The following is a 114377-nucleotide window of genomic DNA, read 5'->3' on the forward strand; positions in this document are numbered from 1 at the left end:
GAGAAGCAGGGAGATCTCGCGCAGCAGCCGCCGGAAGCCTGCCGTCGAGGTCTCCTTCTTGCGCATGATGGTCAGCTTGTGCTGGACAAGGGGTGGTCGACGACGGTGACGCCCTGCATGGTCTTCTCCAGTGAATGGTGAGTAGTGAATAGTGAATAGTGAGCCGGTTTGCGAGTCCTGATGGGCCGATGATTAGTTGGCACGCTGAAGCCGCCGGCAAACGTTCACCATTCACCATTCACCATTCACCGGCCTTTGGGGTCGAGCCGGCTCATCAGCATCGCCTTGGTCTTCCGGTCGACGAAGGCCGCCTCGATGGCCGTCCTCGTGACGGCGGTAAGCGCCTTGTCGTCCATCGCGAAATGCTCGGCGGCGATATCGTATTCGCGCTTCAGCGATGTCCAGAAATAGGGCGGGTCGTCGGAATTGAGCGTCACCTTGCAGCCGGCCGCGCGCAACGCCGGAAAAGGATGCGTGGCGAAACTATCGAACACCTTGAGCGCGATGTTGGAGCCGGGGCAGCATTCCAGCACCACGCCCTCGGCGGCTATGCGGCGAACGAGGTCCGGGTTCTCGATGGCGCGCACGCCATGGCCGATCCGCGATGGGCGGATATGGTCGAGCGCTGCCGCCACGCTTTCCCAGCCCATCAATTCTCCGGCGTGGATGGTGATGCCGAGGCCGGCCTCGCGCGCGATCTCGAACGCACGGACGTAGTCCTCGAAATCGCCGATGCGCTCGTCGCCGGCGACGCCGAAGCCGGTGACCAGCGGATGGCCGCAGCGCGCCGCAAAGCGCGCCGCCTGCTCGATCGCCTCGACGCCGACGTGGCGTACGCCGGTGACGATCATGCGCCCCTCGATGCCGGTCCTCGCCTTGGCGCGGGCCATGCCTTCGCCCAGCGCATCCGTATAGGCCTTGGGCGAAAGCCCGGCCTTTTTCGCGTGATCCGGCGAGGTGAAGACCTCGGAATAGATGGCGCCGTCGCGGGCGAGGCTGGTGAGATAATGATCGGTTAGACGGGCGTAATCCTCCTCGGTGCGGAACAGGTCGGAAGCAAAATCATAGGCGGCGAGGAAAGACGTGAAATCGTGCCAGACGAAAGAGCCGTTCTGGATGTAGGGCGAAGGGTCCTTGCCGTATTTGCGGGCCTGGCTGACGACGAGGTCGGGCGCCGCTGCCCCTTCGATGTGGCAGTGCAATTCGGCTTTCAAGATCATGCGGCCATCCCGTGCGGTATTCTTCTGTCGTGGCGCCGATTCCGGGTGGAAAATCGTGGCAAACTCTTCCCCGACCCGTTCTGAAAGCGCGGCCGAAAACCGCGCCTTGGACAATAGCGCCCGCCCCATCGATCGGCTATGGTCCCGCCGGTTTTATGGCGGATCGAAATAATGTCAGTTGAGAGAACCACGGTCGCGGGCGGCATGGAAACCTCCTATGGTTTCAGGAAGGTTGGCGCGGGCGACAAGCAGTCGCTCGTCAATGACGTCTTTCACAAGGTGGCCAATCGATACGACCTGATGAACGATCTGATGTCGGGTGGGTTGCACCGGCTGTGGAAGGACGCGATGGTCGCGTGGCTCAACCCCCCGAAGCGGCCGGGCTGGAAGGTGCTCGACGTCGCCGGCGGCACCGGCGACATCGCCTTTCGCATCATCGAGGCAAGCCAGCGCCATGCGCATGCCACGGTGCTCGACATCAACGGCTCAATGCTCGACGTCGGCCGCGACAGGGCCGAAAAGAAAGGCCTCTCGGAAAAGACCGATTTCGTCGAGGCCAATGCCGAAGCGCTGCCGTTCGAGGACGGCACGTTCGATGCGTATACGATCGCGTTCGGCATCCGCAACGTGCCGCGCATCGATGTGGCGCTGAGCGAAGCTTTTCGTGTGCTGAAGCGCGGCGGGCGCTTCCTATGCCTGGAGTTTTCCGAGGTCGACATGCCGCTGCTCGACAAGGCCTACGAGGCTTGGTCGTTCAACGCCATCCCCAAAATCGGCAGGGCGGTGACCGGCGACGGCGAGCCCTATTCCTATCTGGTCGAATCGATCCGCAAGTTCCCCAACCAGCAGAACTTCGCCGCGATGATTGGTCGGGCCGGCTTCGATCGGGTCACTTTCCGCAACTATTCGGGGGGCATCGCGGCGCTCCATTCGGGCTGGAAGCTTTGAGGCAGGGCGTCCGATGACCAGCGTTGGCGCCGGCTTCCGGCTCGCCAGGGCCGGCTGGGTGCTGGTCCGCGAGGGCGTCGTCGCGGCGCTGCCCGGCGAAGAGCTTTCCGGTATGCCGAAGCTCGGCTGGCGGCTGGCGCGCGTGCTCACTCGCCGCCGCGCCCGAAGCCATCTGCGCGGCGACCGGCTGGCGCAGGCGGTGGTGCGGCTGGGGCCATCCTATGTGAAGCTCGGCCAGTTCCTCGCCACGCGGCCCGACGTCGTCGGCAACGACATGGCGGTCGACCTTGCGCTGCTGCAGGACAAGATGCACACCTTTCCGAGGGCGGAAGCGGTCGCGGCGATCGAAGCCTCGCTCGGGCGCAGGATCGAGGATCTCTACGCAACCTTCGGCGAGCCGGTCGCGGCGGCATCGATCGCCCAGGTGCACGGCGCCGAAGTCGTTCGCGACGGAAAGGCTTCACGGGTCGCGGTGAAGGTCATCCGCCCCGGCGTGCGCCATCGCTTCTTCCAGGATCTCGAGAGCTACTTCCTCGCCGCCCGCCTGCAGGAGAAGTACATCCCCTCCTCGCGCCGCCTGCGGCCGATCGAGGTGACCCAGACGCTGGCGCAGACCACCAAGGTCGAGATGGACATGCGGCTCGAAGCGGCCGCGTTTTCCGAGCTCGCTGAGAACACCAAGGATGATCCGGGCTTCCGCGTGCCAGCGGTCGATTGGGAGCGGACCGGCCGCGACGTGATCACCATGGAGTGGATCGACGGCGTCAAGATGAACGATCTGACCGGCCTTGCTGCCGCCGGTCACGACCTCAAGGCGATCGCAGCCAATCTCGTCCAGTCCTTCCTCAGGCACACGCTGCGCGACGGCTTCTTCCATGCCGACATGCATCCGGGCAACCTGTTCGTCGAACCGGACGGCACCATCGTTGCCGTCGATCTCGGCATCGCCGGCAGGCTCGGCAAGAAGGAGCGGCGTTTTCTGGCCGAGATCCTCTACGGCTTCATCGTGCGCGACTACCGGCGCGTCGCCGAGGTGCATTTCGAGGCCGGCTATGTGCCGCGTCAGCACAATGTCTCGGCCTTCGCGCAGGCGATCCGCGCCATCGGCGAGCCGATCCACGGCCAGTCGGCCGACACGATCTCGATGGCCAAGCTTCTGACGCTGCTGTTCGAGGTCACCGACCTCTTCGACATGGCGACGCGGACCGAGCTGGTGCTTTTGCAAAAGACCATGGTGGTGGTCGAAGGCGTGGCCCGCACGCTCGATCCGGCGTTCAACATGTGGAAGACTTCGGAGCCGGTGGTCAGTGACTGGATCGCGGGCAATCTCGGCCCGCGCGGCGTGCTCTCGGACGCGCGGGACGCCGGCAAGGCCTTGATCTCGCTGGCGAGGCAGGCGCCGGACATTGCGGTTCGCACCGAGCGGCTGTCGCGTGAGATCGACCTGATGGCCGAGCATGGCTTGCGCTTCGACGAGGCGACCGCGCGCGCGATCGGCAAGGCGGAGGCGCGCCACACCCGCTCCGGCCGGGTGGCGCTGTGGACCATTGCGCTGACGCTGATTTACATCGCGTGGCGGATTTTCTGACCGCCCGCCGCCTTGCTGCGTTTTGATTGCATTGCTATCATTGCCGGCGCTAGTTTGAGGCGGGTGCAATCAGATGGCCAGCATCACGATCCGCAACCTTGACGATGGAGTTAAGGACCTGCTGCGCCAATTGGCTGCCGAAAATGGCTGCTCGATGGAGGAGCAGGCCCGGGCGATGATCAGGGCGGCGGTTGAGGGCCGGGCAGGGCAGGCCGACCGCATCGACCAGATCGAGAAGACGCTGCGTGCGCTGACCGGCCCCGGCCAGCAAGCACCGCCTATCGCCGACATGCCCGGCAGGCCATCAGTTCGCGGAACGCTCTCCGGCAAACGCGTCCTTCTCGTCATCGGCGGCGGCATCGCCGCCTATAAATCGCTCGACCTGATCCGGCGCCTGCGCGAGCGCGGCGCTTCTGTCCGGGTGGTAATGACATCAGCTGCGCAGGAATTCGTCACCACGCTGTCCGTCGGCGCGCTTTCGGCCGACCATGTTTTCACCGAACTCTTCGACCGCAATGACGAGCACGATGTCGGCCACATAAGGCTGTCGCGCGAGGCAGATCTGCTGGTCGTGGCGCCGGCCACCGCCGACCTGATGGCGAAGCTCGCCAACGGCCATGCCAATGATCTTGCCTCGACGGTGCTGCTTGCGACCGACAAGAAAGTGCTGATGGCGCCGGCGATGAATCCGAAGATGTGGTCGCATCCGGCGACGCGGCGCAACCGGGCGACCCTGCAGAAGGATGGCATCGCCTTTGTCGGGCCGGCCAAGGGCGAGATGGCGGAAAGCAACGAGGCGGGCGAAGGCCGCATGGCCGAGCCGCTGGAAATCGTGGCCGCGATCGAGGCGATGCTCGACGAGAAGCCGCAGCCGCTTGCGGGCCGCAAGATCATCGTCACCTCGGGGCCGACGCATGAGCCGATCGATCCGGTGCGCTACATCGCCAACCGTTCGTCCGGCAAGCAGGGCCATGCGATCGCGGCGGCACTGGCGAAGCTCGGCGCCGATGTCCGGCTCGTGTCCGGTCCGGTCAACATCGCCGATCCGGCCGGGGTGAAGACCACGCATGTGGAAACAGCGGCCGAGATGAAGGAAGCGGTCGAGAACCTTCTGCCGGCGGACGCGGCTGTTTTCGTCGCGGCCGTCGCCGACTGGCGCACCGCGAATGCCGCCGGTGAAAAGATCAAGAAGGTGGCAGGGAAGGGCCCGCCGTCGCTCAAGATGGTCGAGAATCCCGACATCCTGGCGGGCGTCGGTTATCATGCGCAGAGGCCCGGTCTTGTCGTCGGCTTTGCCGCCGAGACGCAGGACCTCATCGGCAACGCCGAGGCCAAGCTCAGGAAGAAGGGCGCCGATCTCATCGTCGCGAACGACGTCTCGCATGGGAGCGGCATCGGCCCTTCCGGCGTGATGGGCGGCGATCGCAACAAGGTGCGCATCGTCTCGCGCACGGGCGTCGAGGAATGGCCGGAGATGGGCAAGGACGAGGTGGCGACACGGCTCGCCGCATCGATTGCCGAGCGGCTGAAAACGATAGTGGTTTAGCTGGCCGCTGCCTGCCGTCGCATTGGCGGCAGCGCGATCCGCAGCGCGGCGATGCAGCCGAGGATCCCAAGCGGCACGAAGGCGAGGAAGAGCCAGCCGGCCACGCCTGCAGCCGCGTCACGATTGAGGCCTTGCGAGAAGCCGCTGGCGTTGGCCACAATGCCGGCAAGGGCCGCGCCCACCGCGTAGCCGATCCGCTGCATGGTCGGCACGGCGGCGGAAGCGATCGTCTGCTCGCCGTCACGGGCCGAAGCGACGATGACACGCGTCAGGAACGGCCAGCAGACGCCGAAGCCACCACCCTGCAGCAGAGCGCAGAGCAGGATCAGCGGGATCGAACCTGCGGGGATGGCATAGGCGAAACCGGCAAGACCGGAGGCGATCATCAGCGCGCCGACGACGATGATCAGTCTTTCGCGCTCCAGCGGCGCATTGGCGATGAGGATCGACAGGATCGACCAGGCGATGGATTCGGCAGCGATGATATAGCCGGTGGTCAGGATTGGGATGCCGTGCAGCGTGGTGAGCAGCAGCGGCCCGTAAATGGTGAACGTGCAGGTCGCTACCGAGAAGGCCGCAACCATCGTCATGCCTGAGCCAAGCGGCGAGCGCCATGAGAACAAAGGTGCCGGAAACAGGCGCGAGCGCGGCCTGCGGGCATCGATGCGGAAGAAAAGCGCCAGGCCGATCAGCCCGAGGGCCAGCAGCAGCGACGAGCGCAGCAGGGCGATGTCGATGCCGGCGGCAGCGATCAGCACGACGGCGATGGCGAGACAGGCAAGCGCCGGATAGGGAAAGGGCGGCGCCGTGCCGCTGCCCGCCTGCGGCCTCGTCGCCTCCGGCGTGTCCAGCACGATAAAGCTCGCCAGCGCCATCGCCGCGCCGCCGACAGTGAAGACGCCAAAGGCCCAGCGCCATGACAGGAACTCGGTCATAACAGCGCCGAGCATCGGTCCGCTGAAGGCGGCGACGCCCCAGATCGCCGACATGATGCCGAAGAGCTGCGGCCAGATGTTGCGCGGAAAGAGACGCTCGACCGAAACGAAGGCGAGCGACACCAGCGCGCCGCCGCCAAGTCCCTCGACCAGCCGCCCGGCGAGGAAGAACGGCATGGACGGTGCCACGGCGCAGATCAGCGCGCCTGCCGCGTAGAGCAGGGCGGCGACCATCATGTTGGAGCGCAGCGCGACATAGCTCACCAGCCGCCCGGCGGCGGCACCAGCGACGATGGCGCCGAGCTCATAGATCGCCAGCGACCAGCCAACGAGCTGCACGCCGGCCAGCTCGCCGACCATGGCCGGCATCACCGTCGCCACCATAGTCTCATTGGTGGCATGCAGCAGGATGCCGAGACTGACGAAGCAGAAACGCGCCAGGTCGCCGCTTGCCCACAGTGCTCGCCAGTCCACCTTGTTGCCGGCCACGTTGCCGCCGCCTGCTGCCGTCACGTCGATCTCCCGCTTGTTTTCCGCAACCTCATCCGCATTGCGAACGAAGCGCCAGATCCAGTTCGGCAGGGCTTGTAGAACCTCAAGCGCAGTTGAGCTCAAGAGGCATTTTCGGCGATGTCAGCGAGCAAGCGCGCTAAAAATTCGGCCCGGGAACGAGCGTCCCGGGCCGTATCGGTGCTAATTGATTTGAAATTTCACTTATAGGAGTGGACGAGGTCCAGCGAAGCCACGGCAACAGCGAGGTTGACGCCGGTCTGTGCCTGGACGCTCAGCGGCTCGAGCATGAAGGCGCCGTCCAGGCCACCGACCAAAAGATTGGCGCCGCCGCCGGTCACGACGCTCGCCTCCGCGTTGACGCCGTAATAGCTGCCGGCGAGATCGCCCGAGTCATGGTGGCGGGTGGCGGCGAGAACTGCCCAGACAAGCTGACCTTGATGCGTCCGGCCGATATCGACGCCCAGCTTGGAGATCATGCCCGTATAGAGCTCGGCCGGGCCGTGATGATAGGGGCGGAAGACGCAGGACACGCCCTTGTTGGAGGTGATGACGTAACCGGTGCCCCCGTCGATGGTGCAATCGAGCGTGCCGAGCCGGAGTGTGCCGGCGCTGACCGGAGAAGCGAGGACCGTGGCGGCAAGCGCGGCGGCGGCACAGGCAAGTGTCTTGATCATCGGAAATGTCCTTTCGCAACAAACGGCCCCGGTTAAACGGTCGAGGTGCGAGGAGCGTTCCGCCCAAAACTTGGCGCGAGCATGGCGAGCCAACGCATCGCCGTTGGCGGCTGACGGCCACATCGGCGTGTCAGCGCCGCAATAGACCCATCGCGGGCGACCGGACCCGCGGGCGGCCTTAGCTTCCGATCAGCTGGCGCCGGCCGAGGTGCGCGACAGGCCGTCCTTGGCGGGTTGGTAATTCGGGTCGAGGTGGACAGCCTCGCGGTAGGACTTGGCCGCCCTTTCCTTGTCGCCGCGTCGCTCGTAGATCAGCGCCTGGTTGGCCCAGGCCTCGGCGTTCTTGCCGTCGAGCTTGATGGCCATGTTGAAGTCGGCGAAGGCGTTGTCCTCGTCATTCATGGCGAGATAGGACAGGCCGCGGCCGTTGTAGGGCTCGGCTGCGTCCGGCGCCAGCGAGATGGCGGTCGAGAAATCCTCGATGGCGAACTTGTGCTGGCCCTGGCTCTGATAGATCAGGCCGCGATTGTGGTAGGCGCGGGCGTCGGTCGTGTCGAGTTGGATCGCCTTCTGGAAATCGTTGAAGGCGTCGTTGACGCGGCCGGCCTTGCGATAAAGATTGCCGCGGCCGATGTAGGCGGCGTCGTAGTTGGCGTTGATTTGGATCGAGCGGTTATAGTCGGCAAGCGCTGCTTGCTGGTTGCCGAGGAAACGCTGGATGAGCGCCCGGTTCGAATAGGCCTGATAGAAGTTCGGATTGAGCTGGATGGCGGTGTCGAAATCCTTGAGCGCCGCCTGGTACTGGCCGCCGCGGCCATAGGCCGAGCCGCGCACATTGTAACCCTCGGGATCCTGAGGATTGCGCTGGATGACAGCCGACAGCGAGGAGATGTTCTCGGTCGAGCCTTGCGCCTTGTCGATATTGTTGAACTCCCCCGTCGGGGCCGTCTGGCATGCTGCAAGGGTCAGGCCCGAAAGCAGGGCCGCCGTCAGGGCGAAGCCGCGAAAAGCGGTTCTGCGCTCCACGGTAATTGCGTTCATCTCAGTCCTCACTGGCGCCGCGCCGTCAGGTCCGTTCCCTCTCCGAACCGGCTCGAACGCATAAACAAAAAGGTGGCGGCGATTCCGCATCGCGCCACCCTCGGTATCCTTCGAAAAGGACGAAAAATTGACGGTATCAGCGCGGCGAACGCGATGCGCCGGCAGCACCAGCCGGAGCCGGGCGCGGGGTCATCGGCAGCAGGCCTTCGCGCTGGGCGCGCTTACGGGCCAGCTTGCGGGCGCGGCGGACGGCTTCCGCCTTCTCGCGGGCACGCTTCTCGGACGGCTTTTCGTAGTGACCGCGCATCTTCATTTCGCGGAAAATACCTTCGCGCTGCATCTTCTTCTTCAGCGCGCGAAGCGCCTGATCAACGTTGTTGTCGCGGACGAGTACCTGCACGTGTAATCCTGTCTTCGGGTTTGAAATCTCAGGCAAGCAGCCCATAGACGCATGCCTCCGCAGTGACCTGCACCGCGAATTGTGCCGGCTGATAGCAGAATCAGGCCGTGCTGTCCACCGTTGATTGCAGGAAACCGCGATCGGAAGCCCGAGCGCCGTGCCTTGCCGGTCTGAGCCTTAGGCGGTCGCCAGATGCAGACGGGCGAAATCCTCAAAGAATTCGCCATAGTCGCAAGTGATTTCCTCGCCGGCCGCGATATCCCGGGTCGCTGTGGCGCCACGATATTGGGAGAAATCCGTGTTCGGCCGCTCGGAATGGTTCATGAAGCGGCCATTGTCGACCTCATATACCATGAAACCCGGCTTGTCCGGGCTCGGATAGGCGTAGCGGTCGAGCAATTCCTTGAGATGCGGCGGCGCCTTCTCGTATTTCTCCATGGGGATCAGCCGGTCGAAATCGGGATCGAGCCGCCAGATGGAGGCACCTTTCCTGACCGGCTCGGCGGCGAAAACGCCGACGCCTTCGATGGCGCTCTGGGCTACATAGGTTCTGATCAGCAGCATCGTTCCGATCCGTTTTCGACGGGAAACCAAATCGTCAAAACGGACCGGAATGCAAGGCCCCGTCGCGCGATTTCAGCGGATGAGCATGGCTGCCGACGTCACGTCCGATTGATCGAGACGCCACCATCGGCAAACAGCGCCGCGCCGGTGGTGAAGCTTGAGGCGTCCGAGGCAAGGTAGAGCGCTGAGCGGGCGATCTCCTCGGGCCGGGCCACACGCTTCAAGGCATGCAGGTTTTCGACGAATGTTCGCGACTCCGGCGTCTTGAACGTCGCTGCGGGCGTGTCGGTGCCGCCGGGCAGCAGCGCGTTGACGCGCAGCCCTTTCGGGCCGTATTCGGCGGCCAGCACCTGCGTCAGCCCGATCAGCCCCGCCTTGGCGGCGGCATAGGCGGCCATGCCCGGCATGCCGGCGGTATAGCCGACGAAGCTCGAGGTGAAGATCAGCGAGCCGCCGCCGCGCTCCAGCATCGCCGGGATCTGGTGCCTGGCGGCGAGGAAGGCGCTGGTCAAATTGGTGTCGATCGTATCGTGCCAAGTCGCCGGCGCCATCTCCGGAACCTGCGCCATCAAGCCGACGGCGCCGGCATTGTTGAAGGCAATGTCGAGGCCGCCGAAGCTTTCGACTGCAAGCTCGACCAGAGCCCTGGCATAGGCTTCGTCTCGGACATCGCCGGCGAGTGCAATTGCGGTTCCACCGGCCGTCTCGATTTCGCCGACGAGTGCATCGAGTTCGGCCCGGCGGCGCGCCGCGACGACGAGACTGGCGCCCTGCTCGGCGAACAGACTGGCCGTAGCGCGGCCGATGCCGGAACTGGCGCCGGTGACGATGGCGACCTTTTCGGTGAGTGCGAACATTTCACATCCTTTCTCTATGCCGGTCCAGCCGGTGATGGGATGCTTGGTCGCAAATCGGCATTTCGGCAGCCACCCGAAAGCTGACTTGCCGATCGGAATGCAAGTTGTCGGGCATGCGCCGCGCAGCCGCGGCGCAAAACGGCAAGCGCCGTCGCAAACAGCGCAAGGGTGACTGCACGCTTTCGCTAGTGATACACCACGCGCGCCGGGGAATGCCCGGCCGAGATCCGCGATTTTTGGCGCGAGGCTGAACGTGAAGAAATACTCCGTATTCGCCATTGCCCGCGAGGCGATGCGCGGCCACAAGGGCTGGGAAGAGCAATGGACCTCACCCGAGCCGAAGAAGGAATACGACGTCATCATCGTCGGCGCCGGCGGCCACGGCCTGGCCACCGCCTATTATCTGGCGACCGAGCACGGCATCACCAATGTCGCGGTGCTGGAAAAGGGCTGGCTCGGCGGCGGCAACACCGGCCGCAACACCACCATCATCCGCTCCAACTATCTCTATGACGAAAGCGCCAGCATCTACGACCATGCGCTGAAGTTGTGGGACGGACTGAGCCAGGAGCTCAACTACAACGTCATGTATTCGGCGCGCGGCGTCATGATGCTCGCGCACAATGTGCATGACGTTCAGGTGTTCAAGCGCCACATCCATGCCAACCGCCTCAACGGCATCGACAATGAGTGGCTGACGCCGGAACAGGCGAAGGAGTTCTGTCCGCCGCTCAATATTTCCAAGGAGGCGCGCTATCCGGTCATGGGTGCCGCGCTGCAGCGCCGCGGCGGCACGGCCCGCCACGATGCGGTCGCCTGGGGTTATGCGCGCGGCGCCTCGGCGCGCGGCGTGCACATCATCCAGAACTGCGAGGTCACCGGCGTCAAGCGTGCGGCCAACGGCGCGGTCACCGGCGTCGAGACGACGCGCGGCTTCATCGGCGCCAAGAAGGTCGGCGTCGTCGCTGCCGGCCATTCGTCGGTCATCATGGATATGGCCGGCGTGCGCATGCCGTTGGAGAGTTATCCGTTGCAGGCGCTGGTCTCGGAGCCGGTCAAGCCGGTGGTGCCATGCGTCATCATGTCGAACACGGTGCACGCCTATATCTCGCAGTCGGACAAGGGCGAGCTGGTCATCGGCGCCGGCACCGACCAGTATATCTCCTATTCGCAAACCGGCGGCCTGCACATCCTGCAGCACACGCTCGACGCCATCTGCGAGATGTTCCCGATCTTCACCCGCATGAAGATGCTGCGCTCCTGGGGCGGCATCGTCGACGTGACCCCCGACCGCTCGCCGATCCTGGCTAAGACGCCGGTCAAGGGCCTCTATGTCAATTGCGGCTGGGGCACCGGCGGCTTCAAGGCGACGCCAGGTTCGGGCAACGTCTTTGCCCACACCATCGCCAGGGACGACCCGCACCCGATCAACGCGCCCTTCACGCTCGAGCGCTTCCGCACCGGCCGTCTCATCGACGAAGCGGCGGCGGCGGCGGTGGCGCATTGATGATGGCCGAGATGGCCTGCCAGAAGCTTTGCGATCAACCGGCCGGCGCCCGCGTCAGCCATGGCGAATTGTAGGATCAACCTAGATGCTTCTCATCCGCTGTCCCTATTGCGAGGAAGAGCGCCCGGAACTCGAGTTCCGCAATGCTGGCGAGGCGCATATTGCGCGCCCGACCAACATTGCCGCCGAGAGCGACGACGATTTCGAGAAATTCTTCTTCATCCGCTCGAACCCCAAGGGCGTGATCTATGAGCGCTGGCGGCACATCCATGGCTGCGCGCGCTTTTTCAACGCCGTGCGCGACACCGTGACCGACAAGTTCGTCATGACCTACAAGGCCGGCGAGCCGAAGCCTGCGAAGCTGCCTGGAGCCTCGAAATGAACGCCGCCTTCCGCATTTCCGGCGCCGGGCGTCTCAGCCAGGCGAAGACCGCCTCGTTCAGCTTCGACGGCAAGCAGTATATCGGGATCGAGGGCGACACGCTGGCCTCGGCGCTGCTCGCCAACGGCGTGCATCTCGTCGGCCGCTCCTTCAAGTACCACCGGCCGCGCGGCTTCCTCTCGGCCGGCGCGGAAGAACCCAACGCGCTGGTGCAGATCGTGCGCGACGACGCGCGCAAGACGCCGAATGTGCGGGCGACCGTGCAGGAGCTCTATGACGGGCTCACCGCCAATTCGCAGAACCGCTGGCCCTCGCTCGCCTTCGATGTCGGCGCGGTCAACGACATTGCCTCGCCGATGTTCTCGGCCGGCTTCTACTACAAGACCTTCATGTGGCCGAAGTCGGCCTGGTTGAACTTCTATGAGCCGAAGATCCGCGCGACGGCCGGCCTTGGCGTTTCCCCCGACCGGCCGGATCCCGACCATTATGCGGCGCGCTACGCGCATTGCGACGTGCTGGTGCTGGGCGGCGGTGCGGCCGGCATCACTGCGGCGCTTGCCGCAGCCGAAACCGGCGTGCGGGTGATCCTCGCCGACGAGCAGGCCGAATTCGGCGGCAGCCTGCGCTTCGAGAGCGGCGCCAGGATCGATGGCGAGGACGGCTTTGCCTGGGCACAAGCCGCGATCGCCAAACTCAAGGCGATGGACAATGTCCGAGTGCTGTCGCGCACGACAGCTTTCGGGTACTACGCGCAGAACTTCGTCGGCCTGGTCGAGCGGGTCAGCGACCATCTCAAGAGCCCCGGCCGGGAGCTGGCGCGCGAGCGCCTGTGGCAGGTTCGCGCCAAGCGGGTCGTGCTCGCGACCGGCGCCATCGAGCGGCACATGGTGTTCGCCAACAACGACCGGCCGGGCGTCATGCTGGCATCGGCGGCGCGCACCTACCTCAACCACTATGGCGTGGCGGTCGGTAGGAATGTCGGCGTCTATACGGCAAACGACTCGGCCTACGCGGCCGCGATCGACCTGAGGAAGGCCGGCGTCAATGTCGCTGCCATCGTCGACCTGCGCGACAACCCGTCGGGGGCGGTGATCGACGAAGCGAGGAGCCTCGGCATCGAGATCAATTTCGGTCGCGCTGTGGTTAGCGCCGGCGGCAAGCTGCGCGTATCGTCGATGACGGTGCAGCCGAAGAACGGCGGCGGCGAGCGCAGGATCGCGGTCGACGCCATCCTGATGTCCGCCGGCTGGACGCCGTCGGTGCATCTGTTCTCGCAGTCGCGCGGCAAAGTCGCCTTCAACGAGGAGGCGCGACGCTTCGTGCCGGGGACCTATGCGCAGGACTGCGTCTCGGTCGGCGCCTGCAACGGCACGGACGGTCTGGAGGCAACGGTGGACGAGGCCTATGCGGCAGGCGCCCAGGCGGCAAGGGACGCCGGCGGCAAGGATTCCAGCGGCAAGATGGGCAAGGGCGCCAAGCCAAAGGTCGATGCCAGTGAAAGCTGGTCACGCGGCATGCTTGGCGCTGCGCCCGGCGCCGGGCCGGGCACCACGGTCAAGGCCTTCGTCGATTTTCAGAACGATGTCACCGCCAAGGACATTCGCCAGGCGGTGCATGAGGGCATGCACTCGATCGAGCACGTCAAGCGCTTCACCACCAACGGCATGGCGACCGACCAGGGTAAGACGTCGAACATGCACGGCCTGGCGATCGCCGCCGAGACGCTCGGCAAGCCGATCCCGCAGGTCGGTCTCACCACGTTCCGCGCGCCCTATACCCCGGTCACCTTCGGCTCGATCGTCGGCCATGCGCGTGGCGCGCTGTTCGACCCGACGCGCCGCACGGCGACGCATGGCTGGGCGGCCGCCCAAGGTGCCGTGTTCGAGGATGTCGGCCAGTGGAAGCGCGCCTGGTATTTCCCGAAAGCCGGCGAGGACATGCACGCCGCCGTCAACCGCGAATGCGTGACGGTGCGCAAAGCGGCCGGCCTGTTCGACGCCTCCACGCTCGGCAAGATCGAGGTGGTCGGGCCGGATGCGGCGAAGTTCATGGAACTGCTCTACACCAACCCGTGGGAGAAGCTGGAGCCCGGCCGCTGCCGCTACGGCATCATGCTGCGCGAGGACGGCTTCATCTATGATGACGGCGTCGTCGGCAGGCTGGCGCCGGACCGCTTCCATGTGACGACGACCACCGGCGGCGCGCCGCGTGTCATGCATCACATGGAGGATTATCTCCAGACCGAGTTCCCGCATCTCAATGTCTGGCTGACCTCGATTACCGAGCAATGGGCGGTGATCGCCGTGCAGGGGCCGAGCGCGCGGAAAATCATCGAGCCTTTGGTCGAAGGCATCGACATGTCGGACGAGGCACTGCCGCATATGTCGGTGCGAGAAGGCAAGATCTGCGGCGTGCCGACGCGGCTGTTCCGCATGTCTTTCACCGGCGAGCGCGGCTTCGAGGTCAACGTGCCGGCCGACTATGGCGAAGCGGTGTGGGAAGCGCTGTGGGCCGAAGGCCAGAAGCATGGCGCGACCGCTTACGGCACCGAAACAATGCACGTGCTGCGCGCCGAAAAGGGCTACATCATCGTCGGCCAGGATACGGACGGCACGGTGACGCCGAACGATGCCGGTCTCGACTGGGCGGTCGGCAAGAAGAAGACCGACTTCGTCGGCATCCGCGGCATGATGCGCGCGGATCTCGTCGCCAAGGGCCGCAAGCAACTGGTCGGCCTGAAGGCCAAGGATCCGAAGGTCGTGTTGGAAGAAGGCGCGCAGATCGTCGAGGATCCGAAACAGGCGATCCCGATGAAGATGATCGGCCACGTCACCTCCAGCTACTGGTCGGAGAACTGCGGGCGCTCGATCGCGCTGGCGCTGGTCGCCGGCGGCCGTGATCGCATGGGCCAGACGCTCTATGTGCCGATGCCGAACGGCACGATCGAGGTGGAGGTCACCGGCATGGTGTTCGTCGACGAAAAGGGGGAGCGCCTCAATGGCTAAGGCTACCGCCAAGACAAAAGCCGCCGACGCTTCAGCTGCCGCCGAACGGCGTCCGGCACTTGCCGGGCGCGCGGTGTCGGCGCCGGGCGTCAAGGTCGAGATCCTACCGCTGGCCGAACGCATCTCGCTGCGCGCGCCCGAAGCTTCCGTCGCCGCGCTGTCCAAGGCGCTCGGCGTGACGCTGCCGTCGAAGCCGAAGACCTCGGCGGCGAAAGGCGGGCGCACCGCCTTATGGCTCGGGCCGGACGAATGGCTGGTCATCGACGATGCCGGCAACGATCCGCTGGCCGACTGCGCCAAGGTTTCGGCGCTGCACTCCGCGGTCGGCATCTCGCATCGCAATGTGGCGATCTCGGTTGCCGGGCCGGCGGCCGCGGTGACGGTCAGTTCCGGTTGCCCACAGGACCTGTCGCTCGAGGCCTTCCCAGTCGGGGCAGCATCGCGCACCATTCTCGGCAAGTCCGAGATCGTGCTGCTGCGTACCGCTGAAGACACGTTCCGGGTGGAATGCTGGCGTTCCTTCTCGGACTATGTATTTACTTTGCTGTCGGAAGCGGCGAGCGACGCGGCGAACTGATCCTGCGCCAACCGGTCCGAAGGGCCGGCCTCGGGGAGCCTTCACCGGTCCGGGCCGTTTCTGCGGCTTGCGAGGAGACTGCCGATGCCGTCCAAGTCTGCGCCGAAGTCGCCCAAGAAGTCAGAGGCGGTCCGTTCGCTGGAGCGGGATCGCGAGATCGAGGAAGAAGAGCTCGAGGAAGGCCTCGAGGACACCTTCCCGGCCAGCGATCCGGTGTCGATTACCAGCACCACCATCCCCGGCGGGCCGGCAAAGCCTGGCAGGGCCAAGACCTTGCCTGGAATGAAGTCGCACAAGAAGTAGAGCGCCGCCGCAGTCAAATCGGGCTTCAGGCGAAACGAAAACGGGCGGCCAAGCGCCGCCGGTTTCGTTTGCGATTTGGCGCTGATTAGAGGCCCGGCACGAACCAAGGGTTCACGTCGATACCGAGCCGCGGGCCGTTGGTCGTCTGAGTGTTGGCGGCATCGGGCTTTTCCACCGAGCCGGTCGCGGCGCAGTCGAGCGCCTGATTGGTGTGAGCCTGGGTGCAGGCCGCAGGGGCGTGCTTGGCCGGCTGGCTCCCGCCAGCGAAAGCGGCGCCCGAGAAAGCCAGCAAGGCAGCGAGCGCGAGGATTGTCTTTTTCATCTTTCCGTCTCCAATCGTACATGTACGACACAACGTACATATACGGTTAATGGAGGCTGAATTCAAGAGGGAATTTGTACGCGTACGACAAATTAGCTTGAACCGAGTAACCGGCGTCGCAAATCAAGCGACCGGCGTTGTGTCAAGCCGGCGAAGCCGGTCAGCAGTTGACCGGTGTTTCGGTGAGCGGGGGTATGTCCTGCGCCGACAACGAGGCCAGCATGAAGTCGCACATCCGCTTCACATAGGCCCGGGGGTCGCCGAACGGATAGAAGGGAAAGGTGATCAGCAGCGAGATCGTGCCGTGGCCAACGGTCCACAGCATGGTGGCTATGGCGCGAGGGTCGCCTTTGAGCTTGCCGGCTGCGACGCAGGCCTCGACCCTTTTGATCAGCACCTTCATCGCCGGATTGCCCTGTTCCATGTCCTCGTAGCTCCGGCCTTCCGGCAGCCGGGTCTTCTCTGTCATGAAGACGGTGCGGTATTCATTGGGATTGCCGAGCCCGAAGGCGGCATACTCGGTCATCACAGCCCGCAGCGCCTCAACGGGATCGTCTGCCGGGTGCTCCTCGATGCGGCGGGCAAGCGTTTCGAACGCGTCCTCGGCGAGCGCGAACAGGATGTCCTGCTTATCGGCAAAATAGGAATAGACCGACATCGGCGCGTAGCCGACCCGCTTGGCAAGCTTGCGAATGGTAAGCCCTTCGTAGCCCTCTTCCTGCACAAGCTTGTGAGCTGCGTCGACCAGTTCGGAACGAAGCTCGGCTTTCTGTTTCTCGCGGCGTTTCTGAACGCTCAGCGGCAATTTCCGCCTGCCTTTATGGTTGGTTGCCTGACAAAATTATATACGCTGTACGGAAACGGACAAGGGAGCGGCCTGGTTCCCCAAGATACGCCCTAACGCTTTGTTCCTACTTAATTCCGAACAGGAAAGCCGCTACCCACTTTTTCCGAACTAGATCGCGCTAATGCCGCCGTCCAGCGCCTGCGCATGGCCGCGAGCCCTCAGTGGCGAAGGCTTTGGCCGCGCCGCTGCCGAGACCGCCTGTCGCACCGGTGATCAGCACCGTCGCTCCATCGAAACGGCCCGTGGCTTGGCTCCCTCAACTTTTCTTGTCAATCAGTTCCACCGCCAGCGCGGCGAGCAGCTTTACCGCCTCGCCATAGGTCCTGGCCTTTTCCGGGTTGGAGGCATTGCCGTCCAGCCCGCGGCGGTAGACACCCTGGCAGATCGCCGCCAGGCGGAAGAAGGAGAAGGCGAGGAAGAAGGTCCAGTTGCCGATGCCGTCGATGCCGCGCCGGCGGCAATAGGCGGCGACATAGGCCTCCTCGGACGGCAGGCCGATCGAGGCGCGGTCGATGCCGTCTAGGCCGCGAAAGCCCGACGCATGCGGCAGCCGCCATTGCATGCATTGATAGGCGAGGTCGGCAAAAGGATGGCCAAGCGTCGACAGTTCCCAGTCGAGCACGGCGATGACCTTCGGCTCGTCCTTGGCGAAAATCATATTGTCCAATCGGTAGTCGCCATGCACCAGCGAGACCCGGCCGTCATCGGCCGGCATATGCGTCTCCAGCCAGGTCATCAGCCGATCCATAGCGGCTATGCTTTCGGTTTCGGAGGCGCGGTACTGACTTGTCCAGCGCGCGAACTGGCGCTGGAAATAGCTGCCGGGCTTGCCGAAATCGCCTAAGCCCACAGCCTCGACATCGACTTGGTGCAGGGCGGCGAGGGTCGCATTCATGGCGTCGTAGATCGCGGCACGCTCGTCATTGCCGGATGTATCCGGCAGCGACGGATCCCAGAAGATGCGCCCGTCGAGGAACTCCATCACGTAGAACATGCGGCCGATCGGCGTCATCTCGCCTGAAAGATGGAGCATGCGCGGCACCGGCACGGAGGTCGTGCTCAGCGCCTGCATGACCCGGAATTCGCGGTCGACCTGATGTGCCGATTTCAGCAACTGCCCCGGCGGCTTGGCGCGCAGCACGTAGCGGCCGCTGGCGGCGGTCAGCAGATAGGTCGGGTTCGACTGTCCGGACTTGAATTTTTCGGCCGCGCAAAGCTTGGAAAAACCAGGCAGATGCGCTTCGAGATAAGGCGCAAGCGCTGCTTGGTCGAGCGCGTTGGCGTCGCCGCTCATGCGGTCTCGGGCTGGCGCTCGATCAGCGTCAGGGTCAGCCAGCGCGCGGTGAGCGCCGGCTTCTTCGATCCTTCGATCTCGATGGTGACGTCGTGCGCCGTCTGCACCCATCCGGAAGGCCGCACCTTGACGTCGGCCAGCACGAAATGGGTGCGGATGCGCGAGCCGGTCTTCACCGGCGCCAGGAAGCGCAGCGTGTCGAAGCCGTGATTGACGCCCATCTTGGTGTTTTCGATCGGCGGCATGGTCTCGAAGGTCATGGCCGACAGCAGCGACAGCGACAGGAAGCCGTGCGCGATGGTGCCGCCGAACGGCGTCTCGCGCGCGGCCCGTTCCGGATCGCAATGGATGAACTGGTGATCGTCGGTGGCGTCGGCGAACTGATCGATCATGCGCTGCGTCACCGTGCGCCAGGGCGACACGCCGACTTCCTTGCCGACGCAGGCCAGAAGCGTATCGAGACTGATCGGTTCCACGCTGATGTCCTCCGCACCCCGCCCGATCGCGATTGCTTGAACCGGGCGTCCTACTCCTTGAACAATGTCATCCCGTGCTGCACCGACTGGCCGCCGTCGATCGGCAGGATGGCGCCGGTGACATAGCTTCCGGCACGGCTGCACAAATAGAGCGTTGCGCCGGCAATGTCATCCGCCACGCCGATGCGGCCGAGCGGAACATGGCTGCCGACACGTTTCGCCTGCTCCTCCGTGGCGGTGGCAAAGGCCGTCATCCGACTCTGGAAGGGACCGGGCGCAAAGGCGTTGACGGTGATGCGGCGGGCGGCGAATTCGATCGCCAGCGTGCGCGTCAGGTGATGCACCGCAGCCTTGGAGGCGGTGTAGGAATAGGCGTCGTCGGCCAGCGGCTGCGTGCCCATCACCGAGCCCAGATTGATCACGCGGGCCGGGTCATCGTCGCTTGCTGCAGCATCGAGCAGCGGCAAGAGCTCGCGCGTCAGGTGGAAGACGGCGGTGACGTTGACGCCCAACACCTTCGTCCAGGCGTGGTAGGGAAACTCTGCGAGCGGCGCGCCCCAGGAAATGCCGGCATTGTTGACCAGGATGTGCAGCCGGTCCGTTCGGACCTTCACCTCGGCAACCAGCGCGGCGATGCCCGCTTCGCTGGACACGTCGCCGGCAAACCCCTCGGTCCGACCGGAGCCGCCCTGAGCGTTCATTTCGTCGGCGACCCGCACACAGTCCTCGCCCTTGCGCGAGGCGATCATCACAGTGGCGCCGGCCTGCACCAGTCCGGTCGCCACCATGCGGCCGATGCCTGTTGCGGCACCGGTCACAAGCGCGGTCTTGCCGACGACCGAGAACAGCTTGTCGAGATAGCTCATCCTAATTCCTCCCGCGCGCCTCGTCCCGGCCGGAACCGAAGGACTCGCGTTGACAAGGCTAGCCGAAGTACGGTCATCCTTGCCACGGATAAAGAAGCGAAAGGGTCGGAACCGATGGCGGACATGAACCTCGGCATGACCGAGCGGCTGAAGCCGATCCATCAGCGCGTGGCCGCGATGGTGCGCGACGAGATCGCACCGCTCGGCGAGGAGTTTCTCGCCGAGGTCGGCAGAAACGGAGACCGCTGGACTTACACGGCCAGGCAGACTGAAATCCTCGAAGGACTGAAGAAGACGGCGCGGGAGCGCGGGCTGTGGAACTTCTGGCTGACCGATTCCAAGCGCGGCTACGGCCTGTCGACGGTCGAATATGCCTATTTGGCGGAGGAGATGGGCAAGGCGCATCTCGGCGCAGAGACCTTCAACTGCTCGGCGCCCGATACCGGCAATATGGAAGTGCTGGAGCGCTACGGCTCGGAAGAGCACAGGCGGCAATGGCTGGAGCCGCTGCTCGAAGGGAAGATCCGCTCGGCCTATCTGATGACCGAGCCGGACGTCGCCTCATCCGATGCCACCAATATTTCGATGCGCTGCGAGCGGCAGGGCGACGACTATGTGCTTAACGGCGAGAAATGGTGGGCGTCCGGGGCCGGCGATCCGCGCTGCGCCATCTATATCGTCATGGTGAGGACCGGCTCGGACGAGGAGCCGCAGCATCGCCGGCATTCGATGATCCTGGTGCCGGCAGAGAGCGAGGGGATCACCAAGCTCCGGCCAATGCAGGTCTATGGCGACGACGACGCGCCGCATGGCCATATGCATCTAAGGTTCGAGGATGTGCGGGTGCCGGCGGCGAACCTGATCCTCGGCGAGGGCAGGGGCTTCGAGATCGCGCAGGGACGGCTTGGGCCAGGCCGCATCCATCATTGCATGCGTGCGATCGGCCAGGCCGAGATGGCGCTGGAGATGTTGTGCCAGCGTTCGGTGCGGCGCGCGTTCGGCCAATCGCTGGCAAAGCTCGGCGCCAATTTCGACATCGTCGCCGAATGCCGCATGGAGATCGAGATGGCGAGGCTCTTGTGCCTGAAGGCAGCTTGGATGATCGACCAGGGCGATGCACGCGCTGCGGCCCCTTGGATCAGCCAGATCAAGGTGGTAGCGCCGCGCGTCGCGCTCAAGGTCACCGACGAGGCGGTGCAGATGTTCGGCGCGCAAGGCATCAGCCAGGATACGCCGCTCGCCCGCTCGTGGACGCATCTGAGAACTCTGCGGTTGGCCGACGGGCCGGACGCCGTGCACCGGCGGCAGGTGGCGCGCGCCGAGCTCAGGAAATACACGCAGGAGAAGATCTGACCGCCATGACGCTTCCATCGGAAATGCGAGGCTTGCTGCTTGTCGGCGACGGCTACAGCAAAACGCCTTCGGCCAGCGTGCCGGAGGCGATGGAGCCTTATTTGAAGCCCGGCAGCATTGCCGTGCCGGCGCCTGGTCCGACACAAGCGCTGATCAAGGTCAGTCTCGCCTCAATCAACCCGTCCGATATCGCCTTCATCACAGGGCAATACGGCCAGCCCCGTGTGCAGGGCCGGCCGGCCGGATTTGAGGGCGTCGGAATCGTGGCCTCGACTGGCGACGATCCATACGCAAAAAGCCTTGCGGGCAAGCGCGTCGCCTTCGCCACCGGCGTGTCGAACTGGGGCGCCTGGGCAGAATACGCGGTTGCCGAGGCGGCTTCCTGCATTCCACTGCTCGACACGGTGCGCGACGAGGACGCCGCGGCGATGATCGTCAATCCGCTGACCGCCTTAGCCATGTTCGACATCGTCAAGCAGGAGGGTGAGAAGGCCTTCATCATGACTGCCGGCGCCAGCCAGCTCTGCAAGCTGATCATCGGGCTGGCGAAAGAGGAGGGTTTTAGGCCGATCGTCACCGTGCGCCGCGACGAGCAGATCCCGCTGCTGAAAGGGCTGGGCGCCGCCCATGCGCTCAACGAGAAGGCGGCGGATTTCGAGGCCGCGCTGCGCGAGGTGATGAAGGCGGAGCAGCCCCGCATCTTCCTGGACGCAGTGACCGGACTGCTTGCCTCGGCCATCTTCAACGCCATGCCGAAGCGCTCGCGCTGGATCGTCTATGGGAGGCTCGACGCCGAGCCGACTGTCATCCGCGAGCCCGGCCAACTGATCTTCCAGCACAAGCGCATCGAAGGCTTCTGGCTGGCCGAATGGATGCGGCAGTTCCGCGACCGGCTCGGCCCGGCGGTGCTGGAGGCACAGAAGAGATTTTCCGACGGGCGCTGGTCGACGGATGTGACAGCGGTGGTGCCGCTGGACGAGGCGATGGCCAGGCTGTCGGACGAGCTGGCCAAGCCGAACGGCAAGGTGTTTGTTAAGCCCTGATCAAAATAACTCGAGGTCGCGTCTATGAGGCTACGGTGGTTTGTCGGATTCGTCCTGGTGTCAATGGCAGGTACATTTAGTGCCGAGGCCGCCGACAAGTTCCCGCCCATTTGGCGCAAGTCGATGACCAATGATCCGGGTACGAACTATTTTCTCAATAAATATTCGGCCTCTTTGAATGATCCAGCATCGACCGCAATTAGAAATATCATGCTGGCGCGCGTCGTCGGCTCTGAATGCCAGTCATCGCGGCTCAGCAAGGCCAAGGTCAGGGCCTATCGCAATAGCATGCTCGGCTCGCTTTCGTCGGATGCGATGAAAGCGGCTGCATTCGCAGCCGGCAGCGAATTGCGCAACTTCGACTATGAAACGCTCGCGCATCTTTGTGCCGGCATCGATTATCAATTTGGGCCGAAAGGAGTGCTCATAGCGGGAGCCGTTTCGTCTGGCAAAGGCGAGCCAAGATATCCCTACGATCAGCGCAATCCATACATTCGGCTGCCCGATTTCACCGGCAAGTAGCTGAGCTGCCTGGCTCGTGCCTGCGCACTATTCCGCCGGCTCGACATTGGCATAGGCGGCTTGCTCGAGTTCGCGCTTCACGCGGGCTTCCTCATGCGCCTTGGGCGTGACGAAGCGGCCAAGCAAGAGATAGGCGACAGGGGTCAGGAAGAGCGTGGAGACGGTCGCCAGGCCAAGGCCGCCGACGATCACCCAACCGAGCGCCACGCGCGCCTCGGCGCCTGCGCCCGAAGCCAGCACCAGCGGCACGCCGCCGAGCACGGTGCAGATCATCGTCATCATCACCGGGCGAAGGCGAATGGTGGCAGCCTCTTCGATCGCCTCGCGCACGCCAAGCCCGCGGTCGCGCAGCTGGTTGGCAAACTCGACGATGAGGATGCCGTTCTTGGCCATGACGCCGACCAGCAGGACCAGGCCGATCTGGCTGTAGGCATTGAGACTGGTGCCCGACAAAAGCAGCGCGAAGATGGCGCAGGCGAGCCCGAGCGGCACTGTCGCCATGATGATGACGGCGCTGACGAAGCTCTCGAACTGGGCCGCCAGCACCAGAAGAATGATGACCAGCGCGAAACCGAAGATGGTCGCCATGGCGCTGTTGCTCTCGCCGAGTGTCGCCGCCTCGGCCAGCGGCACGATCCGCGCGTCCGACGGCAGCAGCGGTGTTGCGATCTCCTCGGCGCGGGTCAGCGCATCGCCGAGCGCGAAGCTGCCGCCGAGACTGGCGGTGATCGCCACCGACGGCTGCTGCTGCTCGCGAGTCAGGGACGGCGGCACGGCGCGCTCGGTCAGCGTGGCGATGGTCGACATCGGCACGAAGCGGCCGTCCGACGTTTTCAGGAAGATGTTTTCCAGATCCGTCGGATCGTTGATCGGATTGGTGGTCGAGACCAGCTTCACGCCATAGCTGCGGTCGGCGATGTAGACGTCGACGACATCGTTGCCGTCGAGCATCGCCTGCAGCGTGTCCGCAAGCCCGGTGATGTCGATGCCGAGGTCGGAGGCGCGCTCGCGGTCGATGGCAACGGCAAGCTGCGGCTGCGTAAGGTCGACGGAAAGTCGCGGTGATTGGAAGCGCGGATCCTGCCGCATTTCCTCGACGATCTGCACCGCCGCCGCGCTTAGCGCCTTGCGGTCGTTGCCGACCAGGGCGAATTGCAGGCCGCTGCCCGCGCCGCGGATGCGAAGGCTGTTGGGCTGAACCGGGAAAACGCGGACGCTTGGCACCTGCTTTGTCAGGCGGCTGATCTCGGCCATGATCTCCTGCTGGCTGCGCGTCCGCTCGGCCCACGGCGCCAGCGTCATCACCATGAAGCCGCTATTGTAGGCGCCGTTGTTGCCGGCATTCGCGAAGGTGCTGCGGATCTCGCCGGAATCGCGCAAAGGCTGGATCAGCCGCTCGATCTTGCGCATCTGCTCGGTCGTGTAGTCGAGGCTGACTCCTTGCGGCGCGTTGATGCGCAGCAAAACGACGGCGCGGTCTTCGGTCGGCGTCAGCTCCTGACGTATCGTGCCGAACAAAGTGAAGGCGGTGCCAGCGAAGAGCATAGCGACGAGCACTACGATCCAGGGGGCGCCGAGGCAGGCATGCAGGCAGCGCTTGTAGAGCCGATGCAATGCGCCGCCGATGCGAGCGCCCACGCCGCTGCCACCTTCGTGGTGAAGAGAGGCGCTGGTCAGCATGCGCGAGGCGAGCATCGGGCAGAGCGTCAGCGCCACGACGCAGGAGAGCAGTACCGACATCGCCAGCACGAAGCCGAACTCGCGAAAGAGCCCGCCGGTCTGTCCCGGCAGGAAGGAGATCGGCACGAAGACGGCGACCAGGGTCAGCGTCGTGGCAACGACGGCGAAGAAGACTTCCTGGGTGCCGAGCACGGCGGCCGCTCGCGGCCCCATGCCCTCGTTGCGGCGGCGCACGATATTTTCGAGCACGACGATGGCGTCGTCGACGACGAGGCCCGTCGCCAGAACCAGCGCCAGCAGCGTCAGGATGTTGATGGAAAAGCCGGCGAGGTAGATCGCGGCGATGGTGCCGATCATGGCGACCGGCATCGACAGGCCCGGGATCAGCGTCGCGCGCCAGTCGAGCAGGAAGGCGTAGATGACGATCAGCACGATCGAGACGGAAAGCGCGAGCGCGATCTCAACCTCGTGCACAGCGCCGTTGACGAAGACGGCATCGTCGCTGGTGACCTTGATCGACATGCCTTGCGGAAGGTTTGCCTGGAGCTTCTCCACGGCGGCCCTGACGCCGGTCGATATATCGAGCGTGTTCGATTCCGCCTGGCGGATGATGCCGAGGCCGATGCCGGTTTTGCCGTCGGAGCGCAATGAGGTCTGGCCGATGTCGGGGCCGAGCGTCACGGTGGCGACGTCGCGGATGCGCGTCGCGCCGCCGATGACGATGCTCTCGAATTCCTCCGGCGTGGTCACGTCGGCCGTCGTGCGCACGACGAGGTCCTGGTTGGTGGTGGTGATCGAGCCGGCCGGGGAATCGAAGGCGACGGAGGCGAGCGCCTTGCGCAAATCCGCCACGGTGAAGCCATGGCTTGCCAGCTTGTTCTGGTCGACATCGATGCGGAAGATTTTGTCGCGGTCGCCGGACACCTGGACGTCGGCGACTCCTGGAACGGCGGCGAGCTCGTCCTCGATGCGGTCCTGGACCAGCACCGTCATGTCCTGCACCGACATGGTGTCGGACGTGACCGCCAGCCGCATCACCGGGTCGGAATTGGCGTCGGCCTTGACGATGCGCGGCGCATCGGCGGTCTCGGGCAGTTGGTTGGTGATGCGGCTGACGGAATCGCGGACATCGGAGGCGGCTACATTGAGATCGACGCCGTCGTTGAACTCGATGGTGACGCGGCTCTGGCCGAAAGATGAAGTCGACGAGATCGACTTGACACCCGAGACGCGCGCGACGGCGCCCTCGATCGGGTCGGTCAACTCGCGGTCGACGGTTTCGGCGGCCGCACCCTCGAAGGTGGTGTTGACGGTGATGACCGGGCGGTCGACATCCGGCAGTTCGCGGATTTCGACGCCCCAGAAGGCTGCGAGGCCGGCGACCGCGATGAGCGTGTTGAGCACGAAGGCCATGACCGGCCTGCGGATGAAGAGCGCGGTCAGGCCCGATCCCGCGGTCTGGTCGCCGGTGGCGCTCATGAGCCTTCGGCCGCGGTGGCGCGGTCCTCGCCGGCGATCCGGACGTCGCCGCCTTCGCTGACACTCTCCGTGCCTTCGGTCACCACCATGTCGCCGCTCTCGACGGGAGCATCGATCAGCACCGTCTCGGTGTTGCGCTGGATGATGCGCACCGGCACGCGCTTTGCCTTGCCGTTTTCGACGGTCCAGATATAGGCGCCGTCGGTGCCCCACTGGATGGCCAGTGGGCTGACGGCCGGATAGGTGTCGCCGGGGAATTTCATGGCGATCTGGAACGACATGCCGGCGCGCAGCGAATCCGCCGGGTTGGCGATCGTCGCCTTGACGAGCAGCGTGCGGCTGTTCTCGTCGATATGGTTGTCGATGGCCGAAACCGTGCCGGAATAGACCTGGTTGGGGTTGGCCAGCGGCGTGGCCGACAATCGCTGTCCGACCTTTACAGCGGCGGCGAAACGCTCCGGCACCCAGAAATCGACCAATATGCTCGAGCGGTCGTCAAGCGTGGCGATCGCCGACTGGCTGGTGACATAGTTGCCGGCGGCGATCGGCAGGATACCGACAGTGCCTTCGATAGGCGCGACGACCGAGCGGCGCTCGAGCGCGAGCTCGGCATCGCGCAGCGCCAGCTTGGCATTGGCGAGCGCCACCTCGGCATCCGCGACGGCAACTTGCGTGGCGGCATTGGAGGCTCGCAGAGACTTGACCCGGTCGAGCTTCGCCTGGGCGTCGTCGAGCGCGACCTTGGCACGGTCGCGCGCAATCACTTCCGTCTCCGAATCGAGCCTGGCGATGACATCGCCTTTTTCGACATGGGTGCCGGACTGCACCGGCAGTTCGGTGAGGCGGCCGGAAGAGTATGGATTGACAGTGACTGTCGCATTGGCGCGGCCGGTCCCGATCGCCTGAAGCCTGTCGTTGATGGTGGCGGTGCCGGCAGGGGAGGCGACAATGGTCACGATCTGGCCGGCGCGATTGCGACCGGACCGGGCAGAACCGGTCTCGATGCTTCCCGTGGCGGGGGGCGTCGCCGCAATCGCCCAGTCCATACCCCAGCGTGCCAATACCTCAGGCGCGCCGGGATAGAAGCGCGCCCAGGCGGCCGCAGCGGCAACCACGATCACCAGCGCAAGAACAATCTGTTTCCAGCTCGACATTGACACTCCAGCGGCAGAATCGTCCGCCGGTTCCAAGTGGAAGCAGGCTGAGCGACGATACGGCGTGAGAGCGATACCGGCCACGCCACATCATAATATCAGCGTTTTATGGCAATTATCACGCAAACGTGCACATTAAATCTCGGTAACGTGAAGCGGGATCATCGCTTCGGTCCCACCTTTTGCCGCAATTTGGGGGATGCCGGCCGCCATTCGGTTAAAGGAAAACCGAACGGACGGAACTGCCTAGCGCAGGCTCTCCAGGTCGCGGATGCGCTTGGCGCCGGCGGCTTCGAGCTGCCTCGTAACCGCGCCGATCAGCGTTTCGGCGACGACAAAGAGGGCGGCGGATGAATCCCAGGCCGAAGGCACGGCGGTACGCCCGGCGATCACATGGCGGGCGAAGCGGGCGATCGGCGAGAGCCACTGATCGGTGAAGAGCACGATTTGGACGCCGCGCTGGTGCGCCTTCTCGGCAAAGCGGAGCAGACTTTCCTGGTAGCGCCTGATGTCGAAGATAACCAGGACGTCGCGCTTGCCCATGTCAATCAGCCGGTCGCGCCAGATGCTCTCCTGGCCGGCGAGGTGGTAGACGTCTGGCTGGATGATGGCGAGATGGGCTGCCATGTAGCGCGCGAGCGGATCGGTGAAGCGGCCGCCGATCAGAAAGGTCTTGCCGCGGCGCTCGGCAAGCCGTGCGGCAATGTCGGCCAACTGCTTGTCGGTAAGGTGCCGGAACGTCTCGCGCATGTTGTCGAGCGTCGCCTCCAGCATCGGCGAAACGGCGCCGCCATTGGCGGGCGACGCCGAGTTGAGCGTGCGAGAGGCCGGCGACTGCAATTGCGCGGCCAGTTCATCCTGCAGCGCCGACTGGAATTCGGGATAGTTCTGGAAACCCAACCTAGCGACGAAACGCAGAATCGTCGGTGAGGAGACTCCCGCCGCGGTCGAGAACTCGGCCACGGTCTTCAGCCCGGTCAGCGGATAGTTGGCAATCAGCGTCTGCGCGGCGCGGCGCTCGCCTGCCGGCATGGTGCCGATGCGGTCCGAAATCAGTTCGGCAATACTGGAGATCATCGTTTTCCCCACCCTTTGACCCGGTCGCCGCCGTTTTCGGAATTCCGCGTTTGACAAAGCCGCGTAAACTGTATGAAATCATTCACAGGGGCGCAATGAGGCAAATTACGTAACATAAGATACAGCGCTCCCGAGGGGACGGCAGTATGGCCAAAGCACGGCGCGCCAGCCTTGCACCGTCGGAGACCGTGAGGGTGACCAACCCCGGCGGCTCGAGCCCCTTCGTCCTCACCTGCGATCACGCCTCGAACTTCCTGCCCGCCGAATTCGGAACGCTCGGGCTGCCCGCCGAGGATCTCTCCCGGCATATCGCCTGGGATCCGGGCGCGCTGCCGGTCGCCAGCCGGATGGCCGACGCGCTCGACGCCACGCTGGTCGAAACCCGCATCTCGCGCCTGGTGATCGACTGCAACCGCCCGCTCGACGCGCCGGACCTCGTGCCGCCGGTCAGCGAGGCGACGGCCATTCCGGGCAATTCGAATCTCTCTGGCAAGCAGCGCGCGGAGCGGATCGATCTCGCGTGGCGTCCGTTCCACGACTCGATCGCTGAGATCATCGAGCAGCGGCTGGCGCTCGGGCAGGAAACGCGCCTGGTGTCGGTGCACTCCTTCACGCCGGTTTATAAGGGCAGGAGCCGTCCCTGGCATATCGGCATCATCCATGACGACGATCGCCGGCTGGCAGCGCCGCTGATATCGGCGCTCAAGCGGCTGTCCGGCGTCACCGTTGGCGTCAACGAACCCTATTCGCCGGCCGACCGCGTCTATTTCACGCTGGAACGGCACGCGCGCTCGCGCGGCCTTGCCTGCGCGATGATCGAAATCCGCAACGACGAGATCTCCGGCGAGACCGGGCAGCGGAAATGGGCGGATCTGCTCACAGGCATATTCTCGAATCTGGAGCCCGAGGAGGCCAGGGGCTCCCGACAACGCGCAATGGGAAAGTCAGTACAGTCGGCCAGCTAAGAAACCACAGGGGACTTCCAACATGGCAGCAAATGACTACACCGAAGTCGACAAGGCTGAGGACATACAGGTCCTCCACAGCATGGGCTATGCCCAGGAACTGGAGCGGCGCCTCAGCCGCTTCTCGAATTTCGCGGTTTCCTTCTCCATCATCTGCATCCTGTCCGGCGGCATCAACTCGCTGGCGCAGGCGACCTCCGGCGCCGGCGGCATCGGCATCGGCATAGGCTGGCTGGTGGGCTGTTTCGTGTCGCTCACCTTCGCGGTCGCCATGTCGCAGATCAGCTCGGCCTATCCGACGGCCGGCGGCCTCTATCACTGGGGCTCGATCCTCGGCAATCGCGGCACCGGCTGGGTTACCGCCTGGCTCAACCTGCTTGGCCTGATCACCGTGCTCGGCGCCATCAACGTCGGCACCTGGACTTTCTTCGTCGGCGCTTTCGGGCCGGCGCTGGGCATTGAAAACAACCTGACCACCCAGACGATCTTCCTGGTCATCATCACCGGTGCGCAGGCGCTGATCAACCATCTGGGCATCAAGCTGACGGCAAAGCTAACCGACTTTTCGGGCTATCTGATCTTCTTCGGCTCGATCCTGATCGCGGTGGTCTGCCTGCTCTCGGCCGAGACCTGGGACTTCAGCCGCCTCTTCACCTTCCACAACTACTCAGGCGATGCCGGAGGCGGCGTGTGGCCGCAGGTCTCGAACGCCTGGGTCTTCGCGCTGGGCCTCCTGCTGCCGATCTATACGATCACCGGCTATGACGCCTCGGCGCACACGTCGGAGGAAACCATCAAGGCGGCTTCTTCCGTGCCGCGCGCGATGGTCATGTCGGTCATCTGGTCGGCGCTGTTCGGCTACCTGTTCCTGGCTGCCTTCGTGTTGATGATCCCGAACATGGACGAGGCCGCCAAGCAGGGCTGGAACGTGTTCTTCTGGGCCTTCGATCAGCGCGTCGGAACCGGACTGAAGGAGTTCGTCTATCTCGTCGTGTTCCTGGCACAGCTGCTGTGCGGCCTTGCCACCGTCACGTCGGCCTCGCGCATGATCTTCGCCTTCTCGCGAGACGGCGGCCTGCCCGGCTCGGCAGCGCTTTCCAAGGTCAGCCCGACCTATCGCACGCCCGTGGCGGCGATCTGGACAGCCTCGATCCTGTCGGTGCTGTTCGTGTGGGGCTCGTCGGTGGTCTCGGTCGCCGGCACCTCGGCCTACACGATTGTGGTGTCCTGCACCGTCATCTTCTTGTTCCTCTCCTTCACCGTGCCGATCGTGCTCGGCATGATGGCCTGGGGGACGCCGAAGTGGGACAAGATGGGGCCGTGGAACATGGGCCGCGGCATCTTCATGCTGTTCGGTCTGCTCTCGATCGTGTCGATGATCCTGATCTTCGTCATCGGCATCCAGCCGCCGAACGACTGGGCGCTCTACATCACCGTCGGCTTCTTCATCCTGACGGCGGTCGTCTGGTTCGCCTTCGAGCGCAACCGCTTCCAGGGGCCGCCGCTCGGCGACATCATCGCGGCGCGCCAGGCGGCGATCAAGGCGGCAGAGCAGGCGGTCGGCGAGACCGGCCACTGATATCGAACATCATCGCCCTGGCCGGCGTCACGCCGGCCAGGGCTTCGTTTCTCCCTTTCAATCGACAAGTGTTGGAGTGCCAAAGGAATGGCCGGGAATTTCTCGTTCGATCAGTTGAAGAAAGCGGTCTCGAACGGCGAGGTCGACACGGTGCTGGCCTGCATCGTCGACATGCAGGGCCGGCTCGCGGGGAAGCGCTTCCTGGCCCAGTATTTCGTCGATTCCGCGCATGGCGAGACGCATGGCTGCAACTATCTGCTGGCCTGCGACATCGATATGGAGCCGGTGCCGGGCTACAAGGCGGCGAGCTGGTCGAAGGGTTATGGCGACTTTGTCATGAAACCCGACCTGTCGACGTTGCGGCGCGTCCCATGGCTGGAGAAGACGGCGCTGGTCATCTGCGACGTGCTCGATCATCACGACCATGAGGACCTCGCGCATTCGCCGCGCGCGATCCTGAAGAAGCAGGTCAAGCGCCTGAGCGAGCGCGGCTATATCGGCTACTTCGCCTCCGAGCTCGAATTCTACCTGTTCAGCGAAACCTATGAATCGGCGCGCAGGAAGCACTGGCAAGGGCTCGACAGCGCTTCGCCCTATATCGGCGACTACCAGATCGGCATCACCACCAAGGAAGAAGGCGTCATGCGCCGGCTCCGCAACGAGATGGAGGCAGCCGGTATCCCGATCGAAAATTCCAAGGGCGAGTGGGGTCCGGGCCAGGAAGAGATCAATGTGCGCTATGCCGAGGCGCTCGAGATGGCGGATCGCCACGTCATCCTGAAGAACGGCGCCAAGGAGATCGCCGATTCCGAAGGCAAGGCCATCTCCTTCATGGCCAAGTACAATTACGGGCTCGCCGGCAATTCCAGCCACATCCACAATTCGCTGTGGAGCGCCGACGGCGGGACGCCGCTGTTCTTCGACAAAAACGCCGAATGGACGCTGTCGAGCCTCGGCCAGCAATGGGCGGCCGGCCAGCTCAAATACGCCAAGGAGTTCACCTGGTTCCTGGCGCCGTACATCAACTCCTACAAGCGCTTCCAGGCCGGCACCTTCGCGCCGACCAAGATCATGTGGAGCGAGGACAACCGCACGGCGGGATTCCGGCTGTGCGGCGAGGGTACCAAGGGCATCCGCATGGAATGCCGCATCGGCGGCGCCGATCTCAACCCCTATCTCGCCTTCGCCGCGCTGATCGCGGCCGGTCTCGCCGGCATCGACGAGAAGCTGGAGCTGCAGAAGCCGTTTGTCGGCGACGCCTATCAGGCGTCGCAACTGCCGGAAATCCCGAAGACGCTGCGCGATGCCACCGAGACGCTGGAAGGCTCCACGATGCTGAAGCAGGCCTTCGGCGAGGAGGTGATCGAGCACTATGTCCACACCGCCCGCTGGGAGCAGTTCGAATACGACCGCCGTATCACGGATTGGGAACTGCACCGGGGGTTTGAACGCTACTAAAGCTGTAATCGACGTTGACTGAACCTAACTAAAGCTGCAGTCTTGGCTGGTTGAGTTCGGGAACGTGAGAATGGGAAAGTATTCGCCTTTGCGTTCGTATCTTATGGCTCAAACCGGCGAGCGGGTTCCGATGTCGTTCAGCGACATCGAGAAGCTGCTTGGCGAAAAGCTACCGGCGTCCAAGCAGTATCCGGCTTGGTGGAGCAATAACCCCAGCAACAATCCAATGACAAAGGAGTGGCTGGCCGCGGGGTTCCAGACTGAGTCCGTCAATATAGCGGGCGAAAATCTGGTCTTTCGGCGCGTTCAGCCAGGTTCCGGCACTGCAAAGGGGTTCGGCGAATCGGCTCAGGCCGAGATCGGCGGGACACCGACACGGCACCCGATCTTCGGCTGCATGAAGGGAACGCTTACTATCCTCCCAGAGGTCGATCTGACGGAGCCTGTCGAGCAGGATTGGGGCAAGGTCTATGAAGACTGAGAACCTTCTGTTGGACACTTGCGCAGTCATCTGGATTTCGCAGGACGAACCGATAGCCGATGCGGCGACAACGGCTATCAGCAAGGCTCCTCAGTCCGGCACGCTGAACGTATCGGTCATGACGGCATGGGAGATGGGCATGCTGGTGTCGAAGGGCAGGTTGCCGTCCACGAAGACGCCCGACCGTTGGTTCGACGAGTTCGTTGAGGCGGCGGCCGTCACAGTGGAAGGGGTGACGCCACGTATTCTCATCGCGGCCTCCTACCTCCCAGGTGTCGTTCACAGCGATCCAATGGATCGAATTCTGATAGCGACCGCGCGGGAGCGCGATTTGACTATCGTAACCCGTGACAAGGCCATTTTGGCCTATGCCGCGCATGGTCATGTCAGAGCCATCGGCTGCTGAAAGAGTCAATTTGGAGACGTCTTCTTGGATACCGTAAAACTTAAATCACCCATCGATGGCTCGATCTATGCCGAGCGGCCGGTCGCGACGGATCAGGCGATCAACGCGGCGGTAGAGCGCGCCAGGGCGGCGCAGGAGAAGTGGGCCGAGACACCGGTCGCGGAGCGCGGCAAGTACATGCTGGCCATGCTGGAAGCGCTGGTCGGCATCAGCGACGAGATCGTGCCCGAGATCGCCTGGCAGATGGGGCGGCCGGTGCGCTATGGCGGCGAGTTCGGCGGCGTCAAGGAACGCACCAGCTACATGGTCGAGATCGCGGAAGCTGCGCTGAAGCCGATCATGGCCTCCAATCCGAAGGACGGCTTTCGCCGCTATGTCAAGAAGGTGCCGCTTGGCGTCGTGCTGGTGATCGCGCCGTGGAACTATCCTTATCTCACCGCGGTCAACACGATCGTGCCGGCGCTGATGGCCGGAAGCGCGGTCATCCTCAAGCATGCGGCGCAGACGCTGCTGGTCGGCGAGCGCTTCCAGCAGGCGTTCGACAAGGCGGGCCTGCCGAAAGGCCTGTTCCAGAATCTGGTCATGAACCACGACCAGACCGAAAGGCTGCTCGGCTCGGGCAAGATCGATCATGTCAACTTCACCGGCTCGGTTGCCGGCGGCCGCGCCATCGAGAAGGCCGCGGCCGGCACCTTCATGACGCTCGGCCTCGAGCTCGGCGGCAAGGATCCGGCCTATGTCCTTCCCGACGCCAAAATGGACCATGCGGTCGCCAATTTGGTCGACGGCGCCTTCTACAATTCCGGCCAATGCTGCTGCGGCATCGAGCGCGTCTATGTGCACGAAAAGGTCTATGACGAGTTCGTCGAAGGTTTTGTCGCCGAGACCAGGAACTATGTCGTCGGCAATCCGCTGGAGCAGGCGACGACCATGGGTCCGATGGCGCAGGCACGCTTCGCCGACCTGATCCGCGAGCAGAAGGCAGAGGCGCTGCGCAAGGGCGCCAAGGCGCATATCGCCATGAAGGTGGAAAACGACAGGCCGGGCTCGCCCTATCTGGCGCCGGAAGTGCTGACCGGTGTCGACCACCAGATGAGCGTCATGCGCGAGGAAAGCTTCGGCCCGATCGTCGGCATCATGAAGGTGCGCTACGACGAGGAAGCCATCGCGCTGATGAACGACAGCCCCTATGGGCTGACGGCCTCGATCTGGACGCGCGACACCGAGCGCGCCGTGGCGATCGGCGACCGGGTCCAGACAGGCACCGTGTTCATGAACCGCTGCGACTATCTCGATCCGGCGCTGGTCTGGACCGGCGTCAAGGACACCGGCAAGGGCGCGGCGCTGTCCGCCATCGGCTACGACAACCTGACCCGGCCGAAATCCTATCACCTGCGCGAAGCGATCTGAATTCGAAAGACAATCCATGTCCAAGCTCACCTCCAAATGGAACTACCCCACCACCGTCCGCTTCGGCGCGGGGCGCATCAAGGAACTGCCGGACGCGCTGGCTGCGGCAGGCATCAAGCGCCCGCTTTTCGTGACCGACCCGGGCCTGGCGAAGCTGCCCGTCGTCGCTTCGACACTGAAGATCCTCGACGATGCCAATGTGCCTTATGGCGTCTTTTCCGAGGTGAAGCCGAACCCGGTCGAGTCCAACCTGATCGCCGGCATCGCCGTGTTCAAGAAAGGCAAGCATGACGGGGTCGTCGCTTTCGGCGGCGGCTCGGCGCTCGACCTCGGCAAGCTGATCGCCTTCCAGGCCGGGCAGGCGCGTCCGGTATGGGATTTCGAGGACATCGGCGACTGGTGGACGCGCGCCAACTCGGAGGCGATCGCGCCGATCATCGCGGTGCCGACCACGGCGGGCACCGGTTCCGAGGTCGGCCGCGCCGGCGTCATCACCAATGAAGAGACCCACACCAAGAAAGTCATTTTCCACCCCAAGCTTCTGCCGGCGATCGTGATTGCCGATCCGGAGCTGTCGGTCGGCATGCCGCCCTTCATCACGGCCGGCACCGGCATGGACGCGCTCGCCCACTGCCTCGAAGCCTATTGCGCGCCGGGCTATCATCCGATGGCCGACGGCATCGCCGTGGAAGGCATCCGGCTGGTGTTCGAGAACCTGCCCAAGGCCTTCGCCAACGGCAAGGATCTGGTCGCCCGCGCGAATATGATGAGCGCGGCCGCGATGGGCGCGGCCGCCTTCCAGAAAGGGCTGGGCGCCATCCACTCTCTGTCGCATCCGATCGGCGCGCTCTACGACACCCATCACGGCATGACCAATGCGGTGTTCATGCCCTATGTCCTCGCCTTCAACCGCGATGCGATCGAGGATCGCATCGCGCGGCTCGCCGCCTATTGCGGCATCAAGGGCGGCTTCGATGGCTTCGCAAAAGCCGTCATCAAATTGCGCAAGGAGCTCAAGGTGCCGCATGCGCTGCCCGGCCTGATCAAGGACCTCGACATGGACAAGAACCGCAAGACACTGATCGCCGACATGGCGGTGGTCGATCCGACCGCCGGCGGCAATCCGGTCAAGCTCACCAAGAAAGGGGCGCTTGCTCTGCTCGAAAATGCCATCGTAGGGTCTGTGTAAACCAATTTGCAGCGGAAAGTTGATCTGGAAACGAGGGGAAAGGAAAGGGCAACGGGCGGAATGCAAGGAGGAGAATAATTAGCCGGAAAAAGAATCGCGAAGCGATTGCTACAGCCGGTTAAAGAGAGTTTACTTTTTCGTGTTGCGGGGTGCCGCTTTCACAAAGCTTTCATCTGGCTGTCACACGAAAACGATACCGCATCGCAGGCGTCCAATGGCGTCAGTTCAACGGAGAGAACACATGTTCAAATTCACGGGGAAAGTGCTTTCCCTTTCGGCCGCGGCGCTGTTTGCGTCGACGGTGATTTCGTCCGCCGACGCGATGGACGATCTCGTCAAGGCGGCGAAAGCCGAGGGCCAGCTCACCACCATCGCGCTGCCGCACGACTGGTGCGGCTATGGCGACGTCATCGCCGGCTTCAAGGCGAAGTATCCGGAGATCACCGTCAACGAGCTCAACCCGGATGCAGGCTCCGGCGATGAGATCGAGGCGATCAAAGCGAACAAGGACAACAAGGGCCCGCAGGCACCTGACGTCATCGACGTCGGCCTGTCCTTCGGTCCGTCCGCCAAGAAGGACGGCCTGATCCAGCCTTATAAAGTCTCGACCTGGGATTCCATTCCGGACAGCGCCAAGGACGCTGACGGCTACTGGACAGCCGACTATTATGGCGTGCTCTCGTTCCAGGTGAACAAGGATCTGGTCAAAGAATCGCCGACCGACTGGGCCGACCTGCTGAAGCCTGAATTCGCCAACTCGGTTGCCCTTGCCGGCGATCCGCGCGCTTCGAACCAGGCTATCCAGGCCGTCTACGCCGCCGGCCTTGCCAGCGGCGCTGCCGCTGGCGAAGCCGCAGGCACTGCCGGGCTCGAGTTTTTCAAGAAGCTCAATGCCGCCGGCAACTTCGTGCCGGTCATCGGCAAAACCGCGACGCTCGCCCAGGGCCAGACGCCGATCCTCGTCACCTGGGACTACAACGCGCTCTCCGGTCGCGACACGCTGAAGGGCAATCCCCCCGTTGACGTCATTGTGCCGAAGACCGGCGTTGTCGCCGGCGTTTACGTGCAGGCGATCAGCGCTTACGCGCCGCATCCGAATGCGGCCAAGCTTTGGCTGGAATATCTCTACTCCGACGAAGGCCAGATCGGCTGGCTGAAGGGCTATTGCCACCCGATCCGCTTCAACGATCTCGCCAAGAACGGCAAGGTTCCGGCGGATATGCTGGCGAAGATGCCTCCGGCCGAGTCCTATGCGGCCGCGGTGTTTCCGACGCTCGATGAACAGGGCAAGGCGAAAGAAGCCATCACCAAGAACTGGGACGCCGTTGTCGGCGCAAATGTGAAGTAAGCATCAATATGGTCCGGGCGGCCCGATGGCCGCCCGGACTCCTTCCCAAAAACGGTAGCCGGCGCATGACCGATCTCTCGGTTTCCAATCAGGCAATTGCGGGCAAGGCCGCGCCCCCCGGCGAAGCGCGCGCAATGCGGCTACCGACGCAATGGCTTGGCGTAACGCCGTTCTTCGTCTTCGCCGTCATGTTCCTGATCCTGCCCACGCTCTACTTGATGCTGGGCGCCTTCCAGAACGAGGCGGGCGAGTTCACCTTCGCCAACATCGTCGCGCTTTTTTCGGCCAACATCGTTGCCGCCTACTGGATTTCGATAAAGGTCAGCCTGGCGTCATCGCTGATCGGCGCCTTCGCCGGTCTTGCCATCGCCATCGCCATCGTGCGCGGAGGCCTGCCCAACTGGATACGGTCGGGGACGCTGACGTTTTCCGGTGTCGCGTCCAATTTCGCCGGAGTGCCGCTGGCTTTCGCCTTCATCGCGACCCTAGGCCGGCTGGGCCTCGTCACCGTGCTTCTCAACACGCTGGTTGGGTTCAACATCTATGCGCATGGCTTCAACCTGCTGTCGTTCTGGGGTCTGACGATCACCTATGTCTATTTCCAGATCCCGCTGATGGTGGTCATCATCGTGCCGGCGATCGACGGACTAAAAAGGGAATGGGGCGAAGCCGCCGCCACGCTCGGCGCCACCCAGGCGCAATACTGGCGCTTGGTGGTAATCCCCGTGCTGTGGCCAAGCTTCCTCGGCACCGTGATCCTGCTCTTCGCCAATGCCTTCGGGGCGATCGCCACCGCCTATGCGCTGACCGGGTCCTCGCTCAACATCGTGCCGATCCTGCTCTACGCCCAAATCCGCGGCGACGTGCTGCACAATGCCCATCTCGGTTACGCGATCGCCTTCGGCATGATCGTCATCACCGGGCTTGCCAACATCTTCTACATCTGGTTCCGGACGCGCTCGGAGAGGTGGCTGAAATGAAATCCGGCAGGTTCTGGGCCTGGGTCGTCTTTGTCCTCGGCGCGGCGTATTTCTTCATCCCGCTGATCGCGACGATCGAGTTCTCGCTGCGCATGCGCCGCGGCGTCTATTCCCTGGACGCCTACAAGGTCGTGCTCGGCGACAGCCAGTTCCAGGCGACCTTCATGTTTTCGGCGGTCGTCGCCATCTTCACCATTCTCCTCGGCGTGCTGATCGTCGTGCCTACGGCCTACTGGATCCGCCTTCGCATGCCGCAGATCAGGCCGATCGTCGAGTTCATCACGCTGCTGCCGCTGGTGATCCCGGCCATCGTCATCGTCTTCGGCTATATCAGGATGTATGGGTCGAATTCGCCGCTGCCGTTCCTGGCAACCAATCCAGGCGCGAATGCTCTGCTGGTCATCGGCTATGCAACGCTTGCACTGCCATACATGTACCGCGCCGTCGACACCGGGCTTCGCACCATCGACGTGCGCACGTTGACGGAAGCGGCGCAGATCCTGGGTGCCGGCTGGGGCACGATTATCAGCCGCGTGATCCTGCCCAATGTGCTGATCGCGGTGCTTTCGGGCGCATTCCTGACCTTCGCCATCGTGATCGGCGAATTCACCATGGCCAGCCTGCTCAACCGGCCGGCATTCGGCCCGTATTTGCAGAATCTTGTGGCCAACCGCGCCTATGAGCCGGCGGCGCTGTCGATCATCGCGTTCGTCATAACCTGGGGCTGCATGTCGCTGATCCAGATCTTGTCCCGTTTCGCGCCGAAATCGGCGAACCGCCCCAATTGAGCGAAGTACCGACCGAAAGAAAAGCCATGGCCGAGCCGTTCCTCTCCATCCAGCATGTGCGAAAGTCCTTCGGCGCCACAACCGTGGTCGAGGATTTCAACCTCGATGTCGCGCCGGGCGAATTCGTCTCCTTCCTCGGTCCGTCCGGCTGCGGCAAGACGACGGTGTTGCGCATGGTGGCCGGCTTCGAGGAGCCCTCGGCCGGCAAGATCGTGGTTAGCGGCAAGGACATCACCAGGCTGAAGCCCAACCAGCGCAATATCGGCATGGTGTTCCAGGCCTATGCGCTGTTTCCCAACCTCACTGTGGCGCAGAATATCGGATTCGGACTGAAGGTGGCGGGCATGCCCAGGGCGGCCATCGATTCCCGTGTCGCGGAGATGCTCGACATCATCAGGCTGCCGCAGATGGCCGACCGCTATCCCTACCAGCTCTCCGGCGGCCAGCAGCAGCGCATCGCGCTGGCGCGCGCCATTGCGCCGAAGCCGAAGCTTTTGCTGCTCGACGAGCCGCTGTCGGCGCTGGACGCCAAAGTGCGCATTTCGCTGCGCGAGGAAATCCGCTCGATCCAGAAGAAGCTCGGCATAACCACCATCTTCGTGACGCATGACCAGGAAGAGGCGCTGTCGATCTCCGACCGCATCGCGGTCATGTATGGCGGCAAGGCCGAACAGGTCGGCACGCCGTTCGAGATCTACAACCGGCCGGCGACCAAGTTCGTTGCCAATTTCGTCGGCACGCTCAACGTGCTGGAAGGCAAGGTCACCGATGCCGCGTCCGGCACGGTGCGGGTCAACACGCAGGAAGTCTCGCTGAAGGGAAAGCTCAACGGGTCGAAGTCCGGCGACACGCTGTCGCTGGCGCTGCGGCCCGAAGCGATTTCGCTCGGACGCCAGCCCGGCCACGACACCAGCCTTTCGGGCGAGATCGCCGAGGTGCATTTCCTCGGCTCGGTCATCCGGGTGCGCGTCGGCATCGGCGGCAACACGGTATCGCTCGACACCTTCAACAACTCGGCGACGCCGCCGCCTGTCGTCGGCGAGAAGGCGGACATCTCGTTCTCGTCGGGCGACATGCTGGTGCTGCACTAGGGTGAATGGTGAATAGTGAATAGTGAATGGTAGTCAGCGAAGAGAGCACTTTACGTGCTCGAATTATCTCTGATGATGCCCATTCACCATTCACCATTCACCATTCACCATTCACCATTCACCATCGCTTTTTGCAGTGCCAAAGGCCTGGTTCCATCGCTACGATGAGTCATGGCGCTTTTCGAGCTCACCCTCATCCTGCTTCTGATCGCCGTCGGGCTGACGGCGTTGTCGCGATGGCTGGGGATACCTTATCCCTCCCTGCTGGCCTTGGCCGGAGTGGGGATCGCCTTTCTGCCAGGTGCGCCGACCATCGAGATCGACCCGGAACTGGCGCTTGCCCTGTTCATCGCGCCGGTGCTTCTCGATGCCGCCTATGATACGTCGCTGCGCGACCTGAAGCGCTACCGGCTGTCGCTGGTGCTGCTGGCGTTGGGCGCGGTTGTCTTCACCACCGTGGTCGTCGCCTTCGTCGGCTGGAAAATGGCCGGTCTGCCGATCGCGGCGGCGATCGCGCTCGGCGCCATCGTCGCGCCGCCGGACGCCGTGGCGGCGAGCGCCGTGCTTGGCCAGTTCAAGGTGCCGCACCGCCTCAACGTCATCCTGCAAGGGGAGAGCCTGCTCAACGACGCCACGGCACTTCTGATCTACCGCATCGCCGTTTCGGCCGCGGTCGGCTCGGTCATGCTGAGCGATGCGGTGCCGGTGATCCTTTTGTCGACGGTCGGCAGCGTCGCCGCCGGCTATCTGTTCGGCCGCCTCTCGCTGCTGACGCTGACGCGCATCGAGGATGCGGCAAGCAGCACCGTGGTGCAGTTTGCCGGAACCTTTGCCGTCTGGATCATCGCCGACAGGATCGGCCTTTCCGCGATCATCACCATCGTCGTCTATGCCATCACCATCGCGCGCACCGCGCCGCGCCAGATGTCGGCCAGACGCCGCGTCAGCACCTACTCGGTCTGGGAGTCGGCAGTGTTCGTGCTCAACGTGCTGGCTTTCGTGCTGATGGGCCTGCAGGCCCGGTCGATCGTCGGCAGGCTCTCCGGCGATGGGCAGGGCGATGAATTTGTCTTCGCCGCAACGGTGCTGGCCGTTGTCATCGTGGCACGCCTCGTCTGGGTGTTTGGCTACGTCGCGATCATACGGCGGTTCGCCCGCTTCGACAGCAAAGAGCAAAGGCGGGATGCGCCGACATTCGGGGGCGCCTTGCTTGTCGGCTGGTGCGGCATGCGTGGGCTGGTGAGCCTGGTGGTGGCCATTGCACTGCCGGCCAATTTCCCTGGCCGGGACCCGATCGTGCTTGCCGCCTTCGCGGTCGTGCTCGGCACGCTGGTGCTGCAAGGCATGAGCTTGAAGCCGCTGCTGCGCTGGCTCAATTTCGAAGAGGATACGACGATAGATCGCGAAGTGGCGCAGGCACGCGTTGCCATCATGGAAGCCGCGCTCGACGTCCTGAGCCGCAAGACGTCTGCCGCTGCGGACGTCGTGCGCGAGCAGTACGAGGCCCAACGAAAGATCGCCGAGAATCCTGAGGATGCGCAGGCGGCCACCGAATACGACCGGCTGCGCCTCTATGCCATCAAGCGGCAGCGCGATAGGCTCGAAGAATTGCGCCGCGACGGTACGATCGGCGACGAAGCCTATCACCGTCTGGAAGAAGAAATCGACTGGTCCGAGCTGGCAGCATCGTCGGCGGGGCGGTTCCAGTCGCTCACGACCTAGACGATGCCGGGGTCGGCGGTCATGACTGGACCATTCCGCATGTCGATGGCGTCCATTGCAACGCGATGGCCGAGGCGCTAGTGCCGTGGCCGGATATTCAGCCGGTTAATCGATGAAGCTGGTCAGCTACAACATCCAGTACGGCTACGGCAGCGACGGCCGCTACGATCTGGCGCGCGCCACGCGCCTCGTCGACGGTGCCGACATCATCGCCCTGCAGGAAGTGGAGCGGCACTGGCAGCGCAGCAACGGCGACGACCAGCCGAAAATCCTGTCCAGGCTGCTGCCCGACTATCACTGGGTCTACGGTCCGGCCTTCGACATGGACGCCAGCGAAAAGCGTGATGGGCGCATCGTCAACCGCCGCAGGCAGTTCGGCACGATGCTTCTGTCGAAGCTGCCGATCGTCTGGTCGCGGCTGCATGCGCTGCCGCTGCGCCGCACGCTCAAGCCCCTCAACACGCGCACCGCCGCACTGGAGTGCATGATCCGGACGCCGGCGGGATCCGTGCGGGTCTTCTCGCTGCATCTTGCCCATATCGCGGCCGAAGAGCGGCTGGAGCAGATCGACTATCTGCTCGCCGAACAGCGCCGCGCGCCGTCCGATGGCGGTCCCTGGAGCGGCGCCGATGACGAGCCGCAGCGCAACTGGGCGAATGGCGAGCCGGAGCCGGAAAACCCGCTGGCGGCGATCTGGCTCGGCGATTTCAACATGGAGCCGGGAAGTGCGGAATACCGGCGCATCGTCGGCAGCACGCCCTATCATCGCGGCGCCGTCTATATCGACGGGTTCGTCGATGCCGCAGCCGTCGCCGCCAAGCCGGTGGCGGACTTCCACACGCATGAAAAGATCATCGAGGGCAAGCTGGCGAAACGCCGGCTCGATCATTGCTTCGTTGGCGGCGTGCTGGCCGGGCGGGTGCGTTCCGTGAGCGCCGATATCGGCGAAGTGGCCTCCGACCATTTCCCGCTCAGGGTCGATATCGATCTGGAAACCCCAGGCATCGCCGCTAGGCTTGCAGGCGGGTGAGGCGGGCATGACGCTTTTCGTCTTCCTCGCGGTGCTGTCGGCGGCCGCCATGCACGCGATCTGGAACGCGCTGGTCAAGGTGCACCTCGACCGCTTCCTGTCGATCACCTTGATGACGCTCGGCATGGGGGCTGCGGCGCTGCTGGCGCTGCCTTTCGTTGAAGTGCCGAAAGCCGAGGTCTGGCCATTCATCCTCGCCTCGGTCTTCTTCCATATGGGCTACCGGACGTTTCTGATCGGCGCTTACAAGGCCGGCGATTTCGCTCAGACCTATCCGCTGGCGCGCGGTACCGCGCCGCTGCTCTCCGCGCTCGGCGGCATCGTTCTGCTCGGAGAGATACCGGCGCCACTCTCCATCTTCGGCATCGTGCTTCTGTCGGCAGGCACGCTGGTCATGTCGTTTCGCGGCGGTGTGCATCTTGAACGGTTCAATCTGCGCGCCGTCAGCTTCGCGCTCGGCACATCGATCTTCATTGCCAGCTACACGCTGTCGGACGGCAGCGGCGCGCGGCTGGCGGCAACCGCGCAAAGCTATGCGGCCTGGCTGTTCGTCTGCGACGCCCTCTGGGCGCTGGTGCTGTGCATCGCCTTTCGCGGGCCGCAGTCGCTGCCCCTGCTGGCGCGGGACTGGAAGGCGGGCCTCTTCACCGGCGTGCTGAGCGGCGCCGCCTACTGGATCGTGATGTGGGCGATGACCAAGGCGCCGATCGCCTCGGTCGCGTCGCTGCGCGAGACCTCGATCCTGTTCGCCATGCTGATCTCGGTGCTGGCGCTGGGCGAGAAGATGACGGCATGGCGCGCCGCCGCGGCGCTGGGCATCGTCGCGGGCGTGGTGGCGCTCAGACTGGGCTGACTTCCCGGTCGATCACGGTCATGACCTCGCCACGCTTCTCGGGGCTGAACCGGATGACGACGATGATGCAGACGGCGACCACGCCGGCAAACAATGCCAGCGCATAGCCATAGCTGCCTCCCGGCGCTTCGGCGATGCCGGCCTGATATGGGCCGCCATAGGAGGCCGCCAGATTGCCGGCCTGGTAGATGAAGCCAGGCAAGGTCGCCCGTACAGAGCCCGGCGATAGCTCGTTGAGATGCACCGGAATGACGCCCCAGGCGCCTTGCACCGCCACCTGCATGATGAAGGCGCCGAGCGCCAGCATGAACGGCGTCGTCGTATAGGCCCAGAGCGGAATAGCCGGCAGAGCAATGACGCAGGCGAGCGTGATGGCGTTTACACGGCCGATTTTTTCCGACAGCGCGCCGAACGCCAAGCCGCCGACAATGGCGCCGATATTGGCGACGATGGTGATCCAGCTCACCGTGTGCGGATCGAAGCCATGCTGCTTCTTCAGGAAGGTCGGGTACAAGTCCTGCGTGCCATGGCTGAAGAAGTTGAAGAACATCATCAGCACCACGGCATAGAGCGCGATGCCCCAGTGCTTCTGCAGCGTTACGAGAAGACCCGGCCGCGCCTGCGCCCGGCCTGAGACGAAGGCGGGCGATTCCGGCACGTGCGAGCGGATGAAGAGCACGATCAGCGCCGGTACGAAGCTCAGCAGGAACATGGCGCGCCAGCCGAAGGTGAAATCGCCGATCGTCTGGCCGTAGAGCAGCCCATAGACAACTGCCGCCAGCAGATATCCCGCCGGATAGCCGCATTGCAGTATGCCCGAAACCATGCCGCGGGCGCTGGGCGGAATGGATTCCATGGCGAGCGAGCTGCCAAGGCCCCACTCGCCGCCCATCGCGATGCCGAACAGCGCCCGAAGGGCCAGGAATATGCCGAGATTGGGCGAGAAGGCGGCCAGCGCCCCGATCACCGAATAGCTGACGATGTTGAGCATCAGCAGCGGTTTGCGCCCATGTCTGTCGGCCAGCATGCCGAACAGGAACGCGCCGATGAATCGCGTGGCCAAGGTCAAGAACAGCGCCTTGGAGACCGCCGGGACATCGGTGTGGAATTCAGCGGCGATATCGGTGAGCAGGAATGTCAGAAGGAAGAAATCAAAAGCGTCGAGCGTCCAGCCCAGGAAAGATGCGACGACGGTTTTCTTCTGCTCCGAGGTGAGACTCAAATCGCTGCTCCTTTGCATCCGCGAAAGGAACGATATGTCCCATGCGGTGCAAAAGAGAACGGGTCATTTGCCGGTTTCCGATCAACCGGCGGTCACATTTCCGTAAACTCCAAGTCGAGGACCATCAGCCCGTCGGTGCCCCCTTCGAGCGCGGCTACCAGGCGAGCGCCGGCGCGCTGATGCGCCTCGTGCGCCAAATAGGCGTCGCGGGCGGCAGCATCGCGGAAATCGATGGTAAAGCCATGGCCGAAACCGCGCGCGAACGGCTCCGGGCTGACATTGGCGCTGAAATGAACCTTGCCCATGCCGTCGATGGCCGGGCGCAGCGCTTCGAGATCGGCGTGAATCGCGGCGCGCTCGGCGGCGGAGGTGCCGTCGCCGAAGCGGACAAAGACGCAGTGGCGGATCATTGTTCTTCCCTCAAGCCGCCTTATTGCCCTTGAACACGGCCGGCGGCAGCGGCTCGCGTCCGAGGATCAGATCGGCGCCCTTCTCGCCGACCATGATGGTCGGCGCATTGGTGTTGGAGGAGGGGACACGCGGCATCACCGACGCGTCGCAGACCCGCAGGCCGTCGATGCCGCGCAGCCTGAGATCGGGCGTCACCACAGCCATCGCATCATGTCCCATGCGGCAGGTGCCGACGGGATGGTGATCGGTCTTGGACGCGCGGCAGGCATAGTCGAAGAGGTCGGCGTCGCTTTGCAGCGCAGGGCCGGGCAGCACCTCGCGCAGCACAAAAGGCTGCAGCGCCTTCTGCCGCATGATCTCCCGCGCCAGCCGCAGTCCCTTGATCGACATGTCGCGATCGTAGGAATCGGACCAGTAGTTCGGGTCGATCAGCGGATGATCGGCGGGATCGGCGCTCTTCAATCGCACGGTGCCGCGCGAGCGCGGGCGCAGGAAGGCGGAGTTCAGCGTCACGCCGGGATTGTTCAGCTTCTCGACCCCAGCCTCGATGCCGGAGCCGAGACCGAGATGGAACTGGATGTCGGGCGAGGCGGCGGTCGGATCGGCGTACCAGAAGCCGCCGGTCTCGAACAGGCTGGATGCGACAGGGCCCTTCTTCAAAAGCACGTATTGCAGGCCGGCCCACATCGTGCGGTGCAGCTTAGCATAGTTGTCATAGGTGTGGTCGCCGGTGCATTCGGCGATCACGAACAGGTCGAGATGGTCCTGCATGTTGGAGCCGACGCCGGGCAGGTCATGGACCGGCGTGACGCCGACCGACTTCAGATGATCGGCCGGGCCAATGCCGGATTGCATCAAGAGCTTTGGCGAGCCGATGGCGCCGGAGGAGATGATCACCTCGCGTTCCGCGCGCAGGATCGTCTTCTCTCCGCCCGGCTTGTCGACGATCTCGACGCCGATGGCGCGGCCTTTCTCGACGACGACGCGGGTGACGAGTACATCGGTCCTGACCGTCAGGTTCTTGCGGGCGCGGATAGGCTTCAGATAGGCGACCGAGGCGGAGGAGCGCCGCGCGTCCTTCTGGGTGAGCTGGTAATAGCCGACGCCTTCCTGGCTGGCGCCGTTGAAATCCGGATTGAAGGGGATTCCCATCTCCTGGCCGGCGCGGAAATAGGCCTCGCAGATCGGCAGCGGCGAGATCGGGTTGGAAACGCCGAGCGGCCCCTGGTCGCCGTGATAATCGTTGGCGAAGCGCTGGTTGTTCTCGGCGCGCTTGAAATAGGGCAGCACATCGCGATAGCCCCAGCCGGCCAAGCCCTCTTCCTTCTCCCAGGCGTCATAGTCGCGGGCGTTGCCGCGCGTGTAGATCTGGGCGTTGATCGACGAGCCGCCGCCGACAACCTTGGCTTGGGTGTACCAGAAGACGCGGTCCTTCATGTGCTTCTGCGGCACCGTCGACCAGCCCCAGGAAGCGATGCCCTTGGTCATCTTGGCGAAGCCTGCCGGCATGTGGATCAGCGGGTGCCAATCCTTCCCGCCGGCTTCGAGCAGCAGCACCGAATTGGTCGGCTCCTCGCTCAGTCGGTTGGCCAGCACGCAACCGGCCGGTCCGGCGCCAACGATGATGTAGTCAGCCATGGTTCCACTCACTCACAGACGAGGCACGGAGAGCGCGCCGTCGACATCGATGACCGATCCGGTTGCAAAGCCGAATTTTCCGCTGGCAAGTGCGGCCACCACAGCGCCGATATCGGCGCCCTCGCCCCAGCGGTTGGCCGGCACCAACCCGCCTTCTATCAGTGCGTCATATTTGGCGGATACGCCTGCCGTCATGTCGGTGCGGATGATGCCCGGCCGCACCTCGAACACCCCGATGTTTTCCGCGGCGAGCCGCAGCGCCAGGTTCTTCACCCACATCGAAAGCCCTGCCTTTGAGATGCAGTAGTCGGCGCGCTCCGGCGAGGCCATTGTGGCGCTGACCGAGGTGATGGTGACGATCGACCTCGCAAAGCTGGCGGGTGTCGCCAGCATCGCCTTGGCGACGGCCTGGCTGAGGAACACCGTGCCGCGCAGATTGATATTTAGCGCGTGGTCGAAATTATCAGGCTTCAATTCCAGAAGGTCGCCGCGCACGACGGCGCCTATGCCGGCGTTGTTGACGAGGCAATCGATGCTGCCGAAGGCGTCCACCGCCGCCGCGACCAGTTTTGGATGGCCAGCGAGATCAGCGATGTCACAGCTGGCATAGGCGAATTTCGCGCCGCGCGCGGCGATGCTTTCGGCAAGTCCATCGGCCGGCTTGTCCGCAAGGTCGGCAACAAGAATATCGAAGCCGGCATCGGCCAGCGCCTCGGCGCAGGCAAGGCCGATGCCGCGCGCGCCGCCGGTGACGATGGCTGCCGGGCGGGTCATGCCGCGAACTCCGTCTTGCGGATATGGTCTGCCACGCGCAGCGCCTGGGCTGCGATCGACAGCGCCGGATTGACCGCCGCCGAGGTCGGCAGGAAGCCGGCGTCCACGACGAACAGGTTCTTATGGTCGTAAGCACGACAGAACGTATCGAGTGGCGCCGTCGCGGGGTCGTTGCCCATCCGCACGGTGCCGCACTGGTGCGAGGGCGTGCGCTTGTCGAACGGGCGCGACAGCACGATCGGGTAACCGCAGGCGCGGAAGTTTTCGCGCATCACCGTGGTCAGGCCTTCCAGCGACTGCATGTTGGAGCGCCGCCACTGCATGACGATCTCCTTGCCGTCGACCAGGATGCGGCTTTCAGGATCGGGCAGGTCCTCGCACATCAGGTACCAGTCGACGGCGTGGCCGGCCATGAAATCGAGCGCGAATCTTGGCGCCAGCTTCACATTGGCCCGCAGCATGTTGCCGTCGATCTTGCCGAGCAGTTGCACATTGCCCAGCGGCTTGCCGCCCTTGCCGCCCGACAGATAATAGTCGTTGAGCATCAGCGTCTTCTGGTAGACGGCGTCGTTGCGGCGGCGCGGGTCGATCGCCAGCATCGCGCTCGAATTGTGGTTCATGAAATTGCGGCCGACCTGGTCGGAACTGTTGGCGAGGCCTTTGCCGTTTGTCGAGGGCGAGCGCAGCAGGATGACGGCGGAGTTGATCGCGCCGGCCGATAGGATGACCAGCTTCGGCGAGAGCGTCCTTTGCGCGCCGTTCTGCGTGTAATGAATGGCGGCAATCGATTTGCCGTCCGGCGAGGCCTCGAGCCAGTCGACATGGGCGCCGGTTTCGAGCTTGATGTTCTTGTCATTGAGCGCCGCCGCCAGAGGCCCGGTCTGGGCGTCGACCTTGCCTTGCCCGGTGTTCGGAAAAGCATCCCAGCCGGTCTTGCCCTCCTTCAGCCAGGCTTCGATGTCGACGCCGAGCGGCAGCGAGGCAGGATGCAGGCCGAGGCCTTTGAGCTCGGCGCGAGCACGCGCGATCGAAGGTTCGTCGGGCACCGGCTTGAAGGCATAAGGAATCGAATGGAACGGCTCGGTCGGATCCTCGCCGAGCGCGCCGCGCACGCGGAAAAGCTGCTCGGCCTTCGAATACCAGGGTTCGAACTCGTCATAGGAAAACGGCCAGGCCGGCGAGACACCGCCGAAATGCTCCAGCTCGGAGAAATCCTCCTTGCGGTAGCGGATCAGCACCGCGCCGAAAAATTTCGAGTTGCCGCCGACATAATAGTAATTGCCGGGGTTGAACGCGGCGCCGCCGGCCTCGCGCCACATCTCCTTCGGCCGGTAATGCCCGTCGACGAAGATCGAGCGCGTCGAGCGCGCATGCGGCGTCGCGGGCAGCGGTTCACCGCGTTCCAGGATCAGGATCGAGGCGCCGCTGCCGGCCAAGCCGGAGGCGATCGTGGCGCCGCCGATGCCGGAGCCGATGATGACGATATCCGGATTTGTCATGGTCTAAAGCGCGTCGTGTTTGAACTGACCGGGACCACGCGCTTTAGATCTTTGTCTTGACGCATGTCGCTGCCCCAAAACCGGATCCACTTTTGGGCGACATGCATCAGAGAATGCGCTTCTCGGTCGCCGGATCGAAGAACACCGCCTTGCTGAGATTGAAGGCCAGCGGCGTGCTGGTGCCGGGCTGGATCCTGGCGTCGGCGCGCAGCCGCGCCACCACGCCCTTGCCGCCGAGATTGGTGACGGCGAACGTGTCCGATCCCGCCGGCTCGACCACTTCGATGTGGCAGTCGGCGGTGGCGATTTCGGATCCGTTGCGCTCGGCGCCTTCTGGATCGGTCAGCGCTTCCGGGCGCACGCCGAAGATGACCGGCTTGTCCTTGAAGGCCGCAAGGCCGGTCGGCGCGCCGGGCAGCGACAGCGTGATCGGTTGGCGGGCCTCACGATCGAGAACAACGGAAAGCCCGCTGCCATTGGCGCCGATCTTGGCCGGGATCAGGTTCATCGCGGGCGAGCCCATGAAATCGGCGACGAAGATATTGGTGGGGTTGTTGTAGACTTCGGCCGGCGTGCCGAACTGCTGTACCTCGCCGTCGCGCATCACGGCGATCTTGGTCGCCAGCGTCATCGCCTCGATCTGGTCGTGGGTGACATAGACGATCGTGGTGCCGGTCGTGGCGTGCAGGCGCTTGATCTCGATGCGCATGTCGACGCGCAGCTTGGCGTCGAGGTTGGAAAGCGGCTCGTCAAACAGGAAGAGTTTCGGGTCGCGCACCAGCGCCCGGCCCATGGCGACGCGCTGGCGCTGGCCGCCGGAAAGCTGGCTGGGCTTGCGGTTGAGCAGGTGACCGATCTGCAGTATCTTTGCCACCTTGTCGATCGCCGCCTGGCGCTCCGCCGCCGGCACGCCGCGCATCTCCATGCCGAAGGCGATGTTTCCGGCAACCGTCATGTTCGGATAGAGCGCGTAGCTCTGGAAGACCATGGCGATGTCGCGCTTCGAGGGATGCAGATCGTTGATCGCTCGGCCGTCGACGCGGATCTGGCCCTCGGTGATGGTTTCCAGCCCGGCAATGGTGTTGAGCAGGGTGGACTTGCCGCAGCCGGACGGGCCGACCAGCACCAGGAAGCCGCCCTTTTCGAGCTCGACATCGATGCCCTTCAGGATCTCGACATTCCCGAAGCGCTTCTTCAGCCCATCAATTTCCAGAAAAGCCATGGTCGTTCCTTCAGAAAATAGGGTCAGCCCTTGACCGCGCCGGCCATCAGCCCGCGCACGAAATAGCGGCCGGCGACGACATAGACGATCAGGGTGGGGAGCGCGGCAATCATCGCCGCCGCCATGTTGACGTTGTATTCGACGACGCCGGTCGAGGTGTTGACGACATTGTTGAGCGCCACCGTCATCGGCATCACGTCGCCGGTGCCGGCGTAAGCGGAAGCGAACAGGAAGTCGTTCCAGATGTTGGTGAACTGGTAGATGACGGTGACGACGAAGATCGGCATCGAGTTGGGCAGCATGATGCGACGGAAAATCTGGAAGAAGGAGGCGCCGTCGACCTGCGCCGCCTTCACCAGTTCGGTCGGGAAGGCCTCGTAATAGTTGCGGAAGAACAGGGTGGTGAAGCCGAGGCCGTAGACCACATGGACGAAGACCAGGTTGACCGTCGAGTTGCCGAGGCCGAAGTTGAACCCCGTCGCGTTCTGCAGGCTGGCGCCGAAGCGGCCGATGCTGCCGAGGATGGTCGCCATCGGCAAGAGTACCGACTGGAACGGAATGAAGCAGGCGAACAGCATCATCGCGAAGACCAGCGTATGGCCGCGGAAGCGCCATTTGGTCAGCACATAGCCGTTGAGCGCGCCGAGCAGCGTCGAGATCAGCACCGCCGGCACCACCATCTTGATGGAGTTCCAGAAGTAGCCCTTGATCCCGGCGCAGGTGAGACCGACGCAGGTTTCGCCCCAGGCCTTGAACCATGGCGCGATGGTCGGCGACTGCGGCAGCGCCAGCATGTTGCCGTTCTGGATCTCGTCCATGGTCTTGAACGAGGTGACCAGCATGACGAAGAGCGGCATCAGGTAGAACAGCGCGAACAGCGCAAGCAGTCCGTAGATGACGATGCGGTTGATTGTCCTGGCGCTGACGCCGCTCGATGCCTGGCTGGCCGGTGAGGTGACGGCGCTCATCGCGGCTTCTCCCTGAGCTCGGAATAGAGATAAGGCACGATGATCGCGGTCAGCGTCATCAGCATGATCACCGCGCTCGCCGAGCCCACCGCCATCTCGTTGCGCTTGAAGGTGAACTCATACATGAAGTTGGAGGGCAGCCAGGCCGAACCGCCCGGTCCGCCGCTGGTCAGCGCCACGACAAGGTCATAGGACTTGATGGCCAGATGCGCGAGCACGATGAAGGCCGACAGGAACACCGGCCTGAGCAGCGGAATGACGATGCGGCGGTAGAGCTGGAACGTGGTTGCGCCGTCGATCTGCGCGGCCTTCATGATCTCACCGTCGATGCCGCGAAGCCCGGCCAGGAACATCGCCATGATGAAGCCGGAAGCCTGCCAGACGCCGGCGATCACCACCGTGTAGATGACGAAATCCTTGTTCTTGATCCAGTCGAAATGGAAGCTCGTCCAGCCCCATTGGTGTAGCGTCTGCTCGAGACCGAGGCCGGGGTCGAGGAACCATTTCCAGGCGACGCCGGTGACGATGAAGGAGAGCGCCATCGGATAGAGATAGATCGGCCGCAGCATGCCTTCGCCGCGGATCTTCTGGTCGAGCAGGATGGCCAGGAACAGGCCGAGCGCCAGGCAGATCAGGATGTAGAGGAAGCCGAAAATGCCCATGTTGGTGATCGAGGTGTACCAGCTCGACGGCGGGTCGCTCTCGAAGGTCCAGCGCCACAGCCGCTGATAGGCGCGGGCGCCGGTGATGTCGTAGGATGGGAAGGTCTTGGAGTTGGTGAACGACAGATAGATCGTCCACAGGATGAAGCCATAGACGAAGACGATCGTCGCCGCGAAGCTCGGCGCCAGGACGATCTTCGGCAACAGGTCCTGCAATCGCGAGCGGACGGAGGCGCCAGGACGGGCGTCATGTTCCGGCGTCAGCTTGATTTGGGTTTCGGCGACTGTGCTCATCGGCTCATCCAGTACCGGTTATTGGGGACCAGCCAGCGTGCGGCGCACACCAGGCAGCAATCCCGTATATCGTCTCGACAGGAGACCTCCCCCGCCGGAGCGGGGGAGACTCGAGTGGTTTTGTTTTATGCAATTCCGAACGGAAAACCGCTATGCACTTTTCCTGGAATTGCTCCAGCAAAACGCCTTACTTGGCGTCGTCGATCGCCTTGACCAATTCGGTCACGGCTTCGTCCGAGGTCTTGATCTGGCCATGGACGAACTTCGAGATGACGTCCTTGTAGGCGTTGGCGACAGCCGGGGGCGCGCCGTAGCCCTGGGCCAACGAGCCGAACAGCTTGCCGCCTTCGTTAGCCGCCTTAAGGTCGGCGATGCCCTTCTTGCCGCAAGCATCGAAGTCGGTGTCCGGCACGTCGGTGCGGGCGGGGACCGAGCCCTTCACGACGTTGAAAGCCGACTGGAAGCTCTTCGACAGGGTGGCGGTGGCCAGAGCGACCTGGGCGGCCTTGCGGTCGTCCGGAACGTTGAACATGCCGAACATGTCGGAGTTGTAGATCACCGAGCCGTCGGTGCCCGGGAAGCGGTAGCAGAGGAAGTCCGTGCCCGGCGTCTTGTTGGCGGCGTGGAATTCGCCCTTGGCCCAGTCGCCCATGACCTGAACTAGCGCATCGCCCTTGATGACCATGGCGGTGGCGAGGTTCCAGTCGCGGCCCGAGAAGTTCGGGTCGACATAGGTGACGAGCTTGGCGAGGTTGTCGAACGACTTCTTCATCGTGTCGGACTTGAGCGACTCCTCATCGAGGTCGTTCATCGCCTTCTTGTAGAATTCCGGTCCGCCGGTCGACAGCACGACGGAGTCGAACATGGTCGCTTCCTGCCAGTTCTGGCCGCCGAGCGCCAGCGGGATGACGCCAGCGGCCTTGGCCTTGTCGAGCAGGGCGATGAAGTCGTCGAAGGTCTTCGGCTCGGTGCCGCCGATCTTGTCCATCACGGCCTTGTTGATCCACAGCCAGTTGACCGAGTGGACGTTGACCGGAGCCGCGACCCACTTGCCGTCATAGACGGAGAACTTCTGCAGGGCGGCCGGAACGCTCTTGTCCCAGCCTTCCTTCTTGGCGGTCTCGGTGAGGTCGCCCATGACGCCAGCAGCGGCATAGTCGAGCACGGTGTAGCCCAGCATCTGCGAGGCAGTCGGATAGTTGCCGGCCGCGACCATCGCCTTCAGAGCGGTCATGGCGGCGTCGCCGCCGCCGCCGGCCACCGGCACGTCCTTCCAGGCATAGCCTTCCTTGGCCAGATCCTGCTTCAGCACGTTCAGAGCAGCCGCTTCGCCGCCCGACGTCCACCAATGCAGCATCTGCACTTCCTTGACGTCCGCGGCATGCGCCGAGAACGCAAAGCTCGTCGCAAGAGCCGTTCCGATAAGCAGTTTGCGCAACATGTACTACCTCCCTTGTTGCATTCACATAACCGGCGGGGTGACCGCCGGGGTCTCCCAACTCAGCCGAGCCACCATCCGGTGCGCTGGCCGCGATGAAACTGGATTGTCTTTTCCTCGGTATAGTCCTCGACGGCGCGTTTGCCGAGTTCGCGTCCGAGACCGGATTGCTTGTAGCCGCCGAAGGGCAGTTCGGGATAACCCTCCATGAACGTATTCACCCAAACCGTCCCCGAACGCACACCGCGCGCCACCGACATACATGTGTCGATGCTGGCGCTCCACACTCCCGCAGACAGACCATAGGGCGTGTTGTTGGCGATGTGCAATGCCCTTTCAATCGTTTCAAAAGTGAGCACGGACAGCACCGGCCCGAAGACTTCCTCGCGCGCGATTTCCATGTCCTCGGTAACGTTGCGGACAATGGTCGGATCGAGATACTGGCCGGCGTTGGAGGCGAGCTGTCCGCCGCCGCTGAAGACGCTGCCGCCGCCGGTTTTGGCCGCCTTCACATATCCGGCTACCTTCGCCATATGGTCGGCCGAGATCATCGCGCCGACCTTGGTGCGGTCGTCAAGCGGATCGCCGACTTTCACCCTCTCGGCCAGCGCCTTGACTGCGCCGAGAAAGTCGTCCGCGATCGCCTCATGCACGATCAGCCGACTGCCGGCATTGCAGCATTCGCCGGCGTTGAAGAAGCCGCCGAAGACTGCGGCATCCGCCGCTGCTTCGAGATCGGCGTCGGGAAAGACGATCTGGCCGTTCTTGCCGCCGAGCTCCATCGACACCTTCTTCAGCGAACTGGACGCCGCCGCCATGGTCATCTTGCCGACGCGGGTCGAGCCGGTGAAGGACACCATCTCAACCAGCGGATGGCTGACCATTGGCGCGCCGACATCGCTACCCAGGCCAGCGAGGATGTTGACGACACCCGTCGGCAGGCCGGCCTGCAGCAGGATATCGCCGAGCACGAAGGTCGACGCCGAGGTCATCTCGCTCGGCTTGACCACGGCAGTGCAGCCGGCGGCGAGCGCGAAGGGCAGTTTCTGGCTGACGATCAGGAAGGGAAAATTCCACGGCGTGATGATCGAGACGACGCCGATCGGCTCGCGCAGCACCACGCCCAGCATGTCATCGCCGAGATTGGCATAGCTCTCGCCATGGAGCGTGCGAGCAAGCGAAGCGGCATAGCGCCAGATGTCGACGGCGCCGCCGATCTCGCCGCGCGCCTGTGCGATCGGCTTGCCGGATTCCAACGCGTCGAGCCTGGCAATCTCTTCCAGTCGGCCCTCGATCAGATCGGCCGCTTTGAGCAGCACCGCGGCGCGTTCCGACGCCTTCATGCGCGGCCATGCGCCGGCCTCGAAGGCCTTGTGAGCTGCCTGCACCGCAGCGTCGACTTCCGCAGCACCCGCCTGCGCATAGCGTGAAACCGCAAAACCGTGGCCGGGACTGTTGCGTTCGATCGTGCGGCCGTCCCGGGCATCGACATGTTTGCCGTCGATCAGAAGCTTGTAGCTCTTCGGCGCCTGAGACGCTTCGACCGGCATGGAAATGTTAAGCGGTGCGTTCATCGTATCTTCTCTAGGATCTCGAAAAGTCCGGCTTGTGCCTGGCCTTGAAGGCGCCGACACCGGCCTTGAGGTCGCCGGTGAGCGCAATGAAGCCGCTGGCCAGCGCTTCCGTGGCGGCGGCGTCTTCCTCGCCTTCGGCAATGCCGATCATCAGCTTGGCGGCCTCGGTTGCGAGCGGACCACGCTCGGCGATCTTTTCTCCCCAGGCTTTTGCTTCATCCAAGGCCTTGCCGGTTTCGACGACGCGGTCGACGACGCCGAGGGCGAGCGCCTCGTTCGCCAGAAAAATCTCGCCGCCAAGCGCCATGCGCCGCACGATCTGTGCACCGAAGCGGCGCACAGCGCGCTGCGTACCAGACCAGCCGGGCACGACGCCGATCGAGGTCTCGGGAAAGCCGAGCTTGATCTGGGTTTCGGCGACGCGAAAATCGCAGGCGGCGGCCAATTCCAAGCCGCCGCCCAGCGCATGGCCGGACAGCACGGCGATTGTCGGTTGCCGAAGCCGCGCCAGCCGGTCGAAGACACGATGGCCGTAGCGCACCCATTGAACCTGGAAATCGGCGGCGCTTAATTGTGCCCAGGCCTCGACGTCGCCGCCGGCGCAGAAACCCTTGCCTTCGCCGCTGATGAGCACGACACGGACACCCTCGGCCAGTTCGGCCTTGTCGAGTGCGGCTTCGAGCGCGCGCAGCATCGGAATGTCGAGCGCGTTGAACTTTTCCGGCCGCCTGAGCGTCACGGTACCGATCACGCCATCCTGCTCGAAGGTGACGAGGCGCTCAGCCATGCGCGCCTCCAAGCGAAGCGCCGCCGTTGAGCGACAGGCCGATCGGCCGATCTTGATAGAGCGAGGCCGGCGTGAACTTGAGGTCGTTTGCGACGGAGAGCGGAGTGTCGGCCTGCGCCAGCACATCGCGTTCGAGATCGATGCCGGGCGCCAGCTCGGTCACCATCAGCCCGGCCTGGGTCAGCTTCATCACACAGCGTTCGGTGACATAGGTGATGTCCTGGCCTTGCGCGACCGCGCGCTTGCCGGAGAAGGAGATGTGCTCGACCTCCTCGACGATCTTTTTCACCTTGCCTTCCTGGTCGATGCGGAGGGCGCCGTTCGCCAGCGAAAGCTTGGCGCCAGCATTGAAGAAGCCGGAGAAGACGATCTTCTTCGCCCGCGCGGTGATATCGACGAAGCCGCCGGCGCCGGCCGTCACATGCGGTCTCGCCGAAAGCTTCGACACGTTGACCGAGCCGTGGCGGTCGATCTGCAGGAAGGACAGGAGCGAGGCGTCAAAGCCGCCGGCCTGGAAATAGATGAACTGGTGCGGCGAGGGCATGATCGCCTCGGCATTCGAGGCGCAGCCGAACTTGAAGTCGAGCAGCGGCACGCCGCCGACCGCGCCCTGCTCGATCACCCAGGTGACCTTGCCGTGCTGGCCTTCCTCGAGAAGAATGCGCGGCACGTTGGCGGAGATGCCGAAGCCGATATTGACGGCCATGCCGTCGCGCAACTCCATGGCGACGCGGCGCGCGATCACCTTCTGGATGTTCATCTCCGGGGTGCGGAAGGTGGAGAGCGGCCGGAAGATCTCGCCCGAGATCGCCGGGTCGTAAGCCGTCTGCGTCGTCTGCAGCTGATCGGGCGCGACCACGATATGGTCGACCAAGACGCCGGGCACGCGCACATCGTGCGGCTTGAGGGTTCCGTTCTCGACGATGCGCTTAACCTGCGCAATGACGATGCCGCCATTGTTGCGGGCAGCCAATGCCTGTTCGAGACCGCCGAGATAGGCGCCCTCATGCTCGTAGGTGAGATTGCCGCGCTCGTCGGCGGAGGTGGCGCGGATGATCGAGACGTTGGGGACAATGGCGCGGAAGTAGAGCCACTCCTCGCCATCGAACGGTTGCACCGAAACGATCGGCTCTCTGGCGGCGGCATTCATGGCGCAGCCCTGGTGGCGCGGGTCGGCGAAGGTGTCGAGGCCGACCTTGGTTAGCACGCCGGGACGCTTGGCGGCCGCCTCGCGATGCATGTCGAACAGGATGCCCGAGGGCACGTTGTAAGCCGCGACCGAGTTGTCGCCGATCATCTGCCAGATCCGCGGCGGCTCGGCGGAGGAGGGGCCGGATGGATAGGAGCCGCAGAGCGTGCGCTTGAGCAGGCCAGGCTTGGCGAGATGGTCGATGCCCTTGATGCCGTACATGTCGCCGGCGGCGATCGGGTGCAGCGTGGTGATCGCTCTCGGATGCCCTTCCGCATCGAAGCGCTCGCCGATCGCGGCGAGCACGGCGTCGGGGCAGCCGAGGCCGCTCGAGGACGACACCGAGACAACCATGCCGTCCTTGATCAGGCTGGCGGCATGCGCTGCCGTGACGAGCTTGCTCACGCGAGGCTCCCGAGTTGCGGATCGATGATCACGGCCTTGCCGGTCTTCGATGATTGCAGTGCTGCTTCGGCGGATGCCAGCGACCAAATGCCGTCCTCGCCGGTGGCCGAAGGCTGGCCTTCGCCGCGGATCGCGGCATGGAACTGGCGCAGCGAGCGGGTGTAGAGGTCCTCGCGATCCAAGTTCAGCTCTTCCTCGCCATTTGCAGTGCGCAGCAGCACCGAGCCGACCGGCTTCTGCGTCATCACATCGGTGGCGATCAGCGAGCCCTCCGACCCATGCACTTCGAAACCGATGCCGGCGAACTTGGTCGTGAAGCCTTCATGCGATTGCGCAATGACGCCGGACTTGAAGCGCCAGATGCACATCGCGCCGTCCTCCAGCCCGCCGCCGGCCATGCCGGCCGACTGTGTGAAGGCCGAGATCTCGACCGGATCGTCGCCGAGCACGAAGCGCAGCGTGTCTGCATCGTGCACCGTGATGTCGAGCACCACGCCGCCCCCGGCTTCGGGCCTGGTGATGCGCCAGCCCTGCAGGCTTTCAGGCAGATAGACGGAATGGAAGACACGCGCGGCGATCGGTTTGCCGATACGGCCGGTTGCGATTGCCTCGCGCATCGCCCGGTGCGCGCCGGCATTGCGCAGATGATGGTTGGTGCCGAACACGATGCCGGCTTTCCTAGCCGCCGCCACCATCTTGCGCGCATCGGCGCTGGTCAGCGCCAACGGCTTTTCGCAGAGCACATGCTTGCCGGCCTTGATGGCGGCCAGCCCCTGTTCGAGATGCAGCTCATTGGTGGTCGAGATGTAGACGGCATCAATGTCCGAGCCAAGCAGCGCATCGAGCGTCGAGACGGCTTTAGGAATGCCGTTTTCCTTGGCGTAGCCTTGAGCCCGCTCTGCGCTGGAGCTCATCACGGCGGCAACCGCGCCGTCGGCCTGCGCGCGAATGGCGTTGACCATGAACTGCCTGGCGATCGTGCTCGCGCCGATCAGGCCCCATCTCACGCTCATGCCGCGTCTCCCATTCCAGTGCCGTGCGCGCTGCGGCTCGGGCCGCAGCTTTCCCTGACGACGAGGCTGACCGCGCCGATATGGTCCTCGGCGCGCGTCGTGCGCGACTGGATCATCTTCAGCATGACGTGCGCGGCGCGCTCGCCAAGGCCTGGGGTGTCGACGGCGACGCTGGTCAGCGCCGGCATGTAGTGCTCGGCTTCGGCCACGTCGTCGAAACCGACCACGGCGAAGTCGGCCCCGGCCTCCAGGCCGCGCTTGCGCAGCGCGAGCATGACGCCGAAAGCGACGGCGTCGTTGAAGCAAAGCGCGGCTGTCGGCGGCTCGGCTGCCGCAAGCGCGGTCTCCAGGCAGGCCATGCCGCCTCTGCGGCTGGTCTCGCCTTCGACGATCGTCCGGTTGGCGGCCGGGATGCCAAGCGCCTCGCAAGCCTCGATGAAGCCGCCAAGCCTGTCGTGATAGACAACGAGGTCGGACGAACCGCCGAAGAAAGCCAGCCGGCGGTGGCCTTTGCCGATCAGATGCTGGGTGGCGAGATAGGCGCCGCGATGGTTGTCGGGCGCGATTGCCGGGATGCGGCTCTCGGGCAGGCGGCGCATGGCGAAGACGACCGGCACGCCGGCAGCCTCGATGCGGCGGAAGGCGCCGGGCGTGGTGCCGCGCGCCGGCGAGACGATCAGACCGGCGACGCCCTGTTCCAGCAGCGACTTCAGCACTTCTTCCTGGCGGACCGGATTTTCCGCGGTGTTGGCGATGAAGGGCACGATGCCTGCGGCCTGAAAGACGCGCTCCATGCCAACCGCCAGCTCGGCGAAGAAGGGGTTGGTGAGATCGTTGATCACCATGCCGATGACGTTGGAATGCGCCTTGCGCAGGTTGGCGGCGCCGCGGTTGTAGACATAGCCGACATCCTCGATCGCCTTGCGGACCTTGACCGCGGTCTCAGGCCGGATCAGCCCGCTGCCTTGCAGCACGAGCGATACCGTCGATTTGGACACGCCGGCCTCGCGGGCGATGTCCAGGATCGTCGCCTTGGCCCGGCTGGTCATATCCGTGCTTCCTCCGCGTCCGGCGCTAAAATTTATTGGAACGTTCTAAACATTGCGTCAAACCGGAGTCAACTGGGAATCATGTCGATTTCGAAAAATTGATCGATGGCCAGAAAATGTATGGGTTTAGGGCCGCAGCGCTGCGTTGGATCGCTTCAGTCGCAGGGATCATAAAGGTTCTTGATTTATTGGAACGTTCCATCTATAGGCTGCCACAAAGGGAGATTTCGATGGACATCATCCTGCCTGCGAAGAATGGCGATCGTGTCGGCTACCGGCTGGTCGGCCAACCGGCGCAGCCCAACATCGGCGCGGATTTTCCGCGCCTCGCCTATGCCGCCGCCCATGTCGTCGCCAACTCCTTCGCCATGACCGATCCCTGGTCGCGGCCGGCGCTCGACTGGGACAAGACCATGGCATTCCGTCATCATCTGTGGCGGCTCGGCTTCCGCATCGCCGAGGCGATGGACACCTCGCAGCGCGGCATGGGGTTCGACTGGGCGAGCGCGAAAGAACTGATCCGGCGCTCGATCGCCGAGGCGCGCACGGTGAAAGGCGCCGATCTCGCCTCCGGCGCCGGCACCGACCACCTGACGCCGGCCGCGGCAAGGACGCTCGACGATGTGATCCGAGCCTATGAGGAGCAGTTCGCCTTCATCGAAGGCGAGGGCGGCAAGGCGATCATGATGGCAAGCCGCGCGCTGGCGGCCGCGGCCAAAGGCCCGGACGACTATGCCCGCGTCTACGACCGGATCCTCAGCCAAGCCTCCGGCAAGGTGATCCTGCACTGGCTGGGCGACATGTTCGATCCGGCGCTCAGGGGCTATTGGGGCAGCAACGATTTCGATACCGCCTTGGACACCGTGGTCGCCATCATCGAGCGGCACGCCGACAAGGTCGAAGGCATAAAGATATCACTGCTCGACGCCGGCAAGGAGGTGCTGCTGCGAGACCGCCTGCCTGAAGGCGTGGTGATGTTCACGGGTGACGACTTCAACTATCCGGAGTTGATCGCGGGCGACGGCAAGAGGCACTCGCATGCGCTGCTCGGCATCTTCGATGCCATCGCCCCGGTGGCCAACCCCGCGTTGGCCAGGCTCGCCGAGGGCGACCGGGCCGGCTATGACGCGCTGATGGCGCCGACCGTGCCGCTGTCGCGCAAGATCTTCGAAGCCCCGACGGAATATTACAAGGCAGGCGTCGTCTTCATGGCCTGGCTGAATGGCCACCAGGATCATTTCACCATGGTCGGCGGCATGCAGTCGGCACGCGGCGTCTGCCACTACGCCGATGTTTTCCGCCTCGCCGATCAGGCGGGATTGCTGGCCGATCCAGATCTCGCCGTCGCTAGAATGAAAGCGCTGTGCGCCGTCTCGGGCGTCTGAGAGGGATACGCCTCTCGCTTCCCCTGCCGCTGGCGAAGAGCGTAACTTTGATATCGGGCTTGGGCCGGCAGCAGTCGAACTTCAGCTGGAAGGGGTGGGCACCGCCGTCATGGACCATCATTAGGCCGACCGATCGGCAGTAGCGCATGTTCTCGCAGGCCGAGGTCTAGTCTAGATCCCAGTGACTTTGCGAGAAATCCGCTTCAACCGGTGCGGATCGATCTGCGATTCTGTGTCGATGCTTCTGCCTCGAACGATTGATCACATCTCTCGTTTGGGCGAGGAGCTTCCTGTCGCTCTCGGCTTGAAGAGGGCGCGGACGTGGGTTGTCGGGAATTTGGTCTCGCATGACGCGTCTCCGGTCTTGGTTCAGACGGGAGCGCGGTCGCTGTCTCTCAGCCGCCGGCGTCCTTTGCTAGGTCCAATATACATTCAGGATTTTCAACGCGGTTGGCGTTGATTCATTGCGTTCCGAGGGTTCTGATTCGGAGCGCGACGGATGGCCAAGCGGTACGAACTGACGAACGTCCAGTGGGCGCGCATCGCTGCGCTGTTGCCGGGTAAGGCGGGTGATCCGGGCCGCACCGCGGCCGACAATCGCCTGTTCGTCAACAGTGTCCTGTGGGTGCTGCGCTCCGGCGCCCACTGCCACGACCTGCCGATGCGGTACGGCAAATGGAAGAGCGTCCATACCCGCTTCTCGCGTTGGGCCAACAAAGGCGTGTGGGAGCGGGTCTTCAAAGCCCTCATCGACGATCCCAACAATGAATATCTCATGCTCGACACCACCCTGGTTCGCGCCCACCAGCAGGCAGCGACCGGAAAAGGGGGGACCAGAACCAGGCTCTGGGGCGTTCGAGGAGGACTGACCACCAAGATCCACATGCTCGCCGATGCCCTTGGCCGGCCACTGCGCTTCATCCTCACCGGCGGGCAGGCGCATGACATCGTCACTGCCGCGGCGCTGCTCGATGGCATGAAGGGCGGCGCCGTCATCGACAAAGCGTACGACAGCAACGACTTGCGCCGGATCATCGCCGACGCCGACATGCTTGCCGTCATCCCTTCCAAGCGATCCCGCAAAGTGCCGATCCCGCACGACATCGTTCTCTACAAGACCCGCAACCGCATCGAACGCTGCTTCAACAAGCTCAAGCATTTCAGACGCTTCGCCACACGCTTCGATCGTCGCGCCGGCCACTTCCTCGCCTTCACCCATCTCGCCGCAGCTATGTTATGGATGCGCTGAATGTCGATTCAGCCTAGTTGCCGACGATGAAGGTTAACTTGCGGGCGTCAGATCAGTTTGCACGGTGCGTTAGAGATCTTCTGGGCCTTGCCGGAATATCCAGGCTCGCTCTCGGGCCGACTGCAGTTCGCTGCGGATCCGTCGCGCTTGTTGCCGTTCGGCGTCGACTTCGGCTCGAAGCCGATACCGCTCGGCGCGCAATTTGATGGGATCTATATAAACCTTCCAACTCGTCTTCGGCCATTGCAGCCAGTCCCCATTTGGCGTGCAACGGAACGCGTCCGCTTTGGTTCCGGGGTCGCGGTTGGAAATCTTCGACCCGGAGTTTCGGTGCCAATCGGCACATTGGGTTAGCTAAGTTATTGAAAGGATGGTGGGCGTGACAAGGATTGAACTTGTGACCCCTGCAATGTCAATGCAGTGCTCTCCCGCTGAGCTACACGCCCATCCGAAGCCGCGCATACACCATTTTTGGTCCGGCACGTCAATAGCAGGAACAAGAAAAGAAAGCTCCGTTTCGCCGCAGCGGCGGAAGCGCCGATGCCTAAAGCGCGTCGCGTCGAAACGGGTCCGAGTGACGCGCTTAGATCTTTGTTTTGTGGATGTCGTTTTCCCAGCCGCTGCGCCGTTTTGGACGACATGCGCCGGCCGGAAAAACCCTTTAGGCGGCCTGAAGCATCTTCTCGACCTCGTTGACGAGATCGCGCAGATGGAACGGCTTCGACAGCACCTTGGCGTCCTTGGGCGCCTTGGAATCCGGATTGAGCGCGACGGCAGCGAAGCCGGTGATGAACATGACCTTGAGATCCGGATCGATCTCAGTGGCGCGGCGGGCAAGCTCGATGCCGTCCATCTCCGGCATGACGATGTCGGTCAGAAGCAGCGAAAAAGGCTCTTCGCGCAGCCGCTCATAGGCGCTGGCGCCGTTGTCGAAATCGCTCACCTGGTAGCCGGCGCGTTCCAGCGCCTTGACGAGGAACCGGCGCATATCGTCGTCGTCTTCCGCCAGAAGAATGCGTGCCATCGTATCCCGTCCGAATCACCCGCCCCAAGCCTGCCGCCGGGCAAGCCCGTTAACCATCCTGTATATGAGGAGGAGACGGTAAACATCAAGTGAACGTTGGCCTTGTCGCGACCACTTCGACTGTGCGTTTCGCGGGGCTGAAATGCTGGACATGCCGGGCGCAAGATGGCAGTTTCGCATCATGATGCAGTGCTTCGTCCTGGTTCGTTCAAATTGAAGACGGCAGCCGAGGATTTTTCGGTCACACCACCCTTCGAAATCCGATCGGGCGCCGAGCAACGCGTAGCTTTCCTGTTCAACTCGCCGCATAGCGGCCGCCATTATCCCGAGCGCTTCCTGGCCATGGTGCGGCTCGACCGCAACGCCATACGCCGCTCGGAGGATTGCTATGTCGATGAACTGTTCGGCGGCGCCGTGGCGCTCGGCGCGCCGATGCTGGCGGCAAATTTCCCGCGCGCCTATCTCGACGTCAACCGCGAACCGTGGGAACTCGATCCGCGCATGTTCGCGGAGCCGGTGCCGTCCTTCTGCAATATCCGTTCGGCCCGCGTCGCGGGCGGGCTGGGCACCGTGCCGAAGCTGGTGGGAGAGGGGCTCGACATCTATCCCGGGCGTCTGCCGCTCTCCGAGGCCGTGGGACGCATAGAGGCCGTCTACAAGCCCTATCACGAGACGCTGAAGCGGCTCTTGACCAGGACCCACGCCAGGTTCGGCTATGCCGTGCTGATCGACTGCCATTCGATGCCGGCCAGCGTCCGGGTCGGCGACAATGGCGCGCGGCCGGACTTCATCATCGGCGATCGTTTCGGCATTTCCGCCAGCGCCGCTCTAACCGAGAGGGCGATCGGCCTGCTCACCGGAATGGGCTACGCTGTCGCGCATAACAAGCCTTATGCCGGCGGCTTCATAACCGAGCATTACGGACGGCCGGCGCGTCATCTCCACGCGCTGCAGATCGAGGTCAATCGCGGGCTCTACATGAACGAGCGGACATTCCAGAAATCGGCTGGCTTCGACGCTTTAGCCGACGACCTGACGCGGTTTTCGGCCGAACTGATTTCGATGCCCGGCCATCATTTCCTCGACCTGCCGCTCGCCGCCGAATGACGGCGGCGCTGGGAACCGCAGCTCAAAAAAAGACCGCATCGTTTTCACGACACGGTCGAAGTCTAGGGAGGAAACGCCCAAGGAGGGCATGGACAGGATAAGCTGTCCGAGAACAAAAGTATTGTGCGATGCACAAATGTCAATCGACTTCAGGCTTTTTTAATTCAATATCATGTGCAAATCCGGTTTCGGCGCCTGACGTGTGACTTTGAGGCAACAGGCGAGGGCGCCTGACCCGGTTTCACGATCCGGTCCGGCAAGAAGACAGCAGCTGCCGGATGGTTGCCGCAACGGGGAGAGTGGGTTGGATATCAGCATCGACTTCATGCGGCGCATCGCGCGTGCCGCCGCCGCCGAGACCTTGCCTCGCTTCCGCAGCCAGGCCGCAGTCGCCAATAAGCTGGCGGAGAGCTTCGATCCGGTGACGGAGGCCGATCGCGAGGCCGAGCGGGCGATCCGGGCGCTTATCTCGGCGGAATATCCCGATCACGGCATCCTCGGCGAGGAGCATGGCAGCGAGAACATTTCGAGCCGGCATGTCTGGGTCATCGACCCGATCGACGGCACACGCGCCTTCATTTCCGGCCTGCCGGTCTGGGGAACGCTGGTCGGACTGACGATCGACGGCGATGCCGTAGCCGGCCTGATGTCGCAGCCCTTCACCGGCGAGCTGTTCTATGCCAATGCCTCCGGCTCGCATTACGAAGGCCCGGGCGGCCCGCGCAAGCTCGCGACGCGCAAGACGACGCAGCTTTCGCAGGCGACCCTGTTCACCACCACGCCGGCGCTGTTCAAGGGCGCGGCGCGCAACCGCTATGACGCGTTCGAGAAACAGGTGCAGCTCGCCCGCTACGGCACCGACTGCTACGCCTTCGCCATGATGGCGGCGGGCAGCGTCGATATCGTCGCCGATCCGGGTTTGAAATCCTACGACATCGTGGCGCTGATCCCGATCATCGAGAAGGCGGGCGGCGTCGTCACCACCTTCGAAGGCGGGCCGGCAGAAAACGGCGGCGACATATTGGCGGCGGCGACGCCGGAATTGCACGCCGCGGCAATGGCGGCGCTGCGCGGCTGATCCGCGGCGTCGTTCCGTGATCAGGCAGCGTCGCCGGTTCCCGGAACAAAAGCATCGAAGGCCGCCAGGAGCTGCTCGCGAAAGAGATCCCTCTCTTGCAGGATCTCATGATGCGCGCCGTCGATCATCAACAAAGAGCCGACGCGAAGCCGTCTGGCATAGGATTCGACCGCCTTGGTAGAGACCACCTGGTCGGCGCCGGCGGCGACGATCAGCGTCGGTACCTGGATCCTTGCCATGAAATCGGGGTCGCTGACCGCTTCCGCGGCTGCGGCTGCGGCCTTCAGCCAGCGGATGGTCGGACCACCGAGTCCAAGGTGGGGCCAGGCCCTGTAAATGTCGGTATTGCGCCGGTAGCGCTCCGGGTCGGACGTCACCTTGTTCATTTCGAACGGCGTCGGCAATTTCGGGCGCGGCCCCCAGGCGGCATAGAGGCGGCCGAGGCCCAGCGCGCAGAACACCGCGCAGACGCGCCTTATGGTGGCGATCGAAACCCGCAAGTCGGGCACGGCCAGGAAAGGCGCGATCAGCACCATCCGCCGCACCCGGTTGACCATCGACGGCGAGGCAAGCAGCGCGATCACTGCTCCCGTCGAATGGGCGAGGATGTAATAGGGACCGCGGCAATCGGGCAGCACGATCTCCTCGAAGAACTGCTCGAGATCACGGGTGTAGTCGCCGAAGCTGCGGACATAGCCGCGCTGCCGGTCGCGCAGCAGGCGGCTGGAATCGCCCTGGCCGCGCCAGTCGAGGGTGGCGACGCCGAATCCGCGGTCGGCGAGATCGCGGATGGTCTCGAAATATTTCTCGATGCACTCGTTGCGGCCGGTCAGCAGCACCACCGTGCCCTGGAGCGGGCGGGCGACGGCGGCGAAAACGCCGTAGCGGATCTTCCTGCCGTCGCGGGTGGTGAAGAAGCCGCCGGCAGCGTTCTGCGGCGGCGGATTGCCCTCAGTCAGATAGAAAAGGTCCGTCATTCGGCGCTTCGTTGATTGCTTCTTGCCCGAGCGGGCCTGGCGTCGCCACGGTGATAGACGCCCATGCGCCAAAAGCAAAGGTCCGGGATACGCGCTTTCCTGAACGGGAAGGCCGGAAGCACCTGCGGCGCGCTTCCGGCCTCTGTCGATCCGGGAGGAAGGGACGTTACACCCGGTCGGCCTCGTCGCGGCGCACCGATCGAGGCGCCGCATGTCCGTATTGTTGACTGCAGCCTAGCGAGCCCCGGCTGAACGGATGCCGAAGCCTCGGTTCATCTGGCGTTCATCGAGCGAAAAAATCGAAGGGAAAGTTGGTGCGCGAAGTTCTTGAAATGGGCTTTTCCGCTTCCCAAATGGAGGTTGCGGCCGCCGATGTCGGGGCCGCTGGCCTATCCGGAGCGCCTTTCGAGGGTTTCGTACCGGGTCAAACGCAAACCATGTTGCTCAACAGGAGAACACATCATGCGTCACGTTGATTTTTCCCCGCTTTATCGTTCGACCGTCGGTTTCGACCGGCTGTTCACCATGCTCGATACGCTCGGCCAGCCCGAGAGCGCGCAGACCTATCCGCCCTATAACATCGAGCGCACCGGCGAGAACGCCTATCGCATCTCGATGGCGGTTGCCGGCTTCTCGGAAGACGAGATCTCGATCGAGGCGCACCGCAATGTGCTCACCGTCAAGGGTGAGCGCAAGGAAGAGAACAATGGCGAGGGTTCGGAGCTGCTCTATCGCGGCATCGCTTCGCGCGCCTTCGAGCGTCGCTTCCAGCTCGCCGACCACGTTGAGGTCGAGGGCGCCACGCTGAAGAACGGCCTGCTCTTCGTCGACCTCAAGCGCAACATTCCGGAAGAGCTGAAGCCGCGCAAGATCGCGATCACCTCGTCTTCGGACAAGGCCAAGCAGATCGAGGCCAAGGCCGCCGCGTAAGCCGCGGGCTCCATGTTTAGGAAACGTCTCCCTCCCGAGACGAAAGCGGCGCCGAAGGGCGCCGCTTGTTTGTGACATTAATCCTGCGCCAGAAAATCAACGCGGCGACATTTCGCGGATGTTTTCTGGCGTTTTGATCCTGCTTGGCCTCGAACTGTCGCTGGGGCCTTTGCTCGCCTGATCATTGCGAGAGGAGTTGGCCGAGACGGTCGATCTCTTGCGTGGTGGTGGCGAAGCTGGCGACGAAACGGTAGATTGCTTCCTTGTCGCCGAGATGGCCTTCGAAACCCTGCGGCACGCCCCATTCATAGAATTTGGCGCCGGCGGTCTGCAGCTTTTCGGCAAGAGCGCGGTCGAAGATTGCGAACACTTCGTTGGCCTGCGGCAGCCAGGCGAGCCTGCCCGCCGGCGCGTCCTCGATCGTCTCGGCGAGATGTGCCGCCATCGCATTGGCATGCCGCGCCATCCTCAGCCAAAGGTCGTCGGTGAAATAGGCTTCGAATTGCGCCGAGATGAAGCGCGCCTTGGAAAAGGTCTGTCCGGCGCGCTGGCGAAGCAGGCGCAGATCCCGGCCGACTTCGGGGTTGAAGATCACCACCGCGTCGGCCATCCAGCAACCGTTCTTGGTGCCGCCGAAGGAGATCAAGTCGACGCCGCTCCTCCAGGTCATTTCCGCCGGCGTGACGTCGGTCGCGGCAATCGCATTGGCAAAGCGCGCGCCATCCATATGCAGCGGCAGCTTGTGCCTACGGCTGACCTCGGCAATCGCCTTGACGTCGTCGACGGTGTAGACGGTGCCCACCTCGGTCGCCTGGGTGATCGTCACGGCCATCGGCTGGCCGGCCGGCGCAAGATCCTGCGCATAGCGCTTGATGGCATTGTCGAGAGCCTGTGGGTTGATGCGCCCCAGGGGACCCGCAACCGGCGCCGTACGAGCGCCGCCGGTGTAGAAGCCCATCGCGCCGAACTCGTCGACATTCATATGCGCTTCGGAATGACAAAGGGCGATGCCGCCGATACGGTTCAACGCCGCCATCGAAAGCGCGTTGGCCGCGGTGCCGGTGGCGACGAAGAACACCTGAACATCGCGCTCGAAGATCTCGCTGAAGCGATGGTAGACGGTGCGGTCCAGGTCGCCGTCGCCATACGCGGTCGCGATGCCGGCCGCGTGGCGGGAGAGGTTCGCCGAAATGTCGGGATGAACGCCCGCCCAGTTGTCGGATGCAAAGAACATCGAGAGGTCCGTATTGTGATTGGCAGAAAGCGGCGCGACTTGACTGCTTTGGCGCGCGAAGCGCAAGGGCCAATCTTTCGCAAAACGGTGAAGCCAGCCGGGCCGTAACGACTGACTAGAGGTTGCGTTTTTTGATCCCTTCGCGAAATTTTGTGTCGCGGCACGCCCGAGAATTTTGTGAATCGGTCTTGTGCAGGTGCGGGATTTCTGCCATAAAAAATTTAGGACAGTAGTGCTGTCTTATTTTGTCGCACAAAACAGGCTGGACTGGCATATCATCGCTGCCATTCCGGCCATTGTCGCGAGCGGCGGGTAGACGGCTCCGCTCTGGCCTGTACGATACCGGATGCGAACCGGGCGTATGGCCGCATAGTTCGGCAAGAATTTCGCGAGACGTGCAGCAAGGACGAAGGGAAGCATCGTGCTTCCCAAGGCAAACCAGCGCCCCGAGGGAAATCACCGCCAAGGGTGCGGAACGGAGGATAGGACGATGACGGAACTGACGCCATCTGCGATCAACGGCCAGGCCGCGCAGACGAAAGCGGCAGCCGTCAAAACTGGTACCACCGCCAATGGTTTGATCGCGCAGGGCCTCTACGATCCGCGCAACGAGCATGACGCCTGCGGCGTCGGCTTCATCGCCAACATGAAGGGCGTAAAGTCGCACCAGATCGTCGAGGACGGTCTGGCGATGCTGGAAAACCTCACCCATCGCGGCGCTGTCGGCGCCGATCCGCTGGTCGGCGACGGCGCCGGCGTGCTGGTGCAGATTCCGGATCGGTTCTTCCGCGATGAGATGGCCGCAAACGGCGTCGAACTGCCGCCGGCCGGCCAATATGGCGTCGGCCACTGGTTCATGCCGCAGGACGCAGCACTTCGCGCCCATATCGAGGATATCATCGCCGAATCGGCCCAGTCCGAAGGGCTGCCGCTGATCGGCTTCCGCGACGTGCCGGTCGATAATTCGTCGCTGTCGAAGGCGCCGGAAATTGTCGCCTCCGAGCCGTTCCATCGCCAGGTGTTCATCGGCCGCACGGCCGACATTCCGGACGACGAGGAATACGAGGCGAGGCTCTACCTGCTGCGCAAGGTGATCTCGGGCCGCATCTATGCCGAGAACGACAACAAGGATGTCGGCGCCTATTGCGTGTCGCTGTCGGCGCGCACCATCGTCTACAAGGGCATGTTCCTCGCCTACCAAGTCGGCGCCTATTACAAGGACCTCAAGGATCCCCGCTTCGACACGGCGCTGATCCTCGTCCACCAGCGCTTCTCGACCAACACCTTCCCGTCATGGAAGCTGGCGCATCCCTATCGCATGGTCGCGCATAACGGCGAGATCAACACGGTGCGCGGCAACAACAACTGGATGGCGGCGCGTCAGGCCTCGGTCGATTCGGAGCTGTTCGGCAACAACATCTCGAAGCTGTGGCCGATATCCTATGAAGGCCAGTCCGACACGGCGTGCTTCGACAATGCGCTCGAATTCCTGTTTCAGGGCGGCTATAGCTTAAGCCACGCCATGATGATGCTGATCCCGGAAGCCTGGGCCGGCAACAAGCTCATGGATCCCGACCGCAAGGCGTTTTACGAATACCACGCCGCGCTGATGGAGCCGTGGGACGGGCCGGCGGCGGTCGTCTTCACCGACGGGCGGCAGATCGGCGCGACGCTCGATCGCAACGGCCTGCGTCCGGCTCGCTACATCGTCACCGACGACGACCGCGTCATCATGGCTTCGGAAGCCGGGGTGCTGCCGGTGCCGGAGGAAAAGATCGTGCAGAAGTGGCGGCTGCAGCCCGGCCGCATGCTTTTGATCGATCTGGCCAAGGGCCGCATCATCTCCGACGAGGAGATCAAGTCGGAGATCGCGACCAGGCACCCTTACAAGACCTGGCTCGCCAACACGCAGTTGATTCTTGAAGAGCTGAAGCCGGTCGAGCCGCGGGCGCTGCGCAAGGATGTCAGCCTGCTCGATCGCCAGCAGGCCTTCGGCTACACACAGGAAGACACGAAGCTTCTAATGGCACCGATGGCCACTACCGGCCAGGAAGCGGTCGGCTCGATGGGCACCGACACGCCGATCTCGGCGATGTCGGACAAGTCGAAGCTGCTCTACACCTATTTCAAGCAGAACTTCGCTCAGGTCACCAATCCGCCGATCGACCCGATCCGTGAGGAACTGGTAATGAGCCTGGTGTCCTTCATCGGGCCGCGGCCGAACATCTTCGACCTGATCGGCACATCGCGCCGCAAGCGGCTTGAAGTGCGCCAGCCGATTCTCACCAACGGCGATCTCGAGAAGATCCGCTCCATCGGACACACCGAGGACCGCTTCGACACCAAGACGATCGACATCACCTACGGTTCGAACGAGGGCGCTGCCGGCATGCAAGGCGCCATCGACCGGCTCTGCGAGCGTGCCGAGGCGGCAGTCGCGGGCGGCTACAACATCATCATCCTGTCCGACCGCCAGGTCGGGCCGGACCGCATCGCCATTCCGGTTTTGCTGGCGACGGCGGCGGTGCACCATCACCTGATCCGCAAGGGCCTGCGCACCGCGGTAGGACTGGTCGTCGAATCCGGCGAGCCCCGCGAGGTGCATCATTTCTGCTGCCTCGCCGGCTATGGCGCCGAGGCGATCAATCCCTATCTCGCCTTCGACACGCTGCTCGACATGCACAGGCGCGGCGAGCTGCCGGAGGAGGTCGACGCATACGAGGTCGTCTCCCGCTATATCAAGTCCATCGGCAAGGGCATCCTCAAAGTGATGTCCAAGATGGGCATCTCGACCTACCAGTCCTATTGCGGTGCGCAGATCTTCGACGCCATCGGGCTGAAGTCGGACTTCGTCGAGAAGTACTTCACCGGCACTGCGACGCTGATCGAAGGCGTCGGGCTGGACGAGATCGCGACCGAGACTCTCAGCCGCCATACCGATGCCTTCGGCAACGACCCGGTGCTGCGCAACAATCTCGAGGTCGGCGGCGAATACATGTTCCGCATGCGCGGTGAGGCGCATATGTGGTCGCCGGATGCGGTCGCCAGCCTGCAGCATGCCGTGCGCCAGGGCTCCTGGGACACGTTCAAGGAGTATTCGGCGCAGATCGACAGCGCGACAGCTAGAGCGCAGACCATCCGCGGCCTGTTCGAGATCAAGCTGGCGGAAGAGACCGGCCGCAAGAAGGTCGCGATCGAAGACGTCATGCCGGCGGCCGAGATCGTCAAGCGCTTCTCGACCGGGGCGATGTCCTTCGGCTCGATCTCCCGGGAAGCGCACACGACGCTGGCGCGAGCGATGAACGCTATCGGCGGCAAGTCGAACACCGGCGAGGGCGGCGAAGAGGCCGACCGCTATCTGCCGCTGCCCGGCGGCGGCAAGAATCCGGAACGCTCGGCGATCAAGCAGGTCGCGTCGGGGCGGTTCGGCGTGACGGCGGAGTATCTGGTCAATTCCGACGTCATGCAGATCAAGGTGGCCCAAGGCGCCAAGCCCGGCGAGGGCGGTCAGTTGCCCGGACACAAGGTCGACGCCACCATCGCCAAGGTCAGACACTCGACGCCAGGCGTCGGCCTGATCTCGCCGCCGCCGCATCACGACATCTATTCGATCGAGGATCTGGCTCAGCTGATCTACGACCTTAAGAACGTCAATCCGGCGGCCGATGTCTCGGTCAAGCTGGTGTCGGAGGTCGGCGTCGGCACGGTTGCGGCGGGCGTCGCCAAAGCGCGCGCCGATCACATCACCATCTCCGGCTACGACGGCGGCACCGGCGCTTCGCCGCTGACCTCACTCAAGCATGCCGGCAGCCCGTGGGAAATGGGCCTCGCCGAGACGCATCAGACCCTGGTGCTCAACGGCCTGCGCTCCCGCGTGGCGCTGCAGGTCGACGGCGGGTTGCGCACCGGCCGTGACGTCATCATCGGCGCGCTGCTCGGCGCCGACGAGTTCGGCTTCTCGACCGCGCCGCTGATTGCGGCCGGCTGCATCATGATGCGCAAGTGCCACCTGAACACCTGCCCGGTCGGGGTGGCGACGCAGGACCCGGTGCTGCGCAAGCGCTTCAAGGGCACGCCGGAGCATGTCATCAACTTCTTCTTCTACGTGGCGGAGGAGGTGCGCGCGCTGCTCGCCGAAATGGGCTTCACCCATCTCGACCAGATCATCGGCGACACCGACCTTCTGGAGAAGCGCGACGTGATCCAGCACTGGAAGGCGCGCGGGCTCGACTTCTCGAAGATGTTCTTCAAGCCGGAGGCGCCGGCTGAGGCGCTGCACTGGACCGAGCGGCAGAAGCATCCGATCGACGACGTGCTCGACCGCAAGCTGATCGAGCTGGCAAAGCCGGCGCTGGAAGCCAAGCAACCGGTCAGCATCGAGCTGCCGATCCGCAATGTCGACCGCTCTGCCGGCGCGATGCTGTCGGGCGAAGTCGCCAAGCGCTTCAAGCACAAAGGCCTGCGCGAGGACACGATCCAGGTTAAGCTCACCGGCACGGCTGGCCAGTCTTTCGGTGCGTTTCTCGCGCGCGGCGTTTCCTTCGAGCTGGTCGGCGCCGGCAACGATTATGTCGGCAAAGGCCTGTCGGGCGGCCGCATCGTCATCCGGCCGCCGGAAGAGGCCAAGATCGTCGCGGCCGACTCGATCATCGTCGGCAACACGGTGCTCTACGGCGCGACCGAGGGCGAGGCCTATTTCGCCGGCGTCGCCGGCGAGCGCTTCGCGGTGCGCAATTCCGGCGTCGTTGCCGTTGTCGAAGGCGTCGGCGACCATGGCTGCGAATACATGACCGGCGGCATCGTCGTGGTCATCGGCAAAACGGGCCGCAACTTCGCCGCCGGCATGTCGGGCGGCGTCGCCTATGTGCTCGACGAGAAGGGCGATTTCGCCGAACGCTGCAACATGGCGATGGTCGAGCTGGAGCCCGTTCCGGAAGAGGACGACCTGATGGAGAAGCTGCTCCATCATGGCGGTGACCTCGACCATAAGGGACGCGTCGACGTCTCCGGAGACATGACAAGCCATGACGAGGAGCGGCTCTATCAGCTGATCTCGAACCACGTCCATTACACGGGCTCGGTGCGCGGCCGCGAGATCCTCGACAATTGGGCAAGCTTCCGGCCGAAATTCCGGAAAATCATGCCGGTCGAGTATCGCCGCGCGCTGATCGAGATGGAGCGCATGCGCATGAGCGTGGCGGCGGAATAGGCTTTGGGCACGGCCGGGGAGGTAATCGCCCGGCCGGCATCCTCACCAACAATCCTGACCTCGGACCAAGGTTGCCACGGCGTCCTTATGAGGTTAACGGGTGCGCCGACAAGCTAGACTTGCGAGCGCGCCTTCGGACAGCAGGGACTGGACTATGGGCAAGGTAACAGGGTTTCTCGAAATCGACCGGCAGGTGCAGAAGTACCAGCCTGCCTCGGATCGCATCCGGCATTTCCGCGAATTCACGCTGCCGATGTCGGACAAGGAGGTCGAGAAACAGGCCGCGCGCTGCATGGATTGCGGCATCCCGTTTTGCCATGGGCCGACCGGCTGCCCGATCCACAACCAGATCCCGGACTGGAACGACCTCGTCTACAATGGCGACTGGGACAGCGCGATCCGCAACCTGCATTCGACCAACAATTTCCCGGAGTTTACCGGCCGCATCTGCCCGGCGCCTTGCGAGGAAGCCTGCACGCTGAACCTCGAGGACATTCCGGTCGCCATCAAGACGGTCGAGCAGGCGATCGCCGACAAGGCCTATGAAACCGGCCACATCCGGCCCTACCCGCCGGAAAAGAAGACCGGCAAGCGGGTTGCCGTCATCGGCTCCGGGCCGGCCGGCATGGCCGCCGCCCAGCAGCTCGGCCGCGCCGGCCACGATGTGCATGTCTATGAGCGCGAGAGCCGGCCGGGCGGGCTGATGCGCTACGGCATTCCCGACTTCAAGATCGAGAAGCATTACATCGATCGCCGCATCGAGCAGATGCAGGGCGAGGGCGTGAGTTTCCATTGCGGCGTCAATGTCGGCGTCGACAAGCCGGTTGCCGAGCTCCTCGCCGAGCACGACGCCGTGCTCTATTGCGGCGGCTCGGAAACGCCGCGCCCGGCCAACATTCCGGGCGACGATCTCAGCGGTGTCTATGATGCCATGCCGTATCTCGTGCAGCAGAACCGCCGCGTCGGCGGCGAGCCGATCCAATCGGTGGCCTGGCCGTCACATCCGATCATCGCCGGCGGCCAGCATGTCGTCGTCGTCGGCGGCGGCGACACCGCGTCCGACTGCATCGGCACCGCCTTCCGGCAAGGCGCGGTGCGCGTGACGCAGCTCGACATCCGTCCGCAGCCGCCGGAGAAGGAAGACAAGCTCGCCGTTTGGCCTTACTGGGCGACGAAGATGCGCACGTCTTCCTCGCAGGCCGAGGGCGCGGAGCGCGAATTCCAGGTGGCGACCCTCGAATTCATCGGCGAGGACGGACAGCTGACCGGCGTCCGCTGCTGCGAGGTCGATGAGAAGCGCAAGCCGATCGCCGGCACCGAGTTCGTCATCCGCGCCGATCTCGCCTTCATCGCCATCGGCTTTGCCGGTCCGGCGAATGATGGGGTCATGAAGGAGCTGGACGGCGAGATAAAGGTGGTCACCGACAGCCGCCGCTCGCGGAACGTCGAGGCCGACGACCGCGACTACAGAACCAGCATAGACAGGCTCTATGCCGCGGGCGACGTCCGTCGCGGCCAGTCGCTGGTGGTGTGGGCGATCCGCGAAGGCCGCCAGGCAGCGCGCGCGATCGACGAGGCGCTGATGGGGTCTAGCGTACTCCCCCGCTGAGTCTACCTGCAGCCACGATGTGCTCTTCCGTTGCGGCCCTACCGACGCACCGCTGTCGAGGTCTCCGATGAAGCGGTCGGCGTCTTCGGCGGCCAGGAAAAATCGTCGGCTCGGCCGGGCGAGGCGACGGGCGCCTTGCCCTCGACGGTCAGCTTTTCGCCTGGAAGATTCGGATCGGCCTTGGCTGGCGGTGCGGCACCCAGCAGCTCGGTCCCGCCGTCGAGCGCGGGGTCGCTGAGCAGCATCGGCGCGGTGCGGTCGACGATGACAGGGGCCGCGGCAGGCTTCGACGCCTCGACCGGAGCGCCCGCCGGCGCGGAAACCGTGGTGACGCTTCCGGGTGCCGCCAGCCCGAGGATTTTGGCCAGCGGCTTTTCGGTGTAGAAGGCAAGCTTGCGCTTGCCGGCCTTGGTCACGTTGATGCCGTCGTCGGAGCGCAGGCGCACCGGCTGGCCGTTGATGTCCGGACCGGAGGTGACGAAGGCGCCGTTCTCGTCGACGAAGCCGTCCCAGACATCGACGAACTCGCCGCCATGGGTCTGTGCGGCTGAATGATAGATGTCGTTGAAGGCGAGCATGTCCGAGGTCATTTTTGCCGCCCCGAACGCCGGCATGCCGACCCACAGGAACGGCACCTTTGCATCCTGAATGGCCTTGCCCAGCGCATCGGTGCGGTGCTCGTATTCCTTGGTCCAGTTCTCGGAGCGCGGCTGCTCGCGGACGTCGCCGACGCGCATCTGCTGGCGGTCGTTGGAGCCAAGCATGACCACCACCACGGACGGCTTCTCCGTCTCGATCAGAGACTTGATCTCGACCGGCCAATTGTAGAAATCGTCACGCACGAAGCCCGACGAGCCGTTGCTGCGCGAAACGATCCTGACCGCCGGATTGTCGGCAAAGGCGACGTCCAGACCCTCGGCGAGCCCGCCCGCCAGGAAATCGCCGACCACCAGCACGACGCGCGCATCCGGCGCCTTTTCGACGACCGGCGCCTCCGGCTCGGCCGGCGGGCGCGGCTTGGGTTTTCTGGCCTTCGGCTTCGGCCTCACCGGCTGGACATTGGCAGGGGGTTCAATGCGCTCGCTGCGGCGCGGGAAAAGAAGATCGCGCAGCGACCAGCCGCGGTTTCCGTCTTCCTGCGCGAAAGCCGGGGAATGAAAGGCGCTCGAGCCGGCGACGGCAAGCACAGCGATGGCCAGGACGAGAATCGGCAGGCGGCGAACGATCAGCCAGACACGCGCGACCGTAACCAATGAAAGTCTCCATCCTTGGCGCATGACAACGTAAAAAGCCGGCAAGTCATGCGCAGGCCGCAGCGCTACAGCATCCTTTCCGCTTTTGAAAGGATGCTTGACGCCATGGGCGGCTCTATTGCTTCCGGAGCCATTTCAGCACTTCCAGGCTCGGATAGCCATCCTGGCTCAAGCCGACCTTCGCCTGGTAGGCCATGATGGCGGCCTTCGACCCCTCGCCGATCTTGCCGTCGAACTTGCCGTCATAATAACCGTGCTCGGAAAGCCGCTTCTGCAGTTCCTGCCGTTGCTCGAAGCTGAGCTTGGTGAAAGGCCGCTGCCAGTCCTGCACAAGCCCGGTGCCACCGGCGATTTCGTCGGCGAGCAGGCCGACGGCCAAAGCATATTTGTCGGCATTGTTGTAAGCCTTGATGACCGAGAAATTCCTGATCATCAGGAAGGCCGGTCCGCCCCTGCCGTCCGGCACCTTGAGCGTCGCCTTGTCGCTCAGGTTCCTGAACGGCTTGCCGTTGGCCCTGGCGACCCCGAGCGCCTGCCACTGCGCCAGCGTCTTCGATCCGGCCGGCAGCTTGCCCGGCGGCAAGGTCACTTCATAGCCCCAGGTCTTACCCGCCTGCCAGCCGTTCTTCCTGAGCAGGTTGGCGGCAGTCGCCAACGCGTCGGGTATCGAATTCCAGATGTCGCGCCGGCCATTGCCGTCCATGTCCACCGCGTAGTGCTGATAGCTGGTCGGGATGAACTGCGTCTGACCCATCGCGCCCGCCCAGGAACCCATGAGATGGCTTTCATCGATGTCGCCGGTCTGCAGGATCTTCAGCGCCGCGATCAGTTGGGTTCGGGCATATTTCGAGCGCTTCGGGTCGCCATAGGCAAGGGTCGCCAGCGAACGGATGACATTGCGCATGATGTCGTCGCGCTTGAGGATCTCGCCATAGTTCGATTCCATCGACCAGATGGCGAGAAGGATATGGCGATCGACGCCGAACCGCGCCTCGATCCGATCCAGCCACGGCTTCCATTTGCGCGCCATTGCCTGACCGTTGGTCACCGACTGGTCATGCACGCGGTTGTCGAAATAATCCCAGGCGGGGGCGGTGAATTCCGGCTGGGTGCGGGCCTTTTCCAGCACGACCGGGTCGGGCTCGATGCCCCTCATGGCCCTGTCGTAGACTGCGCCGGAAACGCCGCCCGAAACCGCGGTGGCACGGAAGCCCGCGACCCACTGGCGGAAACCCGCATCGGCGAAAGCGGGTCCGGCGGGCATCAGCAAGGCAAGCGTGAGGCTCGCGGCCGTCACAAATGCCGTCAGGCGCCTTGCGCTGTTGCGAACGGACATCCTTTTCCTCCTTCATCAAAATTAGGAAGGATCATTCAACGCCGAAGCCGGTTAGTATTTAGTTTACCATAGGTGCCATTAGGAACGAAAAGAGAGGTCCGTACTTTAACTTTCGATTTTCAGGCCAGCCGCTCGGGTAATTCAACATTCCGGCGCGAAAATGTTCGGGGGGATTGCGGAGCGGATGGCCGCGCGGATAATGGGCTTAAACGTATGGGTGGAGCATGAAGCGAGTTCGCAAGGCAGTTTTCCCGGTCGCCGGTCTCGGCACACGGTTTCTTCCGGCCACCAAGGCCATCCCGAAGGAGATGCTGACGGTCGTCGACCGGCCGGTCATTCAATATGTGGTCGACGAGGCGCGCGACGCCGGCATCGAGCATTTCATTTTCGTGACCGGGCGCAACAAGGCGGTCATCGAGGATCACTTCGACGTCCAGTTCGAGCTCTACGATACGCTCGCCCAGCGCGGCAAGGACGACCAACTCGCCCGCCTGCAGCGGCTGCAGCCAGCGCCTGGCCAGACCAGCTTCACCCGCCAGCAGGTGCCGATGGGCCTTGGCCATGCCGTCTGGTGCGCGCGTGAACTGGTCGGTGACGAACCATTCGCGCTGCTTTTGCCCGACATGATCATGCAGTCGGAAAAAAGCTGCATGAAGGATATGGTCGAACTCTATGCCGAGACCGGGAACAACATCATCGCCGTACAGGAATGCGACCCGGCCGAGGCCCATAAATACGGCATCGTCGGCCGTGGCGAGGACACCCATCACGGTTTTCGCATCACCGGCATGGTGGAGAAGCCGAAGGCTGGCACGGCGCCCTCCAATCTCTTCATCAACGGGCGCTACATCCTGCAACCGGAGATTTTCGGCATCCTCGAAAGCCAGGAGCGCGGCGCCGGCAACGAGATCCAGCTGACGGATGCGATGCTGAAGCTGGAGAAGCAGCAGCCCTTCTACGGCTATCACTATAAGGGGCGCACCTTCGACTGCGGCTCGCCGGAAGGCTTCGTCGAGGCCAATGTCGCCTTCGCGCTCTGGCGCAGCGACATGAATGCGAGCATGGCTGGGGTCATCCGCACGCTGCTGGATGAGGTGCGGCCGGCGGAGCGGGTCGGCGCCGCTTCCTAGGTGCTGGCTAAGCGGCGTTGATCCTTCGGATCTCCGCGTCCGCGTCGCTGGCGCGAGGATGACGAAGCGTCAGCGCTGCACCTTCAGGCCGAGATAGACGCTGTTGGCGACATAATCGCGACCGGGAAGGTTGCTGGTGAGCTTCTCCGTCCTGATTCTTGTGGTGAGGCCGGCATAGCGGTTCAGCCACCAGGTCAGGCCGGCCTCGGCGCTCAGGACCAGATCGTGGCCATCGGAGCCGGTGTAGTCGCGCCAGTCGAGCCCGAGCGCTGTATTCGCCGTCAGGTTGGCGCGGACCTGCCGCTCGCCGGTGAGCCGGCCCGAATAGAGGAGGTCGCCGCTCTCGTTAGCGATGGTCGTGGTCTCGACCGTGGTTCTTCCGGTCAGCCCGATGATGGTGCCGCGCTCGGGCGACCATCTGAGGTCGGCGTTGACGTAGGGCCCCGCAATCGCCGGCAGACGGTCGTCGTCGATGCCTTCGCGCAGCCAGCCGACGGAGAACTCGCCGGAGAGCTTCTCGCGCATGTCGAGCTCGAGGCCGGCACGCGCGCCGAGCCGCGTCGAGGAGCGCTCGAAACCGTTGCTGTCGAGGCGCAGATCGTAGATCCGCCGGCCGGCTTCCACCTCAAGGAATGGCGTCATGGCCGGTGAGACCTGGTAGCCGGTACGCAAGGTCGCAGAGTAGAGTGTCGAGTCGCGATCCTTCAGCGACAAGACGGTGCCGTCCGAGAGCTTGGCGTCGCCGTAGAAGTCATGCGAGACCGCGCCGGTCAGCGCGTAGCGCATCTTGCCGACATCCTTCTCGATGCCGAGGCTGCCGTCGACGGTCTGCCGCAGCGGCTGTGAGGTGACGCCGGCAATCGCATCCGGCGAGGACGCCGATTCCGGCACCGCTTCATAGCCGAGCTTGGCGATGGCGCGCAGTTCATTGTCGAGGTCGACATTGAGCTGGCCTTCGATCCGTCCCTGCGCATCGTTGATCTTCTGGCCCGAAAGCGTGTTGCGAAAAAGGCCGTAGCCGTCGACGACGGCCGAATTCTCGCGCCAGTCGGAGGTGGCGGAGAAACGCAGCGCGGTTTCGGACAGCACAGCCGACCTGCCGCCGGCGCTGGCATCGGCATTGGAAGTCGCGGTGAGGCCTTGCTCGAGTGTCGGACGGAAGACAAAGGTCCCGACCTTGATGCCGGGGGCGGCGAAGGCATCGTCCTCCAGCTTCACTTTCTGGCCCTCGATCGATCCTGTGCGCTCCGCGCCGGGATCGAGCTTCTGCCGGTCGACGCTGTCGATGGTGACGGCGCGGCGGTTCGCGCCGTCATCCTCGGTGGCCGCCGTTTCGGCCGGATCGCCGGTGGCGGCCTTGGCCGTGCTGTCGGCCGTCTGGCCAGGCTTCTTGTTGGCGTTTTTCTTGTCGGCCGCCTTGGCATCGCTTTTCGCGTTGGCACCCGCCGAGCCCTGCCTGGCAGTCGAAGGCCGACGTGGCGCGGCAATTGTCTGATTGTCGGCGAAGGGGTCGTCGGTGGCTTGCGGCTGGTTGAAGATGCTGCCCTCCGCGCCCCCGGTCTGGTCGTCGTCGGGCACCGCGCCTGGGCTTGCCGGCTCATAAGGGTTGGCGGGCGTCTGGTCCTCAGCCATTTGGGTCGCCGGAACCGCTTGATCCAGCGATCCCTGCGGGCGCAACTGTCTCGCCTTGCGTTGCTGGTCGGCCAGGATTGCCGATTCGGAGACCTCGCCGCGCAACTCGGTTTCCTGCGAAAATGCCGGCACTGTGCGCAGCAAGGCGACGATGCTTGCCGTCAGCAAAAGCGCTGCAACGGCAATGCACTTCCGGCCCTTTTTCGTATCTGGCTCGCCGCCGAACATCATCACCACTGCTTGCGCGGCGCAGGCGCGCCATACTTACCGGACCGTAAATGCGGATGGTTAACGGAGGGTTGAAACAGGCCAAGGGCCCTGTCCGCGACGCACGCGAGACGGGAATTCCGTTGGACAGGCGGGCGACATGGCGCTAATGGCATCTGCCATGCACGCGGGGTCCTCAGAAAGAAAGCAGCCGGACAGGCAGGCAGCGATTGAATCGGCGCTGAGAACGGTGGCGACGGAGCAGGCCGGCATGGCCGCGCTTGCAGCCGCTCTCGGCAACGGCTTGTCCGAACCGTTCGCTGCCGCAGTGGATGCCATCGCGCAGATCGAGGGCCGAGTCATCGTCACCGGCGTCGGCAAGAGCGGGCATATCGGCTCAAAGATTGCAGCGACGCTCGCCTCGACCGGCACGCCTGCCTTCTTCGTCCATCCGGCCGAGGCCAATCACGGCGATCTCGGCATGATCGCCGGGGACGACGCCATCATCGCCATGTCTTGGTCGGGCGAGAGCAAGGAACTGATGGGCATCGTCGCCTATTCCAGACGCTTTTCGATCCCACTGGTCGCCATCACCTCGGGCGAGAATTCGGCGCTGGCGCGCGCCGCCGACGTCGTGCTGTTGCTGCCGGCCTCGCCGGAGGCCTGTCCGCACGGGCTGGCGCCGACGACATCGGCGCTGCTGCAGCTGGTCATGGGCGATGCGCTGGCGATCGCGCTGCTCGAGGCGCGCGGCTTCACGCCGGACCATTTCCGCACCTTCCATCCCGGCGGTCAGCTCGGCGCCAATCTGATGCAACTGCGAGAGATCATGCATGTCGGCGAGCGGCTGCCGCTGGTACCGTCGGGCACGGGAATGCGCGAAGCGATCGTTGAGTTGTCGCGCAAGGGTTTTGGCTGCGTGGCGATCACCGGCGCCGACGGTGCGCTGATCGGCATCATCACCGATGGCGACATCCGCCGCCACATTGCCGATGATCTTCTGTCGATGAACGTCGATGAGGTGATGACAAAGAAGCCGAAGACGGCTGCCCCCGACACGCTGGTGGCGACGGCGCTGCAGACGATCAATACGTCGGCCATCACCAGCCTGATGGTGGTCGAGGCCGATCGCCCCGTGGGGCTGGTGCATCTGCACGATCTGCTGCGCATCGGCGCCGCCTGAGATGCGCGAGACTCAGGACACGCAGGCCTGATTCCCAAACGGCTTCAGAATAGGAAACCCGCAAACTCAGACGGCCTCCACCGTCAGCTCCAAATCGGTGTCGGCGGCGCCGGTCACACGCACCTGGGTGCCGACGGGCAGGTCCGGGCCGGAGACACGCCACAGCGTGTCGCCGAGGCGGATGCGGCCGCGGCCATTCTTGATGGGCTCGGCCAATGTCGCCGTGCGGCCGACCATCTGAGCGCCGCGGCGGTTGAGCAGCGGCTGGTCCGCATTGACGGCACGATCGCCCACCAGCTTCTTGCCGACGAAGGCTGAGACCAGAGAGAGCACGAGGAAGGCGAGCACCTGGAGCTGCCAAGTCCAGAAGGCAGCGTCCCAAATCAGCAGCGATACCGCGCCGATGATCAGCGCGGCGATGCCGATCCACAGCATGAACACGCCGGGCGCCACGATTTCCATCACCAGCAGCACGAAGCCGAGGACCATCCAGTTCCACGGCCCGAGTTCCGAGACGATGCGATCGATCATTGACGTTCTCCCACCCAGATGGCGTGACTCAATTGTCCGACGGTCGCACGAGCGGCGTGCGCGCGCCCTGACGTTGCGGGCCGGAAGGGCCGTCGGCCTTGAACACTTCGCGGGCGATCTCGCCGATGCCGCCGAGCGAACCGATCAGCGATGAGGCTTCGAACGGCATGAGCACGATCTTGTTGTTGCTGGACGAGCCGATCCTGGCCAGCGCCTCGGTGTATTTCTGCGCGATGAAGTAGTTGATCGCCTGCACGTCGCCCTTGGCGATGGCTTCCGACACCACCTGTGTCGCCTTGGCCTCCGCTTCGGCGGAACGCTCGCGCGCTTCGGCATCGCGGAAGGCGGCTTCCCTGCGGCCTTCGGCCTCGAGGATCTGCGACTGCTTCATGCCTTCGGCGGCCAGGATTTGGGCGCGCTTGTCGCGCTCGGCGATCATCTGGCGGCTCATCGAATCCACCAGATTGGCCGGCGGGTTGATGTCCTTGATCTCGACGCGGGTGATCTTGATGCCCCACGGGTGCGCGGCCTCATCGACGACGCGCAGCAGCCGTTCGTTGATCGCATCGCGGTTGGACAGCAATTCGTCGAGATCCATCGAGCCCATGACGGTACGGATGTTGGTCATGGTGAGGTTGAGGATGGCGTTCTGCAGCCCGGAGACCTGATAGGCGGCCTGCGGGGCATTCAGCACCTGGTAGAAGGCGACGCCGTCGACGCCCACGATTGCATTGTCGCGGGTGATGATCTCCTGCGTCGGGACATCGAGCACCTGCTCCATCATGTTCATCTTGGCGCCTACGCGCTCGAAGATCGGGTTGATGATGTTCAGGCCGGGCGTCAGCGTCTTGGTGTAGCGGCCGAAACGCTCCACCGTGTAGTTGTAGCCCTGCGGCACCGTTCTGATGCCTTTGAAAAGAAGGATGATGACGAGGAATACAAGAACAATGATGGCAATATCGAAACCGCTAAACCCCATTTCGTTTCTCCCTCAAAAGGCGGCGACCTCGCGGAATCACTTAAGTGTGTTTCCGAAGCGTTACAATCAGGTGATCGCGAATATTGGTTAGCGAAGGCTGTTGCGAACCGGTTTCGACGCCTATTATTGGACGTCAGACCCAGCCTGACAGTTCCCGCCGCACCAGCGCCTCGATCACCGCCATGCCCTCGGCTCTGTCGTTGAGGCAGGGGATGTGGGCGAAGTTCTTGCCGCCGGCATGGTGGAATGTCTCGGCGGCCTCGCGGCCGATCTCGTCCAGCGTCTCGATACAGTCGACGGAAAAACCCGGATTGACGACCGCGATCGATTTGACGCCGTCCTTCGCCAGCTTCTCGACAGTGACGTCGGTGTAGGGCTGCAGCCATTCCTGGGCGCCGAAGCGCGACTGGAAGGTGGTGATGAGCTTCTTCTCGTCCCAGCCGAGCCTTGCCCTGAGCAGCCGCGTCGTCTCGAGGCAATGCGCCTGGTAAGGATCACCCTTGTCGGAATAGGGTTTTGGGATGCCGTGGTAGGAGGTGATCACCACCTCCGGCACGAAATCGAGCATCGCCAGGTTTTGCTCGATCGAGCGGGCGAGGGCGTCGATATAGACCGGCTCGTCATAATAGGGCGGCACGCTGCGGATCGCCGGCGCTCGCCTGATCTTCATCAGCGCCCGGAACAGCTGGTCGTTCGCCGTCGCCGTGGTCGTCGCCGAATATTGCGGATAGAGCGGAAAAGTGAGGATGCGCTCGCAGCCCTGCTCGACCAGCCGGCGGACGACGCTGCCGGTCGAGGGATTGCCGTAGCGCATGGCCCAGTCGACCACGACGGTTGGCAGATCAGCAAGCGCAATGGCGAGCTTCTCCGCCTGCGAGCGGGTGAAGGTGCGCAGCGGCGACTCGTTCTTCTCCCGGTTCCAGATCCTGGCGTAGTTGGCGCCGGACTTTGTCGGCCGCGCTGTGAGAACCAGCCCGTAGAGGATCGGATACCAGATCGCCTTGTTGAGCTCGATGACGCGCGGATCGGAGAGGAATTCTCTGAGATAGCGCCACATCGGCTTGAAATCGGTGCCGTCGGGCGTGCCGAGATTGATCAGCATGATGCCGATCTTGCCCGCTTTCACCGGCGCGGCACCCGCCGGCGCCGGACCGGCGGTCTTGGCGGCTTTCGCATCGGCAGGATTGGCAAGCGTCATCGACGGTCTCCGGTTGTCGGTGCGAAAACTAGCGATGCCATGCCGGTTTTGGAATGCTGCGTCTGGACGCACCTTACCGCGTTTGCGTCTGAAGACGGAACACCCGTCCGGTCTCCCGGACGGGCGCGATGAACTTCCGGCGAAAGATTACTTTGCGGCCGGCGGAATGGTCAGCGTTGCTCCGAGCGGCAGACGGCGCGGCCTGTAGTCCTTGTTGGCCTCGGAGATCAGCTTCCATTTGCTGCCGTCGCCATAGTTTTTCTTGGCCAGATCCCAATAGGTGTCGCCGGCGGCAACCACATGGCTGGTCTCTGGGCTGGCCTCCGGACCGGTCGCGGCCGGCTTGGCCTCGGCGGGCGCTGTTTCGGCCGGCTTGGCGGATTCGGTCGCAGGGGCGGCGGTCGCCGGCGCAGTCTCGGCAGGTTTTGCTGTCTCCGACGTTGCCGGTGCCGTCTCGGTCGGAACGGCCCGCGGCGTCCCGGCGATGTCGCCGGAATTGGACGGCAAAGCCGGCATGGCAGGCTCGGTCGCCGCCGGCGCCGTCTCGGCCGGCTTCGCGGGTTGGGCGGCAGGCGGCGTCGTGGCGGTCTCGGCAGGTTTTGCCGGCTCCGCGGCCGCTGTCGTGGCGCCGATCTCGGTGATGCGGCCGTCGAGCTTCGGCGTGTAGGGGCGGTGCGCGCCGAGATAGTCGGCCACCACCTGCTCCAGGCCCGGGCCGTAGTCATAGGCGTCCGTGGCCTTTTCGGCGAAGACCTTGTAGCCGTCGCCGCCCTGGCGGACGTAGTTGTTGGTGGCGACGAGATACTGCTTGTCCGGATTGATCGGCACCCAGGCGCTGTTCTCCATCACCTCGACCGATTTGACGCGGCCGGCATTGGGGGCGACCGACTTGTCGAAGGCATATTTCAAGCCGGCCACCTGCGGGAAGCGGCCGGCGGCGTCCTCGACCTGGCTGACGCCGCTTTCGAGACCGGCGACCAGGTCCTTGCCGGAGATCTTGAAGGTCGCCAGCGTGTTCTGGAACGGCAGCACCGTCAGCACTTCGCCCATGGTCACGGTGCCCTGGTCGATCGAGGCGCGCAGTCCGCCGCCATTCGAGATGACGATCTCGACGCCCTGGCCCTTGACCCGATCGAGGACGGCGTCGGAGACGAGATTGCCCATTTCGCATTCGCGGGTGCGGCAGCTTTCACGACTGCCATCGATCGGCTTGGTGGTCTCCGCCACTTCCTTGTTCTTCAGCGCCTCGATGGGCGCGCCAAGCTCCTTGATGCGGGCGAGCACCGCCGGATCGGGCGTGATCGACTTGTCGAGAAAGATCGGGTCGCCGCTGGCCGACTTGACGACGCCGTTGTCGTCGAACACGACCTTGAATTCACCGAGATATTTCGAATAGGACGCCGCCTGCACCACCGGCACCTTGTAGCCGTCGGGGTTGTCGACCATCGTCGGGTAGGGGCCTGCCGCCTTCGGATCGGTGTTCGACAAAAGCGTGTGGCTGTGGCCGCCGACCACCACGTCGACGCCGGGGATTTTCGCGATGACGTCGCGCTCGCGGTTGTAGCCGATATGGGTGACGGCGATGATCTTGTTGATGCCCTGCGCCTTCAGTTTCTCGACCTCGGCGGTGATCGACTTGACGTCGTCCGCGATGGCAATGTTGGGGCCGGGCGAGGCCAGTTCCGGCGTGTCGTTGGTGACGGCGCCGACGATGCCGATCTTCTGGCCGCCGACCTCGACCACGATGGACGGCTTGATCTTGCCGTGGGCGCCGGACTTGTCGTTGGGCACGACGTTGGCGCTGACCACCGGGAACTTCGCCTTGTCGAGATAAGGCACAAGCGCGCTTTCGCCGTCGTCGAACTCATGATTGCCCAGCGTCACCGCGTCGGGCTTGAGCTGATTGAGGAATTCCTCCTCCGCTGCTCCCTTGTAGGTGATGTAGAACAGCGATCCCTGGAAGCTGTCGCCGGCATTGAGCAGCAGCACGTTCTGACCTTCAAGCTTCTTGCGCTCCTGCGCGATCGCCGTGACCAGCCGGCCGGCGCCGCCAATGCACTCGCCTTTGGTCTCCTCCTCCGCTGAACAGGTCGACTCGTATTTGTTGTTGCCTTCGATGCGGCTATGCCAATCGTTGAAATGCAGGATGTTCAGCGTGTAGTCGGCAAAAGACGCTCCGGCCGAGAGGCCAAGTGCTGATGCGGAAAGGGCGGCAATGGCGGCAAATTTCTTCATTCTCGTCTCCCGGATGAGCTGACTTGAAGTGCTTAAAGCCCTCGCTTGGCTGGAAGGTAACAGTCAGCTTCGGGTCATGTTCACATCGCGTTTTGGCCGATGCAAGCGGAAATCGGGAGGAGGTTTGCCGGCACAAAAAAGGACGGCGGCTCGCGCCGCCATCCTCAACAAAGTCGATCTCTGCCTGAGCTCAGGCCCGGCGCGTCAGCACGAAATTCTGACCACTGGAGCTGGTGCAGTTGAGCTGGCTGGTAGAGACCATCAGGCAGTTGAAGCTAACCGGCGTCTGGCGGATCAGCGAGGTGCCGTGGATCTCGACCGAGGTCGCGCCGGTCATGGTGTAGCTGCCCTCGGACAGCTTCTGGCCGGTATCGGTCGCGACGGTGGTGAAGCTGCCGGCCGCGAAAGTCGAGAGGCCGGTGCCCTTGGCGTCGATCCAGTTGCCCTCGACGCCCTTGGGCGCCGCTGCAATCGGCTCCGAAGGGCCGGTGGTGGTGCAGGCGGCAGCGGCCAGAAGGCTTGCCGCGGCGCCTGCCGAAAGCAATTTGCGCGCAATGATCATTCAAAAATCCTCTCCTCTCGCATCGGCCGGAAAATCGATCTCCGATCTTCGGAAAAGCACGATGCGTGCATTCAAAGTGCTAGAGCGTACTTTGTGCGTCCGACAGGACGCGCGTCGCTCTGGGCCGCCCGTCTTCAATCGCCCGATTTCCGGGCGATTGCAAGGTGGAGACGCGGGTAGGCTTGGCTGCTATCGCACCAGGATGTTGCGGAACTGCCACGGATCGTCCTTGTCCAGATCCTCGGGGAAAAGCCCCGGGCGATTATCAAGCGGCGTCCAGTCGGTGTAGTAGCCCCTGACCGGCCCGAGATAGGGAAGCTGCACTTCCAGGCAGCGCCGGTAGTCCATCTCGTCGGCTTCCACGATGCCGGCCATCGGATTTTCCAACGCCCAGACCATGCCGGCGAGCACCGCCGAGGTGACCTGCAGGCCGGTGGCGTTCTGGTAAGGCGCCAGCTTGCGCGCCTCGGCCAGCGACAGCTGTGAGCCGTACCAATAAGCGTTCTTGGCATGGCCGTAGAGCAGCACGCCGAGCTCGTCGACGCCGTCGACCAGCTCGTTCTCGTCGAGCACGTGATGCACCGGTTGCGCCTTGCCGGCGGCGCCGAACATCTCGTGCAGCGACAGCACGGCATCGTTGCAGGGGTGATAGGCATAATGGCAGGTCGGGCGATACTGAACCTTGCCCTTCTTGCCGCGCACGGTGAAGAAGTCGGCGATCGAGATCGCCTCGTTGTGGGTCACCAGGAAGCCATATTGCGGGCCGGGCGTCGGGCACCAGGAGCGCACGCGCGTGTTGGCGCCCGCCTGCTCCAGATAGATCGCCGCCTGCGAGCCGTGCTTGTGCTTCTTGCCGTTCTTCGGCGTCCAGGTCTCATGCGTGCCCCAGCCGAGCTCGGCCGGCTGCAGGCCTTCCGAGATGAAGCCCTCGACCGACCAGGTGTTCCAGAATACGTCCATCGGCTTCGGCTTCTTGGTGCGCTGGGTATCGCGCTCGGCGATGTGGATGCCCTTGACTCCGGCCTTCTTCATCAGCTTCGCCCAGCCCTCGCGGTCGTGCTCCGCCGGGACCACAAACTCGAGCCCGAGATCGTTGGCGAGGTTGACTAGTGCCTGCTTGACGAACCAGGAGACCATGCCAGGATTGGCGCCGCAGCAGGAGATCGCCGTAGTGCCGCCGGGAGCCTTCTCCTTCTCCTGGCGCACGCTCTCGCGCAGCGCGTAATTGGTGCGCGAGGCATTGTCGGCCTTGTCGTCGAAATAGAAGCCGAGCCACGGCTCGACCACCGTATCTATATAGAGCACGCCGAGCTTGCGGCAGAGCTTCATCAACTCGAGCGAGGAGGTGTCGACCGACAGGTTGACGCACATGCCCTGACCGCTGCCATTGGTGAGAAGCGGGGTCAGAAGCTTCTTGTAGTTCTTCCTGGTCACCGCGTCCTGAACGAAGGCGATGCCGCGCTCGTCGAGCAGCATGCGGTCGCTGTCGCGCGGGTCGATGACCACCATGCGCGACTTGTCGAACTTGAAATGGCGTTCGATCAGCGGCAGCGTTCCCCGTCCGATCGAGCCGAAGCCGATCATCACGACAGGGCCGGTGATTTCACCGTAAACGGGCCAGTTCTCGTTCGCCATTTTTTCGCACACTCCTTCAAACACGGGAAAGTCCGGCATTTTTCGCCGGTAGCCCTACATCATAGATCATTGTCACAAACCAGCAAAAACCGCCAACCGACGGCCAAACCGGCCTGGCGGTTTGGTTAAGCCACCATGGCCATGCCGGCGAGGTACGAAACCAGCCGGTCGCGGTCCGCGCTCAAACCCTTGTAGTCGAGCTGCGCCTGATCGAGAGCATTGAGCTGGTCGGCGAAGGAGGCCGCAAGCGCGACCTTGTCGGGGTGGCGGGCAAGCACCGCCAGCGGGTCGAGATGGATGCGAATGGTGAAAAGGATGTCGCGCGACACCGGCAGCTTGCGCAAGGTCTGACGCTCGACGCGAATGAAGGCATGGGCGTTGATGTCACCATCCGAAAAACGCGTCGGACGGTTCGTGGCACGGTCGATGCGCTCCCCGTTGGAAAGCGGATGATAGAGCGCGTCGCCCGCCTGGATCGACCAGTTGAAGCGCTCGACCGCTTGTCCCTGCAGGCCGTCGAACATGCGGTTGATGAGGTCGGCAGGCCGCGTGCCGGGGCCGAAGCCGGGCACGGGCGCGTGGATCTGTTGTAGCGGCTTGCCGAATTTCTCCTGGAGCGACCAGGACGACGGAAAGCAGAGCGAGCCGGCGGCGAGCCGCCAGCCATCATCGCCGCGGCGCATCAGGATCAGGTCTTCCTGGATTAGCAGCGAGGCTGCGACCAGCGGGGCGTCGGGGCCGACATTGCTGCCTTCGGGGCCGGCTACCTCGATCCCGGCACCCTTGCGGCGGTAGGTTTCGGGATGTTTCGCCAGCAGGTGCGCTCCAAGCAGATCCAGCACCTCCTGCTGCGCCTCACGCGTGCCCTCCTCCTCGACAAAAACCCGGCTTGGGATTTCCGCGTAGAGACGGCGCTTCTCGGCGAGATGCGGCAAAAGAAACTCGTCGAGCTCGATCCATCGATCGAGATCGAGCGGTTTCAGCCCGATGGTGAAAAGCCTTGACGATCCGTCATAGGGCGTATGGGTCGGCTGGCGAACACTCATGCTTCCTTGAAGGCGTCCAGTTCGGTGGCGGTCAACCGCGCCGCGAATTCGGTGATTTCGTAGTCGGCCGCGCCTGCCTCGGAGAAAGGGTCGGCCGCCAGTCTGGCGTCAAGCACGTCGCGGGAACCGCGCGCGACGATGATGCCGCCGGTCCTTGGCCGTTTCGGTCCAGACGCAACAAAAATGCCTTCCGCGTAGCAGGCCTTCAGCCATTCGACATGCGCCGGCGCCAGCCGATCGATCTCGGTCAGCGGCACCTTGTAGTTCAGCGAAACGATGAACATTGCATTCTCCTGCTTGGCGTCATGCCAGCCTCGCCGGGATCAACCCACGTAGCGAATTGCCGACGAAGATCGCCTGCGCCGACTTCAGATCGTCGAAGGTGTAGATCGCTTCCGCGGCGCGGCCTTCGTCCAGAAGCTCGCCGCGCAATACTCCAGGCAGCAGGCCGCAATCAAGCCGGGGCGTCACCAGCATCCCGTCGCCGAAATCGGCGAACAGATTGGTGATCGTGCCTTCGCAGAGTTCTCCGCGCTCGTTGGCGAGCAGCACTTCGTCGGCGCGGGTGGCGAGGTATTCGGCGCGCGCCTGTTGGTAGGTTTCGCGGCGGTTGGTCTTGTGACGCAGCAACAAGTTACCGGAATCGAGGCGGACCCGCGCCAGCTGCAGACGCCATGCCCTACCTGCGGGAAGCTGCTCAAAGGGCTGCGCGGCTGCTGTCGCCTCGCCGTTGCGCTGCAGTGCAAGCCGGGTGCGCAAAGCGATCCGCTGCCCGCCGATCGCGTTCTTCAGCACCTCGCCGATCCGTTGCGGATCGCAGGCAAAGCCGAGCTCCGCGGCCGAGGCATAAAGCCGTGCAAGATGGCGCTCGAAGCGCAGGAAGCCCGAGCCAGGCTCCCAGCGCATGGTCTCGATCAGCTCGAAGTCGGCACGGTTCCCGTCGCGAAGCGCGCTTTCAGAAGACACTCCCGGTACTCCTCCTCGGCGGTGGAATCGAAGACCACGCCGCCGCCGACATTGTAGACAGCCTCGCCGTCGGCAAAGAGCGAGATGGTGCGGATCGCCACCGAGAACCGCATCGTGCCGCCGGGCGCGACCCAGCCGATGGCGCCGCAATAGACGTCGCGCGGCACGCCCTCCAGATCGTGCAGGATCTCCATGGCGCGGATCTTCGGCGCGCCGGTGATCGAGCCGCAGGGAAAGAGCGCTGCGAAGACTTGGCGAATACCGATATCAGGCAGGAGCTTCGCCCGCACCCGGCTCACCATCTGGTGCACCGTCGGGTAGGTCTCGATGCGGAACAGCTCAGGCACTTCCAGCGTGCCGACCTCGCTGATCAGCGAGATGTCGTTGCGCAGGAGATCGACGATCATCCGGTTCTCGGCCTGGTTCTTCTCGTCGTTGCGCAGGAACGCCTTCAGCCGCGCGTCCTCGGCCTTGGTGGCGCCGCGCGGCGCCGTGCCCTTCATCGGGTGCGTCTCGATCATACCGTCGGCGTCGATCTCGAAGAAGAGTTCCGGCGAGCGCGACAGCACGATCGGATCGCCGAACGAGATCAGCGCGCCGTATTTCACCGGCTGGCGCCCGGTCAGCGCCTCGAAGGCGGCAAGCGGATCGCCCGACCATTGCGCATAGACCGGAAAGGTCAGATTGCCCTGATAACAGTCGCCCTTGCGAATATGGTGGTGGAGGCGCGCGAAGCGGACGGCGTAGTCCTCGGCGGACCAGGATGCGCGGGCGTCGAAGATCGGTCCGTTGCTGGCGGGGCCTTCGTTCCGTGGCACGGCCTGTTCGAGCGGCGCATCGAAGACGCCGAGACAGATCAGAGGCGCGCGGCGGCCCTCTGGCAGCAACGGCACCAGTTTCGGCTCCAGCAGGTAGCCTGCCTCATAGGAGAAATAGCCTGCCAGCCATTTGCCCGCGTCGGAGGCGGCCTGAGCCGCTTCCAGCGCCGGCGTGAATTCGTCCGCGGTTCGCGCCGTGATGACCTCATGCGGCCCGTCAAAGACGAGCTGGCGGCCGGTCTCGTCATTGCGGAATATTGCTGAGGGCAGGGACATAAGCCTCGGATGGGGTCGATCAAGTCGATCGCTCTATATGGGGGCGCGGCGAGGCGCAATCGAGAGAACGGCGTCGGACGCCGTAAAGGCATCTGGTCCAAAGCAAAAACGGCGCCCAATGGACGCCGCCTGCGCTGGGAAGGCAACAGCGAGATCAGTTGTTGTTCGAGCTCCCCGCCGTGGGGAACCGGGTAGCGAATTCGGCCTCGTCGCCCGCGGCCAGCAGTTTCGCCTGCTCGATCCATTTCTCGCGCGCGATGCGGCCGTCGAAATTGAGCACCTCCTCGACGCGCTTGACGTCGGCATCGGTCCAGGCGGCGATCTGGGCGTACGACGTGACGCCCTGCGCCTTGAGCAGCTTTTCGTTGACCGGGCCGATGCCGATCAGGCGGCGCAGATTGTCCGCCTTGCCGGTGGTCGCCTTCGGGGCGGCGGCTTTCTTCGGAGCCGGCGCCTTCTTTGGCGCCGCGGCGGCCGTCTTTGCCGCTGCCGGCTTGGCCGCTGCCGATTTGGTCGAAGCCGATTTTGCCGCTGACGGTCTTGCAGATGAGGATCTGGCTGGGGTCGGGGTCGACATCAGCGCCGCAGGCGCCGGCGCGGAGGCTTTGTCGGTTCCCGCCTTGGCGGAAGAGGTCGGCGCTTCGCGCAGCTTGCGTTCGAGATCGGCGCGGCTGCGGCCGCATGCGTCGAGCTCGCCGCTCAGGCGGTAGGTATCGGCGCTAAACCGGTCGCGTTCGCTCTTGGCGCGACCGAGTTCGCCGCGCAGGCTGTCGAGCTCGCCACGCAGGCGGCCCCAGATGAACCAGCCAACCAGGACACCGACAACGAACGCCAGGAGCATATAGAAGAAAGTGCTCATTTCCCTCTCCAGTCCGATCGGGCCGCGGTCGCAAACGGCGGCCTTGCCGCAGGGATCGTCAATCGTTCCGCGCGCTGGGCGGAACCGCCCCTCCAATCGCTGGCGGCTGGCCCTCCTCCGGCTGCGGCCCGACGGCCGCTATCGCTCTCGCTGAAGCAACGCTAGGGCCGCCTCCGGCCTTGCTGTCGCGTCCGGTTGAGCTTGGGGTCTACGCTAGCACACGGCCTGCGCAAAGCTAATTGAAAAGTGCGGGCAGAGTTATTCAAGAACAGCACAAGTATGCGTTCCGGCCAAACTGTTCCCGGTCTATGCCGCCAGGCGAGCACCCGTCATTTGTCGAGCGCCTCCAGCTCGTCGATCAGCGCGCCGATCACACCCAGGCCGATCTGCCAGAAGGCCGGATCCGTGGCGTCGAGGCCGAAGGGCGCCAGCAGTTCCGAATGATGCTTGGTGCCGCCGGCGCGCAGCATCTCGAAATACTTCTCCTGAAAGCCGCGCTCGGCGTTCTGGTAGACGGCGTAGAGCGAGTTGACCAGGCAGTCGCCGAAGGCATAGGCGTAGACGTAGAAGGGCGAGTGGATGAAGTGCGGGATATAAGTCCAGAAGACCTCGTAGCCATCGCGCAACTTGATCGCCGGCCCCAGGCTTTCAGCCTGCACCTCAAGCCAGAACTGGCCCAGCCTGTCCGAGGTCAGCTCGCCGTTGCGGCGCTCGGCATGCACCTTGCGCTCGAACTCGTAGAAGGCGATCTGGCGCACGACGGTATTGATCATGTCCTCGACCTTCTGGGCGAGCATGGCCTTGCGCTCGCGCTTGTCGGAGGTCTGGTCGAGCAGCGAGCGGAAGGTCAGCATCTCTCCGAAGACGGAGGCGGTCTCGGCCAGCGTCAGCGGGGTGGACGCCATCAGCGCGCCCTGGCCGGCGGCCAGCACCTGGTGAACGCCGTGGCCCAGCTCATGCGCCAGCGTCATCACATCGCGCGGCTTGCCCATGTAGTTGAGGAGCACGTAGGGATGCGCCGAAGGCACGGTCGGGTGGGCGAAGGCGCCGGGCGATTTGCCCGGCCTGACCGGCGCATCAATCCATTTGCGGTCGAAGAAGGTCCGCGCGATTTCCGCCATCTTCGGCGAGAAACGCTGATAGGCTGACAGCACCGTGTCCCTGGCGTCGTCCCAGCGGATCACCGACTGCGGGGTCTCGGGCAGCGGCGCGTTGCGGTCCCAGTGGTTCATGACGTCCATGCCGAGCCAGCGCGCCTTCATCTGATAGTAGCGGTGCGACAGGCGCGGATAGGCTTCGCGCACGGCCGCGGCCAAAGCATCGACCACGCCGCGTTCGACGCGGTTGGCGAGATGGCGTGAATCGGCGATGTCCTCGAAGCCGCGCCAGCGGTCGGAAATTTCCTTGTCCTTAGCCAGCGTGTTGGTGATGAGCGTGAAGGTGCGCAGGTTCTTGCGGAAAGTCGCGGCGAGTGCCTCGGAGGCACGGCGGCGCACTTCGCCATCCGCGTCCTGCAGTCGGTTCAGCGCCGGCTCCAGCGTCAGCTCCTCGCCGTCGACGTCGAAACGCAGGTCGGTCATCGTCTCGTCGAACAGGCGGTTCCAGGCGCCGCGTCCGGTGACCGACTTCTCGTGGAACAACTGCTCGACCCGATCCTCGAGCTGGTACGGCTTGTCCTTCCTGAGGTCGAGCACCCAGGGACGGTAGTGGGCGAAGGCCGGGTCGGCCGCGAGTGCTGCTTCGATCACCGCGTCGTCGATCAGGTTGAGCTCCAGCGCGAAGAACAAAAGATGCGCGCTGGCATCCGTCATCTTCTCCTGGATGTCGCCATAGAGCTTGGCGCGCTGCGGATCGGCGGTGTTGCCGGCATAGACAAGCCCGGCATAGGAGACGATGCGGCCGATCAGTTCCTCCAGCGCCTCGTAGGCCTTCAGCGCCTCGCCGAGCCGGCCGGCGGCGCCACGCTCGGCTTCGGCGGCCAACGTGCCCTTCCAGCGGACCTCGAAGGCGATGGCGTCGCTTGCCGCCCGGGCGATGTCACGCTTCAGCTCCGGCGCTTCCATACCGGAATAGAGATCGGCGAGATTCCACTCCGGCAGATCGCCAAGCTCCGCCGCGGCCTGGCCAGACGCCGTCGCCGCAAGCCGCTGACCAAACATCATGCGCATCGACAATACCTTCTTCGAATCAACGGGAAAGGAGAAGCCGGTCAAATCCTAAGGAATTCGTTCACCGGGTTTTTTGAAACCTTATTTAGAACCCTGTGCCAAGATGATCCATGGGGATTTATCGGGCGGATAATTCAAAGAGTCATGACAGGTTCCGTACTCATAGTCGATGACGATCCCGTGCAGCGCAGGCTGCTCGAGGCGGCGGTCACGAAATTCGGCCACAGCGCCATCGTCACCGACGGCGGCGAGGCGGGTCTCGATGTGCTGGACGGACCGAAGGCGCGCGATGTGTCAGTCGTCATCCTCGACCTGGTCATGCCCGGTCTCGACGGCATCGGCGTGCTGAAGGCGATGCGCGAGCGCGCCATCAATCTCCCGGTCATCGTGCAGACCGCGCAGGGCGGCATCGAAACCGTTGTCTCGGCCATGCGCCACGGCGCTTTCGATTTCGTCGTCAAGCCGGCCTCGCCCGACCGGCTGCAGACCTCGATTTCCAATGCTTTGAAGGTCGAAGCGGTCGAGGATGAGGTGAAGCGCACGTCGCGGCGTCGCGGCGGCCATCTCACCTTCAAGGATCTGATCACCCGCAGCCCGGCGATGGACCGGGTGATCCGGCTCGGCCAGAAGGCGGCGGCCTCCAACATCCCGATCCTGATCGAGGGCGAATCGGGGGTGGGCAAGGAGTTGGTGGCGCGCGCCATCCAGGGCAGCGGCGACCGCCGCTCGAAACCCTTCGTCACCGTCAATTGCGGCGCCATCCCCGACAATCTGGTGGAATCGATCCTGTTCGGCCATGAGAAGGGTTCCTTCACCGGCGCCACGGACAAGCACACCGGCAAATTCGTCGAGGCGCATTCGGGCACGCTGTTCCTGGACGAGATCGGCGACCTGCCGCTCGACGTCCAGGTCAAGCTGCTGCGCGCCGTGCAGGAGGGCGAGGTCGACCCGGTCGGCGGCCGTTCGACCCTCAAGGTCGACATCCGGCTGATCTCGGCGACGCATCGGAATCTTTTGCAGCAGGTCAAGGACGGCAAATTCCGCGAGGACCTATTTTATCGCCTGAACGTCTATCCGATCTTCGTGCCGCCGCTGCGCGACCGGCGCGAGGACATCCCCCATCTGGTCAGGCATTTCATGGAGAAGGTGGCGCCGGCCGATCCGCGTCATCGTCTCACCGGCATATCGGCCAAAGCGCTGGCGATGCTGCAGGCCTACGATTGGCCGGGCAACATCCGCCAGCTGGAAAATGCGGTGTTCAGGGCGTCGGTGCTCGCCGAAGGCGAATTGCTGACCGAAGAGGAATTCCCACAGATCCGCGCGCAGGTCGAAGGCACGGTGAAGCTCGATGCCGAGCCTGCGACTGCCGTGGCACCGGTCGCGGACGAGCCGCAGCCGGGCGATCAGGCCGTCTCCAATGGAGCGGCGGCAGGTTCGCACGAGGCCGAGGCGCGGGCGCGGCTGCAGCCGCGATTCGGCACGCTGAGGGCCTTGGACGAGCGCGGCAATGTGCGGGCGCTGGCCGATGTCGAGTTCGAGATGATCAAGCTTGCGATCGACCACTATAACGGCCAGATGAGCGAGGTGGCGCGCCGCCTCGGCATCGGGCGCTCTACGCTCTACCGCAAGCTGAAGGAATATGGCATTGACCCCGAAGCGGGTCGGCTTGATCGACTTGCCTCTTGAGACGCAAGCCCAGCCCAGCCTACCGGTTTATATTCCGACTTAAATCGTCGCTTTTTCGTTTCTGAAGGCGCTTTTTCAGTCGCTTGCGTGTTCTCGATCACGCATTTAACGCAATCGGTAACAGATTGTGTTTGGGCCAAAGCCGAATTCTCGATCTAAACCAGCGATTTACCACGAAACATGGTGCATCATTTTTGACGGGATATCGCCACGGTGTTACCGCATTTCGGCTCCAATAAGCGATGATTAACCATTAGGATCGATATTCGGATGTGAGAACCACGCATCCGTTTGGGCAAATCCGGGGACAAACGGCAGCCTGCAAGGCCTTTTGATTTGAACCAAGTCGAACGACACACGAACGGGCGGCATTTTCACATGAGCGTCTGGCCACGGTGGCTGACGTTTGTGATTTTGGCCGTAGGGTTCCTTTCGGCAGCCGCCTCCGGCGCGAAAGCCGAAGTCCGTTCGCTGAAGCTCTATCACCTGCACACGCACGAAAAGGCCGAGATCGTCTACAAGCGTAACGGCCGCTACGTTCCCGAAGGCCTGCGCAAGATCAACATCATCCTGCGCGACTGGCGCCGCAACGAGCCGACCAAGATGGATCCGCGGCTGCTCGATCTGGTGTGGGAGGCCTACCGGCAGAGCGGAGCGACCGACTACATCCAGGTCGTCTGCGGCTATCGCTCGCCATCTACCAATTCCATGCTGCGCAGCCGCAGCCGCGGTGTCGCCGAGAAAAGCCAGCACATGCTTGGCAAGGCGATGGACTTCTACATCCCCGGCGTGCCGCTGAAGAAGCTGCGCAACATCGGCCTCAAGATGCAGGGCGGCGGCGTCGGCTACTATCCGAATTCCGGTTCTCCGTTCGTCCACATGGATGTCGGCAATGTCCGCCACTGGCCGGGTATCAGCCGTCAGGAACTGGTCAGCCTGTTCCCGAACGGCAAGACGCTGCACGTGCCGAGCGACGGCCGGCCGCTGCCTGGCTATGAGCAGGCTCTGGCCGCCTACAAGGCGCGCAAGGGCGCCGGCACCCCCAATATCGAGCTGGCCAGCGCCGGCGGCTCGACCAAGCGGTCCGGCGGACTGTTTGCGGCCTGGTTCGGCGGCGGCGACGACGAGGCCGACGACAGCGCCGATGTCGCGAGCGCCCAACCCGCACCCCAGCCGAAAGCTGTGAAGCAGGTGGCGGCCGCAAAGAGCGGCAACAGCGGCAGCCTGCCGGGCATCGCGATCGTCTCGCCGCAGGATGCCAAGCGCGCCAACATCCCGCAGATCGCGGATGACAACTCGGACGATTCGCAACCGCAGCAGGACACGCCCGAAACCATCATTGCCGCGCTGCCGCCGAAGGAGGTTCCTCTGCCCGCCTTCGCGCCGAGGCCCAAGGCCGATGTCGGCCAGCAGACGGCTGAAAACGTGCCGTTCGCCGTGGCGGACGCCTCGGCCACGGCTGAGCAGGCGGTGGCGACGGCGCATGCTCCGGCCAACGTACCGTTCGGCATGGCCGCCGGCGCGGCGCAGGCCGCAGCCGATCCCGCGCAGGGGGCGTTCAACAATGTTCCGCTGCCGACGAGGCGGCCCGATCTGCCGAGGGAACTTGCGCCCAAGGACAAGGGCGTGCTTCTGGCGCTGGCGGAAACCGCCTCGCAGGACAAGAGCGCGACCGATGCCTTCTCGGTGCTGCCGACCGCACGGCCCGACGCGGGCAAGCCGGATGAGATCAAAGCGGTGCTCGAGCAGGCCAGCGCGACCACCGTGGCCGGCTCGAGTGGGGCCGAATACGAAGTCGCTTCGCTGACTGCGCCGGAGCCACGCTCGGCATTCAACGATCCGTCGGGTCTCGATGCAGCTTCGCCGCGTCAAGCCATCGCCGCACGCCCCGCCGGCACCGATCCGGCGCAGGCGATCGGCGCCGGCGTGAAGACGACGCGCAAGGAGGCCAGGGCGTCCGCCAACGACCTGAAGCCCGGCCCGAAGGCAATGGTGGTGGCAACGCCGCCGCAGGCAGCGCGCTGGGCGCTGGGCAGCGGCGACAACATCGCCACCGTTTCCGATCCGACCACGGCACCGCGCTATGCCTACAATATCGTGCACACGCCGCCGAGCGAGGTCTACACGGCCGGCTTCCAGACGGATGCGCAATTGCCGGACGCCAGCCGGTTCACCGGCAACGCGGTGAAGTTCCTTTCGGTCGCCCGCTTCCAGACGAAATAACGAGCCTGCCAGTGCCGCAACAGCCGCGTTGAACAACAGCGCGGCTTTTGCTTTTATCACGGCAGCATAGTTTGAACGGCGCGGGTTTCCCGCGTAGTCTTTTCCCGCTTCGTCTAACGGTAGGACAGCGCCCTTTGAAGGCGTGAATCGTGGTTCGAATCCATGAGCGGGAACCAGCCGGCGGCTGGTTTTCGGCCCGCACCGGCATGCCATCACGCACGCTTAAACTTCTCGTGAGACCGGAACGGGCCGCGCTTTTTCGGGTTAGGATGCGTTCGTTCCAAACTGGGGATATTCATGAAGAAGATTCTATTGGCGTCAGTTCTCGCTCTGGCCGCGGCATCGGCTGCCGTGGCTCCAACGCAGGCCGAAACCGTTATCGTCAAGTCCGGCAAGCATCACTGCAGAACCAAGGTGGTCACCCATTGGGTTCACCACCGCAAGGTCGTCGAGAAGGTCAAGGTCTGCCACTGACCGCATGTCCAGCCCTGGAGCGGTTCAGCGTTTGATAGACCGCTGAACCGCTCCAGGTTGTTCTTTACACGATCCGGACGGAAGAACCGGTGCCCACTCTTCCTGGAATTGCGTTAGGCGAGCTTGCTCGCCTCGCGCGCCAGGGCTTCGATCTCATCCCATTTGCCGGCCTTGATGAATTCGTCGGGCGCCACCCACGAGCCGCCGACGCAGATGACGTTGGGGAGGCTCAGATAGTCGGCGGCGTTCTTGGCCGTTATGCCGCCGGTCGGGCAGAATTTCACGTCGGCGAGCGGCGAGGCGAAGGCCTTCAGCGATGCGATGCCGCCCGACTGTTCGGCCGGGAAGAATTTCAGGAAGCGCAGGCCGGCTTCGCGCGCAGCCATGATCTCCCCGGGGGTGATGGCGCCGGGCAGCAGCGGCACGGGGCTGTCCTTGGCCGCGTCGAGAAGCTGGCTCGTAATGCCGGGGCTGACGATGAATTTCGAGCCGGCGCGTGCCGCCTCGTCGAACTGCTTGGCATCGAGAATGGTGCCGGCACCGACAACCGCATCCTCGACTTCGGCCGCGACGCGGCGGATCGCTTCCAGCGCATCGGCGGTGCGCAGCGTGATCTCGATCGCCCTCAAGCCGCCGCGCGACAGAGCGCGAGCGAGCGGCACGGCGTCGGCGACATTGGCGATCTTGAGCACCGGGATGACCGGCTGGCCGTTGAGGAGCGACAGAAGCTTTTCGGTCTTGCTGGTCATTGGCTTGTCTCTCCGTTTCGGTCGATTTCAACCGATTAGCAGAAGGGGTATTCCGAGTCCACGAAGGCGGGCGTGTCGCAATGTCACGCGGCCCGTCCGCTCCGCCTTGAAACGGCTTTCAGCACGGTCTAGTGCCATGGGCATGACAACAAACAAGGAAATTCAGCCGGTCCGCGTTGCCGCGCTCTACAAGTTTGCGTGGCTCGACAATTACCAAGCGCTGCGCGCGCCGCTTGCCGCCTTCTGCTGCGGACGCGGCATCAAGGGCACGCTGCTTTTGGCGCATGAGGGCATCAACGGCACGGTCGCCAGCAGCGAGGCAGCGATCGCCGCGCTTATCGATCACCTGGAGGCGATCGAAGCGCTTGCCGGCCTGGAAGTGAAATACAGCACCGCCGCCGAGATGCCGTTCCACCGCATGAAGGTGCGGCTGAAGCGCGAGATCGTCACGATGGGCGTCGACAATCTCGATCCGGCGAGCAGCGCCGGCACCTATGTCGCGCCGGCCGATTGGAACGCGCTGATCTCGGACGCCGACACGTTGGTCATCGACACGCGCAACGCCTACGAGGTTTCGATCGGCACCTTCAAGGGCGCGGTCGATCCCAAGACCGCCAGCTTTCGCGAGTTCCCGGGCTGGGTCGAAGAGCACCGCGAGGAGCTCGAAGGCCGCAAGGTGGCGATGTTCTGCACCGGCGGCATTCGCTGCGAGAAGGCGACCGCTTACGTGAAGTCGCTGGGCTTCAGGCAGGTCGTCCACCTTAAGGGCGGCATCCTGAAATATCTCGAAGAGGTGCCGGCCGAAGAGAGCCTGTGGCAGGGCGAATGCTTCGTCTTCGACGAGCGGGTATCGGTGTCGCATGGCCTGGCCGAGGGCGAAGCCGAACTCTGCCGCGCCTGCCGCCATCCGCTCACCGTCGAGGACCGGCTCTCGCCGAAATATACGGTCGGCGTCTCATGCCCGCATTGCTTCGAAGCGCGCTCGGACGAGGACCGCGCGCGCTACGCCGAGCGCCATCGCCAGGTGGAACTCGCGCATGCGCGGGGCGCCAAGCGCCACATCGGAAGCTGAGCAGCCCAGGTTTCGTCAAATCATCCGCCCGTTCATTGTAATGTCAATGCGCGGGGCCTACGTCTTGCCGATCCGAAACCCTGCCCGGGCGCATTCGGCCGGGCCAATTCTGGAGGCATTGATGCTCGACCCCAAGAAGCTGCTCGACGACCTTTTCGGCTCGCAAATTCCCGGCACGGGATCGACCGTTCGCGACAAGGCGGGGCAGGCGGTGCAGATGGCGAAGGACAATCCGCTCGCCGCCGGCGCGCTGGCGGCGGTGCTGCTCGGCACCGGCCCCGGTCGACAGGTGACGGGCGCTGCCATGAAGCTCGGCGGCCTGGCAGCCATTGGCGGCCTCGCCTACAAGGCCTACCAGAACTACAAGGCCGGCAATGTGCCGGCACAAGAACCCGTGGCCGGCGAGCCCGAGTTGCTGCCGCCGCCCAAGGACACCGCCTTCCATCCCTCGCAGGCGCCGCAGGGCGAGGCCGAATTCACGCTGACCCTGGTGCGGGCGATGATCTCCGCAGCCAAGGCGGACGGTCATGTCGATGACGAGGAGCGGCAGAAAATCGCCGACAAGCTCAAGCTCGCCGGCATCGGTGCCGAAGCGGAAAAATTTCTGCTGGATGAGCTTGAACGCCCGCTCGATCTCGACGTCCTGATCACCGGCGCCAAGACCGATGCGCAGAAGGTTGAGCTCTACACCGCCTCGCGCCTTACCATCGATCCCGACACCCGCACGGAGCGCGGCTATCTCGACCTGCTAGCCGGCCGCCTCGGCCTGCCGGACGCGCTGGTCGACCATGTCGAGGCGACGGTCTCGGCGGCGAAGGCGCCGGCTTGAACCGTGCCCGATCCGCGCCAGCAAATTGCCGGTTGGTAAACGCGCATCGGACGTGCTGCTGGCCGTTAATCTTTCGTTAACCCAGCAAGCGCATCATTCTAACCAGTCGGACCGGCTTATCCTCCTCCCAAGCGCGGTTCAGATGAGGGGCGGTCGCCAATGACCGCCCTTTTTGTCGGCTCCGCTTTCTTGCCGACAATAGCCGCTTGCCACGCCCTCCGTCATTTGCGATGCCACGTCTTCTTCCAGCAGTGACGGGGAGCGAGGACGATGACCGCCATGACAGAGAAAACAGCCATCGTAACCGGCGCCGGCACCGGCATCGGCAAGAGCGTCGCCACCACGCTGCTCAAGGCAGGCTGGAACACCGTGTTCTGCGGCCGCCGCAAGACGCTGCTCGAGGAGGCGATCGCCGAGGCCGGGAAGACCAGCGCCAGGGCGCTTGCCGTTGCATGCGACATCAGCAAGGCCGGCGAAGTCGACGACATGTTCGAGACAGTGGTGGAGGCGTTCGGGCGCGTCGACCTGCTCTTCAACAATGCCGGCATGGGCTACAAGTCGACGCTGATCGACGAGATCCCGGTCGAGGTCTGGAACGATGTCGTCGGCGTCAACCTGACCGGCTCGTTCCTATGCGCCCGTGCCGCCTTCGGCGTCATGCGCCGGCAAAAGCCGATGGGTGGGCGCATCATCAACAATGGCTCGGTGTCGGCCTATGCGCCGCGGCCGGGCTCAGCGCCCTACACGGCGACCAAGCATGCCATCACCGGCCTGACCAAGACCCTGGCGCTCGACGGCCGGCCCTATGACATTGCCTGCGGCCAGATCGACATCGGCAATGCGCTGACCGAGATGGCGCAGGCGATGACCGTCGGCGTGCCGCAGGCCAACGGCTCCATCGCCGCCGAAGCGGTGATGGATGTCCAGCGCGTCGCCGACGCGGTGCTTCACATGGCGAGCCTGCCGCTCGACGCCAATGTGCTGTTCATGACGGTGATGGCGACGAAGATGCCGTTCGTCGGCCGCGGGTGAGGGGGCTGAGGCTCTATTTCGTCAAGAACACTTCGATCCGCTCCAGCGCTCGTAATATGTTCTCCTCGGAATTGGCGTAGGAAAGCCGGACATAGCCTTCGCCGAGCACGCCGAAATCGGGGCCGCCGATCAGCGCGACGCCGGCATCCTCCAACAGCGCCGAGGCAAGCTTCTTGGCCTTCCAGCCGGTCTTCGAAACATTGGGGAAGGCGTAGAAGGCGCCCTTCGGCGTGATGCAGGAAATGCCGGGGAGCGCGTTCAGCCCTTCGACCACGATCTTCCTGCGGTTGTCGAAGGCGAGCATCATCTTTTCGACATCGTCCTGCGGGCCCTCTATCGCGGCGATGCCGGCATACTGGCTCGGCGCGTTGACGCAGGACCAGCAGTTGACCGCCAGCTTGCGCACCTTGTCGTAGAGATAGGCCCCCTTTTCGCCGTTTGGCCAGATCGACCAGCCCATGCGCCAGCCGGTCATCGCCCAGGTCTTGGACCAGCCGTTGAGCACGATCAGCCTGTCGCGGAGTTCTGGAAAATTGAGCAGCGAGCAGTGGGTCTCGCCGTCATAGGTCATGACATCGTAGATTTCGTCGGAGAGGATCGCGACCTCAGGGTGCTTCTCCAACCCCTTCACGAGTTTGGCGATCTCGTCCCGCGCGGTCACGCCGCCGGTCGGATTGGCGGGCGAGTTTAGGATCAGCAGCCTCGTCTTCGGCGTGATCAGCGCCAGCGTCTCTTCCGCCGAGAAGGCAAAGCCGTTCTCCTCGCGGATCGGCACCGGGATTGGAGCCGCACCCGTGAACTCGATCATCGAGCGATAAATCGGAAAGCCGGGATCGGGATAAAGAATCTCCGCCCCCGGCTCGCCGAACATCAGGATCGCGGCGAACATGGTCGGCTTGCCGCCGGGCAGGATCATCACGCTCTCGGGCGATACTTCGACCCCGGTGGTGGTCAGCGTTCGGCGCACGACCGCCTCGCGCGTGGCTAAAAGGCCGTTGGCAGGCGTGTAGCCGTGGTGGCCATCGCGCAGCGCCTTGATCGCCGCCTCGACGATATGCTGCGGCGTCTTGAAGTCGGGCTGGCCGATGCCGAGGTTGATGATGTCGCGGCCCTGATGGGCAAGCGCCGTTGCCCGCGCGAGCACCGCAAAGGCATTTTCCTCGCCGAGACGATCGAAGGCCGCGATGGTGTGGAGCATTTTTCCCGTCCCTGTGGTTCTTTCTGTGGGCGAGCGTTTTTGTGAGCGTGCGCCAGGAAAAGTCAAACGGATTGGAGCGGTCGGTGTCGGAAAATCTGAAGAATTGGCAGGCACGCCCGCGCCCCGAACGCAAGGCGCTGGAAGGTCGCTATGTCCGGCTCGAACCGCTGAGCGCGTCAAAGCACGGCGACGGGCTCTATGAAGCGTCGTCGGTGTCGGATGCCGGAGGCCGCTTCGCCTGGCTGCCGGACTATCCGCCCGAGAACCGCGCCGCCTTCCAGCCATGGCTGGACAAAGTCGAGGCGAGCGAGGATCCGCTGTTCTTCGCCGTCATCGACAAGGCGAGCGGCAAGGTCGCCGGACGTCAGACGCTGATGCGCATTGATGCCGCCAACGGCGTCATCGAGATCGGCAACATCTATTGGGGGCCGCTGATCTCGCGCAGGCCGCAGGCGACGGAAGCACAGTTCCTGTTTACCAAATATGCCTTCGACGAGCTCGGCTATCGCCGCTACGAATGGAAATGCAACAACCGCAACGAGCCGTCGAAACGTGCGGCGGAACGTTTCGGCTTCAAGTTCGAAGGCATTTTCCGCCAGCATCTTGTGGTGAAGGGCGAAAACCGCGATACGGCGTGGTATTCGATCATCGACAAGGAGTGGCCGGCGCTGCGCAAGGCCTATGAGGCCTGGCTCGATCCGGCGAATTTCGATGGCGAGGGCCGCCAAAAGCGACGGCTCGAGGATTTCCGCGCCGAGTCCGGCGCGTAGCAGGAGTTGCGCGATGGCGCATGATCACGGCTCACACGCCCACAGCCATGGCGCCGATGACGTGCACGGGTCGACCGACAAGAAGCGCGTTCTCGTCGCGGGCTGCCTGACAGCCGGCTTCATGATCGCGGAGGCGCTCGGCGGCTGGCTCACCGGCTCGCTGGCGCTGCTCGCGGATGCCGGCCATATGCTGGCGGACGCGATCGCGCTCGGCCTTGCCTGGTATGCCTTCCATCTCACCGGACGTCCGGCTACCGGGCGTCTCACCTACGGCTTCGCTCGCGTGAAGACGCTGGTCGCCTACACCAACGGCATCGCCATCTTCGTCATCGCGCTTTGGATCGTCTACGAGGCCTGGGGGCGGCTGATGCACCCGGCGCCGGTGCTGGGCGGGCCGATGCTGGTGGTGGCGGTCGCCGGCCTGCTGGTCAACGTCGCCTCCTTCCTCGTGCTGCATGGCGGCGACCGCGAGAGCCTCAACATGCGCGGCGCCATACTGCATGTGCTGGGCGACCTGCTTGGCTCGGCCGCGGCAATCGCTGCGGCCCTCATCATCCTCGCCACCGGCTGGACGCCGATCGATCCGATCCTCTCCGTGCTAGTGGCGCTGCTGATCCTGTCGACGGCGTGGTCGCTGATGCGCGAGGCCGCCCATGTGCTGCTCGAAGGCGTGCCGGCAAGCCTCGATCGCGATCTCATCGCCAAGGATCTGGAAGCCGCGGTCAAGGGCGTGCGGGAGGTGCATCACATGCATGTCTGGTCGCTCGACGGCACCAGCAACATGGCGACGCTGCATGCCTGCCTGAATGACGGCGTCGATGCGCATGCTGCGGTGAGCGCCATCAAGAAGCGGCTTGCGGCGAAGCACGGGATCGATCATGCAACGGTGGAGCCCGAGTTCGGCCTGTGCGCCGACAGCCATGACGAGCACGATCATCACCATGATCACGATCATGCGAATGATGCGCCTCGCGATCGCCGCCACTATCACTGAGCCGGTGATGAGCTTCGGATCGAGGGACGGCGCCTGATGGATCGCGAGACGCGCAACGCGGCGATCGCCGCGGCCTGGATACTGCTCCTGTTCGGCCTCGCCGCCTATTTCCTGCCGACCATCATGCTGGCCGCCGGCAAGGTCTCGACGGTCCTTGCGGTCGTCATCGCCGCGCTCTTCATGGTGGGGCTGTTCGTCGTCCTGTGGCTGCGCGGACGCAGCCAACGCAAGAAGGGTCTATGAGATGAGAGTTCTGATTACCGGCGCCGCCGGCATGGTTGGCCGCAAGCTGATCGCAAGGCTGGCCAAGGACGGTGTGCTGCGCGGGCGCAAAATAACCGCGCTCGATCTGCATGATATCGTGCCGCCGCAGGCGCCGACGCTCGCCGGAGTCGATGTCTCGATCCACACCGGCGATCTTTCCACGCCCGGTGCGACGGCCAAGCTCGTTGCTTCCCGCCCGGACGTGATTTTCCATCTCGCCGGCATCGTTTCCGGCGAGGCGGAGGCCAATTTCGACCTCGGCTACCGCGTCAATCTCGACGGCACGCGCGCTTTGTTCGACGCGGTGCGGGTGGCGGGCTTCGCGCCGCGCCTTGTCTTCACCTCGTCGATCGCGGTGTTCGGCGCGCCGTTCCCGGATGTCATCCCGGACGAGTTCCATCCGACGCCGCTCACCTCCTACGGCACGCAGAAGCTGATCAGTGAGGCGCTGCTTGCCGACTACTCGCGGCGCGGAGTCTTCGACGGCATCGGCATCCGGCTGCCCACCATCTGCGTGCGGCCGGGCAGGCCGAACAAGGCGGCGTCGAGCTTCTTCTCAGGGATTATCCGCGAGCCGCTCAGCGGCCAGGAGGCGATCCTGCCGGTGCCGCGCTCGGTGCTGCACACGCATGCCAGCCCGCGATCGGCGGTGAATTTCCTGATCCATGCGGCCGAAATCGATGGCGATAAGGTCGGGCCGCGGCGCAATCTCACCATGCCCGGCGTGGCGGTCACCGTCGGCGAGCAGATCGAAGCGCTCGGGCGCATAGCCGGCGCCGAGGTGGTCAAACGGATCCGCGAGCGGCCCGACGAAACGATCTGGGCGATCGTCAGAGGCTGGCCGACGCGCTTCGAGGCGCGCCGCTCGCGGGAACTGGGTTTTGTCGCCGAGAAGAATTTTGACGAGATCATCCGCGCCCATATCGAGGACGAACTCGACGGAAGGATCGGATGACAGTTTCGGTCGGCTTCAGACGCCGCCCGTCAGGCTGGCCGACAAGAGCAGCAGGCCAACGAGGAAGATGAAGGCGGCGCCGCCGATCTCGACGATCGAATGGATGCGGTTGCCGATGCGTCCGTCGCCGGCGAAATAGACAGCCCAGTTCTTGGCCGTCACCGCGATCGTCGCCAGCGCGGAGACGGTGATCGCGGTGCCGATCGACATGGCGAGCACCGAGAGCAGGCCGCCGAGCCAGAGACCGTTGAGGAGCGCGAAGCTCAGCACGATCAGCGCGCCGGAGCAGGGGCGGATGCCGACGGCGGCCACCGCCGACCAGGCGGTCTTCCAGTCGAAGCGATCGCCCGAAAGCAGCGCCGGATCCGGCGCGTGCGAATGGCCGCAGGTGTCGCAGACTTCGCCCGGGCCGTGGTGATGTTGCCCAGCGTGAGCATGGTCGTGCGCCGCGTGGTCGTGATCATGCGCCTTGTGATCAGTCGCCTCATGGCTGTGCGCATGCGAATGCGCGGCATGATCATGGTCGTGATGCGCGTGCGAGTGCGTCGAGTGGGCATGCGCGGAATGCGAATGGGAGTGGGAATGACCGGCATGGGAATGCGCGTGAGCATGCGAGTGCCCGCCATGCGAGTGGCCGGCATGGGCCGCCGACAGACTGTAGGCCGGACCGGCGCCGAACCACCGAAGAATGGCCGGGCCCGCCTTGCGCCACAGTAGCCAGGCGCCGAACAGCGTCACCAGCACATAACTCGAGATCTCAAGAAACCATGCCGCGTCGGTCATCGACACCGCCGTGCCGCGCAGCACGAAATAGGCAAGCATCATGACGACGATCGCGGTCAGCCCCTGCAGCAGCGCCGAGACGAAGGACAGCATGATCCCGCGCTTCAGCGCCACTTCGTTGGCGACCATGTAGGACGAAATCACCGCCTTGCCGTGGCCGGGCCCGGCGGCGTGGAAAATGCCGTAGGCGAAGGACAGGCCGACCAGCAGCCAGAGCTTGCTGCCGTCCTGGCGCATGGCTTTCATGGCGGCCGCCAGCGAATGGTAAAATTCCTGCTGCCTAAGGTTGATCCACATCAGGATATGGGCGAACGGACCGGTCGTGCTCGGCGCCATGCCGTCATTGGTGCCGATGCCGAGCGAGCTCTGGGCATGAGCGACGCCGGGTAGATGCATCATGACCAAGGTGGCGGCCGCGAGGCCGAGCGCCAGGCGCAGCGACGGTTTCATCACCGATTATCCTTCCGGCGGACAGTTCAGTTCGAGCTTGGTGGCGAAGATCTTGCTCATGTCGGTGCCCGTCGGATCGTTGAAGAACGCTTCCGTCAGGGTCTTCTGGTTTTCCTTGATCGCTTCGTCCGGATCGGGACGGATCACCTTCTTGGTGCAATTCGCGGGCAATCCCTCAACGGTGAGGTTGGCGTCGTCGGTGAAGTCGATCGCCGTGTAGAAGGTCGGATCGTAGACGCCGATGTCGATCTTGCCGGCGAGTTTGATCGGCGTCTTCGGCTGCGACTCGAACAGAATGATCAGCTGGTCGTTGTCGAAGCTCGCCATCAGATGCGGCGGAGGGACCATGGACACGTCCTTGCCGTCCTGCGTGACCAGCTGGAAATAGTTGAACTCGGCCAGCGAGGAATGGACGGTGTCGGCCACTTCCTTGAGCTCTTTGTCGTCAAGCTTCAGATCGGAGTTCTTGTCGAACTCCATCATCACTGTACTCGAAAACAGATCGTCGAAGCGCCAAAGGTGGCGCAGCGCCGTCACACTTTGGTGATCCGCGCTGAGGATGACGTCGAGGCGAGCCTCGGCGAAGACGTGCGGGTGCACCTCGGCGGGCTCTACCGCGGCAAAGGTGGCCGCAATTGCCGAAGCCAGTACGATTGCTTGCCGTTTCAGGTGCATTCCGGGCCGCGATTCCATCGACTTTGGGAGTGGGCTCCGAGAGTTAACAGAAAGGGGGCGAAAATGGGACGCGCTCTCGGAGAGCGTTGCGCTCTTTCCAGATTCGCTCGATGCGCTTTTAGGCTCTGATTCTGCGCATGTCCTTGTGCCGAAAACGGTTCCCACCTTCGGGGGACGTGCTTCACGCAGCGTCGCGCGTCCTGAACCAGTGCACCAGGAAATCGACGAAGACACGGACCTTGGCGGGCAAATAGCGGCGATGCGGATAGACCGCGAAGATGCCGCTGCCCGAGAGGATGCGGTCGTCGAGCACCGTCACCAGCTTGCCCGACGCGACTTCGGGCGCAGCGATGAAATCCGGCAGGATGGTGAAGCCCAGGCCCGACACGGCGGCTGCTCTCGCCGCCATCGGACTGTTGACCTCGATCGGCCCCGACACGGTGACGCTCACCGAATCCTCGCCGTCTCCCTTGAAGCGCCAGTTGGCTAAAGAGCGGCCGTTGGTGTCGACGATGCAGGGCATGTTGGAAAGATCCTGCGGGCGCGTCGGGGTGCCATGCTTTGCAAGCAGGTCCGGCGAAGCGCAGAGCTTGATCGAAAACGGCCCGAGGCGCCGCGCGATCAGCGACGAGTTCTCCAGCCGCGAAATGCGTACGGCGACATCGAAGCCTTCCTCGACCAGATCGACGAAGCGGTCGTCGAGATGGATGTCGAGAACGATATCCGGATGTTGCTTGGCAAAGTCGATCAGCGACTGGCCAATCGGCGCGTCGGCAAAGGTGCGCGCCGCCGAGAGCTTGATGCGGCCGCGCACGTCGCCGGAAGATTCGCGCACGGCATCGGCCAGGCTGTCGACCTCGCGCACGATTTCGGAGGCGCGCTGATAATAGGTGTGGCCGGCTTCGGTCAGCGAGAACTGCCGCGTGGTGCGGTTCAACAACAGCGCGCCGAGTTCGTCCTCAAGCTCGCGCACATATTTCGACAGCAGCGCCTTGGAACGGCCGATCTTGCGGGCGGCGGCCGAGAAGCCTTCGGCCTCGACGACGTCGATGAAGGCGCGCATGCGGGTCAATGTATCCATGATCAGACCTTTCGGGCCGCGTCGAGAATCGTGCGGCCGAGCCGTATCAGGGCGACGTCGCTGCCGGAAGGGCCGAGCAGCGACAGGCCGAAGGGCGCGCCGTCGACGGAACCGAGCGGCAAGGTGATCTGCGGGAAGCCCGACAACCCGGCCAGGCACAAAAGATGCAGCGCCCTCTCGCGATAGGCCTGGAACTGCTCCGGCGTGCTGGTCTTCAGTGGCGCTGCGCCCGGCACGGTCGGCAGAACAAGAAAGCCGCCGTTGCCGAGCAGCTTGCCGAACTCGAAACGGAAGGCTGCCCGACGCGCCGTTTCGGCTTCGACAGTCTTTGCATCGATCGTGCGGCCGAAGCCGAAACGCTCGTCGACACCTGGACCAAGCCCGTGATCGCCTGCCGAAATCCAGCCGCCATGCACCTGCCAGGCCTCGAAGGCCTGCAGCCGACGAAAGCACCAGTAGAGATCATCCGGGGAGGAGGCGAAGGCGTGTTCGGTTTCGGTCGGCTCGCCGACGACGGCTGCTGCCTGTGCCTTCATCCGCGCATATTCGGCGGCTTCCGTCGGCCCGGAAACAAAGGCATCGAGCCAGCCGATCGACAGCGGGCGGTTGAGCGGATGCTGGTGTGGATCGCGTCCGAGCAGAAGCTTGCCGACCAATTCGTAAGTTTCTATGTCGCCGGCGAACCAGCCGAAAGTGTCGAAGCTCGGCGCGAGCTTCATGGCGCCCTCGAGCGATATCCGGCCGTGACTGGTACGCAGCCCGATCAACCCGCAGAAGCTCGCCGGCGCGCGGATCGAGCCGCCGGTGTCGGAGCCGACGGCGATGTCGGCAAGGCCGCCGGCGACCGCGGCCGCCGAACCTGACGAGGAGCCGCCGGTCACGCGATCCGGAGCGGCTGCGTTCACCGGAAACGGGAAATGCGAATTCTGGCCGAACAGCGAGAAGGCGAGCTCGTCGGTTTGCGTCTTGCCGACGAATCGCGCACCGGCATCGAGAATCAACTGCACGGCCTCGGCCGTACGCGCGGCGGCGTGAGCCTGTTCGAACTTGCGCGGGTTGCCGCAGCCGGTGCGATAGCCGGCGACGTCATAGATGTCCTTCACGGCCAGGCGCAGGCCGGCCAGCGGGCCAAATTCCGCATTGGCCACGGGCATTTGGCGCAGATCGAGGAAGGCGTTGAGAGGGCCGTGGGTGCCTGGCATTGTTCGATTTCCGAATACGGTCCACAAACATTGTTCGATGCCGCAATTTTTACAACCGGCGCTGACGATTTTTATTGATTGTGAAACCCTTCGCTCTTATATCGCGCTTGCCCAAAGTCGCACGTGCCTGTGGGTGTCCGCCGATCCTCGAATGGTGAGGGCAATCGGTAAGGTAACTGGAGCCAACCCCTCCAGTCGGTCAGTGGCCAACCACAAGACCGAGGACACCTTGAAGCAACGACGGTGCGGGCCTTTCTGGTGTCTGCCGGTCGTCCAAAGACCGGGGTTACTGAAGAGGCACACCTTCATTGCCGGCAGTGCGGACGGGTCCTCCCATCCAAGCCAAGGCAGACAAAGCGAACCGAGGCCGGGCAAGGCCAGGTTCACCGCCGCGAGACGGCGATCCGTGGTTCCGGGGTCTCCACCGGCTGGTTCCATGGATTTTCCGTCCCGCCTTTGTCCACCGCGAGTTCGCGAGGCCGAGCGCCCGCGTCCCGCAGCCTTCGTGCGCGCCGAAAGGCGCAGATGGAGAGACCTCGATGGCCAGCCAGCGCATCCTTGACTTTCTCGCCACCCGACGTCCGAATGGCCCCTGCCTCGTCGTCGACCTCGATGTCGTGCGCGACAATTTCCGCGCCTTCGAGAAGGCGTTGCCCGATTCCAAGATCTACTATGCGGTGAAAGCAAACCCGGCGCCGGAGATCCTGCGCCTGCTTGCTGCGATGGGCTCGTCCTTCGACACCGCATCGGTTGCCGAGGTCGAGATGGCGATGGATGCCGGCGCGCCGGCGGATCGCATTTCCTTCGGCAACACCATCAAGAAGGAGCGCGACATTGCGCGCGCCTACCAGCTCGGCATCCGCCTCTACGCCGTGGATTGCGTTGAGGAGGTCGAGAAGATCGCCCGCGCCGCCCCGGGCTCGCGCGTGTTCTGCCGCGTGCTCACCGACGGCGAGGGTGCCGAATGGCCGCTGTCGCGCAAGTTCGGCTGCGTGCCGGCAATGGCGGTGAATGTGCTGCGACATGCCAAGGCGCTCGGCCTCGACGCTTATGGCGTGTCGTTCCATGTCGGCTCGCAGCAGACCGATCTCTCGGCCTGGGACCGCGCGCTGGGCGATGCCAAGAAGGTGTTCGCCACGCTCGCCGAGGAAGGCATCGTCTTGAAGATGGTCAACATGGGCGGCGGTTTCCCGACCCGTTACCTGAAGGACGTGCCGGCGGCGCAGGCCTATGGCCAGGCGATCTTCTCGGCGCTGCGCAGGCATTTCGGCAACGCGCTGCCCGAGACGATCATCGAGCCGGGCCGCGGCATGGTCGGCAATGCCGGCGTCATCAAGTCGGAAGTCGTGCTGATCTCGAAGAAGGCCGACAATGACAATGTGCGCTGGGTGTTCCTCGACATCGGCAAGTTCGGGGGCCTAGCGGAAACCATGGACGAGGCGATCCGCTATCCGATCGTGACGCCGCGCGACGGATCGGAGACCGCACCCTGCGTGCTCGCCGGCCCGACCTGCGATTCGGCCGATGTGCTCTACGAGAAGACGCCTTATCCCCTGCCTCTGTCGCTCACCATCGGCGATGAGGTGCTGATCGAAGGTACTGGCGCCTACACGACCACCTATTCGTCGGTCGCCTTCAACGGCTTCGAGCCTCTCCGATCCTACGTGATCTGAAGGCGCGAGCCTTCAGATCAACCGGCGTGGGCGACATCGCCCGCCGGGGCTCGCTTGTGGAACAGATCTCCGCTCGTGAAGGATCGCGGAAATGGACTTTGCAGATTTCATCATTGAGGGCGCCGCGCGCCGGGTCTCCCCCCTCGAGGGGGAGATGGCCGCGCAGCGGTCAGAGGGGGGCGTCGCGCGTGGAGCGCCAGCGCCGCTTCTCGTCACGCTGGGCGCCGGTATTAGATGCGCAACGACCCCCTCTGTCGCCTTTGGCGACATCTCCCGCTCGAGGGGGGAGATTGCGCCGGCCTTCGTCATCGTTGCCGAAGGCATCGGTGATATGCAGGCGCGCGAAGCGCTGCTCGACCGCGCCATGGGGCCGAAGCGCAGGAAGAAGTCGTCCGAGAAACTGCGGCGTGGCCGCCGGCCGTCGGAAGGCCTGGCCTTTGTCGCGCGCGACCCGTCGGGCGCGCTCGTCGGTACGGTTCGGCTGTGGGACGTGACGCTGGGCGAGGGTGGTCCGGCAGCGCTCCTGCTTGGGCCGCTGGCAGTCGAGCCGGGCCTGAGGAGCGGCGGCATCGGCTCGGCGCTGATGCGGCACGCGATCGCCGAGGCTGCGCGGCTCGGTCACGGCGCGATCCTGCTCGTCGGCGATGCACCCTATTATGGGCGGTTCGGTTTTTCGGCCGACCGCACCGGCTCGCTCGCCATGCCTGGGCCCTATGAGCGGCACCGCCTGCTGGCGCTCGAGCTGAAGGAGGGCTCGCTCGACGGGACCGCGGGCACGATCAAGGCCGCCGGCCGCAAGGTCAAGGCGCTGGATTTCGTCGCCTGACTGTCGG

At 64.0% G+C, this 114377-nt stretch carries 99 protein-coding genes, 2 tRNA genes and 1 pseudogene (1 of these 102 cut by a window edge); 47 read left to right on the forward strand and 55 right to left on the reverse strand.

Annotation, left to right across the window (positions count from 1 at the left end; all coding sequences use genetic code 11):
• Nucleotides 1–119, reverse strand: a pseudogene (gene upp, locus EJ078_RS19525) (uracil phosphoribosyltransferase); it reaches 510 nt to the left of the window's first position.
• Nucleotides 120–245: 126 nt separating this feature from the next.
• Nucleotides 246–1220, reverse strand: coding sequence for an adenosine deaminase (locus tag EJ078_RS19530; RefSeq protein WP_095826745.1), 975 nt, complete (start codon nucleotides 1218–1220; stop codon nucleotides 246–248).
• A 171-nt stretch (nucleotides 1221–1391) separates the two neighbouring features.
• Between EJ078_RS19530 and ubiE the strand changes: the two genes are divergently transcribed.
• From ubiE to coaBC, 3 genes are all read left to right on the forward strand, one after another.
• Nucleotides 1392–2168, forward strand: a complete 777-nt coding sequence (gene ubiE / locus EJ078_RS19535) for a bifunctional demethylmenaquinone methyltransferase/2-methoxy-6-polyprenyl-1,4-benzoquinol methylase UbiE (protein ID WP_127403256.1) — start codon at nucleotides 1392–1394, stop codon at nucleotides 2166–2168.
• Between the two features lie 13 nt (nucleotides 2169–2181).
• A complete protein-coding gene (gene ubiB, locus EJ078_RS19540) occupies nucleotides 2182–3756 on the forward strand; it encodes a 2-polyprenylphenol 6-hydroxylase (protein ID WP_095781082.1) in 1575 nt (524 codons plus the stop codon).
• 73 nt (nucleotides 3757–3829) lie between these two features.
• A complete protein-coding gene (coaBC, locus tag EJ078_RS19545) occupies nucleotides 3830–5302 on the forward strand; it encodes a bifunctional phosphopantothenoylcysteine decarboxylase/phosphopantothenate--cysteine ligase CoaBC (RefSeq protein ID WP_206618023.1) in 1473 nt (490 codons plus the stop codon).
• Here coaBC and EJ078_RS19550 read toward each other — a convergent pair.
• From EJ078_RS19550 to EJ078_RS19575, 6 genes are all read right to left on the reverse strand, one after another.
• Complete coding sequence (locus EJ078_RS19550) at nucleotides 5299–6750, reverse strand: MFS transporter (protein WP_245458872.1); 1452 nt, start codon at nucleotides 6748–6750, stop codon at nucleotides 5299–5301. The genes coaBC and EJ078_RS19550 overlap by 4 nt on opposite strands.
• Nucleotides 6751–6947: 197 nt before the next feature.
• Nucleotides 6948–7424 (reverse strand): DUF992 domain-containing protein, encoded by a 477-nt coding sequence (locus tag EJ078_RS19555; RefSeq protein ID WP_067325778.1) that lies wholly within the window; start codon nucleotides 7422–7424, stop codon nucleotides 6948–6950.
• Nucleotides 7425–7613: 189 nt separating this feature from the next.
• A complete protein-coding gene (locus tag EJ078_RS19560; protein WP_067002613.1) occupies nucleotides 7614–8465 on the reverse strand; it encodes a tetratricopeptide repeat protein in 852 nt (283 codons plus the stop codon).
• 136 nt (nucleotides 8466–8601) lie between these two features.
• On the reverse strand, nucleotides 8602–8865 hold the full coding sequence (gene rpsU / locus EJ078_RS19565; protein ID WP_040969057.1) for a 30S ribosomal protein S21: 264 nt from the start codon (nucleotides 8863–8865) through the stop codon (nucleotides 8602–8604).
• A gap of 177 nt (nucleotides 8866–9042) precedes the next feature.
• Nucleotides 9043–9429 carry an SET domain-containing protein-lysine N-methyltransferase gene (locus tag EJ078_RS19570; RefSeq protein ID WP_127403459.1) on the reverse strand — a complete coding sequence of 129 codons (387 nt, stop codon included), beginning with the start codon at nucleotides 9427–9429 and terminating at the stop codon, nucleotides 9043–9045.
• Nucleotides 9430–9527: 98 nt separating this feature from the next.
• Nucleotides 9528–10286 carry an SDR family oxidoreductase gene (locus EJ078_RS19575; RefSeq protein WP_127216681.1) on the reverse strand — a complete coding sequence of 253 codons (759 nt, stop codon included), beginning with the start codon at nucleotides 10284–10286 and terminating at the stop codon, nucleotides 9528–9530.
• A gap of 253 nt (nucleotides 10287–10539) precedes the next feature.
• Here EJ078_RS19575 and EJ078_RS19580 point away from each other — a divergent pair, with 253 nt between their 5' ends.
• From EJ078_RS19580 to EJ078_RS19600, 5 genes are all read left to right on the forward strand, one after another.
• A complete protein-coding gene (locus EJ078_RS19580) occupies nucleotides 10540–11793 on the forward strand; it encodes a sarcosine oxidase subunit beta (RefSeq protein WP_127239431.1) in 1254 nt (417 codons plus the stop codon).
• 85 nt (nucleotides 11794–11878) lie between these two features.
• On the forward strand, nucleotides 11879–12175 hold the full coding sequence (locus EJ078_RS19585) for a sarcosine oxidase subunit delta (RefSeq protein ID WP_067325793.1): 297 nt from the start codon (nucleotides 11879–11881) through the stop codon (nucleotides 12173–12175).
• Nucleotides 12172–15180, forward strand: coding sequence for a sarcosine oxidase subunit alpha (locus tag EJ078_RS19590; protein WP_127246104.1), 3009 nt, complete (start codon nucleotides 12172–12174; stop codon nucleotides 15178–15180). The genes EJ078_RS19585 and EJ078_RS19590 overlap by 4 nt, the downstream gene beginning before the upstream one ends.
• Nucleotides 15173–15757, forward strand: a complete 585-nt coding sequence (locus EJ078_RS19595; protein ID WP_127216522.1) for a sarcosine oxidase subunit gamma — start codon at nucleotides 15173–15175, stop codon at nucleotides 15755–15757. The genes EJ078_RS19590 and EJ078_RS19595 overlap by 8 nt, the downstream gene beginning before the upstream one ends.
• An 84-nt stretch (nucleotides 15758–15841) precedes the next feature.
• Nucleotides 15842–16060 carry a hypothetical protein gene (locus EJ078_RS19600; RefSeq protein WP_067325802.1) on the forward strand — a complete coding sequence of 73 codons (219 nt, stop codon included), beginning with the start codon at nucleotides 15842–15844 and terminating at the stop codon, nucleotides 16058–16060.
• 85 nt (nucleotides 16061–16145) lie between these two features.
• Here EJ078_RS19600 and EJ078_RS19605 read toward each other — a convergent pair whose 3' ends face one another.
• The 5 genes from EJ078_RS19605 to EJ078_RS19625 all read right to left on the reverse strand — a co-directional run bounded on the left by EJ078_RS19605 (nucleotide 16146) and on the right by EJ078_RS19625 (nucleotide 19865).
• A complete protein-coding gene (locus EJ078_RS19605; protein ID WP_095800511.1) occupies nucleotides 16146–16382 on the reverse strand; it encodes a DUF680 domain-containing protein in 237 nt (78 codons plus the stop codon).
• 160 nt (nucleotides 16383–16542) lie between these two features.
• Entirely contained in the window at nucleotides 16543–17187 is a 645-nt protein-coding gene (locus EJ078_RS19610) for a TetR/AcrR family transcriptional regulator (protein WP_127403456.1), read from the reverse strand.
• Between the two features lie 298 nt (nucleotides 17188–17485).
• Nucleotides 17486–18523, reverse strand: a complete 1038-nt coding sequence (locus EJ078_RS19615) for a phosphotransferase (protein ID WP_095800509.1) — start codon at nucleotides 18521–18523, stop codon at nucleotides 17486–17488.
• A complete protein-coding gene (locus tag EJ078_RS19620; RefSeq protein WP_275955103.1) occupies nucleotides 18520–19005 on the reverse strand; it encodes a MaoC family dehydratase in 486 nt (161 codons plus the stop codon). Before EJ078_RS19620 ends, EJ078_RS19615 begins: the two co-directional genes overlap by 4 nt.
• Nucleotides 19006–19049: 44 nt before the next feature.
• On the reverse strand, nucleotides 19050–19865 hold the full coding sequence (locus EJ078_RS19625) for an SDR family oxidoreductase (protein ID WP_067325820.1): 816 nt from the start codon (nucleotides 19863–19865) through the stop codon (nucleotides 19050–19052).
• 114 nt (nucleotides 19866–19979) lie between these two features.
• Between EJ078_RS19625 and EJ078_RS19630 the strand changes: the two genes are divergently transcribed.
• From EJ078_RS19630 to EJ078_RS19640, 3 genes are all read left to right on the forward strand, one after another.
• Nucleotides 19980–21218 (forward strand): acyl-CoA dehydrogenase family protein, encoded by a 1239-nt coding sequence (locus tag EJ078_RS19630; protein WP_208720790.1) that lies wholly within the window; start codon nucleotides 19980–19982, stop codon nucleotides 21216–21218.
• Between the two features lie 5 nt (nucleotides 21219–21223).
• Nucleotides 21224–22261, forward strand: coding sequence for a zinc-binding dehydrogenase (locus tag EJ078_RS19635; RefSeq protein WP_067325827.1), 1038 nt, complete (start codon nucleotides 21224–21226; stop codon nucleotides 22259–22261).
• A gap of 63 nt (nucleotides 22262–22324) precedes the next feature.
• Entirely contained in the window at nucleotides 22325–22783 is a 459-nt protein-coding gene (locus EJ078_RS19640) for a hypothetical protein (RefSeq protein WP_164748180.1), read from the forward strand.
• A gap of 27 nt (nucleotides 22784–22810) precedes the next feature.
• Here EJ078_RS19640 and EJ078_RS19645 read toward each other — a convergent pair whose 3' ends face one another.
• The 3 genes from EJ078_RS19645 to EJ078_RS19655 form a co-directional block, all read right to left on the reverse strand.
• A complete protein-coding gene (locus EJ078_RS19645; protein WP_127215383.1) occupies nucleotides 22811–25942 on the reverse strand; it encodes an efflux RND transporter permease subunit in 3132 nt (1043 codons plus the stop codon).
• Nucleotides 25939–27096: an efflux RND transporter periplasmic adaptor subunit gene (locus EJ078_RS19650; RefSeq protein WP_127215382.1), complete on the reverse strand. Its 1158-nt coding sequence runs from the start codon at nucleotides 27094–27096 to the stop codon at nucleotides 25939–25941. Before EJ078_RS19650 ends, EJ078_RS19645 begins: the two co-directional genes overlap by 4 nt.
• 246 nt (nucleotides 27097–27342) lie before the next feature.
• Entirely contained in the window at nucleotides 27343–28173 is an 831-nt protein-coding gene (locus EJ078_RS19655; RefSeq protein ID WP_067002767.1) for a MurR/RpiR family transcriptional regulator, read from the reverse strand.
• 146 nt (nucleotides 28174–28319) lie between these two features.
• Between EJ078_RS19655 and EJ078_RS19660 the strand changes: the two genes are divergently transcribed.
• From EJ078_RS19660 to EJ078_RS19725, 14 genes are all read left to right on the forward strand, one after another.
• Complete coding sequence (locus EJ078_RS19660) at nucleotides 28320–29138, forward strand: N-formylglutamate amidohydrolase (protein ID WP_127215381.1); 819 nt, start codon at nucleotides 28320–28322, stop codon at nucleotides 29136–29138.
• Between the two features lie 22 nt (nucleotides 29139–29160).
• The gene (locus EJ078_RS19665; RefSeq protein WP_067002581.1) at nucleotides 29161–30717 is read left to right on the forward strand and encodes an amino acid permease; all 1557 of its coding nucleotides are present in this window, start codon (nucleotides 29161–29163) and stop codon (nucleotides 30715–30717) included.
• Between the two features lie 87 nt (nucleotides 30718–30804).
• Entirely contained in the window at nucleotides 30805–32175 is a 1371-nt protein-coding gene (locus tag EJ078_RS19670; RefSeq protein ID WP_095778816.1) for a glutamine synthetase family protein, read from the forward strand.
• A gap of 70 nt (nucleotides 32176–32245) precedes the next feature.
• The gene (locus tag EJ078_RS19675; protein ID WP_095823439.1) at nucleotides 32246–32656 is read left to right on the forward strand and encodes a hypothetical protein; all 411 of its coding nucleotides are present in this window, start codon (nucleotides 32246–32248) and stop codon (nucleotides 32654–32656) included.
• Nucleotides 32646–33062, forward strand: coding sequence for a type II toxin-antitoxin system VapC family toxin (locus EJ078_RS19680; RefSeq protein WP_127215380.1), 417 nt, complete (start codon nucleotides 32646–32648; stop codon nucleotides 33060–33062). The genes EJ078_RS19675 and EJ078_RS19680 overlap by 11 nt, the downstream gene beginning before the upstream one ends.
• 24 nt (nucleotides 33063–33086) lie before the next feature.
• Nucleotides 33087–34472 carry an aldehyde dehydrogenase family protein gene (locus EJ078_RS19685; protein WP_127215379.1) on the forward strand — a complete coding sequence of 462 codons (1386 nt, stop codon included), beginning with the start codon at nucleotides 33087–33089 and terminating at the stop codon, nucleotides 34470–34472.
• A gap of 16 nt (nucleotides 34473–34488) precedes the next feature.
• Complete coding sequence (locus EJ078_RS19690) at nucleotides 34489–35661, forward strand: iron-containing alcohol dehydrogenase (RefSeq protein WP_127323967.1); 1173 nt, start codon at nucleotides 34489–34491, stop codon at nucleotides 35659–35661.
• 241 nt (nucleotides 35662–35902) lie between these two features.
• A complete protein-coding gene (locus EJ078_RS19695) occupies nucleotides 35903–37009 on the forward strand; it encodes an ABC transporter substrate-binding protein (protein ID WP_095800499.1) in 1107 nt (368 codons plus the stop codon).
• A gap of 134 nt (nucleotides 37010–37143) precedes the next feature.
• Entirely contained in the window at nucleotides 37144–37989 is an 846-nt protein-coding gene (locus EJ078_RS19700) for an ABC transporter permease subunit (RefSeq protein ID WP_176477631.1), read from the forward strand.
• Complete coding sequence (locus tag EJ078_RS19705) at nucleotides 37986–38777, forward strand: ABC transporter permease (RefSeq protein WP_095800497.1); 792 nt, start codon at nucleotides 37986–37988, stop codon at nucleotides 38775–38777. The genes EJ078_RS19700 and EJ078_RS19705 overlap by 4 nt, the downstream gene beginning before the upstream one ends.
• 26 nt (nucleotides 38778–38803) lie before the next feature.
• Entirely contained in the window at nucleotides 38804–39868 is a 1065-nt protein-coding gene (locus EJ078_RS19710; protein ID WP_127215377.1) for an ABC transporter ATP-binding protein, read from the forward strand.
• A 171-nt stretch (nucleotides 39869–40039) separates the two neighbouring features.
• Complete coding sequence (locus tag EJ078_RS19715; protein ID WP_208720791.1) at nucleotides 40040–41590, forward strand: sodium:proton antiporter; 1551 nt, start codon at nucleotides 40040–40042, stop codon at nucleotides 41588–41590.
• A 112-nt stretch (nucleotides 41591–41702) separates the two neighbouring features.
• Nucleotides 41703–42620, forward strand: a complete 918-nt coding sequence (locus EJ078_RS19720) for an endonuclease/exonuclease/phosphatase family protein (protein ID WP_095823435.1) — start codon at nucleotides 41703–41705, stop codon at nucleotides 42618–42620.
• A gap of 7 nt (nucleotides 42621–42627) precedes the next feature.
• A complete protein-coding gene (locus EJ078_RS19725) occupies nucleotides 42628–43473 on the forward strand; it encodes an EamA family transporter (RefSeq protein ID WP_067002559.1) in 846 nt (281 codons plus the stop codon).
• On the opposite strand, the gene EJ078_RS19730 is transcribed toward EJ078_RS19725, so the two are convergent.
• From EJ078_RS19730 to EJ078_RS19795, 14 genes are all read right to left on the reverse strand, one after another.
• Nucleotides 43460–44695 carry an MFS transporter gene (locus EJ078_RS19730; RefSeq protein ID WP_164750486.1) on the reverse strand — a complete coding sequence of 412 codons (1236 nt, stop codon included), beginning with the start codon at nucleotides 44693–44695 and terminating at the stop codon, nucleotides 43460–43462. The genes EJ078_RS19725 and EJ078_RS19730 overlap by 14 nt on opposite strands.
• Nucleotides 44696–44787: 92 nt before the next feature.
• Entirely contained in the window at nucleotides 44788–45105 is a 318-nt protein-coding gene (locus tag EJ078_RS19735; protein ID WP_067002558.1) for a Dabb family protein, read from the reverse strand.
• A gap of 10 nt (nucleotides 45106–45115) precedes the next feature.
• A complete protein-coding gene (locus tag EJ078_RS19740; RefSeq protein ID WP_095823433.1) occupies nucleotides 45116–46744 on the reverse strand; it encodes a choline dehydrogenase in 1629 nt (542 codons plus the stop codon).
• A 12-nt stretch (nucleotides 46745–46756) separates the two neighbouring features.
• On the reverse strand, nucleotides 46757–47518 hold the full coding sequence (locus tag EJ078_RS19745) for a 3-ketoacyl-ACP reductase (RefSeq protein WP_127215740.1): 762 nt from the start codon (nucleotides 47516–47518) through the stop codon (nucleotides 46757–46759).
• Complete coding sequence (locus EJ078_RS19750) at nucleotides 47515–49017, reverse strand: GMC family oxidoreductase (protein ID WP_127215739.1); 1503 nt, start codon at nucleotides 49015–49017, stop codon at nucleotides 47515–47517. Before EJ078_RS19750 ends, EJ078_RS19745 begins: the two co-directional genes overlap by 4 nt.
• A 106-nt stretch (nucleotides 49018–49123) precedes the next feature.
• Nucleotides 49124–50239 carry an ABC transporter ATP-binding protein gene (locus EJ078_RS19755; RefSeq protein WP_067325879.1) on the reverse strand — a complete coding sequence of 372 codons (1116 nt, stop codon included), beginning with the start codon at nucleotides 50237–50239 and terminating at the stop codon, nucleotides 49124–49126.
• A gap of 23 nt (nucleotides 50240–50262) precedes the next feature.
• Nucleotides 50263–51207 (reverse strand): carbohydrate ABC transporter permease, encoded by a 945-nt coding sequence (locus EJ078_RS19760; RefSeq protein WP_095800490.1) that lies wholly within the window; start codon nucleotides 51205–51207, stop codon nucleotides 50263–50265.
• Nucleotides 51204–52163: a sugar ABC transporter permease gene (locus EJ078_RS19765; protein ID WP_067002547.1), complete on the reverse strand. Its 960-nt coding sequence runs from the start codon at nucleotides 52161–52163 to the stop codon at nucleotides 51204–51206. Before EJ078_RS19765 ends, EJ078_RS19760 begins: the two co-directional genes overlap by 4 nt.
• Nucleotides 52164–52350: 187 nt before the next feature.
• A complete protein-coding gene (locus EJ078_RS19770; RefSeq protein ID WP_067002546.1) occupies nucleotides 52351–53604 on the reverse strand; it encodes an ABC transporter substrate-binding protein in 1254 nt (417 codons plus the stop codon).
• A 59-nt stretch (nucleotides 53605–53663) separates the two neighbouring features.
• Nucleotides 53664–55175, reverse strand: a complete 1512-nt coding sequence (locus EJ078_RS19775) for an aldehyde dehydrogenase family protein (protein ID WP_095777114.1) — start codon at nucleotides 55173–55175, stop codon at nucleotides 53664–53666.
• 10 nt (nucleotides 55176–55185) lie between these two features.
• Complete coding sequence (locus tag EJ078_RS19780; RefSeq protein ID WP_067327025.1) at nucleotides 55186–55962, reverse strand: enoyl-CoA hydratase/isomerase family protein; 777 nt, start codon at nucleotides 55960–55962, stop codon at nucleotides 55186–55188.
• Nucleotides 55955–57556: an acyl CoA:acetate/3-ketoacid CoA transferase gene (locus EJ078_RS19785; protein WP_127847313.1), complete on the reverse strand. Its 1602-nt coding sequence runs from the start codon at nucleotides 57554–57556 to the stop codon at nucleotides 55955–55957. Before EJ078_RS19785 ends, EJ078_RS19780 begins: the two co-directional genes overlap by 8 nt.
• On the reverse strand, nucleotides 57553–58569 hold the full coding sequence (locus EJ078_RS19790; RefSeq protein WP_127403941.1) for a Gfo/Idh/MocA family oxidoreductase: 1017 nt from the start codon (nucleotides 58567–58569) through the stop codon (nucleotides 57553–57555). The genes EJ078_RS19785 and EJ078_RS19790 overlap by 4 nt, the downstream gene beginning before the upstream one ends.
• Complete coding sequence (locus tag EJ078_RS19795) at nucleotides 58566–59618, reverse strand: LacI family DNA-binding transcriptional regulator (protein ID WP_127215494.1); 1053 nt, start codon at nucleotides 59616–59618, stop codon at nucleotides 58566–58568. Before EJ078_RS19795 ends, EJ078_RS19790 begins: the two co-directional genes overlap by 4 nt.
• Before the next feature lie 230 nt (nucleotides 59619–59848).
• Here EJ078_RS19795 and EJ078_RS19800 point away from each other — a divergent pair, with 230 nt between their 5' ends.
• Entirely contained in the window at nucleotides 59849–61003 is a 1155-nt protein-coding gene (locus tag EJ078_RS19800; protein ID WP_127403940.1) for a dihydrodipicolinate synthase family protein, read from the forward strand.
• Between the two features lie 499 nt (nucleotides 61004–61502).
• A complete protein-coding gene (locus tag EJ078_RS19805) occupies nucleotides 61503–62252 on the forward strand; it encodes an IS5 family transposase (protein ID WP_127403939.1) in 750 nt (249 codons plus the stop codon).
• A gap of 371 nt (nucleotides 62253–62623) precedes the next feature.
• On the opposite strand, the gene EJ078_RS19810 is transcribed toward EJ078_RS19805, so the two are convergent.
• Nucleotides 62624–62698 (reverse strand) — tRNA-Val (locus tag EJ078_RS19810).
• 215 nt (nucleotides 62699–62913) lie between these two features.
• Nucleotides 62914–63276, reverse strand: coding sequence for a response regulator (locus tag EJ078_RS19815; protein WP_006199474.1), 363 nt, complete (start codon nucleotides 63274–63276; stop codon nucleotides 62914–62916).
• Between the two features lie 165 nt (nucleotides 63277–63441).
• Here EJ078_RS19815 and EJ078_RS19820 point away from each other — a divergent pair, with 165 nt between their 5' ends.
• Complete coding sequence (locus EJ078_RS19820; RefSeq protein ID WP_067002532.1) at nucleotides 63442–64383, forward strand: N-formylglutamate amidohydrolase; 942 nt, start codon at nucleotides 63442–63444, stop codon at nucleotides 64381–64383.
• 304 nt (nucleotides 64384–64687) lie between these two features.
• A complete protein-coding gene (gene hisN / locus EJ078_RS19825; protein WP_127215497.1) occupies nucleotides 64688–65461 on the forward strand; it encodes a histidinol-phosphatase in 774 nt (257 codons plus the stop codon).
• A gap of 20 nt (nucleotides 65462–65481) precedes the next feature.
• Here the strand turns inward: hisN and EJ078_RS19830 are convergent, their stop codons facing one another.
• Entirely contained in the window at nucleotides 65482–66438 is a 957-nt protein-coding gene (locus tag EJ078_RS19830; RefSeq protein ID WP_127215498.1) for an alpha/beta hydrolase, read from the reverse strand.
• Nucleotides 66439–66900: 462 nt separating this feature from the next.
• Here EJ078_RS19830 and EJ078_RS19835 point away from each other — a divergent pair, with 462 nt between their 5' ends.
• A complete protein-coding gene (locus EJ078_RS19835; protein ID WP_067002526.1) occupies nucleotides 66901–67368 on the forward strand; it encodes an Hsp20 family protein in 468 nt (155 codons plus the stop codon).
• A gap of 181 nt (nucleotides 67369–67549) precedes the next feature.
• Here EJ078_RS19835 and EJ078_RS19840 read toward each other — a convergent pair whose 3' ends face one another.
• Nucleotides 67550–68602 carry a low specificity L-threonine aldolase gene (locus EJ078_RS19840; protein WP_127215499.1) on the reverse strand — a complete coding sequence of 351 codons (1053 nt, stop codon included), beginning with the start codon at nucleotides 68600–68602 and terminating at the stop codon, nucleotides 67550–67552.
• A gap of 490 nt (nucleotides 68603–69092) precedes the next feature.
• Between EJ078_RS19840 and gltB the strand changes: the two genes are divergently transcribed.
• On the forward strand, nucleotides 69093–73811 hold the full coding sequence (gene gltB, locus EJ078_RS19845) for a glutamate synthase large subunit (protein ID WP_127215500.1): 4719 nt from the start codon (nucleotides 69093–69095) through the stop codon (nucleotides 73809–73811).
• Nucleotides 73812–73965: 154 nt separating this feature from the next.
• Nucleotides 73966–75420 carry a glutamate synthase subunit beta gene (locus EJ078_RS19850; protein WP_095826717.1) on the forward strand — a complete coding sequence of 485 codons (1455 nt, stop codon included), beginning with the start codon at nucleotides 73966–73968 and terminating at the stop codon, nucleotides 75418–75420.
• Nucleotides 75421–75458: 38 nt separating this feature from the next.
• Here EJ078_RS19850 and EJ078_RS19855 read toward each other — a convergent pair whose 3' ends face one another.
• The gene (locus tag EJ078_RS19855) at nucleotides 75459–76673 is read right to left on the reverse strand and encodes a DUF459 domain-containing protein (RefSeq protein ID WP_095826716.1); all 1215 of its coding nucleotides are present in this window, start codon (nucleotides 76671–76673) and stop codon (nucleotides 75459–75461) included.
• A gap of 115 nt (nucleotides 76674–76788) precedes the next feature.
• Nucleotides 76789–78009 (reverse strand): lytic murein transglycosylase, encoded by a 1221-nt coding sequence (locus EJ078_RS19860; RefSeq protein WP_127404345.1) that lies wholly within the window; start codon nucleotides 78007–78009, stop codon nucleotides 76789–76791.
• 224 nt (nucleotides 78010–78233) lie between these two features.
• On the opposite strand from EJ078_RS19860, the gene galU reads away from it, so the two are divergent.
• Nucleotides 78234–79139, forward strand: coding sequence for a UTP--glucose-1-phosphate uridylyltransferase GalU (gene galU, locus EJ078_RS19865; protein WP_067325925.1), 906 nt, complete (start codon nucleotides 78234–78236; stop codon nucleotides 79137–79139).
• 69 nt (nucleotides 79140–79208) lie between these two features.
• On the opposite strand, the gene EJ078_RS19870 is transcribed toward galU, so the two are convergent.
• Nucleotides 79209–80999 carry an outer membrane beta-barrel protein gene (locus tag EJ078_RS19870; protein ID WP_067327029.1) on the reverse strand — a complete coding sequence of 597 codons (1791 nt, stop codon included), beginning with the start codon at nucleotides 80997–80999 and terminating at the stop codon, nucleotides 79209–79211.
• A 160-nt stretch (nucleotides 81000–81159) separates the two neighbouring features.
• Between EJ078_RS19870 and EJ078_RS19875 the strand changes: the two genes are divergently transcribed.
• Nucleotides 81160–82161, forward strand: coding sequence for a KpsF/GutQ family sugar-phosphate isomerase (locus tag EJ078_RS19875; RefSeq protein ID WP_127215437.1), 1002 nt, complete (start codon nucleotides 81160–81162; stop codon nucleotides 82159–82161).
• A 66-nt stretch (nucleotides 82162–82227) separates the two neighbouring features.
• Here the strand turns inward: EJ078_RS19875 and EJ078_RS19880 are convergent, their stop codons facing one another.
• The 12 genes from EJ078_RS19880 to EJ078_RS19935 all read right to left on the reverse strand — a co-directional run bounded on the left by EJ078_RS19880 (nucleotide 82228) and on the right by EJ078_RS19935 (nucleotide 95434).
• Complete coding sequence (locus EJ078_RS19880) at nucleotides 82228–82692, reverse strand: NfeD family protein (RefSeq protein WP_067325928.1); 465 nt, start codon at nucleotides 82690–82692, stop codon at nucleotides 82228–82230.
• Nucleotides 82693–82720: 28 nt separating this feature from the next.
• Nucleotides 82721–83671, reverse strand: coding sequence for an SPFH domain-containing protein (locus EJ078_RS19885; protein WP_067002512.1), 951 nt, complete (start codon nucleotides 83669–83671; stop codon nucleotides 82721–82723).
• A 133-nt stretch (nucleotides 83672–83804) separates the two neighbouring features.
• The gene (gene hemH / locus EJ078_RS19890) at nucleotides 83805–84869 is read right to left on the reverse strand and encodes a ferrochelatase (protein WP_127215436.1); all 1065 of its coding nucleotides are present in this window, start codon (nucleotides 84867–84869) and stop codon (nucleotides 83805–83807) included.
• A 147-nt stretch (nucleotides 84870–85016) separates the two neighbouring features.
• Nucleotides 85017–87104 carry a 5'-nucleotidase C-terminal domain-containing protein gene (locus EJ078_RS19895; RefSeq protein ID WP_208720792.1) on the reverse strand — a complete coding sequence of 696 codons (2088 nt, stop codon included), beginning with the start codon at nucleotides 87102–87104 and terminating at the stop codon, nucleotides 85017–85019.
• Nucleotides 87105–87294: 190 nt separating this feature from the next.
• Entirely contained in the window at nucleotides 87295–87666 is a 372-nt protein-coding gene (locus EJ078_RS19900; protein WP_127215434.1) for a hypothetical protein, read from the reverse strand.
• Between the two features lie 189 nt (nucleotides 87667–87855).
• A complete protein-coding gene (locus EJ078_RS19905; protein ID WP_127215433.1) occupies nucleotides 87856–89301 on the reverse strand; it encodes a homospermidine synthase in 1446 nt (481 codons plus the stop codon).
• A gap of 125 nt (nucleotides 89302–89426) precedes the next feature.
• Entirely contained in the window at nucleotides 89427–90347 is a 921-nt protein-coding gene (locus EJ078_RS19910; RefSeq protein ID WP_067325945.1) for a DUF3445 domain-containing protein, read from the reverse strand.
• The gene (locus tag EJ078_RS19915; RefSeq protein WP_067002501.1) at nucleotides 90344–90631 is read right to left on the reverse strand and encodes a YciI family protein; all 288 of its coding nucleotides are present in this window, start codon (nucleotides 90629–90631) and stop codon (nucleotides 90344–90346) included. Before EJ078_RS19915 ends, EJ078_RS19910 begins: the two co-directional genes overlap by 4 nt.
• 19 nt (nucleotides 90632–90650) lie before the next feature.
• A complete protein-coding gene (locus EJ078_RS19920) occupies nucleotides 90651–91313 on the reverse strand; it encodes an aminotransferase class IV family protein (RefSeq protein ID WP_067325948.1) in 663 nt (220 codons plus the stop codon).
• Nucleotides 91262–92407: an aminodeoxychorismate synthase component I gene (locus tag EJ078_RS19925; RefSeq protein ID WP_127403649.1), complete on the reverse strand. Its 1146-nt coding sequence runs from the start codon at nucleotides 92405–92407 to the stop codon at nucleotides 91262–91264. The genes EJ078_RS19920 and EJ078_RS19925 overlap by 52 nt, the downstream gene beginning before the upstream one ends.
• 154 nt (nucleotides 92408–92561) lie before the next feature.
• Nucleotides 92562–93266 carry a proton-conducting membrane transporter gene (locus EJ078_RS19930; RefSeq protein ID WP_127215431.1) on the reverse strand — a complete coding sequence of 235 codons (705 nt, stop codon included), beginning with the start codon at nucleotides 93264–93266 and terminating at the stop codon, nucleotides 92562–92564.
• A gap of 329 nt (nucleotides 93267–93595) precedes the next feature.
• A complete protein-coding gene (locus EJ078_RS19935) occupies nucleotides 93596–95434 on the reverse strand; it encodes a M3 family oligoendopeptidase (RefSeq protein ID WP_164757308.1) in 1839 nt (612 codons plus the stop codon).
• A gap of 144 nt (nucleotides 95435–95578) precedes the next feature.
• Here EJ078_RS19935 and EJ078_RS19940 point away from each other — a divergent pair, with 144 nt between their 5' ends.
• The 4 genes from EJ078_RS19940 to EJ078_RS19955 all read left to right on the forward strand — a co-directional run bounded on the left by EJ078_RS19940 (nucleotide 95579) and on the right by EJ078_RS19955 (nucleotide 99817).
• Nucleotides 95579–97120 carry a sigma-54 dependent transcriptional regulator gene (locus EJ078_RS19940; protein ID WP_127215581.1) on the forward strand — a complete coding sequence of 514 codons (1542 nt, stop codon included), beginning with the start codon at nucleotides 95579–95581 and terminating at the stop codon, nucleotides 97118–97120.
• A 378-nt stretch (nucleotides 97121–97498) separates the two neighbouring features.
• Entirely contained in the window at nucleotides 97499–99343 is a 1845-nt protein-coding gene (locus EJ078_RS19945; RefSeq protein ID WP_127215582.1) for a DUF882 domain-containing protein, read from the forward strand.
• A gap of 102 nt (nucleotides 99344–99445) precedes the next feature.
• A tRNA-Gln gene (locus tag EJ078_RS19950) sits at nucleotides 99446–99519 on the forward strand.
• Nucleotides 99520–99640: 121 nt separating this feature from the next.
• Complete coding sequence (locus EJ078_RS19955) at nucleotides 99641–99817, forward strand: hypothetical protein (protein WP_164750474.1); 177 nt, start codon at nucleotides 99641–99643, stop codon at nucleotides 99815–99817.
• 113 nt (nucleotides 99818–99930) lie between these two features.
• Here EJ078_RS19955 and EJ078_RS19960 read toward each other — a convergent pair whose 3' ends face one another.
• Entirely contained in the window at nucleotides 99931–100566 is a 636-nt protein-coding gene (locus EJ078_RS19960; protein ID WP_127215583.1) for a 2-dehydro-3-deoxy-phosphogluconate aldolase, read from the reverse strand.
• Between the two features lie 142 nt (nucleotides 100567–100708).
• Here EJ078_RS19960 and EJ078_RS19965 point away from each other — a divergent pair, with 142 nt between their 5' ends.
• The 3 genes from EJ078_RS19965 to EJ078_RS19975 all read left to right on the forward strand — a co-directional run bounded on the left by EJ078_RS19965 (nucleotide 100709) and on the right by EJ078_RS19975 (nucleotide 103499).
• Nucleotides 100709–101638: a rhodanese-related sulfurtransferase gene (locus EJ078_RS19965; RefSeq protein WP_127215589.1), complete on the forward strand. Its 930-nt coding sequence runs from the start codon at nucleotides 100709–100711 to the stop codon at nucleotides 101636–101638.
• 121 nt (nucleotides 101639–101759) lie between these two features.
• Nucleotides 101760–102467 (forward strand): tellurite resistance TerB family protein, encoded by a 708-nt coding sequence (locus tag EJ078_RS19970; RefSeq protein ID WP_067002750.1) that lies wholly within the window; start codon nucleotides 101760–101762, stop codon nucleotides 102465–102467.
• Between the two features lie 279 nt (nucleotides 102468–102746).
• Entirely contained in the window at nucleotides 102747–103499 is a 753-nt protein-coding gene (locus EJ078_RS19975) for an SDR family oxidoreductase (RefSeq protein WP_082953977.1), read from the forward strand.
• Nucleotides 103500–103512: 13 nt separating this feature from the next.
• Here EJ078_RS19975 and EJ078_RS19980 read toward each other — a convergent pair whose 3' ends face one another.
• On the reverse strand, nucleotides 103513–104697 hold the full coding sequence (locus EJ078_RS19980; protein ID WP_127215584.1) for a pyridoxal phosphate-dependent aminotransferase: 1185 nt from the start codon (nucleotides 104695–104697) through the stop codon (nucleotides 103513–103515).
• Between the two features lie 83 nt (nucleotides 104698–104780).
• Here EJ078_RS19980 and EJ078_RS19985 point away from each other — a divergent pair, with 83 nt between their 5' ends.
• From EJ078_RS19985 to denD, 4 genes are read left to right on the forward strand one after another with little or no spacing between them, the layout of a single operon-like run.
• A complete protein-coding gene (locus tag EJ078_RS19985) occupies nucleotides 104781–105467 on the forward strand; it encodes a GNAT family protein (protein ID WP_095800642.1) in 687 nt (228 codons plus the stop codon).
• A gap of 13 nt (nucleotides 105468–105480) precedes the next feature.
• A complete protein-coding gene (locus tag EJ078_RS19990) occupies nucleotides 105481–106461 on the forward strand; it encodes a cation diffusion facilitator family transporter (RefSeq protein WP_127215585.1) in 981 nt (326 codons plus the stop codon).
• Nucleotides 106462–106497: 36 nt separating this feature from the next.
• Nucleotides 106498–106704 (forward strand): hypothetical protein, encoded by a 207-nt coding sequence (locus EJ078_RS19995; RefSeq protein WP_095777137.1) that lies wholly within the window; start codon nucleotides 106498–106500, stop codon nucleotides 106702–106704.
• Nucleotide 106705: 1 nt separating this feature from the next.
• The gene (gene denD / locus EJ078_RS20000) at nucleotides 106706–107680 is read left to right on the forward strand and encodes a D-erythronate dehydrogenase (protein ID WP_127215586.1); all 975 of its coding nucleotides are present in this window, start codon (nucleotides 106706–106708) and stop codon (nucleotides 107678–107680) included.
• Between the two features lie 15 nt (nucleotides 107681–107695).
• Here denD and EJ078_RS20005 read toward each other — a convergent pair whose 3' ends face one another.
• The 4 genes from EJ078_RS20005 to EJ078_RS20020 form a co-directional block, all read right to left on the reverse strand.
• Entirely contained in the window at nucleotides 107696–108913 is a 1218-nt protein-coding gene (locus EJ078_RS20005; RefSeq protein WP_127215587.1) for a nickel/cobalt transporter, read from the reverse strand.
• Nucleotides 108914–108919: 6 nt separating this feature from the next.
• Nucleotides 108920–109588 (reverse strand): DUF1007 family protein, encoded by a 669-nt coding sequence (locus tag EJ078_RS20010; protein ID WP_127215588.1) that lies wholly within the window; start codon nucleotides 109586–109588, stop codon nucleotides 108920–108922.
• A 181-nt stretch (nucleotides 109589–109769) separates the two neighbouring features.
• On the reverse strand, nucleotides 109770–110669 hold the full coding sequence (locus tag EJ078_RS20015; protein ID WP_067002475.1) for a LysR family transcriptional regulator: 900 nt from the start codon (nucleotides 110667–110669) through the stop codon (nucleotides 109770–109772).
• A 2-nt stretch (nucleotides 110670–110671) separates the two neighbouring features.
• Entirely contained in the window at nucleotides 110672–111871 is a 1200-nt protein-coding gene (locus tag EJ078_RS20020; RefSeq protein WP_127404245.1) for an amidase, read from the reverse strand.
• A gap of 539 nt (nucleotides 111872–112410) precedes the next feature.
• Between EJ078_RS20020 and odc2 the strand changes: the two genes are divergently transcribed.
• A complete protein-coding gene (gene odc2, locus EJ078_RS20025) occupies nucleotides 112411–113544 on the forward strand; it encodes an ornithine/lysine decarboxylase (protein ID WP_127404246.1) in 1134 nt (377 codons plus the stop codon).
• A gap of 331 nt (nucleotides 113545–113875) precedes the next feature.
• Entirely contained in the window at nucleotides 113876–114370 is a 495-nt protein-coding gene (locus EJ078_RS20030; RefSeq protein ID WP_127324524.1) for an N-acetyltransferase, read from the forward strand.
• Nucleotides 114371–114377: the final 7 nt, after the last annotated feature.

The sequence above is a fragment of the Mesorhizobium sp. M1A.F.Ca.IN.022.06.1.1 genome (genome assembly GCF_003952605.1).
In the GTDB taxonomy this organism is placed as follows: Bacteria; Pseudomonadota; Alphaproteobacteria; order Rhizobiales; family Rhizobiaceae; genus Mesorhizobium.

Excerpts from the sequence above, each read along its gene's own strand:
- EJ078_RS19675 (WP_095823439.1), top strand. The coding sequence starts at position 32,246 with ATGGGAAAGTATTCGCCTTTGCGTTCGTATCTTATGGCTCAAACCGGC.
- EJ078_RS19655 (WP_067002767.1), bottom strand. The coding sequence starts at position 28,173 with ATGATCTCCAGTATTGCCGAACTGATTTCGGACCGCATCGGCACCATG.
- EJ078_RS19740 (WP_095823433.1), bottom strand. The coding sequence starts at position 46,744 with ATGGCTGACTACATCATCGTTGGCGCCGGACCGGCCGGTTGCGTGCTG.
- EJ078_RS19590 (WP_127246104.1), top strand. The coding sequence starts at position 12,172 with ATGAACGCCGCCTTCCGCATTTCCGGCGCCGGGCGTCTCAGCCAGGCG.
- EJ078_RS19645 (WP_127215383.1), bottom strand. The coding sequence starts at position 25,942 with ATGAGCGCCACCGGCGACCAGACCGCGGGATCGGGCCTGACCGCGCTC.
- EJ078_RS19990 (WP_127215585.1), top strand. The coding sequence starts at position 105,481 with ATGGCGCATGATCACGGCTCACACGCCCACAGCCATGGCGCCGATGAC.
- ubiE (WP_127403256.1), top strand. The coding sequence starts at position 1,392 with ATGTCAGTTGAGAGAACCACGGTCGCGGGCGGCATGGAAACCTCCTAT.
- EJ078_RS19840 (WP_127215499.1), bottom strand. The coding sequence starts at position 68,602 with ATGTTCTTTGCATCCGACAACTGGGCGGGCGTTCATCCCGACATTTCG.
- EJ078_RS20020 (WP_127404245.1), bottom strand. The coding sequence starts at position 111,871 with ATGCCAGGCACCCACGGCCCTCTCAACGCCTTCCTCGATCTGCGCCAA.
- EJ078_RS19900 (WP_127215434.1), bottom strand. The coding sequence starts at position 87,666 with ATGATCATTGCGCGCAAATTGCTTTCGGCAGGCGCCGCGGCAAGCCTT.
- EJ078_RS19940 (WP_127215581.1), top strand. The coding sequence starts at position 95,579 with ATGACAGGTTCCGTACTCATAGTCGATGACGATCCCGTGCAGCGCAGG.
- EJ078_RS19690 (WP_127323967.1), top strand. The coding sequence starts at position 34,489 with ATGTCCAAGCTCACCTCCAAATGGAACTACCCCACCACCGTCCGCTTC.
- EJ078_RS19960 (WP_127215583.1), bottom strand. The coding sequence starts at position 100,566 with ATGACCAGCAAGACCGAAAAGCTTCTGTCGCTCCTCAACGGCCAGCCG.
- EJ078_RS19555 (WP_067325778.1), bottom strand. The coding sequence starts at position 7,424 with ATGATCAAGACACTTGCCTGTGCCGCCGCCGCGCTTGCCGCCACGGTC.
- EJ078_RS19870 (WP_067327029.1), bottom strand. The coding sequence starts at position 80,999 with ATGTTCGGCGGCGAGCCAGATACGAAAAAGGGCCGGAAGTGCATTGCC.
- EJ078_RS19710 (WP_127215377.1), top strand. The coding sequence starts at position 38,804 with ATGGCCGAGCCGTTCCTCTCCATCCAGCATGTGCGAAAGTCCTTCGGC.
- EJ078_RS19995 (WP_095777137.1), top strand. The coding sequence starts at position 106,498 with ATGGATCGCGAGACGCGCAACGCGGCGATCGCCGCGGCCTGGATACTG.
- EJ078_RS19635 (WP_067325827.1), top strand. The coding sequence starts at position 21,224 with ATGACGCTTCCATCGGAAATGCGAGGCTTGCTGCTTGTCGGCGACGGC.
- EJ078_RS19695 (WP_095800499.1), top strand. The coding sequence starts at position 35,903 with ATGTTCAAATTCACGGGGAAAGTGCTTTCCCTTTCGGCCGCGGCGCTG.
- EJ078_RS19875 (WP_127215437.1), top strand. The coding sequence starts at position 81,160 with ATGCACGCGGGGTCCTCAGAAAGAAAGCAGCCGGACAGGCAGGCAGCG.
- EJ078_RS19770 (WP_067002546.1), bottom strand. The coding sequence starts at position 53,604 with ATGTTGCGCAAACTGCTTATCGGAACGGCTCTTGCGACGAGCTTTGCG.
- EJ078_RS20030 (WP_127324524.1), top strand. The coding sequence starts at position 113,876 with ATGCAGGCGCGCGAAGCGCTGCTCGACCGCGCCATGGGGCCGAAGCGC.
- EJ078_RS19790 (WP_127403941.1), bottom strand. The coding sequence starts at position 58,569 with ATGAGCGTGAGATGGGGCCTGATCGGCGCGAGCACGATCGCCAGGCAG.
- EJ078_RS19965 (WP_127215589.1), top strand. The coding sequence starts at position 100,709 with ATGACAACAAACAAGGAAATTCAGCCGGTCCGCGTTGCCGCGCTCTAC.
- EJ078_RS19605 (WP_095800511.1), bottom strand. The coding sequence starts at position 16,382 with ATGAAAAAGACAATCCTCGCGCTCGCTGCCTTGCTGGCTTTCTCGGGC.
- EJ078_RS19905 (WP_127215433.1), bottom strand. The coding sequence starts at position 89,301 with ATGGCGAACGAGAACTGGCCCGTTTACGGTGAAATCACCGGCCCTGTC.
- EJ078_RS19735 (WP_067002558.1), bottom strand. The coding sequence starts at position 45,105 with ATGATCCGCCACTGCGTCTTTGTCCGCTTCGGCGACGGCACCTCCGCC.
- galU (WP_067325925.1), top strand. The coding sequence starts at position 78,234 with ATGAAGCGAGTTCGCAAGGCAGTTTTCCCGGTCGCCGGTCTCGGCACA.
- EJ078_RS19760 (WP_095800490.1), bottom strand. The coding sequence starts at position 51,207 with ATGAGCGCCGTCACCTCACCGGCCAGCCAGGCATCGAGCGGCGTCAGC.
- EJ078_RS19670 (WP_095778816.1), top strand. The coding sequence starts at position 30,805 with ATGGCCGGGAATTTCTCGTTCGATCAGTTGAAGAAAGCGGTCTCGAAC.
- EJ078_RS19930 (WP_127215431.1), bottom strand. The coding sequence starts at position 93,266 with ATGAGCACTTTCTTCTATATGCTCCTGGCGTTCGTTGTCGGTGTCCTG.
- EJ078_RS19650 (WP_127215382.1), bottom strand. The coding sequence starts at position 27,096 with ATGTCGAGCTGGAAACAGATTGTTCTTGCGCTGGTGATCGTGGTTGCC.
- EJ078_RS19595 (WP_127216522.1), top strand. The coding sequence starts at position 15,173 with ATGGCTAAGGCTACCGCCAAGACAAAAGCCGCCGACGCTTCAGCTGCC.
- EJ078_RS19860 (WP_127404345.1), bottom strand. The coding sequence starts at position 78,009 with ATGTCCGTTCGCAACAGCGCAAGGCGCCTGACGGCATTTGTGACGGCC.
- EJ078_RS19775 (WP_095777114.1), bottom strand. The coding sequence starts at position 55,175 with ATGAACGCACCGCTTAACATTTCCATGCCGGTCGAAGCGTCTCAGGCG.
- EJ078_RS19725 (WP_067002559.1), top strand. The coding sequence starts at position 42,628 with ATGACGCTTTTCGTCTTCCTCGCGGTGCTGTCGGCGGCCGCCATGCAC.
- EJ078_RS19715 (WP_208720791.1), top strand. The coding sequence starts at position 40,040 with ATGGCGCTTTTCGAGCTCACCCTCATCCTGCTTCTGATCGCCGTCGGG.
- EJ078_RS19795 (WP_127215494.1), bottom strand. The coding sequence starts at position 59,618 with ATGACCAGCCGGGCCAAGGCGACGATCCTGGACATCGCCCGCGAGGCC.
- EJ078_RS19625 (WP_067325820.1), bottom strand. The coding sequence starts at position 19,865 with ATGAGCTATCTCGACAAGCTGTTCTCGGTCGTCGGCAAGACCGCGCTT.
- EJ078_RS19570 (WP_127403459.1), bottom strand. The coding sequence starts at position 9,429 with ATGCTGCTGATCAGAACCTATGTAGCCCAGAGCGCCATCGAAGGCGTC.
- EJ078_RS19850 (WP_095826717.1), top strand. The coding sequence starts at position 73,966 with ATGGGCAAGGTAACAGGGTTTCTCGAAATCGACCGGCAGGTGCAGAAG.
- EJ078_RS19780 (WP_067327025.1), bottom strand. The coding sequence starts at position 55,962 with ATGGCTGAGCGCCTCGTCACCTTCGAGCAGGATGGCGTGATCGGTACC.
- EJ078_RS20015 (WP_067002475.1), bottom strand. The coding sequence starts at position 110,669 with ATGGATACATTGACCCGCATGCGCGCCTTCATCGACGTCGTCGAGGCC.
- gltB (WP_127215500.1), top strand. The coding sequence starts at position 69,093 with ATGACGGAACTGACGCCATCTGCGATCAACGGCCAGGCCGCGCAGACG.
- EJ078_RS19830 (WP_127215498.1), bottom strand. The coding sequence starts at position 66,438 with ATGACGGACCTTTTCTATCTGACTGAGGGCAATCCGCCGCCGCAGAAC.
- EJ078_RS19615 (WP_095800509.1), bottom strand. The coding sequence starts at position 18,523 with ATGAGCGGCGACGCCAACGCGCTCGACCAAGCAGCGCTTGCGCCTTAT.
- EJ078_RS19815 (WP_006199474.1), bottom strand. The coding sequence starts at position 63,276 with ATGGCACGCATTCTTCTGGCGGAAGACGACGACGATATGCGCCGGTTC.
- EJ078_RS19705 (WP_095800497.1), top strand. The coding sequence starts at position 37,986 with ATGAAATCCGGCAGGTTCTGGGCCTGGGTCGTCTTTGTCCTCGGCGCG.
- odc2 (WP_127404246.1), top strand. The coding sequence starts at position 112,411 with ATGGCCAGCCAGCGCATCCTTGACTTTCTCGCCACCCGACGTCCGAAT.
- EJ078_RS19945 (WP_127215582.1), top strand. The coding sequence starts at position 97,499 with ATGAGCGTCTGGCCACGGTGGCTGACGTTTGTGATTTTGGCCGTAGGG.
- EJ078_RS19885 (WP_067002512.1), bottom strand. The coding sequence starts at position 83,671 with ATGGGGTTTAGCGGTTTCGATATTGCCATCATTGTTCTTGTATTCCTC.
- EJ078_RS19980 (WP_127215584.1), bottom strand. The coding sequence starts at position 104,697 with ATGCTCCACACCATCGCGGCCTTCGATCGTCTCGGCGAGGAAAATGCC.
- EJ078_RS19750 (WP_127215739.1), bottom strand. The coding sequence starts at position 49,017 with ATGACAAATCCGGATATCGTCATCATCGGCTCCGGCATCGGCGGCGCC.
- EJ078_RS19820 (WP_067002532.1), top strand. The coding sequence starts at position 63,442 with ATGGCAGTTTCGCATCATGATGCAGTGCTTCGTCCTGGTTCGTTCAAA.
- EJ078_RS19585 (WP_067325793.1), top strand. The coding sequence starts at position 11,879 with ATGCTTCTCATCCGCTGTCCCTATTGCGAGGAAGAGCGCCCGGAACTC.
- EJ078_RS19575 (WP_127216681.1), bottom strand. The coding sequence starts at position 10,286 with ATGTTCGCACTCACCGAAAAGGTCGCCATCGTCACCGGCGCCAGTTCC.
- EJ078_RS19560 (WP_067002613.1), bottom strand. The coding sequence starts at position 8,465 with ATGAACGCAATTACCGTGGAGCGCAGAACCGCTTTTCGCGGCTTCGCC.
- coaBC (WP_206618023.1), top strand. The coding sequence starts at position 3,830 with ATGGCCAGCATCACGATCCGCAACCTTGACGATGGAGTTAAGGACCTG.
- EJ078_RS19600 (WP_067325802.1), top strand. The coding sequence starts at position 15,842 with ATGCCGTCCAAGTCTGCGCCGAAGTCGCCCAAGAAGTCAGAGGCGGTC.
- EJ078_RS19835 (WP_067002526.1), top strand. The coding sequence starts at position 66,901 with ATGCGTCACGTTGATTTTTCCCCGCTTTATCGTTCGACCGTCGGTTTC.
- EJ078_RS19970 (WP_067002750.1), top strand. The coding sequence starts at position 101,760 with ATGCTCGACCCCAAGAAGCTGCTCGACGACCTTTTCGGCTCGCAAATT.
- hemH (WP_127215436.1), bottom strand. The coding sequence starts at position 84,869 with ATGACGCTTGCCAATCCTGCCGATGCGAAAGCCGCCAAGACCGCCGGT.
- EJ078_RS20010 (WP_127215588.1), bottom strand. The coding sequence starts at position 109,588 with ATGCACCTGAAACGGCAAGCAATCGTACTGGCTTCGGCAATTGCGGCC.
- EJ078_RS19935 (WP_164757308.1), bottom strand. The coding sequence starts at position 95,434 with ATGCGCATGATGTTTGGTCAGCGGCTTGCGGCGACGGCGTCTGGCCAG.
- EJ078_RS19915 (WP_067002501.1), bottom strand. The coding sequence starts at position 90,631 with ATGTTCATCGTTTCGCTGAACTACAAGGTGCCGCTGACCGAGATCGAT.
- EJ078_RS19640 (WP_164748180.1), top strand. The coding sequence starts at position 22,325 with ATGGCAGGTACATTTAGTGCCGAGGCCGCCGACAAGTTCCCGCCCATT.
- EJ078_RS19895 (WP_208720792.1), bottom strand. The coding sequence starts at position 87,104 with ATGAAGAAATTTGCCGCCATTGCCGCCCTTTCCGCATCAGCACTTGGC.
- EJ078_RS19805 (WP_127403939.1), top strand. The coding sequence starts at position 61,503 with ATGGCCAAGCGGTACGAACTGACGAACGTCCAGTGGGCGCGCATCGCT.
- EJ078_RS19720 (WP_095823435.1), top strand. The coding sequence starts at position 41,703 with ATGAAGCTGGTCAGCTACAACATCCAGTACGGCTACGGCAGCGACGGC.
- EJ078_RS19955 (WP_164750474.1), top strand. The coding sequence starts at position 99,641 with ATGAAGAAGATTCTATTGGCGTCAGTTCTCGCTCTGGCCGCGGCATCG.
- EJ078_RS19530 (WP_095826745.1), bottom strand. The coding sequence starts at position 1,220 with ATGATCTTGAAAGCCGAATTGCACTGCCACATCGAAGGGGCAGCGGCG.
- EJ078_RS19910 (WP_067325945.1), bottom strand. The coding sequence starts at position 90,347 with ATGAGTGTTCGCCAGCCGACCCATACGCCCTATGACGGATCGTCAAGG.
- EJ078_RS19745 (WP_127215740.1), bottom strand. The coding sequence starts at position 47,518 with ATGACCCGCCCGGCAGCCATCGTCACCGGCGGCGCGCGCGGCATCGGC.
- EJ078_RS19630 (WP_208720790.1), top strand. The coding sequence starts at position 19,980 with ATGGCGGACATGAACCTCGGCATGACCGAGCGGCTGAAGCCGATCCAT.
- EJ078_RS19680 (WP_127215380.1), top strand. The coding sequence starts at position 32,646 with ATGAAGACTGAGAACCTTCTGTTGGACACTTGCGCAGTCATCTGGATT.
- EJ078_RS19765 (WP_067002547.1), bottom strand. The coding sequence starts at position 52,163 with ATGAGCACAGTCGCCGAAACCCAAATCAAGCTGACGCCGGAACATGAC.
- EJ078_RS19975 (WP_082953977.1), top strand. The coding sequence starts at position 102,747 with ATGACAGAGAAAACAGCCATCGTAACCGGCGCCGGCACCGGCATCGGC.
- EJ078_RS19800 (WP_127403940.1), top strand. The coding sequence starts at position 59,849 with ATGGACATCATCCTGCCTGCGAAGAATGGCGATCGTGTCGGCTACCGG.
- EJ078_RS20005 (WP_127215587.1), bottom strand. The coding sequence starts at position 108,913 with ATGAAACCGTCGCTGCGCCTGGCGCTCGGCCTCGCGGCCGCCACCTTG.
- EJ078_RS19755 (WP_067325879.1), bottom strand. The coding sequence starts at position 50,239 with ATGGCTTTTCTGGAAATTGATGGGCTGAAGAAGCGCTTCGGGAATGTC.
- EJ078_RS19700 (WP_176477631.1), top strand. The coding sequence starts at position 37,144 with ATGCGGCTACCGACGCAATGGCTTGGCGTAACGCCGTTCTTCGTCTTC.
- EJ078_RS19660 (WP_127215381.1), top strand. The coding sequence starts at position 28,320 with ATGGCCAAAGCACGGCGCGCCAGCCTTGCACCGTCGGAGACCGTGAGG.
- EJ078_RS19880 (WP_067325928.1), bottom strand. The coding sequence starts at position 82,692 with ATGATCGATCGCATCGTCTCGGAACTCGGGCCGTGGAACTGGATGGTC.
- ubiB (WP_095781082.1), top strand. The coding sequence starts at position 2,182 with ATGACCAGCGTTGGCGCCGGCTTCCGGCTCGCCAGGGCCGGCTGGGTG.
- EJ078_RS19665 (WP_067002581.1), top strand. The coding sequence starts at position 29,161 with ATGGCAGCAAATGACTACACCGAAGTCGACAAGGCTGAGGACATACAG.
- EJ078_RS19925 (WP_127403649.1), bottom strand. The coding sequence starts at position 92,407 with ATGTCCCTGCCCTCAGCAATATTCCGCAATGACGAGACCGGCCGCCAG.
- denD (WP_127215586.1), top strand. The coding sequence starts at position 106,706 with ATGAGAGTTCTGATTACCGGCGCCGCCGGCATGGTTGGCCGCAAGCTG.